General features: G+C 62.0%; 110 protein-coding genes and 2 tRNA genes (2 of these 112 running past the window's edge). 33 read left to right on the top strand and 79 right to left on the bottom strand.

Annotated elements, in window-relative coordinates:
* The 12 genes from P8H27_RS03355 to P8H27_RS03300 all read right to left on the bottom strand — a co-directional run.
* A protein-coding gene (locus P8H27_RS03355) for a U32 family peptidase (protein WP_289635194.1) crosses the window boundary here: on the bottom strand, positions 1-224 show its 5' end (the start). The gene continues 667 nt to the left of window position 1, outside the view; the window shows 224 of its 891 coding nt (coding positions 1-224); its start codon is at positions 222-224; the stop codon falls past the left edge of the window.
* A gap of 10 nt (positions 225-234) precedes the next feature.
* Positions 235-1230, bottom strand: coding sequence for a peptidase U32 family protein (locus P8H27_RS03350; RefSeq protein ID WP_289635193.1), 996 nt, complete (start codon positions 1228-1230; stop codon positions 235-237).
* 205 nt (positions 1231-1435) lie between these two features.
* Positions 1436-2008, bottom strand: coding sequence for a nitrous oxide reductase accessory protein NosL (locus tag P8H27_RS03345; protein ID WP_289635192.1), 573 nt, complete (start codon positions 2006-2008; stop codon positions 1436-1438).
* 28 nt (positions 2009-2036) lie between these two features.
* A complete protein-coding gene (locus tag P8H27_RS03340; RefSeq protein ID WP_289635191.1) occupies positions 2037-2864 on the bottom strand; it encodes an ABC transporter permease in 828 nt (275 codons plus the stop codon).
* Positions 2861-3787, bottom strand: coding sequence for an ABC transporter ATP-binding protein (locus P8H27_RS03335; RefSeq protein WP_289635190.1), 927 nt, complete (start codon positions 3785-3787; stop codon positions 2861-2863). The genes P8H27_RS03340 and P8H27_RS03335 overlap by 4 nt, the downstream gene beginning before the upstream one ends.
* The gene (locus tag P8H27_RS03330) at positions 3784-5106 is read right to left on the bottom strand and encodes a nitrous oxide reductase family maturation protein NosD (protein WP_289635189.1); all 1323 of its coding nucleotides are present in this window, start codon (positions 5104-5106) and stop codon (positions 3784-3786) included. Before P8H27_RS03330 ends, P8H27_RS03335 begins: the two co-directional genes overlap by 4 nt.
* A gap of 104 nt (positions 5107-5210) precedes the next feature.
* Positions 5211-7124 carry a TAT-dependent nitrous-oxide reductase gene (gene nosZ / locus P8H27_RS03325; protein ID WP_289635188.1) on the bottom strand — a complete coding sequence of 638 codons (1914 nt, stop codon included), beginning with the start codon at positions 7122-7124 and terminating at the stop codon, positions 5211-5213.
* 51 nt (positions 7125-7175) lie between these two features.
* Positions 7176-9299, bottom strand: a complete 2124-nt coding sequence (gene nosR, locus P8H27_RS03320) for a transcriptional regulator NosR (protein ID WP_374761325.1) — start codon at positions 9297-9299, stop codon at positions 7176-7178.
* 779 nt (positions 9300-10078) lie between these two features.
* On the bottom strand, positions 10079-10780 hold the full coding sequence (locus tag P8H27_RS03315) for an LrgB family protein (RefSeq protein WP_289635186.1): 702 nt from the start codon (positions 10778-10780) through the stop codon (positions 10079-10081).
* Positions 10777-11130: a CidA/LrgA family protein gene (locus P8H27_RS03310; RefSeq protein ID WP_289635185.1), complete on the bottom strand. Its 354-nt coding sequence runs from the start codon at positions 11128-11130 to the stop codon at positions 10777-10779. Before P8H27_RS03310 ends, P8H27_RS03315 begins: the two co-directional genes overlap by 4 nt.
* Positions 11127-11654 (bottom strand): DUF934 domain-containing protein, encoded by a 528-nt coding sequence (locus tag P8H27_RS03305; protein WP_289635184.1) that lies wholly within the window; start codon positions 11652-11654, stop codon positions 11127-11129. Before P8H27_RS03305 ends, P8H27_RS03310 begins: the two co-directional genes overlap by 4 nt.
* Positions 11651-13315: a nitrite/sulfite reductase gene (locus P8H27_RS03300; RefSeq protein WP_289635183.1), complete on the bottom strand. Its 1665-nt coding sequence runs from the start codon at positions 13313-13315 to the stop codon at positions 11651-11653. The genes P8H27_RS03305 and P8H27_RS03300 overlap by 4 nt, the downstream gene beginning before the upstream one ends.
* A 435-nt stretch (positions 13316-13750) precedes the next feature.
* On the opposite strand from P8H27_RS03300, the gene ccoG reads away from it, so the two are divergent.
* From ccoG to P8H27_RS03280, 4 genes are all read left to right on the top strand, one after another.
* Positions 13751-15163, top strand: a complete 1413-nt coding sequence (gene ccoG, locus P8H27_RS03295) for a cytochrome c oxidase accessory protein CcoG (protein WP_289635182.1) — start codon at positions 13751-13753, stop codon at positions 15161-15163.
* Between the two features lie 149 nt (positions 15164-15312).
* On the top strand, positions 15313-16725 hold the full coding sequence (gene mapR / locus P8H27_RS03290) for a GntR family transcriptional regulator MpaR (protein ID WP_289635218.1): 1413 nt from the start codon (positions 15313-15315) through the stop codon (positions 16723-16725).
* 261 nt (positions 16726-16986) lie between these two features.
* The gene (ccoN, locus tag P8H27_RS03285; RefSeq protein WP_289635181.1) at positions 16987-18420 is read left to right on the top strand and encodes a cytochrome-c oxidase, cbb3-type subunit I; all 1434 of its coding nucleotides are present in this window, start codon (positions 16987-16989) and stop codon (positions 18418-18420) included.
* A 25-nt stretch (positions 18421-18445) separates the two neighbouring features.
* Entirely contained in the window at positions 18446-18643 is a 198-nt protein-coding gene (locus P8H27_RS03280; protein WP_374761324.1) for a cbb3-type cytochrome c oxidase subunit 3, read from the top strand.
* A gap of 390 nt (positions 18644-19033) precedes the next feature.
* On the opposite strand, the gene P8H27_RS03270 is transcribed toward P8H27_RS03280, so the two are convergent.
* A tRNA-Gly gene (locus P8H27_RS03270) sits at positions 19034-19109 on the bottom strand.
* A gap of 26 nt (positions 19110-19135) precedes the next feature.
* Positions 19136-19211 (bottom strand) — tRNA-Glu (locus P8H27_RS03265).
* A gap of 222 nt (positions 19212-19433) precedes the next feature.
* Between P8H27_RS03265 and P8H27_RS03260 the strand changes: the two genes are divergently transcribed.
* A complete protein-coding gene (locus P8H27_RS03260) occupies positions 19434-20204 on the top strand; it encodes a hypothetical protein (RefSeq protein ID WP_289635179.1) in 771 nt (256 codons plus the stop codon).
* Positions 20205-20242: 38 nt separating this feature from the next.
* Positions 20243-20905 (top strand): glutathione S-transferase family protein, encoded by a 663-nt coding sequence (locus P8H27_RS03255; RefSeq protein ID WP_289635178.1) that lies wholly within the window; start codon positions 20243-20245, stop codon positions 20903-20905.
* A gap of 60 nt (positions 20906-20965) precedes the next feature.
* On the opposite strand, the gene P8H27_RS03250 is transcribed toward P8H27_RS03255, so the two are convergent.
* On the bottom strand, positions 20966-21298 hold the full coding sequence (locus P8H27_RS03250) for a GAF domain-containing protein (protein ID WP_289635177.1): 333 nt from the start codon (positions 21296-21298) through the stop codon (positions 20966-20968).
* 145 nt (positions 21299-21443) lie between these two features.
* Positions 21444-22334 (bottom strand): ATP-binding protein, encoded by an 891-nt coding sequence (locus P8H27_RS03245; RefSeq protein WP_289635176.1) that lies wholly within the window; start codon positions 22332-22334, stop codon positions 21444-21446.
* Between the two features lie 62 nt (positions 22335-22396).
* Here P8H27_RS03245 and P8H27_RS03240 point away from each other — a divergent pair, with 62 nt between their 5' ends.
* Positions 22397-24760, top strand: a complete 2364-nt coding sequence (locus tag P8H27_RS03240; RefSeq protein ID WP_289635175.1) for a response regulator — start codon at positions 22397-22399, stop codon at positions 24758-24760.
* Here the strand turns inward: P8H27_RS03240 and P8H27_RS03235 are convergent.
* The 3 genes from P8H27_RS03235 to msrB all read right to left on the bottom strand — a co-directional run bounded on the left by P8H27_RS03235 (position 24744) and on the right by msrB (position 26231).
* Positions 24744-25214, bottom strand: coding sequence for a MarR family winged helix-turn-helix transcriptional regulator (locus P8H27_RS03235; protein WP_289635174.1), 471 nt, complete (start codon positions 25212-25214; stop codon positions 24744-24746). The genes P8H27_RS03240 and P8H27_RS03235 overlap by 17 nt on opposite strands.
* Positions 25211-25696, bottom strand: a complete 486-nt coding sequence (locus P8H27_RS03230; protein ID WP_289635173.1) for a glutathione peroxidase — start codon at positions 25694-25696, stop codon at positions 25211-25213. Before P8H27_RS03230 ends, P8H27_RS03235 begins: the two co-directional genes overlap by 4 nt.
* A gap of 136 nt (positions 25697-25832) precedes the next feature.
* The gene (msrB, locus tag P8H27_RS03225; RefSeq protein ID WP_289635172.1) at positions 25833-26231 is read right to left on the bottom strand and encodes a peptide-methionine (R)-S-oxide reductase MsrB; all 399 of its coding nucleotides are present in this window, start codon (positions 26229-26231) and stop codon (positions 25833-25835) included.
* A 243-nt stretch (positions 26232-26474) separates the two neighbouring features.
* On the opposite strand from msrB, the gene P8H27_RS03220 reads away from it, so the two are divergent.
* The 3 genes from P8H27_RS03220 (at position 26475) to htpX (ending at position 29385) form a co-directional block, all read left to right on the top strand.
* Positions 26475-27686: a pyridoxal phosphate-dependent aminotransferase gene (locus P8H27_RS03220; RefSeq protein ID WP_289635171.1), complete on the top strand. Its 1212-nt coding sequence runs from the start codon at positions 26475-26477 to the stop codon at positions 27684-27686.
* Positions 27687-27805: 119 nt separating this feature from the next.
* A complete protein-coding gene (locus tag P8H27_RS03215) occupies positions 27806-28258 on the top strand; it encodes a hypothetical protein (protein WP_289635170.1) in 453 nt (150 codons plus the stop codon).
* Between the two features lie 254 nt (positions 28259-28512).
* Positions 28513-29385, top strand: coding sequence for a protease HtpX (htpX, locus tag P8H27_RS03210; protein ID WP_289635169.1), 873 nt, complete (start codon positions 28513-28515; stop codon positions 29383-29385).
* Between the two features lie 87 nt (positions 29386-29472).
* Here the strand turns inward: htpX and P8H27_RS03205 are convergent, their stop codons facing one another.
* Positions 29473-30129 carry a thiopurine S-methyltransferase gene (locus P8H27_RS03205; protein ID WP_289635168.1) on the bottom strand — a complete coding sequence of 219 codons (657 nt, stop codon included), beginning with the start codon at positions 30127-30129 and terminating at the stop codon, positions 29473-29475.
* Positions 30130-30230: 101 nt separating this feature from the next.
* Here P8H27_RS03205 and P8H27_RS03200 point away from each other — a divergent pair, with 101 nt between their 5' ends.
* Positions 30231-30998: a class III extradiol ring-cleavage dioxygenase gene (locus tag P8H27_RS03200; RefSeq protein ID WP_289635167.1), complete on the top strand. Its 768-nt coding sequence runs from the start codon at positions 30231-30233 to the stop codon at positions 30996-30998.
* A 77-nt stretch (positions 30999-31075) separates the two neighbouring features.
* On the opposite strand, the gene P8H27_RS03195 is transcribed toward P8H27_RS03200, so the two are convergent.
* Positions 31076-32779, bottom strand: a complete 1704-nt coding sequence (locus P8H27_RS03195; RefSeq protein ID WP_289635166.1) for a DEAD/DEAH box helicase — start codon at positions 32777-32779, stop codon at positions 31076-31078.
* Between the two features lie 497 nt (positions 32780-33276).
* Between P8H27_RS03195 and P8H27_RS03190 the strand changes: the two genes are divergently transcribed.
* Entirely contained in the window at positions 33277-34068 is a 792-nt protein-coding gene (locus P8H27_RS03190; protein WP_289635165.1) for a crotonase/enoyl-CoA hydratase family protein, read from the top strand.
* 5 nt (positions 34069-34073) lie between these two features.
* Here the strand turns inward: P8H27_RS03190 and P8H27_RS03185 are convergent, their stop codons facing one another.
* Positions 34074-34847: a spermidine synthase gene (locus P8H27_RS03185; protein WP_289635164.1), complete on the bottom strand. Its 774-nt coding sequence runs from the start codon at positions 34845-34847 to the stop codon at positions 34074-34076.
* A 255-nt stretch (positions 34848-35102) separates the two neighbouring features.
* Here P8H27_RS03185 and P8H27_RS03180 point away from each other — a divergent pair, with 255 nt between their 5' ends.
* The 3 genes from P8H27_RS03180 to P8H27_RS03170 all read left to right on the top strand — a co-directional run bounded on the left by P8H27_RS03180 (position 35103) and on the right by P8H27_RS03170 (position 38298).
* Positions 35103-36449 (top strand): class II 3-deoxy-7-phosphoheptulonate synthase, encoded by a 1347-nt coding sequence (locus tag P8H27_RS03180; protein ID WP_289635163.1) that lies wholly within the window; start codon positions 35103-35105, stop codon positions 36447-36449.
* 306 nt (positions 36450-36755) lie between these two features.
* Positions 36756-36932 carry a DUF2897 family protein gene (locus P8H27_RS03175; protein WP_289635162.1) on the top strand — a complete coding sequence of 59 codons (177 nt, stop codon included), beginning with the start codon at positions 36756-36758 and terminating at the stop codon, positions 36930-36932.
* Positions 36907-38298 (top strand): hypothetical protein, encoded by a 1392-nt coding sequence (locus tag P8H27_RS03170; protein WP_289635161.1) that lies wholly within the window; start codon positions 36907-36909, stop codon positions 38296-38298. Before P8H27_RS03175 ends, P8H27_RS03170 begins: the two co-directional genes overlap by 26 nt.
* A 57-nt stretch (positions 38299-38355) precedes the next feature.
* On the opposite strand, the gene P8H27_RS03165 is transcribed toward P8H27_RS03170, so the two are convergent.
* The 3 genes from P8H27_RS03165 to P8H27_RS03155 all read right to left on the bottom strand — a co-directional run bounded on the left by P8H27_RS03165 (position 38356) and on the right by P8H27_RS03155 (position 40910).
* Positions 38356-39168 carry an amino acid ABC transporter substrate-binding protein gene (locus tag P8H27_RS03165; RefSeq protein WP_374761317.1) on the bottom strand — a complete coding sequence of 271 codons (813 nt, stop codon included), beginning with the start codon at positions 39166-39168 and terminating at the stop codon, positions 38356-38358.
* Between the two features lie 220 nt (positions 39169-39388).
* Positions 39389-40168: an ABC transporter substrate-binding protein gene (locus P8H27_RS03160; RefSeq protein WP_289635217.1), complete on the bottom strand. Its 780-nt coding sequence runs from the start codon at positions 40166-40168 to the stop codon at positions 39389-39391.
* A gap of 118 nt (positions 40169-40286) precedes the next feature.
* On the bottom strand, positions 40287-40910 hold the full coding sequence (locus P8H27_RS03155; protein ID WP_289635159.1) for a TetR/AcrR family transcriptional regulator: 624 nt from the start codon (positions 40908-40910) through the stop codon (positions 40287-40289).
* Between the two features lie 241 nt (positions 40911-41151).
* Between P8H27_RS03155 and P8H27_RS03150 the strand changes: the two genes are divergently transcribed.
* From P8H27_RS03150 to P8H27_RS03120, 7 genes are all read left to right on the top strand, one after another.
* Complete coding sequence (locus P8H27_RS03150) at positions 41152-42939, top strand: acyclic terpene utilization AtuA family protein (RefSeq protein WP_289635158.1); 1788 nt, start codon at positions 41152-41154, stop codon at positions 42937-42939.
* 74 nt (positions 42940-43013) lie between these two features.
* On the top strand, positions 43014-43889 hold the full coding sequence (locus tag P8H27_RS03145; protein WP_289635157.1) for an SDR family oxidoreductase: 876 nt from the start codon (positions 43014-43016) through the stop codon (positions 43887-43889).
* A gap of 4 nt (positions 43890-43893) precedes the next feature.
* Complete coding sequence (gene atuC / locus P8H27_RS03140; RefSeq protein WP_289635156.1) at positions 43894-45510, top strand: geranyl-CoA carboxylase subunit beta; 1617 nt, start codon at positions 43894-43896, stop codon at positions 45508-45510.
* A 20-nt stretch (positions 45511-45530) separates the two neighbouring features.
* Complete coding sequence (atuD, locus tag P8H27_RS03135) at positions 45531-46688, top strand: citronellyl-CoA dehydrogenase (protein WP_289635155.1); 1158 nt, start codon at positions 45531-45533, stop codon at positions 46686-46688.
* A gap of 130 nt (positions 46689-46818) precedes the next feature.
* Positions 46819-47616 carry an enoyl-CoA hydratase/isomerase family protein gene (locus tag P8H27_RS03130; protein ID WP_289635154.1) on the top strand — a complete coding sequence of 266 codons (798 nt, stop codon included), beginning with the start codon at positions 46819-46821 and terminating at the stop codon, positions 47614-47616.
* An 84-nt stretch (positions 47617-47700) separates the two neighbouring features.
* Positions 47701-49689 carry an acetyl/propionyl/methylcrotonyl-CoA carboxylase subunit alpha gene (locus P8H27_RS03125; RefSeq protein WP_289635153.1) on the top strand — a complete coding sequence of 663 codons (1989 nt, stop codon included), beginning with the start codon at positions 47701-47703 and terminating at the stop codon, positions 49687-49689.
* Positions 49690-49745: 56 nt separating this feature from the next.
* On the top strand, positions 49746-50570 hold the full coding sequence (locus P8H27_RS03120; protein WP_289635152.1) for an NAD(P)-dependent oxidoreductase: 825 nt from the start codon (positions 49746-49748) through the stop codon (positions 50568-50570).
* Between the two features lie 100 nt (positions 50571-50670).
* On the opposite strand, the gene P8H27_RS03115 is transcribed toward P8H27_RS03120, so the two are convergent.
* The 8 genes from P8H27_RS03115 to P8H27_RS03080 all read right to left on the bottom strand — a co-directional run bounded on the left by P8H27_RS03115 (position 50671) and on the right by P8H27_RS03080 (position 58196).
* On the bottom strand, positions 50671-51195 hold the full coding sequence (locus tag P8H27_RS03115) for a hypothetical protein (RefSeq protein WP_289635151.1): 525 nt from the start codon (positions 51193-51195) through the stop codon (positions 50671-50673).
* Between the two features lie 97 nt (positions 51196-51292).
* Positions 51293-52000: a hypothetical protein gene (locus P8H27_RS03110; RefSeq protein WP_289635150.1), complete on the bottom strand. Its 708-nt coding sequence runs from the start codon at positions 51998-52000 to the stop codon at positions 51293-51295.
* Positions 51997-52590 carry an RNA polymerase sigma factor gene (locus P8H27_RS03105; protein WP_374761323.1) on the bottom strand — a complete coding sequence of 198 codons (594 nt, stop codon included), beginning with the start codon at positions 52588-52590 and terminating at the stop codon, positions 51997-51999. The genes P8H27_RS03110 and P8H27_RS03105 overlap by 4 nt, the downstream gene beginning before the upstream one ends.
* A gap of 5 nt (positions 52591-52595) precedes the next feature.
* Positions 52596-54320 carry a VWA domain-containing protein gene (locus tag P8H27_RS03100; RefSeq protein ID WP_289635148.1) on the bottom strand — a complete coding sequence of 575 codons (1725 nt, stop codon included), beginning with the start codon at positions 54318-54320 and terminating at the stop codon, positions 52596-52598.
* Between the two features lie 83 nt (positions 54321-54403).
* Positions 54404-55843 (bottom strand): PLP-dependent aminotransferase family protein, encoded by a 1440-nt coding sequence (locus tag P8H27_RS03095; RefSeq protein ID WP_289635147.1) that lies wholly within the window; start codon positions 55841-55843, stop codon positions 54404-54406.
* A 349-nt stretch (positions 55844-56192) separates the two neighbouring features.
* Positions 56193-57008: an OmpA family protein gene (locus tag P8H27_RS03090; RefSeq protein WP_289635146.1), complete on the bottom strand. Its 816-nt coding sequence runs from the start codon at positions 57006-57008 to the stop codon at positions 56193-56195.
* Entirely contained in the window at positions 57008-57331 is a 324-nt protein-coding gene (locus tag P8H27_RS03085; RefSeq protein ID WP_289635216.1) for a DUF4398 domain-containing protein, read from the bottom strand. The genes P8H27_RS03090 and P8H27_RS03085 overlap by 1 nt, the downstream gene beginning before the upstream one ends.
* A 37-nt stretch (positions 57332-57368) precedes the next feature.
* Positions 57369-58196 carry an ABC transporter substrate-binding protein gene (locus P8H27_RS03080; protein WP_289635145.1) on the bottom strand — a complete coding sequence of 276 codons (828 nt, stop codon included), beginning with the start codon at positions 58194-58196 and terminating at the stop codon, positions 57369-57371.
* A gap of 114 nt (positions 58197-58310) precedes the next feature.
* Between P8H27_RS03080 and P8H27_RS03075 the strand changes: the two genes are divergently transcribed.
* Complete coding sequence (locus tag P8H27_RS03075) at positions 58311-59249, top strand: alpha/beta fold hydrolase (protein WP_289635144.1); 939 nt, start codon at positions 58311-58313, stop codon at positions 59247-59249.
* A gap of 63 nt (positions 59250-59312) precedes the next feature.
* Here P8H27_RS03075 and P8H27_RS03070 read toward each other — a convergent pair whose 3' ends face one another.
* Together P8H27_RS03070 and P8H27_RS03065 are read right to left on the bottom strand one after the other, a co-directional pair.
* Positions 59313-60242 (bottom strand): electron transfer flavoprotein subunit alpha/FixB family protein, encoded by a 930-nt coding sequence (locus P8H27_RS03070; protein ID WP_289635143.1) that lies wholly within the window; start codon positions 60240-60242, stop codon positions 59313-59315.
* Positions 60243-60992, bottom strand: coding sequence for an electron transfer flavoprotein subunit beta/FixA family protein (locus P8H27_RS03065; RefSeq protein ID WP_289635142.1), 750 nt, complete (start codon positions 60990-60992; stop codon positions 60243-60245).
* 322 nt (positions 60993-61314) lie between these two features.
* Between P8H27_RS03065 and P8H27_RS03060 the strand changes: the two genes are divergently transcribed.
* Positions 61315-62979, top strand: coding sequence for an electron transfer flavoprotein-ubiquinone oxidoreductase (locus P8H27_RS03060; RefSeq protein WP_289635141.1), 1665 nt, complete (start codon positions 61315-61317; stop codon positions 62977-62979).
* Positions 62980-63062: 83 nt separating this feature from the next.
* On the opposite strand, the gene P8H27_RS03055 is transcribed toward P8H27_RS03060, so the two are convergent.
* From P8H27_RS03055 to P8H27_RS03035, 5 genes are all read right to left on the bottom strand, one after another.
* Positions 63063-63629 carry a DUF1285 domain-containing protein gene (locus tag P8H27_RS03055; protein WP_289635140.1) on the bottom strand — a complete coding sequence of 189 codons (567 nt, stop codon included), beginning with the start codon at positions 63627-63629 and terminating at the stop codon, positions 63063-63065.
* Positions 63630-63639: 10 nt separating this feature from the next.
* Positions 63640-64242 (bottom strand): DUF4823 domain-containing protein, encoded by a 603-nt coding sequence (locus tag P8H27_RS03050; RefSeq protein ID WP_289635139.1) that lies wholly within the window; start codon positions 64240-64242, stop codon positions 63640-63642.
* A 65-nt stretch (positions 64243-64307) separates the two neighbouring features.
* Complete coding sequence (locus tag P8H27_RS03045; RefSeq protein WP_289635138.1) at positions 64308-65198, bottom strand: radical SAM protein; 891 nt, start codon at positions 65196-65198, stop codon at positions 64308-64310.
* Between the two features lie 21 nt (positions 65199-65219).
* On the bottom strand, positions 65220-66188 hold the full coding sequence (locus P8H27_RS03040; protein WP_289635137.1) for a GTP 3',8-cyclase MoaA: 969 nt from the start codon (positions 66186-66188) through the stop codon (positions 65220-65222).
* An 89-nt stretch (positions 66189-66277) separates the two neighbouring features.
* Positions 66278-66916, bottom strand: coding sequence for a TetR/AcrR family transcriptional regulator (locus tag P8H27_RS03035; protein WP_289635136.1), 639 nt, complete (start codon positions 66914-66916; stop codon positions 66278-66280).
* A gap of 76 nt (positions 66917-66992) precedes the next feature.
* Here P8H27_RS03035 and P8H27_RS03030 point away from each other — a divergent pair, with 76 nt between their 5' ends.
* On the top strand, positions 66993-68126 hold the full coding sequence (locus tag P8H27_RS03030) for an aminotransferase class V-fold PLP-dependent enzyme (protein WP_289635135.1): 1134 nt from the start codon (positions 66993-66995) through the stop codon (positions 68124-68126).
* A 288-nt stretch (positions 68127-68414) separates the two neighbouring features.
* Here the strand turns inward: P8H27_RS03030 and P8H27_RS03025 are convergent, their stop codons facing one another.
* The 13 genes from P8H27_RS03025 to P8H27_RS02965 form a co-directional block, all read right to left on the bottom strand.
* The gene (locus P8H27_RS03025; protein WP_289635134.1) at positions 68415-69197 is read right to left on the bottom strand and encodes a TatD family hydrolase; all 783 of its coding nucleotides are present in this window, start codon (positions 69195-69197) and stop codon (positions 68415-68417) included.
* Positions 69198-69292: 95 nt separating this feature from the next.
* Positions 69293-69649, bottom strand: a complete 357-nt coding sequence (locus P8H27_RS03020) for a PilZ domain-containing protein (protein ID WP_289635133.1) — start codon at positions 69647-69649, stop codon at positions 69293-69295.
* Positions 69650-69685: 36 nt separating this feature from the next.
* Positions 69686-70672: a DNA polymerase III subunit delta' gene (locus P8H27_RS03015; protein WP_289635132.1), complete on the bottom strand. Its 987-nt coding sequence runs from the start codon at positions 70670-70672 to the stop codon at positions 69686-69688.
* A complete protein-coding gene (gene tmk / locus P8H27_RS03010; protein ID WP_289635131.1) occupies positions 70665-71297 on the bottom strand; it encodes a dTMP kinase in 633 nt (210 codons plus the stop codon). The genes P8H27_RS03015 and tmk overlap by 8 nt, the downstream gene beginning before the upstream one ends.
* Positions 71298-71307: 10 nt before the next feature.
* A complete protein-coding gene (mltG, locus tag P8H27_RS03005) occupies positions 71308-72360 on the bottom strand; it encodes an endolytic transglycosylase MltG (protein ID WP_289635130.1) in 1053 nt (350 codons plus the stop codon).
* 3 nt (positions 72361-72363) lie between these two features.
* Entirely contained in the window at positions 72364-73179 is an 816-nt protein-coding gene (pabC, locus tag P8H27_RS03000) for an aminodeoxychorismate lyase (RefSeq protein WP_289635129.1), read from the bottom strand.
* The gene (gene fabF / locus P8H27_RS02995) at positions 73179-74423 is read right to left on the bottom strand and encodes a beta-ketoacyl-ACP synthase II (protein WP_289635128.1); all 1245 of its coding nucleotides are present in this window, start codon (positions 74421-74423) and stop codon (positions 73179-73181) included. Before fabF ends, pabC begins: the two co-directional genes overlap by 1 nt.
* A gap of 291 nt (positions 74424-74714) precedes the next feature.
* Positions 74715-74951, bottom strand: a complete 237-nt coding sequence (gene acpP, locus P8H27_RS02990) for an acyl carrier protein (protein WP_090497298.1) — start codon at positions 74949-74951, stop codon at positions 74715-74717.
* Between the two features lie 195 nt (positions 74952-75146).
* Complete coding sequence (fabG, locus tag P8H27_RS02985; RefSeq protein WP_289635127.1) at positions 75147-75890, bottom strand: 3-oxoacyl-ACP reductase FabG; 744 nt, start codon at positions 75888-75890, stop codon at positions 75147-75149.
* Positions 75891-75906: 16 nt separating this feature from the next.
* Positions 75907-76842 (bottom strand): ACP S-malonyltransferase, encoded by a 936-nt coding sequence (gene fabD, locus P8H27_RS02980; RefSeq protein WP_289635126.1) that lies wholly within the window; start codon positions 76840-76842, stop codon positions 75907-75909.
* A 183-nt stretch (positions 76843-77025) separates the two neighbouring features.
* Positions 77026-78036: a phosphate acyltransferase PlsX gene (plsX, locus tag P8H27_RS02975; protein ID WP_289635125.1), complete on the bottom strand. Its 1011-nt coding sequence runs from the start codon at positions 78034-78036 to the stop codon at positions 77026-77028.
* A gap of 3 nt (positions 78037-78039) precedes the next feature.
* A complete protein-coding gene (gene rpmF, locus P8H27_RS02970; RefSeq protein WP_079201670.1) occupies positions 78040-78222 on the bottom strand; it encodes a 50S ribosomal protein L32 in 183 nt (60 codons plus the stop codon).
* Positions 78223-78235: 13 nt separating this feature from the next.
* Complete coding sequence (locus P8H27_RS02965) at positions 78236-78763, bottom strand: YceD family protein (RefSeq protein WP_289635124.1); 528 nt, start codon at positions 78761-78763, stop codon at positions 78236-78238.
* 112 nt (positions 78764-78875) lie between these two features.
* On the opposite strand from P8H27_RS02965, the gene P8H27_RS02960 reads away from it, so the two are divergent.
* On the top strand, positions 78876-79454 hold the full coding sequence (locus tag P8H27_RS02960) for a nucleoside triphosphate pyrophosphatase (RefSeq protein WP_289635123.1): 579 nt from the start codon (positions 78876-78878) through the stop codon (positions 79452-79454).
* Positions 79455-79646: 192 nt separating this feature from the next.
* On the opposite strand, the gene P8H27_RS02955 is transcribed toward P8H27_RS02960, so the two are convergent.
* Genes P8H27_RS02955 through rluC form a run of 3 tightly spaced genes read right to left on the bottom strand, consistent with a single transcriptional unit; the run spans position 79647 to position 82258 of the window.
* Positions 79647-80627 (bottom strand): S49 family peptidase, encoded by a 981-nt coding sequence (locus P8H27_RS02955; protein ID WP_289635122.1) that lies wholly within the window; start codon positions 80625-80627, stop codon positions 79647-79649.
* Positions 80617-81312, bottom strand: coding sequence for an HAD-IA family hydrolase (locus P8H27_RS02950; RefSeq protein WP_289635121.1), 696 nt, complete (start codon positions 81310-81312; stop codon positions 80617-80619). Before P8H27_RS02950 ends, P8H27_RS02955 begins: the two co-directional genes overlap by 11 nt.
* Entirely contained in the window at positions 81305-82258 is a 954-nt protein-coding gene (rluC, locus tag P8H27_RS02945; protein ID WP_289635120.1) for a 23S rRNA pseudouridine(955/2504/2580) synthase RluC, read from the bottom strand. Before rluC ends, P8H27_RS02950 begins: the two co-directional genes overlap by 8 nt.
* A 591-nt stretch (positions 82259-82849) precedes the next feature.
* Between rluC and rne the strand changes: the two genes are divergently transcribed.
* Entirely contained in the window at positions 82850-85909 is a 3060-nt protein-coding gene (gene rne / locus P8H27_RS02940) for a ribonuclease E (protein ID WP_289635119.1), read from the top strand.
* 93 nt (positions 85910-86002) lie between these two features.
* Here the strand turns inward: rne and murB are convergent, their stop codons facing one another.
* The 8 genes from murB to P8H27_RS02900 form a co-directional block, all read right to left on the bottom strand.
* A complete protein-coding gene (gene murB, locus P8H27_RS02935; RefSeq protein WP_289635118.1) occupies positions 86003-87022 on the bottom strand; it encodes a UDP-N-acetylmuramate dehydrogenase in 1020 nt (339 codons plus the stop codon).
* On the bottom strand, positions 87019-87483 hold the full coding sequence (locus tag P8H27_RS02930) for a low molecular weight protein-tyrosine-phosphatase (RefSeq protein ID WP_289635117.1): 465 nt from the start codon (positions 87481-87483) through the stop codon (positions 87019-87021). Before P8H27_RS02930 ends, murB begins: the two co-directional genes overlap by 4 nt.
* The gene (kdsB, locus tag P8H27_RS02925) at positions 87483-88247 is read right to left on the bottom strand and encodes a 3-deoxy-manno-octulosonate cytidylyltransferase (protein WP_289635116.1); all 765 of its coding nucleotides are present in this window, start codon (positions 88245-88247) and stop codon (positions 87483-87485) included. The genes P8H27_RS02930 and kdsB overlap by 1 nt, the downstream gene beginning before the upstream one ends.
* The gene (locus P8H27_RS02920) at positions 88248-88433 is read right to left on the bottom strand and encodes a Trm112 family protein (protein ID WP_289635115.1); all 186 of its coding nucleotides are present in this window, start codon (positions 88431-88433) and stop codon (positions 88248-88250) included. It abuts the gene before it with no gap.
* A gap of 62 nt (positions 88434-88495) precedes the next feature.
* The gene (lpxK, locus tag P8H27_RS02915) at positions 88496-89500 is read right to left on the bottom strand and encodes a tetraacyldisaccharide 4'-kinase (RefSeq protein ID WP_289635114.1); all 1005 of its coding nucleotides are present in this window, start codon (positions 89498-89500) and stop codon (positions 88496-88498) included.
* Between the two features lie 13 nt (positions 89501-89513).
* Complete coding sequence (locus tag P8H27_RS02910; protein WP_289635113.1) at positions 89514-89942, bottom strand: biopolymer transporter ExbD; 429 nt, start codon at positions 89940-89942, stop codon at positions 89514-89516.
* Entirely contained in the window at positions 89939-90571 is a 633-nt protein-coding gene (locus tag P8H27_RS02905) for a MotA/TolQ/ExbB proton channel family protein (protein ID WP_289635112.1), read from the bottom strand. Before P8H27_RS02905 ends, P8H27_RS02910 begins: the two co-directional genes overlap by 4 nt.
* A gap of 72 nt (positions 90572-90643) precedes the next feature.
* On the bottom strand, positions 90644-92869 hold the full coding sequence (locus P8H27_RS02900) for a DNA internalization-related competence protein ComEC/Rec2 (protein WP_289635111.1): 2226 nt from the start codon (positions 92867-92869) through the stop codon (positions 90644-90646).
* A 139-nt stretch (positions 92870-93008) separates the two neighbouring features.
* Between P8H27_RS02900 and P8H27_RS02895 the strand changes: the two genes are divergently transcribed.
* A complete protein-coding gene (locus P8H27_RS02895; RefSeq protein ID WP_289635110.1) occupies positions 93009-93548 on the top strand; it encodes a DUF2062 domain-containing protein in 540 nt (179 codons plus the stop codon).
* A gap of 57 nt (positions 93549-93605) precedes the next feature.
* On the opposite strand, the gene P8H27_RS02890 is transcribed toward P8H27_RS02895, so the two are convergent.
* From P8H27_RS02890 to P8H27_RS02880, 3 genes are read right to left on the bottom strand one after another with little or no spacing between them, the layout of a single operon-like run.
* Complete coding sequence (locus P8H27_RS02890) at positions 93606-94850, bottom strand: lipoprotein-releasing ABC transporter permease subunit (protein ID WP_289635109.1); 1245 nt, start codon at positions 94848-94850, stop codon at positions 93606-93608.
* Positions 94850-95533 carry a lipoprotein-releasing ABC transporter ATP-binding protein LolD gene (gene lolD / locus P8H27_RS02885; protein WP_289635215.1) on the bottom strand — a complete coding sequence of 228 codons (684 nt, stop codon included), beginning with the start codon at positions 95531-95533 and terminating at the stop codon, positions 94850-94852. The genes P8H27_RS02890 and lolD overlap by 1 nt, the downstream gene beginning before the upstream one ends.
* 7 nt (positions 95534-95540) lie before the next feature.
* Positions 95541-96791 (bottom strand): lipoprotein-releasing ABC transporter permease subunit, encoded by a 1251-nt coding sequence (locus P8H27_RS02880; RefSeq protein ID WP_289635108.1) that lies wholly within the window; start codon positions 96789-96791, stop codon positions 95541-95543.
* Between the two features lie 94 nt (positions 96792-96885).
* Here P8H27_RS02880 and P8H27_RS02875 point away from each other — a divergent pair, with 94 nt between their 5' ends.
* The 3 genes from P8H27_RS02875 to P8H27_RS02865 are packed head-to-tail and all read left to right on the top strand — an operon-like array spanning position 96886 to position 98502.
* Complete coding sequence (locus tag P8H27_RS02875) at positions 96886-97464, top strand: PilZ domain-containing protein (RefSeq protein ID WP_289635107.1); 579 nt, start codon at positions 96886-96888, stop codon at positions 97462-97464.
* Between the two features lie 13 nt (positions 97465-97477).
* Positions 97478-97780 (top strand): phosphodiesterase, encoded by a 303-nt coding sequence (locus P8H27_RS02870; RefSeq protein ID WP_289635106.1) that lies wholly within the window; start codon positions 97478-97480, stop codon positions 97778-97780.
* Positions 97777-98502: a glycerophosphodiester phosphodiesterase family protein gene (locus P8H27_RS02865; RefSeq protein WP_289635105.1), complete on the top strand. Its 726-nt coding sequence runs from the start codon at positions 97777-97779 to the stop codon at positions 98500-98502. The genes P8H27_RS02870 and P8H27_RS02865 overlap by 4 nt, the downstream gene beginning before the upstream one ends.
* A gap of 196 nt (positions 98503-98698) precedes the next feature.
* Here P8H27_RS02865 and sthA read toward each other — a convergent pair whose 3' ends face one another.
* From sthA to P8H27_RS02810, 11 genes are all read right to left on the bottom strand, one after another.
* The gene (gene sthA / locus P8H27_RS02860; protein ID WP_289635104.1) at positions 98699-100093 is read right to left on the bottom strand and encodes a Si-specific NAD(P)(+) transhydrogenase; all 1395 of its coding nucleotides are present in this window, start codon (positions 100091-100093) and stop codon (positions 98699-98701) included.
* A 123-nt stretch (positions 100094-100216) separates the two neighbouring features.
* A complete protein-coding gene (nqrM, locus tag P8H27_RS02855) occupies positions 100217-100447 on the bottom strand; it encodes a (Na+)-NQR maturation NqrM (protein WP_289635103.1) in 231 nt (76 codons plus the stop codon).
* On the bottom strand, positions 100444-101469 hold the full coding sequence (locus P8H27_RS02850) for an FAD:protein FMN transferase (protein WP_289635102.1): 1026 nt from the start codon (positions 101467-101469) through the stop codon (positions 100444-100446). Before P8H27_RS02850 ends, nqrM begins: the two co-directional genes overlap by 4 nt.
* Before the next feature lie 2 nt (positions 101470-101471).
* Positions 101472-102698, bottom strand: a complete 1227-nt coding sequence (gene nqrF / locus P8H27_RS02845) for an NADH:ubiquinone reductase (Na(+)-transporting) subunit F (protein ID WP_289635101.1) — start codon at positions 102696-102698, stop codon at positions 101472-101474.
* 15 nt (positions 102699-102713) lie between these two features.
* Positions 102714-103322, bottom strand: coding sequence for an NADH:ubiquinone reductase (Na(+)-transporting) subunit E (gene nqrE, locus P8H27_RS02840; RefSeq protein WP_289635100.1), 609 nt, complete (start codon positions 103320-103322; stop codon positions 102714-102716).
* A complete protein-coding gene (locus P8H27_RS02835) occupies positions 103322-103996 on the bottom strand; it encodes an NADH:ubiquinone reductase (Na(+)-transporting) subunit D (RefSeq protein WP_289635099.1) in 675 nt (224 codons plus the stop codon). The genes nqrE and P8H27_RS02835 overlap by 1 nt, the downstream gene beginning before the upstream one ends.
* Positions 103993-104781 carry a Na(+)-translocating NADH-quinone reductase subunit C gene (locus P8H27_RS02830; protein ID WP_289635098.1) on the bottom strand — a complete coding sequence of 263 codons (789 nt, stop codon included), beginning with the start codon at positions 104779-104781 and terminating at the stop codon, positions 103993-103995. The genes P8H27_RS02835 and P8H27_RS02830 overlap by 4 nt, the downstream gene beginning before the upstream one ends.
* Positions 104774-105985 (bottom strand): NADH:ubiquinone reductase (Na(+)-transporting) subunit B, encoded by a 1212-nt coding sequence (locus tag P8H27_RS02825; RefSeq protein ID WP_289635097.1) that lies wholly within the window; start codon positions 105983-105985, stop codon positions 104774-104776. The genes P8H27_RS02830 and P8H27_RS02825 overlap by 8 nt, the downstream gene beginning before the upstream one ends.
* Positions 105986-105987: 2 nt before the next feature.
* Positions 105988-107325, bottom strand: a complete 1338-nt coding sequence (locus P8H27_RS02820; RefSeq protein WP_289635096.1) for a Na(+)-translocating NADH-quinone reductase subunit A — start codon at positions 107323-107325, stop codon at positions 105988-105990.
* Complete coding sequence (locus P8H27_RS02815) at positions 107300-107491, bottom strand: hypothetical protein (RefSeq protein WP_289635095.1); 192 nt, start codon at positions 107489-107491, stop codon at positions 107300-107302. Before P8H27_RS02815 ends, P8H27_RS02820 begins: the two co-directional genes overlap by 26 nt.
* Positions 107492-107718: 227 nt before the next feature.
* The gene (locus tag P8H27_RS02810; protein WP_289635094.1) at positions 107719-109185 is read right to left on the bottom strand and encodes a glyceraldehyde-3-phosphate dehydrogenase; all 1467 of its coding nucleotides are present in this window, start codon (positions 109183-109185) and stop codon (positions 107719-107721) included.
* A 149-nt stretch (positions 109186-109334) separates the two neighbouring features.
* Here P8H27_RS02810 and mfd point away from each other — a divergent pair, with 149 nt between their 5' ends.
* Both mfd and P8H27_RS02800 read left to right on the top strand, forming a co-directional pair.
* Complete coding sequence (gene mfd, locus P8H27_RS02805) at positions 109335-112772, top strand: transcription-repair coupling factor (RefSeq protein ID WP_289635214.1); 3438 nt, start codon at positions 109335-109337, stop codon at positions 112770-112772.
* Positions 112773-112784: 12 nt separating this feature from the next.
* The gene (locus tag P8H27_RS02800; RefSeq protein WP_289635093.1) at positions 112785-113324 is read left to right on the top strand and encodes a CsiV family protein; all 540 of its coding nucleotides are present in this window, start codon (positions 112785-112787) and stop codon (positions 113322-113324) included.
* A gap of 79 nt (positions 113325-113403) precedes the next feature.
* On the opposite strand, the gene P8H27_RS02795 is transcribed toward P8H27_RS02800, so the two are convergent.
* Positions 113404-113623 carry the final stretch of an S-methyl-5'-thioinosine phosphorylase gene (locus P8H27_RS02795; RefSeq protein ID WP_289635092.1) on the bottom strand. 518 nt of this gene lie beyond the right edge of the window, so the window shows 220 of its 738 coding nt (coding positions 519-738); the start codon falls outside the window, past its right edge; it ends in the stop codon at positions 113404-113406.

Here is a 113623-nt window from a genome sequence, read left to right as displayed (position 1 = left end):
GCCTCGACCAGCGTCAGGCCGGAGATCACCAGTTCGGCCGTGCTGCCGCCGCGCAGGTCGCGGGCCAGCCCCAGCCACTCGCCGAGACCGAAGGCGCGACGCTTGGAGCACACGGTTTCGCCGAGGTAGATGACATCCAGCGGCTGCTCGAGCATCTCGGCGTAAAAGTTCAGCAGCTTTTCCCGTGTCCAGTAGAACAGTACCGGGCCTAAACTGAGTTTCATCGATGACTCCTCACTGCCAAGAACGGTGGTAGGCGCCCAGGGTGGTCTGGCTACCCTCGGACAACGTCGACAACGCGCTGCGCCACTGCGGCTGCACACTGAAGCTCTGCGGCGCACGCGCATAGGCATCCAGCGCGGCGCGCCAAACCCGGGTGACCTGCTCGGCGTAGGCCGGGCTGCGTTGGCGGCCTTCGATCTTCACCGCCTCGATGCCTATGGCGGCCAGTTGCGGAATCAGGTCGAGGGTATTGAGGCTAGTCGGCTCCTCCAGGGCATGGAAGCGCTGGCCATTGACCAGGAAGCGGCCCTTGCACAGGGTCGGGTAGCCGGCCGGCTCGTCCTTGGCATAGCGGTCGATCAGCACGCCATTGAGCCGCGAGCTGAGGCCTTCGGCATCTTCCTGCCAGCGCACCGCCTTGGCCGGCGAGCACACGCCGCACAGGTTGGGCGACTCGCCCGTCAGGTAGGACGACAGGTGGCAGCGTCCCTCGGCCATGATGCACAGGCTGCCGAAGGCAAAAACTTCCAGCGCCACCTTGCTCTTCTCCGCCACCTGGCGCACCTGGGCCAGCGACAGCACGCGGGGCAGCACGGCGCGGCGGATGTTGTAGCGCTGCTGGTAGAAGCTCAGGGCAGCGGCGTTGGTCGCCGAGCCCTGCACCGAGAGGTGCAGGTTGAGATCCGGATGGCGCTTGCTGGCATAGGCCAGCACGCCGGGGTCGGCTGCGAGCAGCGCATTCACGCCCAGCTCGGCGGCGTGATCCACCGCGCGCTGCCAGCGCTGCCAACCGCCCGGCTTGGCGTAAGTATTGACCGCCACAAAGAGTTGGCGGCCTTCCTTGCGGATCAGCTCCAGGCCGGTTTGCAGCTGCTTCTCATCCAGATTGAGGCCAGCGAAGTGGCGTGCGTTGGTGTCATCGCGAAAACCAACATAGATGGCATCGGCGCCTTGGCGGACGGCGGCCTTGAGGGCAGGCAGGCTGCCGGCTGGGCAAACAAGTTGCATGGGTTCCCCTCCGGGACGAAACACCCTTGGGGCAATGGAATCTGCCCCGAAGCTTAGTGAGGTTGTAAGAACACCCCAAAAACACCCGTTCCCTCAGCACCCGCTGCACTTTTTCGAAGTGGCCGGGCATCTGTTGAGGTGTGGTTATTTCGGGGGGTTAAAGTTGTGTTGGCCGCCCTATAGCGCATATAGGGCTGTGGAAGGCTCAGTGCCCTGCTTGTGCGCTCTGTGCATCGCCGGGCATCTGCCCGCGTATGCCGCCATGCTGCATGCTCGCCGCTTTCTGCAGCAACGCCTGATCGAGGTCGTCGAAACGCAGCACACGGCCGCCATGCTCCTCGGCAAAGCGCTGAGCCGTCTGCTCGTTGGCGAAGGGTGCCAGGGGGGCACCCATGGCAACCTTGAGTGACGTACCGACCACGTAGTAGGCGCTGGTTGCATCGATCAGGTGGCTGTCGTCCGGGTGCTCCCAGACGTTGCGGCCCATGTCGTGTACGTAGAGCTTGGCGTCGAGCAGGCGGTTCTCCGGCTGCAGCCACCAACCGAGCATTTCGGCGGTGGAGCAGAACTTCTTCACCCCACCCTTCTCCACCGCCTGCCCCTTGGGGCCGGGGAAGTCCGCGAGGATCATGCCGCAGACGTGACATTCGTCGCTGTCGTGGAAAGCCACCGGGTCGAGCGATTGTTTAACCTCCTCGCTTTCGCCACAGCCGGCCAGACCAAGAACCAGCAGCAGGGCGAAGACGCTGCTGGCACCAATGCGATACAAAGCGTTCATAGCGTGATTTCCTTATATTTCGTGAAAGTCAGGTCAGACGACGACGGAAGACGCCATAGGCCAGCAGCAGCGATACTCCGACCCAAGCCAGCAGGCACAGCCAGAGCACCGCGCCAGGCACCGGCAGCTCGCTGCCCAGCGACAGCACGCTCATGGCGCTGCCGCCCTCGAAGCCGGACAGATTGATCAGCCGGAAGATGTCGGTGGGGTTGAGCAGGAGCAGCCAGGGCAGCAGCTCGGGGCTGAACTTGCCCTCGCTAAGCACCAGCAGAGCCAGCAGCAGCAAATCGAACACCAGCACGAAGAAGAACCAGATGCCCAGCGCCAGGCCGGCGGCACTGGACTTCTCGTTGACCTTGCCGCTGAGCACGTAGGCAAACGCCAGGAACACCCAGCCCAGCAGCGTCGAGGAAATCATGAAGCGAGCGAAGGCCCAGAGCAGCAGACCCAGTTCGATGTCATCGACCAGCACGGCGATGGCCAGTGCGGCGCCGCCGAAACCGATCAGCACGGCGAGGGCGAGAATCAGCCCATGCCCGAGGAACTTGCCGAGCAGAATCTCGCCACGCCCCAGCGGGTAGGTCAGCAGCAACATCAGGGTGCCGCCCTCGTCCTCGCCGACGATGGCGTCATAGGCCAGCAGCAGCGCGATCAACGGCATCAGAAAGGTAGCCAGGCTCGCCAGGCTGGCAATGGTCGCCGGGGTCGAGGTAAACCCCACCTGCCCCGAAGCGGCCGCGCCGAGCCAGGCGATGCCCACCGCCAGCATCGCGAACAATAAGCTGATGGCCAGCAACCAACGGTTGCGCAGGCCGTCGCTGAGTTCCTTGCGGGCGATATTCCAAACCTGATTCATACTCGACCCTCCGCCGCCGGAACATCGCCGGCGCGTTCCATGTAGTAGCGATACAGGTCTTCCAGCGAAGGCTGGTGGATTTCCACGTCGTCCGGCTCGCTTTCCCCCAGCAGTTCACGCAACAGCGGCAGCTTGTGGCCGTTGATGGCGACCACCTCGACAGCATCCTCACCGTACCGCCTCGCCGAGTGACCCGCCGTGTTCCAGCGCTCCAGCCAGGATTCGCTCTGGCTGACGCCGTTGGCACGGATGCGCACCGGCAAACCGGCCTCACTGCGCAGCTGCTCGATGCTGCCGATGGCCTGCAGGCGGCCCTTGGCGAGAATCGCCGCGCGGTTGATGTGCGCCTCCACGCCGGGCAGCACGTGGGAGCAGAGAATGACGCTGGTGCCGCTCTGGCGCAGGCGATCGATCAGCAGGTACAGATCCTGGGTGGCGATGGGGTCGAGGCCGACCGTCGGCTCGTCGAGCAGCAACAGGCGCGGCTCGCCGAGCACCGCCTGGGCCAGGCCGAGGCGCTGACGCATGCCCTTGGAATAGGTTTTGACCCGGCGATCCACGGCGTGACCAAGACCGACCTGCTCGAGCAGGTCGTCGACCTGACTCGGCGGCGTGCTTTTCAGGCGAGCGAAGTGCCGCAACGTCTCGCGACCGCTGAGCTGCGAATAGAACGTCACATTCTCCGGCAGATAGCCCAACTGGCGGCGGACATCGCTGGCCCGTGGGTCGCGCCCGAGCACCTGAACCCGCCCCTCGCTGGCTTGCAGCAGGCCAAGGATCAGTTTCATGGTCGTGGTCTTGCCGGCGCCGTTGTGGCCGAACAGGCCCAGCACCTCCCCTTCGCCCAGGTTCAAGTTCAAATCATGCAACACGGTCATGTTGCCGTAACTATGGCTTACGCCCTGGATCGCTACGGCACTCATGAGCTGAGCTCCTGCGTTATGTTCACCCGCGGCCCTGCTTCCAGCACCTCGGTAGGCAGCTTCATCAACGGGTGGCTGTCCTGTACCCCCGGCGACTTGATCACCGGGAACGCACGCTGCACCCAACGCAGCACCTCGATGCTCGGGCTGTTCAGCAGCAGGCGCACCTGCGGGTACAGCCACAGGAGGCGGTCGATATTGTCGTTGGGCTCGTAGGCGATATCGCCCAAGCCGTCGTCGTCGCGATCCCAGCCCAGGTAGTCGCTCCAGTAGTTGCCGCGCCCATCGACCGACCACTCCTGCGTACGAGTGGCCACGTACTTGACCTGCTGCTGGTTGCCGACAAAGGCGTTACCCGAGATACGGTTGTCTTCCGAACCGGCGGTCAGATGGATACCCAAAGTGCTGTTCTGGAAATGATTGTTTTCAATCGCGTTGAATAGCGAGTTGTAGATAAATAATGCCTTGCCTTGGTTGCCCCTGATTTCCCCTCCGGCATCGGTAGTCGCCGCCCTGATATCGGTGACCAGGTTATTCTCCAGAGTCGAATAGGTGATGTTGTTCATCAGAATCCCGTAACCCTGATCCTCGCGGGATCGGTTGCCGACAACCGTCAGCATGCGGCTCTGCATGAGTGCATAGCCGGTGCGGGTGCGGTAGGTACGATTGTTTAACAACTGATTGTTTTGCGAGTACATGTAATGCACGCCATAACGCAGGTCGTGCAGGGTGTTATTTTCCAAAACATTGCGATTGGAGTTGTCTATGTAAATGCCATCCCGGGTATGACTGACTTCGTTCCCCGAGACGAGCGCGCCGGTGGCCTGGAACAAGTGAATCCCGTTACCACGATCCTGCGAGCGCACGCTGTCATCGCCTCGAATCCGGTTGTCCAGAATGCGCACATTACTGGCTGCATCGGAAAATATGCCGAACCCGGCACTGTCAATGCGGTTGCCTCGGACAAGCGTTCCGTCAGCATCGGGTCGGATGAAGATCCCGGCATCCATCTCGGTAAGGTTGCGACCTGTATTGCGGATCGAGCAGCCTTCCAGCGTGACGCCAGCCGCGGCGATTTCCAGCGCGTTGCCTTGGCCCTGCGCATCGAAAACGGCTCCGGCTGCGCAACGTAAATGCATCGGCCGGGCGATGATGAATTGACCGGAATACTCCCCGGCCGGAAGCAACCATTGGTTGTTGCTAGCGGGCTCCAAAGGCAATTCTGTAATGGCTTGCGGCTGCGCCGTGGCGCAACTGGAAAGAATGAGTAATAACCCGGTTGCCTGGTGACAATAGGGTCTGACTGTCGAAAGTTTCATTAACGCCTCATTATGGTCCAGACAATTTGTTTCACTGGAACATCTCCCCGGAAACGCCGGGGAGTGCAGGGTTGAAGCACATCGTCCATTGCAGTGCGGCGCGATTACGCCGGCTCGACAATCATCCGCCCGTTCATTTCCATGTGCAGCGCATGGCAGAAGAAGTTGCAGTAGTACCAGAACACACCTACCCCTTCCGGCTTGAAGGTGATGGAGGACGTCTGTTGCGGACCGATTGCCATGGTTACGCCTTGGTTGACGATGCAGAAGCCATGGGTCAGGTCTTCGATCTTGTCGATATTGGTGATGGTGATGGTGACTTCATCGCCCTGCTTGACGGTGAACTCGTTGATGCCGTAGCTGGGCGCCATCGACACCATGTAGACCCTGACCTTGTTGCCGACACGGATAATCTTGTTATCGGTCTCCAGGTTGATGCCGTCTTTCTCGGCCATCTTCACGGTTTCGGCGAAGTAGGGATCGTTTCGATCCCAGATCTTCTTGGGGTGAATCTGATCACGGCGAGCCATGGTGCAGTCGTGCGGCTCTGCGTAGGCTGGGCCGTCGTGCACAAGCTTCATTTCATCGCCGGAGATATCGATCAGCTGATCGTTCTCCGGATGCAGCGGGCCAACCGGCAGGAACCGGTCTTTGGAGAACTTGCTCAACACCACCAACCATTGACCATCCGCCTCGCTGGACTCGGTCAGCGTGGCATGGTTGTGCCCGGGCTGATAATGCACATCGAGCTTCTGCTTGATGTAGTTAACTTTCTCGCCGTTATAGGCGCGGATGGCTTCTTCTATGTTCCACTTGGCCACCTGGCTGTCGATGAACAGCGTGGTGTAGGCATTGCCACGGCCGTCGAAGGTGGTGTGCAGCGGGCCCAGGCCCAGTTCCGGCTCCCCAACCACTACATCACGCTCGTTTTTTAGTTTGCCGGCAAACAGCTCATCCAACAGCGCGGTCGAGATGATGGTGCAAGTTGGCGACAACTTGCCGGCGGCGATGAAATACTTGCCGTCCGGCGACATGTTGCAGCCGTGCGGGTTCTTCGGTACGGGGATATAACGGGTGGTGTTGGTGTCACCAATCTTCGCCTTGCGGCCTTCGACCACGGGCACCTTGCTGTCGCCCAAGGCTACGAACTTGCCATCGCTGATGGCTTTCTCAATCGCCGGGATATTGAATACCACGACCCAGTCGCGCTCGTTGCGCATGCTGCCGCCCAGATCCAACGCCTTCTCGGAGTTGTAGCAGGTAGAGGCGGCGTACTTGCCGGTGTAGTCGGCGTCGCAGTTGTCCAGGTTGCCGTCGACAATGACCTGGAAGGCCACTTCCATAGATTCGGCATCGATGGCGTTGAACACGGTAAAGCTGTCTTCAGAGTCCAGCGCGATATTCAGGCCGTCGTTTGGGTGCGGAATAATAAATTCGGCGTTGCAGAACACGTACTTGGTATACGGCACCTTCTGCAGACGCAGGCCGTGCACGGCCTGCGCATTGGGCACGGTGACGATCTTGTCGGTCATCATGACATCCAGACGGATACGTGCGACGCGGCTGCAGGCCTTGTCGTTGATGAACAGGTACTTGCCGTCATGCTTGCCGTCGGTCAATGACAGGTGTGGGTGGTGGCAGTCGCCAATCATCCATTTGCCACTGTCGCCCAGCACACGTTTACTTTCGTTGGTGAGGCCATAACCGGTGGCCGGGTCGAGGTTGAACACAGGAATCCGGATGATTTCGCGCATGGACGGCACACCCATTACGCGCACTTCGCCCTGGTGGCCGCCGCTCCAGAACCCGTAGTAGGTGTCCAGCTCGCCGGGGCCGACGTGGGTCTTGGACTGGGGGTTCTTCACTGCCGCCGCCCAGGTTTCGCGGCTCATCACCGCGCCACCCAATGCCGTGGCAGCAACCGCCGCACCGGTCGCCGCCGTCGCACCCAGAAAGCCGCGGCGACTCAGGCCGTTTTTTTCCAGTAATTCAGGGTTGCCTTTTGCCTTGTCGCTCATGCTCTGCTCCTTAGGGGGCGTGATTGGAAATAGTCAGATAAAGGGTGGTGCCTAGCGTTGCGGCTCCACCGCTTGCACGGGGATCAGCTGGGACCCGGCCGGCGCTTGCTTGCCGCGCTTGAGCCGCTTGTTTTTCGTGATCAGCGGTGGGCATTTGTCTTCGTTGTGGTAGGTCATCTGGCAATCCAGGCAGTAGTGGCATTCGTTGTGATTGATATGCCCGTCCGGATGAATTGCCTGTACTTCACATTCGTTTGCGCAGAGCTGGCAGGGGTTGCCGCACTCCTTGCGCCGCTTGAGCCAGTCGAACAGACGAAAGCGCCCCGTGATCGCCAGGCCTGCGCCCAACGGGCAGACGTAGCGGCAGTAGACTTTGCGGGTGAAGAGGTTGATCACCAGCAGGAGCACGGCGTAGGCGACGAACCACCACTGGCGGTCGAACCTGAGCGTGATCGCGGTCTTGAACGGCTCCACCTCGGCGACTTTTTCGGCCATCGTCATCGATTCCAGCGAGATGCCGAACAGCACCAGCAGCACGATGTACTTGATCGCCCAGAGCCGTTCGTGAACGCCGAAGGGCACGTCGTACTGGCGGATTTTCAGCTTGCGTGCCGCCTCGTTGATCAGCTCCTGCAGCGCGCCGAAGGGGCATAGCCAGCCGCAGAACACCCCACGGCCCCAGAGCAGAATGCTTGCGGCGGTGAATACCCAGAGGATGAATATCACCGGGTCGGTGAGGAACAGTTCCCAGCGGAAGTCCTGCACCAGCGCATGGACGAAGGTCAGCACGTTGACCACCGACAGCTGCCCCAGCGCGTACCAACCGATGAACACCACGGTGAAGACCAGGTAGCCGTGACGCAGGCGCTTCAGGAGCCTGGGGTGCTGGGTGAATTTATCCTGCAGGAAGAGAATGACGGTCAGCAGCGCCAGCGCCAGCAGGATCACGCCAATCTGGAAGCTTTTCGCGTACCAGATGTTGACCCACATCGGCCGATTGGCCTCCTCGATGGCGGCCAGTTCCTCGGCGCTCGGTTGCGGGCGTTCGATATAGTCCTCGGGAAGCTGGTAGGGCAACTCGAAACTGGTGAAGATGCCCTCCACCGGGCCGGTCTGGCGGCGCACCAGCAACTCCAGTGTCCACGGCGTGCCCGGGTCGAAACCGGCTTCTTCGCGGAGAATGAAGATCGCCATTTCCTTGAAGTCCGGCATGCCCTCGGCGTACACATCGTTGAGCCGCTGAAAGTCGGTATCGCGGAAGCTGTGGATATTGCCGAACTGGCGCACCTGCACCCGGTCGAAAATGCCGCCACGCACATACCCCGAGCCCTTGAACGAATACTCGCCGCTGCCCAGCACTGCGATGGCGTGCTCGCCCGGCTGGAGGTTTTCCATTACGAAGCGGTACTGGTTATCGCCCAGCAGGTTGCGGCCGATGGTCGGCGGGTTCAGGTGGGCGGCGTAGAGGTCGATGAAGGTCTCGGCGGCTTCTTCGGCTGGCGCCTCGTCGACGCCTTCGGCCGCCGTGCCATTGAAGGCCTCATTGATATCGCCATTGGTCAGGTGCAATCGGCGGATCGCGCCATTGCCGCTCAGTTCCGCCCAACTGGCGGAGCGGTAGACATCGTCGCGGACGATCGCCGGCTTCTGTCTGGCGTCGATGTTGTTCTTGACCAAGCCAAGGGACGCGGCCACTTCATGGGCCGAACGCATGATGATCTCGTTGGCCACCATCACGGTTACGGTGGCGCCTGTCACGGCATCGACGGTGACCGCCTTCTCGTCACTGGAGCGACCGACGACCACGCGCTGATCGGCCTTGACGCCCGCGTACTTCGCGGTGAAATCATGCAGTTTCTGCTCGGGAATGCCGATCAGCAGAATAGGTTCGTGATGCTCCAGCACATAGGCATCGACGATGGCGCCGTCACGGTCGAGCAGCACCTGAATATTCATCGGTTTGCCGGAGTACGCCGGCATGTCGACGACGTTAATGCTCTGATAGGCATAGCCGTAAACAGTGCCCGCACCATCGCTGAGCGTGCGTACCTGATGGTCGCCTTCGGGCTCGGAGGCTTGGGTAACGCTCGGGAAAAACAGCTCGATTCGCTGCTGCTCGGCCTCGTACTCCCTGGCCTGCAGCGACAAACTGCAAACCATGAAGAGCACCACCATGAGCAGGTGCTTCTCACAAATACTGGTAATAACGGACGTACTGCGTTGGCGTTTCATGGGCCATCCACTTCAAATCAGGAATCTACGGAGAAAAATTAATCACGCAGTCCGTACCGCTCCTCGACTGCGTTCGGCGTTGCCCGTCTGGGGATTGAAGACAGTGCGAACAGCAGATCTCCGACGCTGCGTACATGAATGAGCTCGCCAGCTTTTACCGGTGCCAGACACACCCGCTTGGGGGTGACGGCGGCCTCAATGACCGGAGTCGGAATTCGTTCTGTCATGACGGGCACTCATCAGTGCTGCTTCGGGCAGACGAGATCATCGGCTCTCGTCTGCGCCTAAAAAAGCGTCAGATGTGCGCAAAAAAAGCGAGTCAGGGGTCTTTTTTGCTGTGCCTACGGGAAGCCAATGGCCAACATTGATCGGGATCAATTGTGGCCAGACTGGGGCTCGGAACGGCGTCTCGATCTGCCAACCGCTCGCCGTCGATCGATACGCACAAGACCGGGAATGGAGAGCCTTACAACGCTGGCATTCTCACGAAGCAACAGTTACGCGAGCGGGGAAAGGCAATCCTGCGGACGGCCCTCAGCGCTGCGGGGGGACTATTGTTCGGGGTCGGCGGCCCAGCCGGGTTGCTGGCGTTGCGCCAGAGAGAGGAAACCCGCGCATTCGGCCGTACGCGTATATGGACTCAGGCTCCCCTGATCGCATATAGCAACCGGCAGTTACTCCCATCGATATCCAAGACAGGTGTCTCATCGCGACTCGGCAACTCATATAACCAACATTGCCGGCAGCACAAGTGCGGTGAGTATCCCTAAAAGGCTCATCGCAAGAGCCGCGAAGGCGCCGCACTCCTCGCCCTCCTGCAGGGCATGGGCCGTGCCGATGGCGTGGGCGTTCATGCCATAGCTCAGGCCGCGAGCAGCCGGGTGCTCGACTCTCGCCCAACCCAGCAGCAACGGCCCGAGTGCGGTGCCGATCACCCCGGTGAGCATCACCAGCACCGCCGCCAGCGAGGCAATACCGCCGATCTGCTCGGCCACCGGCATCGCGATGGGCATGGTCACCGATTTAGGTGCAAGACTCATCAGCACCACCCAATCGGCACCCAGCAGCCAGCCGATGGCCAGGGTCAGCGTCAGCGACAGCCCGCCGCCGGCCAGCAAGGTGATCATGATCGGCCAGAACAGTTGGCGAATGCGCTTGATGTTGTGTTGCAGTGGCACCGCCAGGGCTACGGTGGCCGGGCCGAGCAGCAGGGCAATGGGCTCGGCACCCGTGCGATAAGTGGCGTAGTCCAGCCCGCACAGCAGCAGGATGCCGACAACCAGCAGCATGGACACCAGTACCGGCTGCAGCACCAGCCAGCCACTGCGCCGGTACAGCCACATCGCCACCTGAAAGGCGGCCAGGGTCAACGCGATGGCAAACAGCGGATGGTTGATCAGATTGGGCCAAATGTTCCCGCTCATCGGCCACGCTCCTGACGCCGGGCCAGGGTCTGCAATAACCAGCCGCAGAACGGCACCGTGACCAGCAGCGACAACACCAACGCCGCGACAATCACCGGCAATTCGCCGAACAGCACGTCGCTGCTGGTCATGATTCCGGCGGCTGGCACCACCAGCAGCAACGGCAGATAGGGCAGCAGCCCGCTAGCCGCCTGCTGCAGCGGCTCGGGCACCGCGCCGCGCCATATCAGCCAGACGGCGAGCAACAGCAGGCCAATGATCGCACCCGGCAGCATGGGCAGTAGCCACTGGTTGAGGGCCACGCCGAGCAGTTGCAGCAGCACCAGCCAGAACAGACCACGCAACATCATGACGGTTGCTCTCCCTTGAGGCGCTCGCGGCGAAACAACGGTCGCGGCTCGATGGCCGAGCGGCCGTAGAGCACACTGAGCCCGGCCAGACCCTTGAGCGCATCCGCCAGCGACTTGTCGGCGCGCACGGCAAAGGCATCGAAACCGCACTGGCGCATATGCGCCAACTGATCGCGCAGTACGTCGCCGACCGCACGCAACTCTCCGCGCCAGCCCAGGCGCGTGCGCAGCAGGTAGGCCTGACTGTAGCCGCGGCCGTCGCGAAAGCTGGGAAAGTCGATGGCGATCAACGGCAGGCTGGCAAACCAGGGCTGGAGCACTTCTGGCTCGTCGCCCACCTGTAACAGCAAGGCGTCGCGGCTCATCGCCTCCCCGGCCAGTACTGCCGGCGTCTGCCGCTCGCGCCACTGCGCCAGCGACAGGATCAGCGGCGCGTCCGAGGTGCTGCCCGCCTCGAACAGTTGCCAGGGATCGTCTTCGATTATCCGGGCCTGGTTCTCGACCAAGCGGATCAGGTTATTCATACCGAAACCTCCGCGTAGACCCGCTCCTTGAACGGCTCCAGACCGATGCGCTGGTAGGTGTCGAGAAAGCCTTCGCCGCTTTCGCGATAATCGACGTAGGTGTGCACGATGCGCTCGATCACCGCCGGTACCTGTTCGGCGGCGAACGACGGGCCGATCACCTTGCCCAGCGCCGCGTGCTGCCCCTGGCTGCCGCCGAGGGTCAGCTGATACCACTCGCTGCCGTTCTTGTCGACACCGAGGATGCCGATGTTGCCAATGTGATGATGGCCGCACGCATTCATGCAACCGGAAATGTTCAGGCTGATGTCGCCCAGGTCGTGCAGGTAATCAAGGCTGTCGAAGCGCTGTTGGATGGCCTGGGCGATGGGGATCGACTTGGCGTTGGCCAACGAGCAGAAGTCGCCGCCCGGGCAGGCAATGATGTCGGTGAGCAGTCCGGCATTGGCGGTGCCCAAACCAGCAGCGCTGGCCTCGCGCCAAAGACTGTAGAGGTCGCTCTTGCGCACATCCGGCAGCACCAGGTTCTGCTCGTGGGCCACGCGAATCTCGCCGAAACCATAGCGCTCGCTCCAGTCGGCCAGTTGCTCCATCTGCTCGGCAGTAGCGTCGCCGGGCGCTGCACTGATACCCGGCTTGGTCGACAACAGCACGCTGGCGTAGCCCGGCATTTGGTGCGCCCTCACGTTGCGCTCGACCCAGCGAGCGAATGCCCCGTCGCGCGCCAGGCAAGTAGCAAAATCCAGATCGACGGCGGTCAGTTCGGCGTAGTCCGGCCGGCTAAAGGAGGCGGCGACACGCTGGTACTCCTCCTCGGTGAGTTGCGCCGGGCCGTCCTTGATTTGCTGCCACTCGCGCTCCACCTCTGCGGCGAAAGCCTCGATGCCCAGCGCCTTGACCAGGATTTTGATCCGCGCCTTATATTTGTTGTCACGCCGACCATGGCGGTTGTACACGCGCAGGATCGCCTCGACGTAGGACAGGCAATCCTGCCAAGGCAAGCCTTCGCGCAGCTGCTGGGCGATGATCGGCGTGCGTCCCAGGCCGCCGCCCACCAGCACGCGCAGCAGCAGTTCGTCCGCCTCGTCGCGGTACAGCTGCAGGCCGATGTCGTGCACCTGAATCGCCGCGCGATCCTCAGCAGCGGCGCACAGGGCGATCTTGAATTTACGCGGCAGGAAGAGAAATTCCGGGTTGATCGTCGACCACTGTCGCAGGATCTCGGCCAACGGGCGCGGATCCAGGTACTCGTCGGCGGCAACACCGGCAAAGGCTTCGGTGGTGATATTGCGCACGCAGTTGCCGGAGGTCTGGATGGCGTGCATGTCGTGTGCGGCCAGCCAGTCGAGGATATCCGCAACGCGCTCCAGTTCGATCCAGTTGAACTGGATGTTCTGCCGCGTAGTGAAGTGCCCGTAGCCACGGTCGTAGAGCCTGGCGATATGCGCCAGCGCGCGCATTTGATCCGCCGACAGGGTGCCGTAAGGAATCGCCACACGCAGCATGTAGGCGTGCTTCTGCAGGTACAGGCCGTTCTGCAGGCGCAGCGGCAGAAACTCCTCCTCGCTCAGCTCGCCGCCGATGCGCCGCTCCACCTGGTCGCGGAACTGGGCGACGCGCTCGCGCACCAGTGCGCGGTCATAGTCGTCGTAGTGATACATCGGTGGCGTCCTCATCGTCGTGGGGTGACGACTATGCCCGCCGGGCATGCACTGGAAACAGCGGCAGAAATGACTAAAAAAAGCGGATCAGACATCGGTGGGCGAATTCACGCGGCACTACGCGGGGCGGAAGGTCGGGCTGGCGGCGGACTGCTCGCTGCGCGTTCGAATTCACCCTGGCCTGCTGCGCCGCCTCCCGTTAGCCGCGGCGCGGTGATATGTCGCAGTCAATCCCTCATTGGCGGCCAACAAACAATCTCGCCGCGGCCACCGAGGCCCCGCTAGCCGCGGCCTTCACGATGAAACAGCGCAGCAAGAGAGCCATTTCCCGCACCATCTGATCCGCTTTTTTAATGAAAACCTGAGCCTGTTTTACAACCAGTCGTGCCCCGATCATGGCACCAGCCTGCTTAACGCCTGATGAGGGCAGAAACCATGACCGAGCGTATTCCCGTCCAGCACATCGAGAGCATCGATGCCGCCAAGCCCATCCGCCTGACTCCAGCTCAGGCCGGCGGGCCGATCCATACTCGCAGTTTTATCGGGCGCTACCGCAACCTGCGCCTACTTGGTGCCGGGTTGCTGTTTGCGCTGTTCTTCGGCACCGCCTGGCTAAACTGGGGCGGTCGCCAGGCCGTGCTCTGGGATCTAGGCGGACGTCAGTTCCACATCTTTAGCGCCACCTATTGGCCGCAGGATTTCATCCTGCTCTCGGCCATCCTGATCATCGCCGCCTTCGGCCTGTTTTTCATCACCGTACTGGCTGGCCGCGTCTGGTGCGGCTACGCCTGCCCACAGAGTGTTTGGACCTGGATCTTCATGCGCGTGGAGCAGATCACCGAGGGTGACCGCAGCCAGCGCATCAAGCTCGACGCCGCGCCCTGGTCGTTGCAGAAAGTGCTACGCCGTGGCGCCAAGCACGGTCTGTGGCTGGCGGTAAGCCTAATCACCGCACTGGCCTTCGTCGGCTACTTCACTCCGATCCGTCAACTGAGCAGTGACCTGCTAACCCTGGAAGTGGGTGCCGGCACGGCGTTCTGGCTGCTGTTCTTCACCACCGCCACCTACCTCAACGCCGGCTGGTTGCGCGAGAAAGTGTGCCGTGACATGTGCCCTTACTCGCGATTCCAGAGTGTGATGTTCGACAGCGATACCCTGATCATTTCCTACGACGCCGCCCGTGGCGAAAGCCGCGGCCCGCGCAAGAAAGACGCCGACCACAAGGCTGAAGGCCTGGGCGACTGCGTGGACTGCACCTTATGCGTGCAGGTCTGCCCCACCGGCATCGACATTCGCGATGGCCTGCAATTGGACTGCATCGGCTGCGGTGCCTGCATCGACGCCTGCGACAGCGTGATGGACAAACTCGGTTACGAGCGCGGCCTGGTACGCTACAGCTCCGAGCGTGAACTGGCCGGCGGCCGCACCCGTTGGCTACGGCCCAACCTGATCGGCTATGCGGCGATGCTGCTGGTGATGATCGGTGCTTTCGCCTGGGCGCTGGCGGAGCGGCCACTGCTGTCATTGGACGTGACCCGGGATCGCGGCCTGTTTCGCGAGAACGATGCCGGGCAGATCGAAAATATCTACAGCCTGAAAATCATCAACAAAACCCAGCAGGCACGCCGCTACAGCATCTCTCTGGCCGAGCCGGGCGACTTCGAACTGCACGGCCCGCAGTCGCTGCGGCTGGCCGCGGGCGAGATCCGCGACCTGCCTGTAAGCGTGGCGCTGACTTCCGAGCGCAAGACTTTGGGGGCGCAAACCCTACGTTTTGAGGTGGCGGATCAGAACGCCCCGGATAACCGCATCACGACCAAGAGTACCTTCCTTGCTCCGCCGCGCTAACCCCGCTGGCGAGGCCGGGTTGCGGGCGACCCTGCGTGGGGTCGCCCGCAAGCCCCCGTGATCACTCATCAACCGAGAACACTGCCATGTCCATGCCGATCCCCGTAAAGTGTCCGCGCACCCCCTTTGCGCCGGTGAACCAGGACAAGATGAAACGCTACGAGAAATTTGCCGACGAAATTGCTGAGTTGATCCGCAGCGGCGTGGTCGGCCCCGGAGAGAAGGTGCCTTCGGTACGCCACGCCAGCCGTACTTATGGCGTCAGCCCGTCCACGGTGTTTCAGGCTTACTACCTGCTGGAGGATCGCGGTCTGATTCAGGCCCGTGCACGCTCCGGTTACTTCGTCCGCGAACACGCTCAGCGTCCGCTGCACGAACCGGAACTCGCCGCCCGCGCTGCGCAGACCACGGATGTCGGCGTCAGCGAGTTGGTGTTCTCCGTGCTCACTTCGCTGAAGGATCCGCACACCGTACCCTTTGGCTCTGCCTTCCCCAGCCCCGACCTGTTCCCCCTGCCGCGCCTGGCCCGCTCCATGGCGCACGCCCTGCGCACGCTTTCGCCGCACGAGGTCATAGCTGACATGACCGCAGGCAACGCCAACCTGCGCCGGCAAATCGCCCTGCGTTACATGGTCAGCGGGGTGATGCTTCCGCTGGAGGAACTGGTTATCAGCAACGGTGCCATGGAGGCGCTCAACCTTGCCCTGCAGTGCGTGACCCAGCCGGGCGACCTGGTGGCCATCGAGTCGCCGGCGTTCTATGCCTGTTTGCAGGTGCTGGAGCGCCTCCAACTCAAGGCGGTGGAAATTCCCGTGCACCCACGCGAAGGCATCGACCTGGATGTCCTCGCGGACTGCCTGCAGCATCTCCCGATCAAGGCCTGCTGGTTTATGAGCAGCCTGCAGAACCCGCTCGGCGCCAGCATGAGCGAGTCGAGAAAACAGGCGCTCTATGAGTTGCTCAGCCAGCATCAGGTGCCGCTGATCGAGGACGACGTGTACGCCGAGCTGCACTTCGGTAGCCAGCCGCCCAAGCCGGTGAAGAGCTTCGATCGCGAGGGCCTGGTGATGCATTGTGGCTCCTTCTCCAAGAGTCTGGCGCCGGGCTACCGGGTCGGCTGGGTGGCCGGCGGACGCTATGCCGAGCAAATCAGCCGGCTCAAGCTGATGACCACTATCTCGCCCTCGGTGCCGGCCCAGGCGGCGCTGGCCGACTATCTGCAGCACGGCGGCTACGACCGCCATCTGCGCAAGCTGCGCCACGCCCTGGAGATGCAGCAAGGCGCCATGCTCGCCTCCGCCGCGCGGCATTTCCCCGCCAGCACTCGGGTCACCCGGCCTAGTGGCGGTTACTTCCTGTGGTTTGAATTTCCTGAGCGACTGGATTCGCTGCAGCTGCTGCGCCTGGCCCTGGCGCAGGGCATCAGCCTCGCGCCGGGGCCGATCTTCTCTGCCAGCCAGGGCTTCCGCCATTGCGCTCGCCTGAACTACGGGCACCCCTGGGACACGCGCAGCGAACAGGCCATGGAAGTGCTCGGGCGGCTGGTAGCGGGGCTGCTTTAATCCGCCACCGCGTTCCGGCAATGAGCGGCATGCAGCGGCATGCAGCGGCTTGGAGCCGGGTACCCGGATCGGATCCCCATACACCCGGCAAGCGGCCTGATCGCCCTTCTCGTGAGTTCTAGCGCCTGAAAATACCTGGAAATCCGCTAACTGATACGCATGTTGCAGCGCTTTCTGAGTCTGTTTTGTGCAAATGGCTCCTTCTACAGTGTCGGCACTTTCGCGGCTCCCGTCGCACCTCCTGTGTGGAAGGTTATTCCGATGCAAAGCGCTGCAACTCAACAGGCCTACAACTACCAGGTCGTCCGCCAGTTCATCCTGATGACCATCGTCTGGGGCGTGCTGGGCATGTGTACCGGCGTACTCATAGCCGCTCAGCTGGTGTGGCCGGAGCTTAACTTCGACACGCCCTGGCTCAGCTTCGGCCGTCTGCGCCCACTGCACACCAGCCTGGTGATCTTCGGCTTCGCCGGCAGCGCGCAATTCGCCGCCAGCTACTACGCGGTGCAGCGTACCTGCCAGACCCGGCTATTCTCCGACAGGCTCACCGCCTTCACCTTCTGGGGCTGGCAACTGACCATCCTGATCATGCTGGTAACCCTGCCCATGGGCTTGACCACGACCAAGGAGTACGCCGAAATCGAGTTCACCGGTGCGGTGTGGATGGCCATCGTCTGGGTCGCCTACGGCATCGTATTCTTCACCACCGTCACCCGACGCAGGACACGCCACATCTACGTCGGCAACTGGTTTTTCGGTGCCTTCATCCTGGTCATCGCCATGCTCCACGTGGTCAACCATCTGGCCATTCCGGTGAGCTGGTTCAAGTCCTATCCCATTTACTCCGGCACCACAGATGCCATGGTGCAGTGGTGGTACGGCCACAACGCCGTAGGCTTCTTCCTCACCACCGGCTTCCTCGGGATGATGTATTACTTCGTGCCCAAACAGGTGAATCGGCCGGTGTATTCCTACCGCCTTTCCATCGTGCATTTCTGGGCGCTAATCACCCTGTACATCTGGGCCGGCCCGCACCACCTGCACTACACCGCCCTGCCCGACTGGGCGCAGTCCCTCGGCATGGTGATGTCGATCATCCTCTTAGCACCATCCTGGGGCGGCATGGTCAACGGCATGATGACCCTCTCCGGTGCCTGGCACCTGCTGCGCACAGACCCGATTCTGCGCTTCCTGGTGGTATCCCTGGCCTTCTACGGCATGTCCACCTTCGAAGGCCCAATGATGGCGATCAAGACCGTCAACGCCCTGTCCCACTACACCGACTGGACTATCGGCCACGTGCACGCCGGCGCCCTGGGCTGGGTGGCAATGATCACCTTCGGCTCGCTCTACCACCTGATCCCCAGGGTGTTCGGCCGCGAGCGGATGTTCAGCATCGGACTGATCAATGCGCACTTCTGGTTGGCCACCATCGGCACCGTACTGTACATCGCCTCGATGTGGGTCAACGGTATCGCCCAGGGCCTGATGTGGCGCGCGGTTAACGAGGACGGCACCCTCACCTACTCCTTCGTCGAAGCCCTGGAGGCCAGCCATCCCGGTTATGTGGTGCGCCTGATTGGCGGCCTGTGCTTCCTTGCCGGCATGCTGCTGATGGCCCTCAACACTTGGCGGACCCTGCGCACTAGGCAAACGCTAGCTATCGAAGAAACGGAACCCGCTCATGCCGGCTGAGCTCTGGTGGATGATCGCGGTGACGATGTTTTATCTCGGCGTGCAAAGCTGCCTCACCCGCGGCAACCAACGCGACCTCGATCAGGCCAGCATGCTCCCCTTCGCCGACGACCCCGAGGTAGCGCGCCGTGTCGAGCGTGACACAGGGCGCAGCACCAGTGGCTGCGCCTGCCCAGGCAGTTGCGACGGCACCTGTCGACACCTCGGCCGGCATGAGTTCTAACTTGTTCTAGCAGGCCGTTGATGGCCAGTCATGCGCGATTTACTTGATAGCGACTAGGTCAGCTACGACTGGCAGCATTACACCCAGCTGTTCGAGAGCACGCCAGGTGCATCGCGCAATGAGGCGCCCGTTGCAGACTCACGCAGCTGCCGCGTCGGCTCAAACACGGCCTGACACCTCATGCCGACAGTGAGCGGACATAGCGCAAGTTCCAGCTGCCGCGCCGGTTCGCCGTTGAACTGGCGCTCGGAGCAGGCACGCTGAATGCAGAATGGACTAAAAAGCCCTGGGGGAGTGGTTTCCAGTCGATTTCGCTGGAACGAAAAAAGGGCCTTTCGGCCCTTTTTTCAATAACCTACAAATTTCAGTGAACATCTGTAGGCCATAATTTGGAGCGGGAAACGAGACTCGAACTCGCGACCCCGACCTTGGCAAGGTCGTGCTCTACCAACTGAGCTATTCCCGCAATGACAACTGCATCAACAACGAAATTGGCGTCCCCTAGGGGACTCGAACCCCTGTTACCGCCGTGAAAGGGCGGTGTCCTAGGCCACTAGACGAAGGGGACGCAACCCGGAACCTACAATGTACTGTCCGGCTCCCGACTCACTGCAACAAAGCATTGCGCTGGAAGTGGCGCGCATTCTATGGATCCTTTGCAGAGTCGTCAACCTCTCTGTAATTTTTTTTTAAAATCAACGACTTCAAGTCAGAATATCAGGCTGCTCTATCAGCCTCGGGGCGAAGGCACTACACTCCGACGAAAACCAGCACTCGAGAGGCGGTACCAATGTCCCCACTGGTAATTACCCTGCTGATTGTCGGTGGCATCGCCCTATTGATTGCCATTGCCTACGTCAATCACATGGTCGAGAACAACAAGCTGGAAAAGGCTCGCTTCAAAACCGAGCTCAACGATCGCATCCGTCGCTGCGCCACTGTATCCGAGTCCTTGCCCGGACAGCTGATGACGCCCCAGCTGAAACTCATGCTCAGCCACCTGCAAATGCACTTCACCCAGCGCCTGGTGCAATTGCAGCCAAGCGATGCCGACAGCAAAGCGCAACTCGAAACACTGCGCCAGTTGATTGCCCAGGGCGATGCGATCCCGGTACAGAACCCGCCACAACAAATCAGCAGCGAAGCCAAAGCCAAGGAAGTGCGCTTTCAACTGGAAAACCTGCACGGACAAATCACCCGCTGCACTCAAGATGGCATCCTGCCTGCCAAGGAGGCCAAGCACTGGGTCAATGAAGTTCGCCACATGCTGGTGCAGTTGCATATCGAACTGTTCGGCAACCTTGGCCAGCTAGCGCTGCAACAGAGCCAGCCAGGCCAGGCTCGCCTGGCGTTCGAGCGCGGCGTGCAGTACCTGCGCAAGCAAACCGACACCGCACGTTATCAAGCGTTGCTGCAGAGGTTCGAAGCTCAGCTCGCCCGCGCCAATGCCATGGTGGTGGACATGGGCAAGCCGACAGCCGAAGACGCCAGCGAGCTGACCGAGGGGCTGAAAAGCCTGGAAGGCGATGAAGACTGGAAGAAGAAGAATATTTACGACTGAGCCCGCTCCCCCTTACCTGCAGCAGACGAGGATACTCAATGAGCCTGACGGTTTATGGCGCCCCGCTTTCTCCCTTCGTGCGCAAGGTACGCTTGTGCCTCGCAGAGAAAGACCTCGAATACACACTGGAAATCATCCTGCCTTTCGGCCAGCCGGCCTGGTATCGCGAACTCAGCCCGCTGGGCCGTATTCCGGCCTTGCGAGATGGTGATTTCAGCCTGGCCGACTCGAGCGTGATCTGCCAGTACCTGGAGGACAACTATCCAGAACACAGCCCTCTGCTGGGCCAGAATGCCGAACAGCGAGCCCGCGTACGCTGGCTGGAAAAATACAGCGACTACGAACTGGCGCCACTTTGCACCTTCAGCGTATTCCGCAACCGCACCCTGAAGCCCTCCATGGGCCAGCCCTGCGATGAGGCGGCCGTACAGACCACGCTGACGGAGAAGCTGCCGGCACATTTCGACTACCTGGAACACACCCTGGGCAGCGCCGAGTACTTCGTCGGCGCCAGCCTGACCCTGGCCGACCTGGCGTTTGCCTGCCAGATCATCAACATGGAACACGCCGATGAGCGGCTGGATGCCCAACGCTGGCCGAACTTGAGCGCACTCTATCAGCGGGTGAAAGCGCGCCCCTCGGTGCAAGCCCTACTGCCCGGCGAGCAGAAGATGCTCGCCAAGATGGCCGGCAAGGCCTGATCCAGGGTAGTGCCGCCCCGCCGGGCTGAAGCGCAGCGCCGCCCAGCCCATGCAACCGCGTCAACAGTCGCTAAGGCGCAACAAGATAGCGACCAAACCCTCAATCCCGGCCTGATCCGCCGCACTAAAGCGGCTCAACTGCGGGCTATCCAGATCCAGCACGCCGATCAGCCGCTCTGCCTTTATCAGCGGAACCACCAGTTCGCTGCGCGAGGCGCTGTCGTAGGCGATATGCCCGGCAAAGGCGTGCACATCCTCCACCCGCTGGGTTTGCCAGGTAGCCGCGGCCACCCCGCACACCCCACGCCCAGCGGAATCCGCACGCAAGCTACCCGCCCCTGGAATGGCCCCAGCACCAGCTCGTCCCCCCGGGCCAGATAGAAACCAGCCCAATTGAGTTCGCCCAACTCCTGGAACAGCAAGGCGCAGAACTGCGCGGCATTGGCAATAAAATTCCGTTCATCGGCCAACAGCGCCTGCAGTTGCGCGGCCAGCAGCGAATAACCATCGGACTCAACGTCTGCTGGCGCAAGGTCGATCATGGCTGGCACTCCAGGAGTTGTAGCCCGACCCAGTGCCGAGCGAATTGATAGGCACAGCGACCATTGCGATTACCGCGGCCCAAGGCCCAGCGAATCGCCGCTTTTTCCAGCGCCTCGCTCCACTGCCAGCTCAACCCGGCCTGATGCGCCTGCACCTCGACCCAATGCCGTACCACATCGAGGAAGTGATCCTGGGTGAACGGGTAGAAGGACAACCACAGGCCGAAACGATCAGACAACGCGATCTTGTCCTCTATCGCCTCGCTGGGATGCAGTTCGCCGTCGACCATCTGCGCGGCCTCGTTGTCGCTGTGACGCTCCGGCAACAGATGGCGGCGATTGGAGGTGGCGTAGAGCAGCACATTGTCCGGCGAGCGCTCCAGCGAACCATCCAGCACGCTTTTCAGCACCCGGTAATCGCCCTCGCCGGCCTCGAAGGACAGATCGTCGCAAAACAGCACAAAGCGTTGCGGCAGCCGCATCAGTTGTTCGACCACGCGCGGCAGATCCGCCAGGTGGTCGCGTTCGATCTCGATCAGGCGCAGCCCGGCCATGGCATGTTCGGCCAACAACGCGCGAACCAACGATGACTTTCCCGTGCCACGCGCGCCCCAGAGCAAAGCATGGTTAGCCGGCAGACCCTGGATGAATTGTCGGGTGTTGCGCGCCAACTGCTCACGCTGAGTGTCCACACCGATCAGATCCGTCAAATTCAGGTCAAGGTCGATGCTCAACGGCTGCAAGTAGCCACTGCGCCCCTCTCGATGCCAGCGCGCAGCCAGACTGTGCTGCCAATCGATATCGCCACGCTGAGCCGGCAACAGCGGCTCGAGCCGCGCAAGCACGCTCTCGGCGCGCTGGAGAAAAGCATTTAAACGGGAATCCACGACCTGCTCCTTGAAGTTACGGCCTGCCAACTGCTGCTGCCGAAAGGAGCAACCAATGGGCTATGCTTGGCAGGCGAACGGACACGAGATTAGTGCCACCCATGGATATATCGCTCACCCAACGCCTGTCGTTCAAACAGGCCAGCTTGACCGTACTGGTGGCGTTTATCCTCGGTACTGCGCTCAGCTTGATTCAAGTGGGCATCGATTATGCCAGCGAAGATGCCTCCATCAACCGCGAGATTAGCGCACTGATGGAAATCAGCCACAATCCCGCTGCGCGTATCGCCTATAACATCGACGCCGAACTGGCCCAGGAACTGGTACTGGGTCTGCTGCGCTCACCGGCGGTGATACGTGCAGAGATCATAGACAACAGCAATATGACCCTGGCCAGCGTCACTCGCCCGCCCCGCACAAGCGGCTACCGACCGCTCAGCGATTTCCTCTTCGGCGAACGACGCCAGTTCGACACCCTGCTATTTGTCAGTCACTCGCCCCAGGAAGCCCTCGGCGTACTGCGCCTGGAGGTCGACACCTATGCGTTCGGCAGTCACTTTCTGCGGCGCGCCATGCTCACCTTGCTGACCGGCTTGGCCCGCAGCCTGTTGCTCTCGCTGATCCTGTTGGTGCTGTTCTATTTCATGTTGAGCAAACCGTTGATCGAGGTCATCCGCGCCCTCAGCGGCCGCGATCTGCACGCCCCCAACCGCAACCGGCTGCCCTGCCCGCGCGGCCATGAGCACGACGAAATCGGCATCCTGGTCGACGTCACCAACCAGCAACTGTCCAGCATAACCATGGAGATCGAACAGCGGCGCGAAGCCGAGAACCGCCTCACCCAATACCTGAACGAGCTGGAGAACATCGTCTCGGCGCGCACGACCGAATTGAAGGCCAGCAACGCGCGCCTGCTCGAGTCCAACCAGGAGCTGGAACAGGCAAAGCGCACCGCGCTGGACATGGCTCAGGCGCGCTCGGCGTTTCTCGCCAACATGAGCCATGAGATTCGCACCCCGCTCAACGGCCTGCTCGGCATGCTCGCCCTGTCCCTCGACGGCCCGCTGAACAACGAACAACGCCAGCAGCTGTCGATTGCCCACGACTCCGGCCAGGTATTGATCGAGCTGCTCAATGACATCCTCGACCTGTCGAAATTCGAGGCCGGCCAGCTTGAGCTGGAAAGTTTGCCCTTCGACCTCGGCGCCATGGCCGAAGACACTGCCAGCCTGCTTTCGCAAAATGCCTTAGCAAGCGTCGAACTAACCTGCCTGATCGACCCGCAACTACCTGCGCAAGTGCTCGGCGACCCGACACGCGTGCGCCAGGTCATCAGCAACCTGTTATCAAACGCCCTGAAATTCACCCGCATCGGCCGCGTCGATCTCCACGTCGACAGCAGCCCGACAGGCATACGGATCCTGGTGCGGGACACCGGCATCGGGATTGCCGAAGAGGCACGAGTACGCATCTATCAGCCCTTCGCCCAGGCGGAGGCTGGTATTACCCGTCAGTTCGGCGGCACCGGCCTGGGCCTGGCGCTTACCCGCCGCCTGTGCGAAGCCATGCAGGGCCGGCTCGAACTGGAATCCAGGGAAGGCTTCGGCAGCCGCTTCTGCGCGGAGTTGCCGCTGCCAAGTTACACCCCTGCAGCCGCCTTGCCAGCGCTGACAGGCCGGGTCGTCGCCCTCAGCCCCGCCAACTCGGGCCTCAGCGAACTGCTGGGCCAGCTTTTGCCGGCATGGGGATTGGACTACCAACGCCTGGACAGCGATACAAACCTGCTCGACGCCGCGGCAGACCTGCTGATCAGCGACTGCCCAGAGTGCCTGCCGGGCATACGCCAGAAGTGCAAGGCGCCCATCCTGCTGATCAGCGCCTATGGCAGCTTCCTACCCAGCGAACAGGTGCAAGCGCTGGCACCGCTCGAGCAGATCGCGCGGCCACTGTCGCGGCAAACCCTGATCCAGGCATTAGGCCGCAACCTCGGACAACAGCTGGAAAGCATGCCGTCGCCAAACCAGATTGAACAACTGACTGGGCGGCGAGCGCGGGTGCTGCTGGTGGAAGACAATCCGGTCAACCAACTGGTGGCAAAAGGCATGCTGGGCAAACTCAGCTGCGAGGTTGTGCTGGCTAACCACGGCGCCGAAGCGCTGAGCCAACTGGAACAACACCACATCGACCTGATACTGATGGACTGCAACATGCCGGTCATGGACGGTTATGAGGCCAGCCGCAGGATTCGTCAGGGCGGGCAGCATCCCGAGCTACCGATCATCGCCCTGACCGCCAACGCCCTGCCCGATGAACGCGAGCGTTGTCGCGCCGCCGGCATGAGCGATTACCTGGCCAAACCCTTCCGCCGCGAAGAACTGGCAGCCCTACTCGAGCGCTGGTTGCCGGCGCCTAGCGCAATGCCATGAAACGATCGAGCAGCTGGCTAACCTGAGCACGCAACGCTGCCAGTTCATCCACCTCGACACCCTGCGCGCACAGCAACTGGCTTCTCAACGGCAGCACCTGTTCACGCAAGGCACAGCCCGCCTCCGTCAATCCCAGGTGCAGCTCGCGCTCATCCAGCGCCGAGCGCTGGCGCAACAGCAAACCAAGCTGCTGCAAACGCTTGAGCAGTGGGGTCAAGGTGCCCGAATCAAGCAGCAAGCGCTCGCCCAGAGCCTTCACCGTGGGTTGTGCAGGCGGAACAACCTGCCACTCCCAGAGCACCAGCATCGCCAGGTACTGCGGGTAGGTCAGATTCAACTGATCGAGCATCGGCTTGTAGGCACGAATCACCGCCCGCGAAGCCGCGTACAGCTTGAAGCACAGCTGGTTGTCCAACTGCAGGGCGTCTTCCCGCTCGAATGGCAGCGGCTTCATTTGAGCAGGGCTTCGATCTCGGCAGTCAGATCTTCCGGCTTGGTGGTCGGCGCGAAACGCTGGATCTGCTTACCGTCGGCACTGATCAGAAACTTGGTGAAATTCCACTTCACTCCTTGGCTACCGAGCAGACCCGGCGCTTGCTTCTTCAGCTTGACGAACAAGGGATGGGCATCGGCGCCGTTGACATCGACCTTCTTGAACAAGGGAAAGCTGACGCCGAAGTTCAGCTCGCAAAACTCGGAAATGGCCCCCTCGTTGCCCGGTTCCTGCTGGCCGAACTGGTTGCAGGGAAAGCCCAACACCACCAGCCCCTTGTCCTTGTACTGCTGCCAGAGGCTTTCCAACCCCTTGTATTGCGGGGTAAAACCACACTTGCTCGCAGTATTGACCACCAGCACGGCCTTACCACCGAAGTCGCCCAGGGTTTTCTGCTCACCCTTGATAGTGGTCACCGGAATATCAAAAAGTTCGTTGCTCATGGGGCTGACTCTTGGTTGGCAGGGGAACGAAAACAAAATAACGGACAATTAAATTGTGCGCAATTTAATTGTCCGAATATAACCCTCGTTGATATGCGAACCGCGGGACGGCTTCGGCCCAACACCCTCACCCAGCCTACTGCGGACGCGGAACCAGCTGCAGCGATGCCGAGTTGATGCAATAACGCAAACCGGTCGGCGCCGGCCCGTCGGGAAAGACGTGGCCCAGGTGGGCAGCACATTTGCCACATTTCACTTCGATGCGGTGCATGCCGTGACTGAAGTCGTCCAGACTGGTAATCGCGTCCTTGCTGAGCGGTTGAAAGTAGCTGGGCCAGCCACTGCCGGAATCGAACTTGGCGTCCGAATCGAACAAGGCGGTAGCGCAGCAGGCGCAGTGATAAATGCCCGGCGTCTTGCTGTCATGGTATTGCCCGCTGAAGGCGCGCTCGGTGCCGCCCAGACGGCAGACCCGAAACTGCTCCTCGGAAAGTTCTTCGCGCCAGGCTTCCAGCGGTTTTTCGAGCTTGTCCATGGAAAAAGTCCTCAATAGAAAAAATCGCCGGGAGCGATTTTTAACGTCGCGCAGCGACGGCCCGCAGGATGGCGGCCATGGATGGCACGCCATAAAAAAGCCTGACTAGTACCTTTGCCGAGGTCAGGCTGCAACGTATCATTCGACCTCAGTCTGTCACCCGCGTTACAACCTGCCAAGGCTCGCCTGATCGAGTCTTTTGCACGGTAATTCAACGACGTTTCACCACTCGGGATCCCTTACATGCAGTTCAGCAAATCGAACAAGCTGGCCAATGTCTGCTACGACATTCGCGGCCCCGTGCTCAAGCACGCCAAACGCCTGGAAGAGGAAGGTCATCGCATCCTCAAGCTGAACATCGGCAACCCGGCGCCGTTCGGTTTCGAAGCCCCGGAAGAAATCCTCCAGGACGTGATCCGCAATTTGCCGACGGCCCAGGGTTACAGCGATTCCAAGGGTCTGTTCAGCGCGCGCAAGGCGGTGATGCAGTACTACCAGCAGAAGCAGGTGGAAGGCGTCGGCATCGAGGACATCTACCTGGGCAATGGCGTCTCCGAGCTGATCGTCATGGCCATGCAGGCGCTGCTCAACAACGGCGACGAGGTGCTGATCCCGGCGCCCGACTACCCGCTGTGGACCGCCGCCGTGGCCCTCTCCGGCGGTAAGCCGGTGCACTACCTGTGCGACGAGCAGGCCGGCTGGTTCCCCGACGTGGCCGACATGCGCGCCAAGATCACCCCGAACACCAAGGCCCTGGTGCTGATCAACCCGAACAACCCGACCGGCGCGGTCTACTCCAAGGAGGTGCTGGAGGACATCGTCGAGCTGGCGCGCCAGCACAACCTGGTGCTGTTCTCCGACGAGATCTACGACAAGATCCTCTACGACCAGGCCCAGCATATCGCCACCGCCTCGCTGGCGCCGGACGTGCTCTGCCTGACCTTCAACGGCCTGTCCAAGTCCTACCGGGTGGCGGGTTTCCGCTCCGGCTGGGTCGCCATCTCCGGCCCCAAGCACCGCGCGCAGAGCTACATCGAGGGCCTGGATATCCTCGCCAACATGCGCCTGTGCGCCAATGTGCCGAGTCAGCATGCGATCCAGACGGCGCTGGGCGGCTATCAGAGCATCAACGACCTGGTGCTGCCCAACGGCCGCCTGCTGGAGCAGCGCAACCGCACCTGGGAGCTGCTCAACGACATCCCCGGGGTCAGCTGCGTCAAGCCCATGGGCGCGCTCTACGCCTTCCCGAAGATCGACCCCAAGGTCTGCCCGATCCACAACGACGAGAAGTTCGTCCTCGACCTACTGCTCTCCGAGAAGCTGCTGGTCGTCCAGGGCACGGCCTTCAACTGGCCCTGGCCGGATCACTTCCGGGTGGTCACCCTGCCGCGGGTCGACGACCTGGAACAGGCCATCGCTCGCATCGGCAGTTTCCTCAAGGGCTACCGCCAGTAACCGGAGACCGCCATGACCCCGGGCAAACGCCAGCGCCACGCCTATATCCCGAGCCGACCCTGGGCGATTCTCGGTCGCCTGTTGCCGCCATTCCCCACCTCGATGATTGCCAACTTCTGATGGATCTACAAATCGACGATTTCTACAAGGATGCCGCAGCCGGCCTGCTGCACCTCTATCAGGTTTTCCCGCGCAAGATGGCGCTCTACGTCGAAGACCTGATCGGCCGCGAGGAACCGGACGAATTCGGCCTGCCGAGCAAACGCCATGAGAGCTGCCTGGGCGCACTGCTGTGGCTGGCCGAGGAAGGCTATATCCGCTTCGACTCGACCATCGCCTACGACGCACTGGATCAGGCCGTGCTCAGCGAAAAAGGCTTTCTGCGCCTGAGCCGTGGCGTGCCCCACGCCCTACGCGAAGGCGAAGCACTGCCGCCGAGCGTGCGCCGGGTACGCGCCACCCTGGCCTTTCAACTGCGCGAAGCGTTGAGCCAAAAGCATGGCGAACGCCTCGCCCGCCTCACCCGGTTGCTGTTCGAAAGCGCTCTGCTCGGAACAGGCGACACAGTTTGAAATAGTCCCCCGGTTGAAGAGCCGGGGGGCGCACCCTTATATAGCCGGCATATCTAGCAGCCTGTCGGACTTAACACTGTCCTACTGCGGAAAAGCCGGATTTGATCATTTTTTGCGCGCTTTCTCGTTAAATAGAGCGACTATTCGCCTCGAAAGCGCGCAAAAACTGCTTCAAACCGGACTTTCCCTCGCTACGGACGGTCAAGTCCGACAGGCTGCTAGCAAGTCTTTCCCGTGAGGAGTCGTTTCACACCATGATGCGCATTTTGCTGTTCCTGGCTACCAACTTGGCGGTGTTGATCATCGCCAGTATCACTCTCAAACTATTGGGGGTAGACCGCTATACCGGCCAGAACTACAGCAGCCTGCTGATTTTCTGCGCGGTATTCGGTTTTGCCGGCTCGCTGATTTCGCTGCTGCTGTCCAAGTGGATGGCGAAGATGAGCACCGGCACCGAGATCATCAGCCAACCGCGCACCCGCCACGAACAGTGGCTGCTGCAAACCGTCGAAGAACTGTCCCGCGCCGCCGGGATCAAGATGCCGGAAGTGGGGATCTTCCCCGCTTACGAATCCAACGCTTTCGCCACCGGCTGGAATAAGAACGACGCCTTGGTAGCGGTCAGCCAGGGCCTGCTGGAGCGCTTCTCGCCGGATGAGGTGAAAGCCGTGCTGGCCCACGAAATCGGCCACGTCGCCAACGGCGACATGGTCACCCTGGCGCTGATTCAGGGCGTGGTGAACACCTTTGTGATGTTCTTTGCGCGGATCTTCGGCAACTTCGTCGACAAGGCCATCCTGAAAAACGAAGGCAGCCACGGTATCGGTTACTTCGTCGCGACCATCTTCGCCGAGCTGGTACTGGGCATCCTGGCCAGCATCATCGTCATGTGGTTCTCGCGCAAACGCGAGTTCAAGGCCGACGAGGCCGGTGCCCGCCTGGCTGGCACCGGCGCCATGATCGCCGCCCTGCAGCGCCTGCGCGCCGAACAGGGGGTGCCGGTGAACATGCCCGACAGCCTGACCGCCTTCGGCATCAACGGCGGCCTCAAGCATGGCCTGGCCGGGCTGCTGATGACCCACCCGCCACTGGAAGATCGCATCGAAGCCCTGCGTCAGTTGCGCTAAACCACGCACAATGAATAAGGGCGACCCGAGGGTCGCCCTTATTCATTGCGGCCTTACGGCAGCGGCCACACTCAGCCCGCCCCTGCCTCAGCGCTTGACCAACCGGTACACCACCTCGTCCAGCGCCTGCAGGTTGTGCTTGATGAACTTCCAGTTACCTTGCAGCACATCCAAGCGCTCCAGCGTTTCGATCTGCCAGCCCGCGCCGAACAGCTCATGCACTTCGCCATCCGTCACCGCGAAGGGCGGGCCGTTCATTTGGCTCTGCTGGTAATCCAGGGTGATCAGCAAGCCCCGGCAGGCCGACGGCAAAATGGCCTGCAGGTGCGCCGCGTAACGCTTGCGCATCTCGACCGGCAAGGCGATCAATGCCGCACGATCATAGAGCGCCTGGCAATCGCCGAGCTGTTCTGCCGTCAGGGCGAAGAAATCGCCGCAGTACAGCTCCATCGTTCCGCCGCGATAAACCTTGAACGCCCCTTCCTGGCTGACCTCTGCGCTCAAGCCATGCTCGGCGAAGAAATCCTCGACCGCCTTCTGCGCCAACTCGACGCCCAGCACCCGATAGCCCTGCCCCGCCAGCCAGGCCAGATCCATACTCTTGCCGCACAGCGGCACCAGCACCCGCGCGCCCGGCTGCAGATCGAGCGCCGAGCAGTGGCGCTGCAGATAAGGATTGACCTGATCCAGATGGAAACCAATCTGATCGCGCGCCCAGCGCGTCTGCCAAAATGCCTCGTCCACTCTACCCCCTAAAAATTCGATCAAATAGCTCAAAAATTTATACTGGAATTCGATAATACCAGCCGCGAAGATAGCCCTATCCTACTGCAGGAACCTCCCTCATGCTGCCTTCGCTCTTTATCTCCCACGGCTCACCCATGCTCGCCCTGGAGCCTGGCGCCAGCGGCCCGGCCTTGACCCGTTTGGCCGCAGAGCTGCCCCGACCACGGGCCATCCTGGTGGTGTCCGCACACTGGGAAAGCACGGCGTTACGCGTCACCGGCGCCGCCCAACCGGAAACCTGGCATGACTTTGGCGGTTTTCCCGCCGCGCTGTATCAAGTGCAATACCCGGCGCCCGGCCATCCGCAACTCGCCGCACAAATCGTGCAAGTACTGGACGCTGCCGGCCTCCCCGCCCAGCTCGACCCCGAACGCCCATTCGATCACGGCGCCTGGGTGCCGTTGTCACTCATGTACCCGGCCGCCGACATCCCGCTCGTGCAGCTCTCGCTACCCAGCCGCCAGGGCGCCGAACTACAGACCCGCATCGGCCGTGCCCTGGCCGGCCTGCGCGGGCAAGGCGTGCTGCTGATCGGTTCCGGCAGCATTACCCACAACCTCGGCGAACTCGACTGGCACGCCGGCCCCGAGGTGATCGAGCCCTGGGCCCAGGGCTTCCGCGACTGGATGGTGGCCAGGCTCGCGGCCGACGATGAGACGGCACTGCACGACTATCGCCAGCGCGCCCCAGCGGCCGTACGCAATCACCCGAGTGACGAACACCTATTGCCCCTGTTCTTTGCCCGCGGTGCTGGCGGCCAGTTCAAGGTCGAACACAGCGGCTTCACTCACGGCGCTCTGGGCATGGATATCTACAGCTTCGCCTGAACCGCTTGCCAGACAAAACCAGCAGACAGAAAAAAACCCGCATCACGACAATGCGGGTTTTTTCATTCAGCGAAGAATCAATCTTCGCGATAACGACGCAGCTTCAGCGGCTTGCCACCGACGCGAGTGTCTTTCAGCTTGCTGAGCAAACGTTCCAGACCCTCTTCCGGCAGCTCGACCAGGCTGAAGCTCTCGCGCACCTGGATGCGGCCGATGGCTTCGCGAACCAGGCCGCCCTCATTGAGGATCGCGCCCAGCAGGTTTTTCGCGGCGATACCGTCACGCGCGCCCAGCGCCGTACGGCAACGGGCACGACCTTCGGCCAAAGGCACTGGCGCACGACGCTCACGGCTATCGCCACGATCCGAACGCTCACTGCGCTCGCTGCGTTCACGCGGCGCACTGGTTGGCACCAACGGTTGCTCGCGCTCGACTTCGGCCAGGGTCAGGGCCTGACCGTTGGTGGCTTTGCGCAGCAGCGCGGCGGCCAGGGCGCGCGGGCTGCAACCGATGTCGGCGGTCAGGCGGTCGAGCAGATCGCCATGGCTGGCCTCGGCATCGGCTACCAAAGGCGCCAGGCTGGTGGTGAGCTTCTTGATCCGCGCGTCCAGCACCTGCTGGGCATTGGGCAGCTTGACCTCGCCCACCTTCTGCCCGGTCACCCGCTCGATCACCTGCAGCATACGGCGCTCGCGCGGCGTGACCAGCAGCAGTGCGCGACCGGCACGACCGGCACGGCCGGTACGACCGATACGGTGCACGTAGGATTCCGGGTCATAGGGCATGTCGACGTTCATCACGTGGGTGATGCGCGGCACGTCGAGGCCGCGAGCGGCGACGTCGGTGGCGATGACGATGTCCAGACGACCGTCTTTCAGCGACTCGATCACCCGCTCGCGCTGGTTCTGGGCGATGTCGCCGTTCAAGGCGGCGGCCTTGTAGCCACGGGCTTCGAGCACGGCGGCCAGATCCAGAGTGGCTTGCTTGGTACGCACGAAACCGATCAGCGCATCGAATTCCTCGACTTCCAGCAGACGCAACACCGCGGCGTGCTTCTGGTCGGCGTGAACCAGCAAATGAGCCTGCTCGATGGCCGTCACGGTCTGGGTCTTGGAGGCGATCTTGATGTGCTGCGGATTGCGCAGGTGCTTTTCGGCAATGGCGCGGATCGAGTGCGGCAGGGTCGCGGAGAACAGCACGCTCTGACGGCTTTCCGGCATGGCTTCGAAGATCACTTCGAGGTCGTCCATAAAGCCCAGCTTGAGCATCTCGTCGGCTTCGTCGAGCACCAGGTACTGGATGGTCGACAGGACCTTCTCGTCGCGACGCAGGTGGTCGACCAGGCGACCCGGAGTCGCCACGATGACCTGGGCGCCCTGGCGGATAGCTTTGAGCTGCGGGCCCATGGGCGCGCCACCGTAGACGGCGACCACGTTGAGGCCGGGCATCTGCTTGGAATAGGTTTCGAACGCGGTGGCCACCTGCAGGGCCAGCTCGCGGGTCGGCGCCAGGATCAGCGCCTGCGGCTCGCGCTTGGCCGGGTCGATCTTCGACAGCAGCGGCAAGGCGAAGGCGGCGGTCTTACCGGTACCGGTCTGCGCCTGGCCGATCATGTCCTGGCCGGCGAGAATTACCGGAATGGCTTGCGCCTGAATGGGCGACGGCTCTTCGTAGCCGACTGCAGTTACTGCTGCGAGAACATTGGGGTGAAGTCCGAGCGCGGCGAAGCCGCCGATTTCCTGGGTCATGGGTCTGCCTCTAGTGCATCCGCAAAGACCCATGCTCCAAAGCTGCGCATGCCGTGTAAGACTCGAAAGTCACCCTGGCAGCCGTGTCGGCGGGGATTTGCGAAAACGTAGTGATAAATGAATCGTCAAGGATAGTCCGCTAGGCGGACTGACTGCCGAAGATAATCCCCGGGCGAGTTGTGTAACCTGAACGTGGCCATGAATTGACCGGCGCGCACTATACCGGAAAACCTGGCCGGGGTGATGGTTTTCCCACAATTAAAATACATGCCCCGCTAAACGGTCGCTCGACGCACGCCAAAGCCAGAGCATTCGCTGCTCGGGGCGCGCAACTAAATAGACATGTCGACCAAGAATATCCAGACGCCCTGCAACACCCATGCACCAGATGCCGGTGCGGTGTGCAGCGGCCCTGCCATCGTTCCCATGGCAGGCCATTTTCCACGTGAATGCCGGCGGTGCAGTGCGCTGGCCATTGGCTGTTCTGCTATACCCTGTTGCACGACATTATCTGCGCAAGGATTCCTGCCATGACTCAAAGCACCAGCGCTCGCGTCAGCCGCGAGAAACGCGGCCAGATCATGCTGATCGGCCTGGATCGAACGGCCAAGCGCAATGCCTTCGACCTGGATCTGCTCAATGACCTGAGCCTGGCTTATGGCGAGTTCGAGCGCGACGGCGAGGCGCGCGTAGCCCTGGTCTTCGCCCACGGCGAACATTTCACCGCCGGGCTGGATCTGGCCAATGTCGCCGCCAGTTTTGCGGCGGGCTGGCAGATTCCTGACGGCGGCTGCGACCCTTGGGGCGTATTCGGCGGGCCGCGCGTGAGCAAACCGGTGATAGTGGCGGCCCAGGGCTATTGCTACACCATCGGCATCGAATTGATGCTCGCCTCGGACATCAGCCTGTGCGCCAGCAATACCCGCTTCGCCCAGATGGAAGTACAGCGCGGTATTTTTCCGTTCGGTGGCGCCACCCTGCGCCTGCACCAGAGCGCCGGCTGGGGCAATGCGATGCGCTGGCTGCTCACTGGCGACGAGTTCGACGCCCACGAAGCCTACCGCCTGGGCCTGGTGCAGGAAGTGCTGGCCAACGAGGAACTGCTGCCGCAGGCGCTCAAGCTGGCCGAACGGATTGCCGCCCAGGCACCGCTCGGCGTGCAGGCCGCCCTGGCGTCCGCACGTCAGGCCGTGATTGAAGGCGAGGCGGCGGCAGCGGCCAATTTGCACCCGACATTGACCCGCCTGATGGCCAGCGAAGATGCCCAGGAAGGGGTGCGCGCCATGCTCGAACGCCGCCCCGGCGACTTCAAGGGGCGCTGAGCGGCTCAGCTGGCCGGACGCAGCGCCTCGATCAACGACTGCAAGGAATAGCCCAGTTGCGGCGCCAGGGCCGCGGCCTTGGCCTGCAGGCCCTCCAGATCGAGCTGCTGCTCCAGATCGGCCGGCACCAGCACAATGACATTGCCCTCCTTGACCGGACATTCCCAATAATGCCGATGGTAGAGCCCGCGCAGCAACGGCGCACCGAGCGGTTTGCCGTCGTTGCCGGCCCACTGATTGATGATCAGCCAGCCGCCCGGATTCAACTGCTTCTGGCAATTTTCCAGAAAGCGCCAGGCCAAATGCCCAGTGGCCGGGCCGTGATCGGTGTAGAGGTCGACAAACAGCAGGTCGGTTTTCTCGGCGCTTTCCAGCAATTCCAGGGCGTCGCCGATGCGAATGGTCAGGCGCGGGTCGTCGCTCAAGCCCATATGTTGCATGGCCAAACGCGGCACATCCGGGCGCAGCTCGATGACCTCGACATCGTCCAAGGGCAGAAACCGCAGGCAGGCCTGAGTCAGGTTGCCTGCACCCAGACCGAGAAATAGCGCGCTTTCCGGTGCGTCATGGCCCAGCGCACCAAGCAGCATGGCACGGGTGTAGTCGTACTCCAGCCAGCCGGGATCGGCCATAAACACACAGCTCTGCTCGATCGACTCGCCGAACTCGAGAAAGCGATAAGCACCCATCTCGATCACTTGAATCACGCCGAAGGCATCGCGCACTTCGGCAATCAACACCGACTCCGGCATTTGATCCACCGGGGGTAAACCTGGCATCCAACTCTCCACCGTGACAGTCCCGACCATTTCGGCCGGGGGAAAGGCGCCAATTGTCATTGAGACGGCCACCCCGGGTCACGCGATAATTCACCGTCGAAGGCTTAGCGCAGCTTGCGGCCGACACGGCCCAAGGCGCGCCAAGCCAACCCCGGCGGCACCATGCAGCGGCTCTATCGCGGCTATCGGCTTGAAGCGCTGGGCTGATCGGTTACCATGCCCATCTGCCTAAACTGCCTGAAGCCGAGAATCGTGATGTCGCAATCCTGGAGCCCTGAAAGCTGGAGAAGCAAGCCGATCCAGCAGCAACCGCACTACCCCGATGCCGCCCACCTGGGCAAAGTCGAACAAACCCTGGCCGGTTACCCGCCGCTGGTGTTCGCCGGCGAAGCCCGTGAGCTGCGCCGACAGTTCAGCGAGGTGACCCAGGGCCGCGCCTTTCTGCTGCAGGGTGGCGACTGCGCCGAGAGCTTCGCCGAGTTCAGCGCGGCGAAGATCCGCGACACCTTCAAGGTGTTGCTGCAGATGGCCATCGTCATGACCTTCGCCGCCGGCTGCCCGGTGGTCAAGGTCGGGCGCATGGCCGGCCAGTTCGCCAAGCCGCGCTCGGCCAATGACGAGACCATCGGCGACACCACCCTGCCGGCCTACCGCGGCGACATCGTCAACGCCATCGGTTTCGACGCCAAGAGCCGGGTACCGGATCCGGAGCGCCTGCTGCAGGCCTACCACCAGTCCACCGCCTCGCTCAACCTGCTGCGCGCCTTCGCCCAAGGCGGTTTCGCCGACCTGCACCAGGTGCATCAGTGGAACCTCGACTTCATCGCCAACTCGGCGCTGGCGGAAAAATACAGCCACCTGGCCGACCGCATCGACGAGACCCTGGCGTTTATGCGCGCCTGCGGCATGGACAGTTCGGCGCAGGTGCGCGAGACCAGCTTCTTCACCGCCCACGAGGCGCTGTTGCTCAACTACGAAGAGGCCTTCGTGCGCAAGGACAGCCTTACCGGCGGCTGGTACGACTGCTCGGCGCACATGCTCTGGATCGGCGACCGTACCCGTCAGCTGGATGGCGCCCACGTCGAGTTCCTGCGCGGGGTCGGCAACCCGATCGGGGTCAAGGTCGGCCCGAGCATGGGCAGCGAAGACCTGATCCGCCTGATCGACATCCTCAACCCGGACAACGATCCGGGGCGCCTCAACCTGATCGTGCGCATGGGCGCGGACAAGGTCGAGGCCGGCCTGCCGCGCCTGATCCAGACCGTGCAGCGCGAAGGCCGCCAGGTGCTGTGGAGCTGCGACCCGATGCACGGCAACACCATCAAGGCCTCCAGCGGCTACAAGACCCGCGACTTTGCGCAGATCCTCGCCGAAGTGAAGCAGTTCTTCGCCGTGCACCAGGCCGAGGGCAGTTATGCCGGCGGCATCCATATCGAGATGACCGGGCAGAACGTCACCGAATGCATCGGCGGCGCCCGGCCGATCACCGAGGATGGCTTGTCGGATCGCTACCACACCCACTGCGACCCGCGGATGAACGCCGACCAGTCGCTGGAGCTGGCCTTCCTGATCGCCGAGACGCTGAAGCAGGTGCGCCGGTGACAGCGTAGGTGAACAATCAGCGAGCAACGGCCAGAGTCGCTGCCAGAAGCGGGTCGCAGGGCGAACCTCTAGCGAATCAAAAGCGCAGTTCAAGTGTTCTAGGTAAACATTCGGGCGCTCAACGCTGCGCTTTTATGAACGCCATTTTTGACGCTGCCTCGGCAGCCCAAATAGCCTCTTGAACGGCGGTTCAAACCACCCGACTGATCGTCGCGCGACGCAGGCCTTCGCCACCATTAGCCGCCTGACAAGCCCGGCCAGGCGCGCTAAGGTGAGGGCTCCACTGCACCGCCCGAGGAGCCGTCCATGACCTGGCATATCTGGCTACTGATAATTCTCGTTCTAGGCTCTATCGTGGGCGGCCTGATGGTGCTGCTGCGTACCGCCAAACCCCTGCCGCTAACCGACGAGCAACTGCGGAAAATCCGTGAACGTGAAATCGAGTTGGAAGCCCAGGATGCCAAGGACGCTCGCCTGCGTTAGCCTGCTGGCCGGGCTATTGGCCGGGTGCGCGTATTGGCAAGCCGCACCGGCTGACCCGTGTGCGGCGCTATTCAAGCAATTGCCGGTGGCCACCCAGGCCTATCGGGATGCGCAGTACCATCGCCTGCCCGGCTTTAGCGGCCTGCGCAGCGATCGAGTGCTCGCCGCCCTTGGCGCAAGCGCAGACAGCCCGGAACAACGTCGCCAGTGGCTGCTGTACCTGGCCGAGCGCGACGCCGAAGCCAGCCGAATCGAAATCGCCCAATTGCCATCCACCGCGCGCCTCGCCTGGGCCGGTGCGCCGCGCCAGGCGGATCTGAGCGCGTGCCGCACCCGCCAGGTCGACCGCCTGAGCGCCGACCCCGAGGCTTTCGCCCGCGCCGTCGAGGCCGCGCAGGTGCCCGACGACTATCGTGACTGGGCGCGCACCCTGGGTCTCTATCCGCTGTTCAAGCCGATCTTGCGCCAAGGCATTGCCGCCTGGCAGCAGGCCGCCGCCCTGGCTGCTGCCCCCGAGGACGACGCGCACTGGTTGGGCTACCAGCCGATTCCGCTCGCAACACAGCCACCGCCGCTGATGCTGCATGAAGATAGCCTGGGCCTGCCGCAGGCGCAGCCCCAACAACTCGACGCGCTGTTCGCCCGCCACGCGCCCCGGCTGAAGATCGCCCAAGCCGGCCGCAGCGACCGCATCGGCAGCCCGTATTACCGCCCGGATGGCGGCCGGGATTTCAATCCGCTGCAGGCGCGGCTTTATCAGCACAGCAGCTGGAGCCAGTTGAATGGCCGCTGGCACCTGCAATTGATCTACCAGTTCTGGTTCAGCCAACGCCCCAAGCCCAACGTCCTCGATCTATACGGTGGCGAGCTGGACGGCTTGCTCTGGCGCGTCACCCTCGACCGGCAGGGCAAGGCCCTGCTCTACGACAGCATCCACCCCTGTGGCTGCTGGCACAGTTTTTACCTGCCGGCGGACTCGCCCCTGCACTTGCGCCAGAACGTCGGTGAAGAGGCACGCCTGAGCCAACGCCTGAGCGTCACTGGCGATAGCGCGCCGACCCTGTGGTTGAGCGCTGGCGAGCATCGCCTGCAGTGGGTCGATGCCCGCCGCTCGCGCTACCCGACCCTGCTCTACCAACGCGGCCCGCTCGATCAGTTGCGCCAATTGCCCCACTCGCACGGCCAGCGCAGCCTGTACGGCAAAGACGGCCTGGTGCCCGGCAGTGAGCGCCTGGAACGCTGGCTGCTGTGGCCTTCCGGCGTCGTTTCGCCGGGCGCCATGCGCCAGTGGGGGCGCCACGCCACGGCCTTTATCGGCCGCGCCCACTTCGACGACCCGCACTTGCTCGAGCGCTATTTCCAGTAACCTTGCGCGCTTCGGCGCTAAACGGCGGCCGGCGCAGTCTGGCCGTGCCGCTGGCGGTCAATCTGTTACACCTGCGGTTACTGAGCTATCCGCCATGCCTGGCCTGACCACGATCTGGTAAGGCGCGAAAATCGCGGATAACTGACCCTCGCGGCGTAACTGCTCGAATAGTCTGTCAAGCTGCGCCGGACTGATGGGGGCCGCGGGACGCAGTAGCACCTGATGGCGATAGTGCTGATCGACCCGCTGGGAAACCAGCAGCTGCCCGGCATATTGCCGATTCCGCCGGAGAAAATCGCCAATATAGGAACGCGTGGCCAGGGCGATGTCCGCTCGCCCACGCAGCACCATGAGCAGGTTGCTGTCGTGGGAATGGTTCAGGATCGCATTGAAGTTTTTGGCGAGAAATTGCGCCTCGGCATTGAAGCCGGCGAAACCATAGTGGTAGCCGTTGAGCAGCGCCAGACGCTTGCCCCTGAGCCGCTTGAAATAACCTTGCCCACGCCCCGGCTCGACCCGGGCGACGAACACTTCGGCGTCCTCCAGCCCCATGTCGACGACGTCGTGGGCAATGCCCTGCCAACCCCAGGCCGGATTTTCGAACATCGACAGGTCAATCCGCCCCTGCTCGAAATCCCGGAAACGCCGGGAAATCGAGGTAGGCCGCACGATGAAGTGGAAATCGCTCTGTGCCCGGTTAAGCGCATCGAGCAGTTGCGGCAGCAAACCGGCATGCTGCGACTCCTGCGCCTTAGCGACATAAGGCGGGAAAAACGCGCCGCCCACATGCACCACTTGCTGGGCGGCAAGCGGCCCCGCAGCCAGCAGCGCCACGAACAATGCACAACCCCTGAGCACTTTGCGCAACAACGCCATATCCCCCGCAAGCCATGTTTGCACTTGGAGAACAGCCTAGCAGGCCGTTGAAAAACTACCTGCGTTGCCGATGCGTCGTTAAAAACAGGCTCAAAATGCTCATTTACAACACGTAAACTGCGCTTTTTCGCCTGTTTTTGCCTAGCCTCGGCTGCCTCGCCTACATTTTTCAACGGCCTGCTAGTTCAGGAAAAGCCGAGCGAATAGCGCGATTTCAGTCTTGCATCAGATGTTCCGGCACCGCCAGGTGATAACGATGGAGCAAGGCGTCCAACTGGCCATGACGGTTCAGCGCCTGCAGCAACGCGGCGAAGGCCTCTGGCGTCAGCAAGGACTGCTCACGGAACAGCGCATGGTGCCGGTAAAACTGATCGACCCGCTGCGATACCAGCAAGGCCGCACTCCGCTCGGGGTAACGGCGCTGGTAGTCCTGCAGATAAGAGCGGGTAATCACGGCAATGTCCGCCCGACGACGTATGAGCATCAGCAGGTTGCTGTCATGCGAGTAGGTCAGCACGGCGGAAAAGTTCTCGCGGAGGAACTGCTGGTTCGCATTGAAACCGGCAAAGCCGTAGTGATAGCCGTTATACAGCGCCAGGCGCTTGCCCTTGAGCCGATCGAAATAGCCCTGGTCGCGCCCCGGCTCGGCAAGCGCGACATAGACTTCCGCATCGGAGATATGCAGATCCAGAGCACTGTGTGGCGTGTCCTGCCAACCCCACTCCGGCGATTCGAACAGGATCAGATCGAAACGACCGCTCTCGAGGTCGCGGTAACGGCGAGTCACCGAGGTCGGCACCAGACTGAACTGGTAGTCGCTCTGCAAATTATTCAAGGCCGCCAGCAACTCCGGCAGCACGCCCGCGGGCGCGGCGCTTTCCGGTTTAGTCACGTAAGGTGGGAAATGGTAGGCCCCGACCCGCACCGGCTCGGCTGCCATCGCCGACAGAGCGATCGACAGAGCCCACGCAAGCAGCAACCCCCTGAACACCATGCGCAAACCGCACACCTCGTAGACGACACCAGACCGCGAGCGGCTCCTTGTGTGAGTTGGGCGGATAATCCATCACCGCGACATTAGTACCAAAAGGCCATCAGTGGGTATTGAACGCTCAAACGTCTTTGAGTACCAGCGAAAGTGCCTCTTCGGCCAGCTGATCCAGGCTCATCGGCCCTTCTGGGCGAAACCAGGTATTGGTCCAACTCAAGGCTCCCGTGAGGAAGCGCCGCAGGATGAATGGATCGGCCTTGAAGTATCCCGCCGCCCTGGCCTCAGCCAAGACGTCCAGCCAGAGCTGCTCATAAGTATCGCGTAGCACCAGGATAAATTGCTGGCTGGGCTCCGACAGCGAGCGCCACTCGTACACCAGAACCGCCATGGCCTCTCCCGTGCCACCCATGATCGATTGCAACTCGCAACGGATCAGCGCCAGCACGCGCTCACGCAAGGTGCTCGCTTCGGCCAGCGAAGCCTGCATCAAGGCGGTGTTATAGCGGATGGTTTCCTCCATCACCGAACGCAGGATCTCATCCTTGCTCTTGAAGTGGTGAAAGATGCTGCCCGATTGAATGCCCACCGCACTGGCCAGGTCGCGCACGGTGGTGCGCTCGTAGCCTTTACTGCGAAACAGGTGTGCCGCCGTTTGCAGCAGCTTGCCGCGCGCGCTTTCCGGGTCGGTGATCTGACCGCTGGCCACCAGTTCGCACATTACCGCCTGGGCTTGTTGATCATCCACGCTACCTGCTCTCCAAATTTCTCATCGCTTGCACAGCCCTAGAAAACCGCACACTTGCTCGCGCAAGCGCACAGGCCTGCCCAAGTGCTTGTCGTTATTGGTGAAATTTATGCTGCACAAGCCACCCAAGCAAGCGCTTGGCTGCACTTTGCCATAGAAAGATCATTCAAGGGGCTTTTCAACCAAGCGCTTGCTTGGTAGCCTTTGAACCACTCTATTCCTGTGTGGCGGATCCACTCCAATGACTAAAACCGTACGCATCGGCTGCGCCTCGGCCTTCTGGGGCGATACCAGCACCGCCGCCGCCCAACTGGTGCACGACAGCGAACTGGATTACCTGGTGTTCGACTACCTGGCCGAAGTGACCATGTCGATCATGGCCGGCGCGCGCATGAAGCAGCCGGACGCCGGCTACGCCACCGACTTCGTCGAAACCCTGGCGCCGCTGCTGCAGGACATCGCCGCGAAGAACATCCGCGTGATCAGCAACGCCGGCGGGGTCAACCCCAGCGCCTGCGCCGCGGCCCTGAGTGCTGCCTGCGCACAGGCCGGCGTGAACCTGAAGATTGCCGTGCTGCACGGCGACAACCTGCAGCCCAAACTCGCTGAGCTGGCCAAGGCGGGCACCCTGGAAATGTTCAGCGGCGCAGCCCTGCCGCCCTTCTGCGTTTCGGTCAACGCCTACCTGGGCGCGCCGGGCATAGTCGAAGCCCTGAAATTGGGTGCCGATATCGTCATCACCGGCCGCGTGGTCGACAGCGCCGTGGTCAGCGCCGCCCTGGTGCATGAGTTCGGCTGGGCTTGGTGCGACTACGACAAGCTAGCGCAAGCCGCTTTGGCCGGGCATATCATCGAATGCGGTGCGCAGTGCAGCGGCGGTAATTTCACCGACTGGCAGAGCGTGCCGGATTACGAACATATCGGCTTTCCGCTGGTGGAAGTCGTCGCCGATGGCAGCTTCGTGGTCACCAAGCCGGAGGGTTCCGGCGGCCTGGTCACACCCTTTACCGTGGGCGAGCAGTTGCTCTACGAGATCGGCGACCCGCGCGCCTATTACCTGCCCGATGTGGTCTGCGATTTCACCCAGGTGCAACTGGCCCAGGTCGGCGCTAACCGCGTCGAACTCAAAGGCGCCCACGGCCTGCCGCCGACCACCCAATACAAGGTCAGCGCCACCCACCCGGACGGCTTCCGCTGCACCGCCAGTTGCCTGATGGCCGGCATCGATGCGGTGAAAAAGGCCGAGCGGGTCAGCCAGGCGATCATCAACAAGACCGCAGAGCTGTTCGCCGAACGCGGCTGGGAGCCCTACCAGGAAGTCAGCATCGAGCTGCTGGGTGCCGAGGCCACCTACGGTGCCCACGGCCGGCGCCAAGACACCCGCGAAATCGTGATCAAGATCGCCGTGCGGCATGCCAAGAAGGAAGCCCTGGTGCTGTTCTCCCGCGAGATCGCCCAGGCCGCCACCGGCATGGCGCCAGGCCTGACCGGCATCGTCGGCGGTCGCCCGACGGTGTACCCGGTGATCCGCCTGTTCTCCTTCCTGGCCGACAAGGATAACTGCCAGCTGGAAGTGGAGCTGGACGGCGAACGCACGCCGGTGGCGCTGCCGCAGATCGCTGCACTGGATGGTGCGCAGATCGCCGCGGATACCGCCGCTCCGCTGCCAACCGGCCAGGCCGACGCCAGCGTGGCTCTGATCAAGCTGGCGGTGGCGCGCTCCGGCGACAAGGGCAACCACAGCAATATCGGCGTGATGGCCAGAAAGCCCGAGTACTTGGCCTGGATCGCCGCGGCGCTGAGCGAGGGCGCCGTGGCCGAATGGCTGCAGCACCTGCTCGACCCGCAGAACGGCAAGGTCAGCCGCTGGTATTTGCCGGGCAGCCACAGCCTGAATTTCTTGCTGGAAAACGCCCTGGGCGGCGGCGGCGTCGCCAGCCTGCGCATCGACCCGCAAGGCAAGGCCTTCGCCCAGCAGTTGCTGGAATTCCCGGTGCCGGTGCCCAAGGCGCTGGCCGATTCACTCTAATTCGAAACACCGATGACACAGAACAAGAGCGGTTCCCGCGCAGAGCATGGGAACCATCGGCAAGAGGATGAGCAATGACCTACAACTCCGTGTACAAACCCGACCTGTTCAGCGGCCAGACCATCCTGATCACCGGCGGCGGCAGTGGCATCGGTCGTTGCACCGCCCATGAGTTGGCGGCCCTGGGCGCTCATGTGGTGCTGGTCGGGCGCAAGCTGGAAAAGCTGGAGAAGACCTGCAGCGAGATTCTCGAGGATGGCGGCCAAGCCAGTTTCCAGGTCTGCGACATTCGCGACGAAGAGGCCGTCAAGGCCATGGTCGCGCAGGTTGTCGCCGAACACGGGCCGATCCAGCACCTGGTCAATAACGCCGGCGGCCAGTACCCCGCCCCGCTCGCCTCGATCAACCAGAAAGGCTTCGAGACCGTGGTGCGCACCAACCTGGTCGGCGGTTTCCTGGTCGCCCGCGAAGTGTTCAACCAGAGCATGAGCCAGACCGGCGGCAGCATCGTCAATATGCTCGCCGACATGTGGGGCGGCATGCCCGGCATGGGCCATTCCGGCGCGGCGCGCGCGGGCATGGAGAACTTCAGCAAGACCGCCGCCGTCGAGTGGGGCCACGCCGGGGTGCGGGTCAATGCCGTGGCACCGGGTTGGATCGCCTCCAGCGGCATGGACACCTACGAAGGCGCATTCAAGGCGGTGATTCCGACCCTGCGCGAGCATGTGCCATTGAAACGCATCGGCAGCGAATCGGAAGTCTCGGCCGCCATCGTCTTCCTGCTGTCGCCGGGTGCGGCCTTTATCAGCGGCAACACGGTGCGCATCGACGGTGGCGCCAGCCAGGGCAGCCGCGCCTTTCCGCTGCTCAAGGCCAAGCCTGGGCAGAGCCAGGCGTACAACGGCTTCCACCGGGCCTATCTGCCCGATGTGCTTAAGGATCAGGAATAACCCCATGCCGGTCATTCAGTCGGATATCGATGTGCACGGCGAAGACTTCGCCAACAACCGCGAAGCCATGCTCGCCGCCGTGGCCAGTTTTCGCCAGATCGAACAGAACTGCCTGAACAAGGCGGCCGAGGCCAAAGCCAAGTTCGACAAGCGCGGCCAACTGTTGCCGCGTGAGCGTCTCAACCTGCTGCTCGACCCCGGCGCGCCCTTCCTCGAACTCTGCTCGCTGGCCGGCCACAAGCTGCACGACGACAAGGACGGCAGCCAAGCCGGCGGCGGCATCATCGCCGGTATCGGCTATATCGCCGGGGTGCGCTGCCTGGTCAGCGCCAGCAACAGTGCGATCAAGGGCGGCACCATCTCCCCCACCGGGCTGAAGAAGACCCTGCGTCTGCAGCAGATCGCCGTGGAGAACAAACTGCCGCTGGTGGCCCTGACCGAAAGCGGCGGCGCCAACCTCAATTACGCCGCCGACATCTTCGTCGAAGGTGCGCGCGGCTTTGCCAACCAGGCGCGCATGTCGGCCATGGGCCTGCCGCAGATCACCGTGGTGCACGGCTCCAGCACCGCCGGCGGGGCTTACCAGCCGGGCCTGTCGGATTACGTGGTGGTGGTGCGCGGCAAGGCCAAGCTGTTCCTCGCCGGCCCGCCGCTACTCAAGGCCGCCACCGGCGAGATCGCCAGCGACGAACAGCTGGGCGGCGCCGAGATGCACGCCCAGGTCGCCGGCACCGCCGAATACCTGGCCGAGAACGACGCCGACGGCGTACGCATCGCCCGCGAGATCCTCGCCCTGCTGCCGTGGAACGCGCAGTTGCCGACGCGGCCGCAGAAGAGCTGGCGCGAGCCGCTGTACCCGGTCGAGGAACTGCTCGGTCTGGTGCCGGCCGACGCCAAGAAGCCCTACGACGTGCGCGAGATCATCGCCCGCATCGCCGACGGCTCGGCGTTTCTCGACTTCAAGCACGAGTTCGACAACCAGACGGTCTGCGGCCACTTGCAGATCGAAGGCCAGCCCTGCGGTTTTATCGGCAACAACGGCCCGATCACCCCGCAGGGCGCGGCCAAGGCCGCGCAATTTATCCAGCTGTGCGAGCAGAGCAACACGCCGCTCCTGTTCTTCCACAACACCACCGGCTTCATGGTCGGCACCGAAGCGGAGCAGCAGGGGGTGATCAAGCACGGTTCGAAGATGATCCAGGCGGTGGCCAACGCCACGGTGCCCAAGCTGACCGTCGTCGTCGGCGGCTCCTACGGCGCCGGCAACTACGCCATGTGCGGCCGCGGCCTCGACCCGCGCTTCATCTTCGCCTGGCCCAACAGCAAAACCGCGGTCATGGGCGGCGCCCAGGCCGGCAAGGTGCTGCGCATCGTCACCGAAGACAAGCACGCCAAGCAAGGCAAGCAGGCCGACCCGCAGATGCTCGACATGCTGGAGCTGGCCACCGCGCAGAAGCTCGACAGCCAGTCCAACGCGCTCTACGGCACCGCCAGCCTGTGGGACGACGGCCTGATCGACCCGCGCGATACGCGCAAGCTGCTCGGCTACCTGCTGGACATTTGCGCCGAGGCCGCCGTGCGGCCTCTGAAACCCAACACCTTTGGCGTTGCCCGCCTGTAACCCTTCGGAGAATAAAAAACATGATCTTTACCCAGGAACACGAAGAGCTGCGTCGCACGGTGCGTCATTTCGTCGACAAGGAAATCAACCCGCATGTCGAGCAGTGGGAGAAGGACGGCCGCTTCCCGATCCATGACATTTTCAAGAAAGCCGGCTACCTGGGTCTGCTGGGCATCTCCAAGCCGGAGCAGTTCGGCGGCATGGGCCTCGACTACAGCTACTCGATAGTCGCCGCCGAAGAGTTCGGCAGCATCCGCTGCGGCGGCATCCCGATGTCCATCGGCGTGCAAACCGACATGTGCACCCCGGCCCTGGCGCGCTTCGGCTCCGATGAGCTGCGCGAGGAATTCCTCCGGCCGGCGATCACTGGCGAGATGGTCGGCTGCATCGGCGTCTCCGAAGTCGGCGCCGGTTCGGACGTGGCCGGGCTGAAAACCAGCGCCAAGAAAGACGGCAGCGACTATGTGATCAATGGCAGCAAGATGTGGATCACCAACTCGCCCTCCGCCGACTTTATCTGCCTGCTGGCCAATACCTCGGACGACAAGCCGCACGTCAACAAGTCGCTGATCATGGTGCCGATGAACACCCCGGGCATCAGCGTCAGCCCGCACCTGGACAAGCTCGGCATGCGCAGCTCGGAGACCGCCCAGGTGTTCTTCGACGATGTGCGCGTGCCGCAGCGCTACCGCATCGGCCACGAAGGCGCGGGCTTTATGATGCAGATGCTGCAGTTCCAGGAAGAGCGCCTGTTCGGCGCGGCCAACATGATCAAGGGCCTGGAGCACTGCATCGACGCCACCATCGACTACTGCAAGGAGCGCAAGACCTTCGGCAACGCGCTGATCGACAACCAGGTCATCCACTTCCGCATGGCCGAGTTGCAGACCGAGGTCGAGTGCCTGCGCGCGCTGGTCTACCAGGCCACCGAACAGTACATCCGCGGCAAGGACGCCACCAACCTGGCCTCGATGGCCAAGCTCAAGGCCGGCCGCCTCGGCCGCGAAGTCACCGACAGCTGCCTGCAGTACTGGGGCGGCATGGGTTACATGTGGGACAACCCGGTGGCCCGCGCCTACCGCGACGTGCGCCTGGTGTCGATTGGCGGCGGCGCCGACGAAATCATGCTGGGCATCATCTGCAAGCTGATGGGCATCCTGCCGGGCAAGAAAAAATAGCCAGGAGCCATTCGATGGTTGCCACGCTCGACGTGGCAACCCATAACGGGGCGCTCCGCGTCCCAGCGACGCCGAGCGCCGCCAAACACATTCCCACGCAGAGCGTGGGAACGATCTCGAGGAGCCGGTGATGGCTGAACTACCAAACACGCAAACCCTGTTGCTGGAACGGGCCGAGGGCGTGCTGCACGTCACCCTCAACCGCCCGGACAGCCGCAACGCCATGAGCCTGGCCATGGTCGGCGAGTTGCGCGCGCTGCTGGCCGCCGTGCGCGATGACCCGAGCGTGCGCGCCATCGTCCTGCGCGGCGCCGGCGGGCACTTCTGCGCCGGCGGCGACATCAAGGACATGGCCGCGGCCCGCGCCGCCGCCGGTGACGCCTACCGCACCCTCAATCGCGCCTTCGGCAGCCTGCTGGAAGAAGCGCAGCACACCCCGCAGGTGCTGGTCGCCGTGCTGCAAGGCGCGGTACTGGGCGGCGGCTTCGGCCTGGCCTGCGTCTCCGACATCGCCATCTGCCAGCAGGACGCCAAATTCGGCCTGCCGGAAACCAGCCTGGGAGTCATCCCGGCGCAGATCGCGCCATTCGTGGTGGGCCGCATCGGCCTGACCCAAACCCGCCGCCTGGCCCTGACCGCGGCGCGCTTCGACGGCGCGGAAGCCGCGCGCCTGGGCCTGGTGCATTTCAGCGAAGCCGACGAGGAAGCCCTGCACGCTCGCCTGCAACAGGTGCTCGAACAGGTGCGCAACTGCGCGCCGCAGGCCAACGCACAGACCAAGGCGCTGCTGCTGGCGGCGCAAAGCGAAGCCCTTGGCCCGTTGCTCGATCGCGCCGCCGAACAGTTCGCCGCGGCGGTAAGCGGCGCCGAAGGCGGCGAAGGCACCCTGGCCTTTATGCAGAAACGCACGCCCAACTGGGCGCAATAAAGAACCGTAGCCCGATGCAATCCGGGGCTGCTCTCAAAGACGATTCCCGGATTGCATCCGGGCTACGCAAAGCAGGAGCAGAAAATGCCCGCCTTCAACAAGATTCTGATCGCCAACCGCGGGGAAATCGCCTGCCGGGTGATGCGCACCGCCCAGGATCTGGGCTACCGCACCGTCACCGTCTACTCCGAGGCCGATGCCGCTGCGCGCCATGTGCAGGAGGCCGATGAGGCGGTGTGCATCGGCCCGGCCCAGGTCAACCAGTCCTACCTGCTGATCGACGCCATCATCGCCGCCGCGCAGAAGACCGGCGCCGACGCGATCCATCCCGGCTATGGCTTTCTCTCGGAAAACGCCGACTTCGCCCGCGCCTGCGAGGCCGCCGGCATCGTGTTTATCGGCCCGAGCGTCGAGGCCATTCAACTGATGGGCAGCAAGCGCCTGTCGAAAATCGCCATGGGTGACGCTGGCGTACCCTGCATCCCCGGCTATCAAGGTGCGGCCCAGGACGATGAGACCCTGGCCAGCGAGGCCAAGCGCATCGGCTACCCGCTGATGATCAAGGCCAGCGCCGGCGGCGGCGGTCGTGGCATGCGTTTGGTGCATGAGTCATCCGAACTGCTGGCACAGATCCGCACCGCCCGTTCCGAGGCGCAAAACGCCTTCGGCTCTGGCGAGCTGATCCTGGAGCGCGCGGTGATCCAGCCGCGGCATGTGGAAATCCAGGTGTTCGGCGACAGCCAAGGCCATATCGTCTACCTCGGCGAGCGCGATTGCTCGGTGCAACGCCGCCACCAGAAGGTGGTCGAGGAAGCGCCCTGCCCAGTGATGACACCCGAACTGCGCCAGGCCATGGGCGCGGCGGCGGTCAAGGCGGCCGCCTCGGTCAACTATGTCGGTGCCGGCACCGTGGAGTTTTTGCTGGATGCCAGCGGCGAATTCTTCTTCCTGGAAATGAACACCCGCCTGCAGGTCGAACACCCGGTCACCGAACTGATTACCGGCCAGGATCTGGTGGCCTGGCAGATTCGCATCGCCGAAGGTCGGCCATTACCGCTCAAGCAGGACGAAATCCACCTCACTGGCCACGCCATGGAAGTGCGCCTGTATGCCGAAGACTCGACGCAGAACTTCCTGCCGCAGACCGGCCGCGTGCTGCGCTGGGAGCCGGCGCTACGCGAGGGCATCCGCATCGACCACGGCCTGCTCGAAGGCCAGGCCGTCAGTCCTTTTTACGACCCCATGCTGGCCAAGGTCATCGCCTATGGCGCCACCCGCGAGGAGGCCCGGCGCAAACTGCTGCGCGCGATTGAGGACTGTGTGCTGCTGGGCGTCAATGGCAACCAGCGCTTTCTCGCCAACCTGCTGAAGCATCCGCAGTTCGCCGCGGGTCACGCCACCACGGCCTTTATCGCCGAGCACTTCACCGCGGATCCGAGCCTGAGCCCGCACCCACCGGCCGCTGGCGAGCTGGCCGCCGCCGCCGCCCTGTTCTATCAGCAGTCGGCCAACGCCCGCGCTCACCAGGGCGGCCTGGCCGGCTGGCGTAACGCCGGCAGCGCGCCCTGGCGCTTCGTACTCAAGCAGGGCGAGCAGTCGTTCCGCATCGAACTGGAGGTGCTGGCCGACGGCGCACAACCCAGCCTGCTGGCCAGGATCGACGAACAGCAGATCCGTCTCAGGCTGCTGGCCAGCGACGACCGCTGGGCCACCCTGGAACTGGACGGCATTCGCCAGCGCCTGGCCTATCACTTGGCCGATGACAGCATCTGGTTGTACGGCCACAACGGCAATCTGCAACTGACCGACATCACCCATTTACCCGTCGGCGCAAGCAGCGGGGCCGGCTCCGGCAGCGTCAAGGCACCGATGGACGGGGCGATTGTCGAGGTGCTGGTCGAGGAAGGCAGCCAGGTCAGCAAGGGCCAACTATTGTTGGTGCTGGAAGCGATGAAGATGGAGCACCCACTGAAAGCCAGCATCGACGGCACCGTCCGGCGGATTGGGGTGAGCCGTGGCGATCAGGTGAAAAATCGCCAGTTGCTGCTCGAGATCGAAACCGCCGAAGCCTGATGGCATCACCCTATACACGCGACTCAGCCACATAACAAAAAAGACGGAGCACGCCCATGTCACTGCAAGGAAAAACCCTGTTCATCACCGGCGCCAGTCGCGGCATCGGCCGCGAGATCGCCCTGCGTGCGGCCCGCGACGGCGCCAATATCGTCATCGCGGCGAAAAGCGCCGAAGCCCACGCCAAGCTGCCGGGCACCATCCATTCGGTGGCGGCCGAGGTCGAACAGGCCGGCGGCAAGGCTCTGGCCCTGCAACTGGACGTGCGCGACGAGAACGCGGTAAAAGCCGCCATGGCCCAGGCCGCCGCACATTTCGGCGGCATCGATGCGCTGGTCAACAACGCCGGGGCGATCAAGCTGGTCGGCGTCGAACACCTGGAGCCCAAGCGCTTCGACCTGATGTTCCAGATCAACACCCGCGCGGTGATGGTCTGCAGCCAGGCGGCCCTGCCCTATCTGAAGCAGAGCGCCGGCGGGCATATCCTCAACCTGTCGCCGCCGCTGAACATGGACAGCAAGTGGTTCGCCCAGCACGGCCCCTACACCGTGACCAAGTACGGCATGAGCATGCTCACCCTGGGCATGAACGAGGAATTCAAGAAGTACGGCATCAGCGTCAACGCCCTGTGGCCCAAGACCATGATCGCCACCGCCGCCATCGAGTTCGAGCTGGGCAGCCGTGACGCCTTCAAACGCGCACGCAACCCGGCAATCATGGCCGATGCCGCCCACGCCATCCTCGCCAGCACGGGTCGCAGCATCAGCGGGCGACTGCTGATCGATGAAGAGATTCTCCGTGAACAGGGTCAAAGCGAGTTCGAGCAGTACCGTTTCGATCCGGCTGGCGGCACGCTGATCCCTGATCTGTTTGTCGACTGAGACAAAAGCCGATCGGTAACCGGCGGCGCCCGTTTGAAGCGATATCAGGCGAGCGAGAATGGCGAGCAACATCGGCCAGCTCGCCGCAACCCGCGACGGGCTATTGCTTGAACTCGAATTGCAGTTCAGCGCCTTCTAGCGTGTCCCAGTAGTCATCCCCCCGCTCATTGGTGATCAGCTTGCCATTGAGCTGAAAGGGACTTTCTGCCGCCTGCTCTCCCCCGAACAGCGGGGGCAGCAAGGCCGGCGACGGCGGTTCAGCAGGGGCGACGCGCGACTGCAGCTCTTCAAACAAATCTGGCGGCAGGCTCAAGTCCAGGTCTGCCCTGAGCGGAGGGGCAATCACACTGTCTTGGGCCGCTGGTTCGCTGGCCACGGCGGGCTTCGGGCTCGGCCGCGCAGGCTCGCTTAGCGCCTTGGTTTCAGGCTTGGTTTCAGGCTTGGGCTTGGGCTTGGGCTTGGGCTTGGGCGCGGGTGCGGGTGCCACCTCTACAGCAGGCACAGGCAGTACCGATTCCGCAGGCTTGGCAGGCTCGCGCGGCACAGCGGCAGTTGATTTTTCGTTGTCACAGGCGCTCAGCGACAGCAGAGCCAGAAGAAAAAGCCAAAACCGGAAGCTGATCATCAACAAGCACAATCGCAGTGTGGGGGAAGCACCATGCTCGCCTCTCCCCCGGCATCTAGCAAGCCTGCCGTGTCGTGTTTACACAGGTTTTACCAGCCTAGCGGCTTCTTTCTAATCGTTCGAGCTGCGCCTCGATATCCATCTGCGGGAAATCCAGCTGCAGGCGCTGTTGCAACTGCTGCGCCTCCTGCGCCTTGCCGGCGCGACGCAGGGCGAGCAGCCGGATGAGCGCTGTTTCCGCGTCCTGCTTCGCCGCCACGCTGGGCTGCGCTGCAGAGCCCACCGCGGTCGACAGCTCTGCACTCGGCGCCAGGGTATCAGCCACGACTGCAGCCGCGTCAGGCGCTTGCTCGCCTGGGGCTTCTGCCAGAACCGGCATTGACTGCTTCTTCTCGGCCTGTTGCCGCGCCGCGGAATAATGCGGCAGCGCAGGCGCCGCCGTCTGTTCGCGCAGCAGAGCTGGCGGCGCGGCGCTATCGGCCATGGACGCGGCCGGGGCCATCACGGCTCGTGGCATTGGCGCCGCAAAGTCATCGGGCGTTTGCTCCAGCGTGCGCCAGGTCAGACTCACGCCGATGCCGACGCAGGCCAAACCGGCCAGCGCCAGCGACCAGCGCTGCCGCCCAGCGCGACCGAACAACCAGCCATGCAGGCGCTGGCTCCAGCCCGACGATCCTGCGGGCTGCGCGGCGCGGGCCGCGGCGAGGATGCGCGCATCCAGCTCGGCGGATGGCTCGGCTGGGCTATGGATACGAAAGTGTTCGAGCAAGGCCCGCTCATGCGGCTCGTGTTGATCGCGGTTCATGCGGATAACTCCTCGGCGGCCGGGTCAGCCAGCAGCCGACGTAATTTCTGCAACGCATAGCGCAAGCGGCTTTTCACCGTTTCCGCCGGCGTGTGGGTCAGCTCGGCGATCTCATGCAGCGGCAGATCGCCATGGGCGCGCAACAGGAACACTTCCCGCTGTTCGGCCGGCAGATCGTCCAACGCCGCCTGCAGGCGTTCTTGGTCGCGGCTCAGGCTGAGCTGCCGCTCGGGGTCGGTCGCGCTGCACGGCTGGTCATGCCGCTGTTCATCGAACGTCTCGTGCCTGCCCTGCTGGCGCCCCGCTTTGCGCCAGTGATCGATCAGCCGATTGCGTGCGATCTGGTACAGCCAGGTCTTGAACAGCACCGCCTCAAGCTGCAGCGACTGGCTGCGGATCAGGCTCATCCAGGTGTCCTGGAACACCTCCTCGGCCAGTGTCGGGTCGCCGCACAGACCGCAGAGAAAACGGAACAGGCCGAGGCGATGGCGCTGATACAACAGCGCAAACGCCTCGGCATCGCCCTGCCGATAACGCCGCAGCAAGGCGGCGTCCTCTTCGGCAGACAGTGGCGCTACAGGATGGGCAATCACGCTCAATCGACCTTGGCTGTGTTGGGTGCGGGCGGTGAAGACGAAGTTTGCAGGCTTTGCGCCAGTTCGACCAGTTGCACGAACTCGCCGCGCAGGCCGTAGCGATCCTCGCCTTTGCCGCTGCGCGCCAGCTCGGCCGTTGCCGGCAGGTCGAAGTCGCCGGTGTAGCGAGCGCCTTTCAGCTGCTGGGCAAAGGCGGCCACCGCCGTGGCGAAGCGCAAGTCCTCACTGGCTTGGGCTATCGCCGGGACATTGCGCTGCGCCTCGATGGGAATCTCCAGCAACCGGCTGCTGCTCTGCTGCGGCGCCTTGTAGCGGATGCGCAGCAAGGCCAGCTCGCCCTGGTTGCCGATGGCTTTTTCCGCCTGCCGATAGCGCAGCGGCTGCAGCCAGCCCTGGTTGCCGACCGGGACTATTTCATAGAGCGCGGTCACGCTATGGCCGGCGCCGATCTCGCCGGCATCGACCTTGTCGTTGCTGAAATCTTCACGCTTCAGCGCGCGGTTTTCATAGCCGAGCAGGCGGTATTCGCTGACCTGGGCCGGGTTGAATTCGACCTGGATCTTCACGTCCTTGGCCACCGTCGCCAGGGTCGAGCCGAGCTGGTCGACCAGCACCTTGCGCGCCTCGCGCAGGTTGTCGATATAGGCGTAATTGCCATCGCCGGCATCGGCCAACTGCTCCAGCAACTGCTCGTTGTAGTTGTCCGTGCCGAAACCCAAGGTGGTCAGGGAAATCCCGCTCTTGCGCTTGTCGGCCGCCAGTTGCTTGAGCGTGTCGAAATCGCTGATGCCGACATTGAAGTCGCCATCGGTGGCCAGCAGGATGCGGTTGATGCCGTGTTTGATAAAGCCCTGCTGCGCCTGCCGATAGGCCAGCTGAATGCCCGACTCGCCGGCCGTCGAGCCGCCGGCGCGGAGCCGATCGATGGCCGCGCGAATCTTGGCTTTCTCGCTGCCCGCGGTCGGCTCCAGCACCACGCTGGATGAACCGGCATACACCACCAGGGAGACTTTGTCCTCGGCGCGCAATTGCTCGGCCAACAATTTCAGGGTGCTCTGCACCAGCGGCAGCCCTTCACGCCTGTCCATCGAGCCCGAGACATCCACCAGAAACACCAGATTGGCTGGCGGCAATGCGCCAACCGACAGATCCGCCGCCTTGATCGCGATGCGCAGCAGCCGGCTCTGTGGGTTCCACGGCGTCACCGCCAACTCGGTAGCGACGCCAAAGGGCGTATCGCCGCTCGGTAGCGGATAGGCATAGGGGAAATAATTGACCAACTCCTCCAGCCGCACCGCCTCGGCCGGCGGCAACTGGCCCTGGTTGAGGAAACGCCGGACGTTGGCATAGCTGCCGCTATCGACATCGATGCTGAAGGTCGACACCGGCGCCTCGGCCACGGCCTGCACCGGGTTGTCGGCGAGCGTCTGGTACTGCTCGCGGTATTGCTCGCGGTACGCTGGCGGCAGATGATCCGCCATGGGTACGCCCGGTTGTAGTGCGGCCGGCCGCGAAGCGATTGCGGCATGGCGCTGCAACTCGGTTTTTTTCGTCCGTGCCGGCTCCTGGTAATGCTCAACGGCCGCGGCTGGCACTGGCGCATCAGCGACATGCCCCTGCGCCGACTCGGGTTGAGGGGCATTGCACGCGGCCAGGGTCAGCAGCAGGCTACCGGCAAAGCCCTGCAGCAACGGTTGTGGGTGTAACGCACGAATCCTCGACATGACGCATCTCCTTGGGGCGAAAAACTCTTCGCCCCAGTAGACGCAATGCCTGAGCTATTCGGGTTAACCGAGCGAAGGCATGTTCACCCAGCGCTTGTCGCCTCCTGACACAACTGCCCGGCCAACATGCCCAGGGTCATCAAGGCCCGCTCGGCCTCGCGGTTCCACGGGATGCCGCAGTTCAGCCGCACGCAGTGGTTGAACTGTTCGGTGTTGCTGAAGATCAGCCCCGGCGCGATGCTGATGCCCTGCTGCAACGCGCGCACGTGCAAGTCCTTGGTGTTGACCCGCACCGGCAGGCTGATCCAGAGGATGAAGCCGCCATTGGGCCGAGTCATCTGCGTGCCTTCGGGGAAATACTGCTGGATCGCCAACTGGAAGGCACTGAGGTTCTTGCGATATTCCTGGCGGATGTAGCGCAGATGCCGGTCGTAACCGCCGTTCTCCAGGTAGGCGGCCACCGCCATCTGGGTGACGCTGCAGGCCGAGTGGGTGCTGAAGGTCTGCAGACGCTGGATCTCGTCCTGGTATTTGCCGGCGATGATCCAGCCGATGCGCACGCCGGGCGACAGGGTCTTGGAAAAGCTCGAGCAATACACCACCCGCCCTTCCCGGTCATGCGACTTGAGCGCCTTGATCGGCCCTTGCTCGAACATCAGCTCGCCATAAATATCGTCCTCGACGATCTGGATGTCGAAATCTCCGGCCAGACGCAGCAACTGCTTCTGCCGCGCCTCGGGAATGCTGCCGCCAAGCGGATTGCTCAAGCGCGCAGTCAGCACCAGCGCCTTGATCGGCCACTGACTGGCCGCCAGTTGCAACGCCTCCAGACTGATGCCCGTGGTTGGATCGCTGGGAATCTCGATGACTTTCAGGCCCAGCAGATCGGCCAACTGCAGCAGGCCGTAATAGGTCGGCGACTCGGTGGCGATCAAGTCCCCCGGCTTGGTCAGCACCCGCAGCGACATCTGCAGCGCATCGACGCAGCCATGGGTAATCACCACCTCGGAGGGGTCAACCACCACCCCGGCATCGCGCATGCGAATCGCCACCTGGCGCCGCAGCGGTTCGAAACCCGGGCTGAACATATAGCTGAAGGCGCGCGGACTCTGAAAGCGGGTGACCTTGGCCAACTGCTGGTGCAAGGCACGTACCGGCAGGTACTCCACGTGCGGCACCGCCGCGCCGAGGGGAAAGACCCCTTCACGACGCGACTCGGTGAGGATCTGATTGATGATGCTGCTGCGCGTCACCAGGCTGGGACGCTCGACCCGAGCGATATCCGGGGTAGGCGCGGTCAGGGCCGGGGTCTGGTGCACATAGAAGCCGGATTGCGGGCGCGCGCGGATCAGCCCCAGGTCTTCCAGGTTGGCATAGGCCTGCAACACCGTGGCATGGCTGACGTTGAGCTGCGAGCTCATCTTGCGCACCGACGGCACCCGCTCTCCCGGCTGATAGACGCCACGGCGGATGTCTTCCGCCAATTGCTGGGCGATACGCTGATAGAGCAACAGATTGGTCATGGCCGCCTTCCCGCTTTATTGAACCCAAACAGTAACCCGGCCATTTGCACGTGCACCGGTACAGTTCTAGCCATTGTGGACGACACAGTAGCGATCCGCCAGCGACTGTATTGGATCAATTCAGCAACACGCCAACTGTTCTTGCACTTGTTCGCCCCCTGTAAGCCGCCGCAACCGGGCCATGGGCTGCGATAAATCGCGCTCAGCGGTTGTGAAAATATCGAGCGCCGTCGCGAGGCTGTCTCCAGGCGTTCGCGGCAAGGCGGGCTTGGAGGTGGCCGCGGCAGGCGAGAGCTTTTCGCCGCCGCTCAGCCAAGCCCCGGGGCCAGGGCTTTGGCTGACGCCTGGGTCAGCGGCTGGCGCCCAGGCGCCCCTGCTCGTCGGAGAACACAATCTCGACCCGGCGATTCTGCGCCCGGCCACTGGCCGAAGCATTCTCGGCCACCGGGAAACTTTCGCCATGCCCCTGCACATCGATGCGCGTGCTAGCGATACCCAGATCGATCAGTACGTCGGCGACGGTCTGCGCTCGCGCACGGGACAGCTCGAGGTTCTCCTGCTTGTCGCCACGGCTGTCGGTGTAGCCTTCGATGCGCACTACCCGGCGCGGATTCAGCTGCAGGAACTGCACCAGCTTCAGCACTGTGCGATTGGCCGAGGCTTTCAGGTTGGCCTGTCCTGCATCGAACAACACATCGCCCAGGGTCATTACCAAACCGCGTTCGCTCTCGCTGGTTGCCAGGCTGACCATCTGCTCTTCAAGCCAGTTGCTCTGCTCTTGCACACTGAGCAGTTTGGCCTCACGCAGGGCCAGTTGCAGGCGTTGACGCTCCAACTCAAGCTTGGCTGCCTGATCCCGATTCAGGCTCAAGGCACTGTTTTGCCCGGCGATTTCACTGTAACGCCGACTCAGGTAGGCGTAATGGCTAACGTCATCCGCACTGCCCCAATAGCTCGACAAACGGTCTGCACGGGCCAGGGATTCGCCAGCACGAATCACATCTTTCGGTGCGCTGCGCAGCACATTGGCGTTTTCCTTTACCGCCTGAAAACTGCCGCGGGCCGCCTCAAGCGCCTCGCTGCTGCTCTGCTGCTGCGGACTCGCGCAAGCACTCAGCAGCACCGTCAGCAGAGCGCCGCCCAACAGCTGGATACGAGCATTCATCACAGCTCTCCCAACTGCTTGCGCAGACGATTGATCCGGTTATTCAGTTCATTCAGCTGATCCTGGCTTTTCTGCGTCAACACCCGGGCCTCCGCCAGACGGGCATCCAGCTCGGCCTGTTCGGCAAGCACCCGCGCCTCCTTGAAGGCCTCTCGCCGCATGGCGGATTGAGCCTGCAGCAACTTGTCTTCGGCCATCCCCAGTTCAGCTACTTGCTCGTCGGCACCAACAGCTTTGGCTTGGGCCAAGGCCTGCTCGGTCAGCCGCAATTGCTCGGTTGGCGCGGGATCGCTGGCGCAACCAGACAAACTCAACAACAACATTGCGGCGCATGAAAAACGATTGATCACAAAAAACTTCCTACGGATTCGGGACGCTTGCGGGTTGCAACTGCTGCTCTTTCCAGCGCAATAGATTGTGCTGCAGCAAGGTTTCCGGCAGGCCGGCAGCGACCGATTCTGTCATCTTTCTCGCCAGTTGTCCGCGCAGCCAGGGATCGTTGCATGCCGAGTTGTGCGACAGCGTCAGGTACAAGCCCTCGCTGGAAATAGGCGGATCCAGCACCAGCAGCTCATCCTCGATGCCCAGCGTTTCGGCCAGAGCCAAACCCGGGAAACGTTCGTAGAGCACATAATCGGTACGACCCAGCAGCAACTTCTGCAATGCCTGAGTCAAACTGGACACGCCCTCCAGGGTCAAATTGGCCTTGGCATAAGCGTCGAACTGCTGGCCGAAGCTGTTATTCACCAAGGTGTCGCCGGTGCGGCCGTGCAGATCCGCCCAACTGGCATAGGGGAACTCCGCGCCTTTACGCACCCAGATCACACTAGGCGTGAAAGAAAACGCCGGGTGCACATAATCCATCACATCCAGGCGCGGCAAAGTCAGAAAAGCACCGGCGAGCAAATCGACCCGCCCCGTGCGCACCTCTTCTTGGGCGCGCGACCAAGGCCCGGTGTAGATCACATCGATCACCAGACCCAACTCTTTGCCCAGATGCTGGAGCAAATCGGCATTGGCACCGATCAGCTGCTGCGGATTCTGCGGATCACGCCACAAATAGGGCGGATACTCGGGATTGCCAGTGGCCACCAGGCGCTCACACTTGCCCGCGGCGGCACTCAGCCCCGGCAGCAGAGCCGCGCCGAGCAACAGCAACAAAGACTTCAACAAACCACGTTCGAGCATGACGATTTCTCGACTGAACTTTTGATGGACTTTCAGGGCATGCGAACTCTGTTGGATACCGGCTGCATGTTAGCTTACAACCGACTCAATAATAATTCGCGATAAGGACGCGCCATGAAAAAACTGATTCTCGGCTTGATACTGTTACTTGGCGGTTCCGCCACCACTCTCTACCTCTGCCCCGCCGCGCTACTGGCCACTGTGCAATGGGTCGAACAACAGCGTGCAAATCTCGGCGCCAAACGCTTGACTGTCAGCGATCTTAGCATTCATTACTACCAAGGCGGCCCGATCGACGGCGAAACCATTCTGATGATTCACGGTTTCGCTGCCAGCAAGGACAACTGGCTACGCTTTGCCCGCTACTTCACCGATGACTACCAAGTGATCGCCCTGGACTTGCCGGGCTTTGGCGACAGCAGCAAGCCCTACGCCAGCTACGATATTGGCACTCAGGTCGAGCGCCTTGCCGCTTTCACTCAAGCTTTGAAGATTAAAAAACTGCACCTGATAGGCAATTCGATGGGCGGTCATATCGGCGCCCTGTATGCCGCACGCTATCCCGAGCAAGTCCTGTCGGTGGCGCTGCTCGGTAATGCCGGAATCAACTCGCCAGAGAAAAGCGAGCTGATCAAGCGCCTCGAACGTGGCGAAGCCAATCCGCTGATCGTGAAAACAGCAGAGGAGTTCGATCAGTTGTTGGCGTTCGTCTTCGTCGAAGCGCCGGCCATACCCGAGAGGCTGAAGCACTATCTGGCAGACAGAAGCATAGCTAACCGCGGACATAACGAACGCATCTTCGCCCAACTGGTCAGTCGTTATATTCCGCTCGAACCGGTACTACCGAAAATCCAGGCGCCAACCCTACTGCTCTGGGGGGCGCAGGATAGGGTTTTGCATGTGTCCAGTATCGAGGTCATGCAGCCATTGCTACGACGACCCAGCGTGGCGATCATGCAAGATTGCGGTCACGCGCCCATGCTCGAACGCCCCCAGGAAACCGCCGAGCATTATCAGGCGTTTCTGCACGGCGTCGTGGCGGGGCGTGAATAAAGACAAATCACGCACAAGAAAAACCCGCTCAAGGCGGGTTTTTCTTGTGCAGGAGAAACCGGTTTACACCAGTTTTTCGAACTCCGGGATGGCTTCGAACAGATCCGCCACCAGGCCGTAATCGGCCACTTGGAAGATCGGCGCCTCTTCATCCTTGTTGATCGCGACTATCACTTTGGAGTCTTTCATGCCGGCCAGGTGCTGGATCGCGCCGGAGATACCGACGGCGATGTACAGCTCTGGGGCGACGATTTTACCGGTCTGACCGACCTGCATATCGTTCGGCACGAAACCGGCGTCGACCGCGGCGCGCGATGCACCCACCGCCGCACCGAGCTTGTCGGCCAGGGCGTAGAGGTGCTTGAAGTTGTCGCCGTTCTGCATGCCACGACCGCCGGATACGACGATCTTGGCAGCGGTCAATTCCGGACGATCGGACTTGGCCAGCTCTTCGCCGACGAAGGCCGACTTGCCGGCATCAGCGCCAGCGGCAACGGCTTCAACGGCAGCGGAACCGCCCTCGGCAGCAACCGGGTCGAAACCGGTCGCACGCACGGTGATCACTTTCACGGCAGCCGAAGACTGCACGGTAGCGATGGCGTTACCGGCATAGATCGGACGCTTGAAGGTGTCCGCGCTTTCGACGGCGATGATCTCGGAGATCTGATCCACATCCAGCTGAGCGGCAACGCGCGGCAGGATATTCTTGCCGTTGCTGGTGGCGGCCGCCAGGATGTGGCTGTAGCCAGCACCCAATTCGGCTACCAGCGGCGCGACGTTTTCCGGCAGCTGATGGGCGAACGCAGCGTTGTCGGCAACCAAAACTTTGGCCACGCCAGCGATTTTCGCGGCGGCCTCGGCAGCAGCACCGCAACCGGCACCGGCCACCAGCACATGTACGTCGCCGCCAATTTTCTGGGCTGCGCCAACGGTGTTCAGAGTGGCCGCAGCCAGAGCGGCATTGGTGTGTTCTGCAACAACTAAGATAGCCATTTAGATTACCTTCGCTTCGTTCTTCAGTTTCTCGACCAGCTCGGCCACCGACTTGACCTTGATACCGGCGCTGCGGGTAGCAGGCGCTTCGACTTTCAGGGTCTTGACGCTGGAAGTGGTGGCAACGCCCAGGGCTTCAGGGGTGACCACTTCCAGCGGCTTCTTCTTGGCCTTCATGATGTTCGGCAGCGATGCATAGCGCGGCTCGTTCAAACGCAGGTCGGTGGTCACGATAGCCGGCAGGTTCAGCGCCACGGTCTGCAGGCCGCCATCGATTTCGCGAGTCACGTTGACCTTGTCGCCGGCCACTTCCACCTTGGAGGCGAAGGTGCCTTGGGCGTAACCGCTCAGTGCCGCCAACATCTGGCCGGTCTGGTTGTTGTCGCTATCGATCGCTTGTTTACCGAGGATCACCAGCTGCGGCTGCTCCTTGTCGACTACGGCCTTAAGCAACTTGGCGACGGCCAGGGAGTTCAGCTCATCGCTGGATTCAACCAGGATGGCACGGTCGGCGCCCAAGGCCAGCGCGGTACGCAGCTGCTCTTGAGCAGTTGCCGGACCGATCGACACCACGACGATTTCACTCGCCACGCCTTTCTCTTTCAGGCGAACCGCTTCTTCCACGGCTATTTCGCAGAAGGGATTCATCGACATCTTGACGTTGGCAAGATCAACGCCGCTGTTGTCCGCCTTGACGCGAACCTTGACGTTGTAGTCGACCACTCGTTTGACAGCTACAAGAACCTTCATGGATTCCTCGTTACTCTCCGGTGAATAGAAATGTCGCCAGAAGCGAACATGGCGGGTGATGCCAATCGGCCGGAACCGACGGTCAGCCTATAGCGGCGGACACAAAACCGTCCGTATCTTGACCGCACGACCCAGTCCGGTCAATACAGCGAAGCGACCAATCGGCCGCGATGATGTAGTACGATTCTAACAGCCCTACAGAAATTCAAACAAACGTTTGTATTGGATCATTTGGGGGGCGCAGATATAATGCGCGCGCATCGCCCTGGGAACGAGCCTGATCGTCAAATATAACTAGAGAGCCTTGAGTAGGAGATAGCCTGTGGAACGCGAATTTATGGAATTCGACGTCGTCATCGTCGGCGCCGGCCCTGCTGGTTTGTCCGCCGCCTGCCGACTGAAGCAGAAAGCCGCCGAAGCCGGCAAAGAAATCAGCGTCTGCGTGGTCGAAAAAGGCTCTGAAGTGGGTGCACACATTTTGTCCGGTGCGGTGTTTGAACCGCGCGCGCTCAATGAGCTGTTTCCCGACTGGAAGGAGCTTGGAGCACCGCTGCATACCCCGGTAATGCGCGATGACATCTACCTGCTCAAGAGCGCCGAAAAAGCCAGCAAGATTCCCGACCTGTTCGTGCCCAAGACCATGCACAACCAGGGCAACTACATCATCTCCCTGGGCAATCTGTGTCGCTGGCTGGCCCAACAGGCCGAGAACCTGGGCGTGGAAATCTACCCGGGCTTCGCCGCCCAGGAAGCACTGATCGACGAAAAGGGTTCGGTTTATGGCATCCTCACCGGCGATCTGGGCGTCGACCGCGAAGGCCATCCGAAAGAGGGTTATTACACCCCCGGCATGGAACTGCGCGCCAAGTACACCCTGTTTGCCGAAGGCTGCCGCGGCCATATCGGCAAGCAACTGATCAAACAATTCAACCTCGACTCCGAAGCGGATGCCCAGCACTACGGCATCGGCATCAAGGAAATCTGGGATATCGACCCAAGCAAGCATCAACAAGGCCTGGTGGTGCACACCGCCGGCTGGCCGCTGGATGTAGTGGGTAACCAGAACACCGGCGGCTCCTTCCTTTACCACCTGGAAAACAACCAGGTGGTGGTCGGCCTGATCGTCGACCTGTCCTACAGCAACCCGCACCTGTCGCCGTTCGACGAATTCCAGCGCTACAAGCACCACCCGGTGATCAAGCAGTACCTGGAAGGCGGCAAACGCGTGGCCTATGGTGCCCGCGCCATCAGCAAAGGCGGCCTCAACTCGCTGCCGAAGATGGTGTTCAACGGTGGCGCACTGATCGGCTGCGACCTTGGCACCCTGAACTTCGCCAAGATCAAGGGCAGCCACACCGCGATGAAGTCCGGCATGCTCGCCGCCGATGCCGTGGCCGACGCGCTGTTCGCCGGTCGCGAGGGCGGCGATCAGCTGAGCGGTTACGTCGACGCGTTCAAGGCCAGCTGGCTATACGACGAGCTGTTCCGCAGCCGCAACTTCGGCCCGGCACTGCACAAGTTCGGCGTGCTGGGCGGCGGTGCCTTCAACTACCTCGACCAGAACCTGTTCGGCGGCAAGATCCCCTTCACCCTGCACGACACCAAGCCGGATTACGCCTGCTTGAAGCCGGCGGCCGAGGCGGAGAAGATCAGCTACCCGAAACCGGATGGCAAGCTCAGTTTCGACAAACTCAGCTCGGTCTTCCTCTCCAACACCAACCATGAAGAAGAGCAACCCTGCCACCTGAAGCTCGCCGACCCGAACATTCCGCTGACTAAGAACCTGCCGCTGTACGACGAACCGGCGCAGCGCTACTGCCCGGCGGGCGTGTACGAAATCGTCACCCAGGAAGACGGCGAGAAGAAGTTCCAGATCAACGCGCAGAACTGCGTACACTGCAAGACCTGCGATATCAAGGATCCAGCCCAGAACATCACCTGGGTGGCACCGGAAGGTGCCGGCGGGCCGAACTACCCCAATATGTAAGACGCAAAAAGGCTCCCTCGGGAGCCTTTTTTGCATTTGGCGGCAAGCCGCGCGCTCGTTCTTGTGCCGCTTGCAGCTAAACCCTATGGCTGCGGCCCAATCGGGAAGAACTCCCCGCTGCTCCACACCCCCAGCCAGGCTTGACCGTCGATCTCACGCGGTACCGCCAGCTCGACCAACTGATAGAACACATTGCGGTGAATCAAGGCCTCCAGGTTGCTGCGCACATGCACATAAGGCGCAGGTTCCTGGGTCAGCTCATTGAGCTCCACGCGCAGCGGATGCTCGGCACCGGCAGCGACCTCCTCCTCGACGTTGGTGGTGAAACGCAGCACCTGCGCCTCACCCTCGCCGTCCACCTGCAGGCTGACCGCGACGAAGGGCGCAGCATCGACCCTGATACCGACCTTCTCCACCGGGGTGACCAGGAAGTAGTCATCGCCATCGCGGCGGATGATGGTGGAGAACAACTTGACCATCGGTTTGCGGCCAATCGGGGTGCCCATGTAGAACCAACTGCCGTCACGGGCGATGCGCATGTCGATGTCGCCGCAAAAGTCAGGGTTCCACAAGTGCACGGGCGGCAAGCCCTTCTGCTCGCTCTTGGGGATCTGTGCCAGCAGGTCGCCGGCTTTGCCTGGGTCAGTCATGAGCGTTTCCTTAGCGGCCCAGTCCAATCAGGCTACGGGCATAATCGCGCAGCGGTGGACCGAGCAAATCTTCTGGCTGGGCATCATAGAACGTCAGGAAGCCGCCGCGGCTACGAATCCGCGCGGTATCGACCAGATAACGGGTATTGGTCTCGATCAGCATCAACTGAATGACGCTGCGGTCGGTACCGAGCCGATCCAGCACCTGCTGATCCACCCACTCATCCGCCGTGCCGATGCGATCATCGGCATAGGCGAAGCGACTGTAGAGCAAATAATGCGCACCGCGCGCGCGCGCCTGCTCCAGGGCCTCCTCCAGCCCGGCCGGACTGCGCGCCCGGCGCACCAGCGGGAAATACTCGACGAAGCCCTTGAACGCTTCTTCCGCCACCACATTAGGCCGCGGGTAGGCCGCTCCGGGCGGAACGAAATGTCCCTGGGCGATATAGATGAAAGAGTCGTGCTGCAGACGTCGCGAGGCCATGCGCTCGGTACGCCCGTGGTCGAGAATACCGGCATCGCGTAATTGATAGGCCGCGCCATCGGCCAGGTCGCTGACCTGCATGCAGCCACCCAGGATCAACAGCGCTAGGATTGACATCAGACTACGCATCACTCTCCTCCCGTTGCCGGTGACGGAATACCGGCGGACGGGACACCAATGCAGGTTCCACGCCATCACAGGCCGCGCTGCCACTCCTGGCGTAACCCGGCATCTTGCGGCTGTTCGATGGCGGCACGCACCTGCGCCAGCAGACGCCTCTTGTCCGCCCCCAGGGTACCTTTGAGTACCAGGTAGTTGGAGGCATGGTCGCTGCGAAACACCGCGTCGCGCAGCTCAAGCCCCTGCAGCAGGCGCTCGACCTCGATGAATAGTTGCTGCTGTCCTAGGGGCTGATAATCGGCGAACGCCCGGCGAAAACGCGCCTCGCCCTGGGGAAAGCTGACCACCAGGGTCGAGAGGAACTCCGGTTGCGCGGCATTCATCAGGCGCGCCGAGTTGTCGGCATGCTGCCCACTCAAGCTGCGGCCACCGAGGCCGTTGAGGATCATCACCGAACGAGCAATCCCCGCCTGACCAAGCTTGTCCAGGGCACTCAGGCTGGACTCGAACGTCTCGCCCTTGTTGACCCGCGCCAACACCTCATCGTCGCCCGACTCGCAGCCCACATAGGCCATGCGCAGCCCGGCGTCGGCCAGCTCCTTTAGCTCACCAACGGTTTTCTTGCGCAGATTGCGCGGCAGGCAATAGCTCGACACCCGCTCGACATCCGGCATGTACTCACCAATGGCCGAGAGGATGGCCAGCAAGCGCCGCGTCGGCAGCACCAGGGCATCGCCATCGGCGAGAAACACCCGCTGTACGATCAGCTGTTCGCCCGCGCGGCGAATGTCCTCCAGCACGTCGCGCTCATCGCGGGCGCGGAATTTCTTCTGCTCCTGGGTGTACATCTCGCAAAAGCTGCAGTTGTTCCAGGAGCAGCCGTTGGTCACCGGCAGAATCAGCGAATGGGCCTCGCTGGGCGGGCGAAACACCGGTTCGATATAGGCAATCGGGAAATCAGTCATGGGTTTCAGGCCGGGCAGCCGTCAGCCTCCAATAATCTTCATGACGGTCACGCCCCCGGAGAAGGCAACCTCCTGCTTGTCGCCGAGCGCCTTGACCAGCAGCCCTTGGAGCGCCGGCAAAGCCTGGTGGCGCGGCTTGTCGAGCAGGTCGCCGACATAGTGGCGATTGCTCGACGACAGACAGCCATGCAGCCAGCCGGTCGAGGACAGGCGCAAACGCGAACACGTACGGCAGAACGGCACACTTTCGTTGGCGATCACCCCGAAAAAGCCCTGGCCTGGAATCTCGTAACGCAACGCCGTGGCATCCACCGGCGCATCGGCCTGAGCGAAGCGGTAGCGCTCACCAATCATCGCCAACAGCTCGGGCATGGCCACGAACTGGCGCAGGAAGCTATTGCCGTCGCGCGCCAGATGGCCCATGCGCATCAACTCGATAAAGCGCAACTCGAAACCGCGCGCCAGACAATACTCCAGCAACGGCAGAACCTGATCGAGGTTCTGCCCACGCAGCGGCACCATATTCAGTTTGACCCGCATACCCGCGGCATGCGCTTCGTCCAAACCAGCCAGGACAGTGGGCAGATCACCGCCGCGAGCAATAGCTCGGAAGGCAACAGGATCGAGGGTATCCAGGGAGACGTTGAGGCGGCGAATGCCGCTTGCCAGCAGCAACGGCAGCTTGCGCGAGAGCAATTGGCCGTTGCTGGTCAGACTGATGTCGGCCAACCCCAGCGTACTGACGCCGCGCAAAACTGCCTCCAACTTCGGACTGACCAGAGGTTCGCCGCCGGTAATGCGCAAACACTCGATACCTGCGGCTTCGACCAGGTAGCCGACCCCACGCACCATGGCCTCAGCGGACAGTTCGTCCTGTGCCGCGACCAGACGTTTGCCGTCGGGCACGCAATAGGTACAGGCGTAATTGCAGGCAGCGGTCAGACTTACCCGCAGGTTGCGAAAGCGTCTACCTTGGCGGTCAACAATCATGGACGACTCCGATTAGCATTGCTCGAAGTATATCGCCGCAATCGGCCACGACACATGCACTGCATGCGCTATCAACCAGCCGAATAACGTCAATCGGCAGGAGCCTCGGTGTCACGCTTGCGCTTGTTGCCCATGCGTACACCGATGTCCATGAGGAACTGGAAGAACCCTTCCTGGTCTTCCAGCACGTTGCTCCAGAACGGCGAGTGATAGAGCGCCACGGCGCCATGCACCAGCGCCCAGGCCGCGCAATAATGGAAGTACGGCGGCACGTCTTCCAGCTTGCCCTCGGCAATGCGGCCCTTGATCAGTTGAGTCAGACGCTCGAAGTTGGAGGCGCGGATCTTGTGCAACTGCTCGACCATTTCCGGCACCTGATTGCCCTTGACCACCTTCTCTTCCAGGCGGTCGAACAAACGGTAGCGTTGCGGGTCGCGCATGCGGAACTCGAAGTAGGCGCGCGACAGCGCTTCCTTGTCGCGATCGACGTCGGCCGAATGGAGCAACTCGTTCAGGTCGCGCTCATAGTCGAGCATCAAACGCAGGTAGATCTCTGCCTTGGACTTGAAATGCTTGTAGATGGTGCCTTTGCCGATACCAACGGCGTCAGCGATCATCTCGACAGTAACGCTGTCCTCACCCTGTTCAAGGAACAGTTTCAGCGCAATGTCGAGAATCTCCTGTTCGCGGCGGCGAAACTCACGGATCTTACGGGGTTCAATCTGCATAAGAAGGACTAAACGGTCGAAAATCGAAGGCGAGTATTATGCCTAATTAGCGCAAAATTGCACGGATCATCCGACCATGTACGGCATTCATGACGAGTTCCCGCAACTTCCCGGCCTCCGTTACCTGAACCACGCCGCGGTCGCGCCCTGGCCACGGCGCGCAGTGCTGGCGGTCAAGCGTTTTGCCGAACAGAACGCCCAGGTTGGCGCCCGCGACTACGCGGATTGGCTGCTGGTCGAACGCAGCCTGCGCGAACGCCTGACCCGCCTGCTCAATGCACCATCCAGTGACGATATTGCCCTGGTCAAAAGCACCTCGCAGGCGCTGTCCTTCGTGGCATTCGGCCTGGATTGGCACGCCGGCGATCAGGTGGTGATCGGCGATGAAGAATTCCCCTCCAATCGCGTGGTCTGGGAGGCGCTCAAGCCGCAAGGGGTCGAAGTGATCAAGGTCGGCCTGCATAGCGGCGACCCGGAAACCCGCCTGCTCAACGCCTGCGGCCCGCGCACCCGACTGCTGTCGATCAGCGCCGTACAATACGCCAGTGGCCTGCGCCTGGATCTGCCGCGGCTCGGCCACGGCTGTCAACAACGCGGCGTATTGTTCTGCGTCGATGCGATTCAACAGCTTGGCGCCCTGCCCTTCGACGTCCAGGCCTGCCAATGTGCCTTCGCCATGGCCGACGGTCATAAATGGTTGCTCGGCCCGGAAGGTCTTGGTGCGTTCTATTGCCGCAGCGACCTGCGCCCGCAACTTGAACTGCATGAGTACGGCTGGCATATGCTCGAACACTGCGGCGACTTTCTGCGCCAGGACTGGCAACCCGCGCCCTCGGCCAGACGCTTCGAGTGCGGCAGCCCGAACATGCTCGGCACCATGGCACTGGAAGCCAGCCTGTCGCTTCTCGAGGAAGTCGGCATGGTCGAGGTCGGCAAGGCCGTGCAGGAACGCGTGCAATGGCTGCTCGACGGCCTGGCCACTCGCCCTGGCGTAACGCTGCACAGCCCGATTGATCCGGCTCGTCGCGCCGGCATCGTCACCTTCAGCCTGGCGGGCTGGGATAATCAGTCGCTGTTCCAACGCCTCAGGTCTGAGCAGGTGATTTGTGCGCAACGCGGCAACGGCATCCGCCTGTCCCCACATTTTTACAGCAGCGCGCGGGTACTAGAGGAAACCTTGGATCTGTTGCACCAGTTGGCAACAGGGTGAGGACTCAACAACCGGCCAGGTATTCCAAATCTGTTTAAAAAACGAGCAAACCAGCCTGGACGTTCAGCAAACTTCGCCAATACTCAGGAGTACTGGTGTGCGGCATCTCCCCCCAAGTGCCCCACCAGGCAAGGTACCTTGGATCGCGTACCTTGATTTACTCCTAATGGTCTTAACCCGGATTCATCCCCCAGAACCCGGGTTTTTTTTACATGGCGTTTAGGGTCGACGGCATCCCATGCCGCCGCGTCGACTCACTCGCCACCCGCGCACGCACGCACGCAGACATTAAGCGACTCGCGCCAATGGGAACAGGCGCTTGAAGTTAGCCGTGGTCTGATCCGCCAGTTGCTCGAAACTGACGCCACGCAACAACGCCAGATACTCAGCCACATCGCGTACGTATTCCGGCAGATTCGGCTTGCCGCGGTGTGGCACCGGCGCCAGATAGGGCGAGTCGGTTTCCACCAGCAAGCGATCGTCCGGCACCTGGCGGGCGACTTCACGCAGTGCCTCGGCATTGCGGAAGGTGACGATGCCGGACAGGGAAATATAGAAACCGATATCCAGCGCCGCCTTGGCCATTTCCCAGTCTTCGGTAAAGCAGTGCAACACCCCGGCTTGAGGCAAGGCGGCCTCACGCAGCAAGGCCAGGGTATCGGCACGCGCTTCGCGGGTATGCACGATCACCGGCTTGCCGGTGACCTTGGCGGCCTGCAGGTGCAGGCGGAAGGCCTGCTGCTGCAACTGCGCCGCTTGCGGCTCGTAGTGGTAATCCAGTCCGGTTTCACCGATGGCCACCACTCTGGGGTGGTTCAGCTCAGCCAGCAACCAGTCCAGAGCCGGCGCGGCCTCCGGCTCGAGATCCAGCGGATGAACCCCAACCGAGCAATCGACGTCGACATAGCGCTCGGCCAGACTCTTGACCGCCGCAGCATTGTCGGCACTGACCCCAATGCAGAGAAAATGACCAACGCCACGCGCTCGCGCAGCGTCCAGCGCGGCATCGAGGGAGCCGCCATGCGCAGCCAGATCGAGGCGGTCGAGATGACAGTGGGAATCGATAAGCATGATGTGAAGCCTCAAGTAGCAAGCTTCAAGCCACAAGCAAAAGCGAGAACGCCAACGCTTTCTTGTCACTTGCAGCTTGCGGCTTGTCGCGACAGTTACATGGTATGGGTCGGGCGATCCGACTTCAGCGCACCCGCCAGGTAGGTCTCGATCTTGTTCCGCGCGGTGTTGTCACCGTCATTGAACTGCACACCGACCCCCGCCGCACGGTTGCCTTGCGCACCCTTGGGCGTGATCCACGCCACCTTGCCGGCGACCGGGATCTTTTCCGGCTCGTCCATCAGATTGAGCAACATGAACACTTCATCGCCAAGCTTGTAGCTCTTGTTGGTCGGGATAAACAGCCCGCCATTCTTGATAAACGGCATGTAAGCGGCATAGAGCACGGATTTGTCTTTGATGGTCAGCGACAGGATTCCGTTACGCGGGCCCAAATTAGGTGGCAAGCTCATGCGGCGTTCCTGGTTTTCATTACTTGATGGCCGATTCTAGCTCGGTCTGAGTAAGCTTGCCCACTGCACCAGCAAGGCTTCGAGAAGCATGACACGGTTGAGGTTGGCTTTACCTATGACTTTCTGCCGCTGTGCCAGCAACCAATCCTGCATGCTCAACACTTTTGCCTGAGCGGTTTTCTCTGCCAGGTATTGTATGACCTTGCGCATATCGGCCTGCCCCAACCCCGCCTCGTCACGCGTCAGCTGATAACGCAGGATCAACTGCGCCCAGTCGCAGAACCAGTCGAACAACAACTGCAAGGACACGGCGTTCCAGCTTTCTGCCAATTGGCTCGGCGCGATCTGCTGCTTGAGTAGCTTCTTGATCCCGTCGACCACCAGGGCACGCTGCTGGCGCACGCCCTGGGCGTGCATGCGCACGGCGACCAAGGGCGAACCTGCCGCCAGACAGAGCAACTCGGCGCGTTCCTCATCGGCACACTCCGGCAGCGCCTGCGCCAGCCAGGCCTGGCTCGTCGCCTGGCTCGGCAAGGGACAGGCCTGCTGCACGCAGCGACTCCTTACCGTCGGCAGCAAGCGACTGGGTTGGTGACTGATCAACAGCAAAACCGTATTGCCGGAAGGCTCTTCCAGACTTTTCAGCAAGGCGTTGGCCGCATTCAGATTCATCGCCTCGGCCGGCTCGACCAGTACCACCTTGCGCCCGGCGAGTTGGGCGGTCTGCACCACGAAATTGACCAAGTCACGCACCTGGTCGACCTTGATCGCCTTGTCGACCTCTTCCGGCTGCAGAATGTAGTTATCCGGATGGCTGCCGGCAGCCAGCAGATGGCAGGACTTGCACTGACCGCAGGCATCCAGGCCCGCTGGCCGCTGGCAGAGCAAACGGGCCATCAGGCGCTCGGCGAGGGCGCGTTTGCCGATACCGGCCGGCCCATGCAGCAGGTAGGCATGGGCATGCTGCGTGCGCCCGGCCAATTGCTGCCAGAGCGTGGCTTGCCAGGGGTAGGCATCAGCCACGGCACAGCTCCACGATATGTCCCAACATGGCGTCTAGATCCTGCTGCACCTGGCTCAGCGGCTGCGCGGCATTCAAAATCCGATAACGCCGAGGCTGTTCACCGGCACGGCGCAGATAGGTCTGGCGCACCGCCTCGAAAAATGCCCGCCCCTCCTGCTCGAACCGATCCAGCCGACCACGCGCCGCCGCACGGGCCAGACCTATCTCTACCGGCAAATCGAATACCAGGGTCAAATCCGGACGCAGATTGCCTTGCACGAAGCTTTCCAGCACAGCAATACGCGCCTGCGACAAACCGCGGCCGCCACCCTGGTAGGCATAGGTGGCATCGGTAAAGCGATCGCAGAGCACCACGCAACCACGGGCCAGTGCCGGCCGAATCACCTGGGCCAGGTGCTGGGCACGGGCCGCGAACACCAGCAGCAACTCGGTGTCGGCCGCCATCGGCTCATCGCTCGGCGTCAATAACAGCTCGCGGATGCGCTCGGCCAGCGGCGTACCGCCCGGCTCGCGAGTCAACAACACCTCGATACCTTGCGCGCGCAGGCGCTCGGCCAAGAACTCGCGGTTAGTGCTTTTACCGGCGCCTTCGGGGCCTTCCAGAGTGATAAACAAACCGCTCACGGGCTGTCCTTTATTGATGGTTCGACTGCACGGGGGCAGGACTCGAACGGTAATCCTCGCGCCGCGTGAGCTGGTACTCGCGTACCGCGCGGTTATGGGCCTCGAGGGTATTGGAGAATACATGGCTGCCGTCGCCGCGAGCGACGAAATACAGGCTCTTGCCTGCCACCGGGTGCAGCGCGGCATTGATCGCCTCGCGCCCCACCATGGCGATCGGGGTCGGCGGCATGCCATCGATCACATAAGTGTTATGGGCCGTCGGCTCACGCAGGTGAGCACGGGTCAACTTGCCGTTGTAGCGCTCACCCAGGCCATAAATTACCGTAGGGTCGGTCTGCAGGCGCATGCCGATGCGCAGACGCCGGACGAATACGCCGGCAATCTCGCCGCGTTCCTCGGGCACTCCGGTTTCCTTTTCGATGATCGAGGCCATGATCAAGGCGTCATAAGGCTCCTTATAAGGCAGCCCATCGGCGCGACCTTGCCACTCCTCGGCCAAGACCTGTTCCAGGCGGACATAGGCTTGCTTGAGCAGATCGAGGTCGCTCATGCCGCGCACGAACCGGTAGGTGTCGGGGAAGAAGCGCCCTTCCGGATTAACCCCCGGGTAGCCCAGGCGCACCATCAACTGGGCGTCGCTCAGTTCGCTCAAGGTCAGATCGAGCTTGCTTTCGCGCGCCAAGGCCGCGCGCATCTGGCGAAAACTCCAACCTTCGACCAGAGTCAGGCTGTACTGCACCACCTCGCCACGCCGCCACAGCCCGAGCATATCGCTCACGCTGAGCCCCGGAGTGAGGCGATACTCGCCGCTGTGCAGAGGCTGCCCTCTAAGGTTGAAGCGCCAGTAGAGTCGCAACCAGAACGCATCATGCAAAACGCCGTCAGCCTGCAGGCGATTGAGTACACCGCCAGGAGTAGCGCCCGCCGGCACCTCAAGCATCAGCTCCTCGGTCAGATTCAACGGTTGCTCGAGCGCCGAGTGCTGCTGCCAGGCGACCAAGGCCACCAGCAAACCGGCAACTAACACGCCGCCCTCAAGCAGCAACAACAATTTACGTATCACAAATCAGCTGTCCAGTAGGTCGCAGGCGATGATCTGCAGTTTACGGGTCAGCGGGCCAACCGGCCACTCATGCCGTTGCAGCGCACGGACAGGCCAGACGCCGTAGAGACTGTTGCAAAGAAAGATCTCGTCGGCCCCCAGCAACGTATCAAGACCGATGTCGCACACATGGCAGGGCAAACCCTGATCCGCGGCCTGCGCCAGCAGCTCGGCCCGCATCACCCCGGCCACTCCGCAGCGGGAAAGATCGGGCGTGAGCAAGACGCCATCTTTCAACATAAACAGATTGCTGTAGACGCCTTCGATCACCCGCCCGGAGGTATCCAGCAGCAAGCCTTCGGCATGTTCGGCGTCCTGCCACTCGGCGCGCGCAAGCACCTGCTCGAGCCGATTCAAATGCTTCATCCCGGCCAGCAGCGGTTGCTCGGCGAGTCGCGTCACGCAGGGGAACAAACGCACACCCAGTTCGGCATTGCAGGCCGGATAAGAGGGCTTTGCGCTACCCTGCAGAATCCGTCGCGGCAACCCTGGTTGCGGCGGCGCGTAACCGCGCAAACCGTCACCGCGGGTCACGATCAACTTGGCCACGCCATCGCCCAACTCACGACTGAACGCCAGCAGCTCCGCACGCACCAGCGCCAGATCGAGATCGATCTGCAAGCGTGCGCAACCTTCGCCAAGCCGCGCCAGGTGTCGAGCCAGCAAGGTGGGACTGCCACGATTGACGGCGATGGTCTCGAACAGCCCATCGCCGTACGCCAAACCACGATCCCTGACGGAGAGCCGTTCCAACGGCTGACCGTCGACCCAGCTCGGCATCAACCCGCGTACCGGCGAAATACCAGTGAACCGTTGGTGCCGCCAAACCCAAAGGAATTGGACAGCACCACATCGATCGGCATGGCTTTGGCCTGGTGCGCAACGAAGTCGAGGTCGCAGCCCTCGCCAGGCTCGTCCAGATTGATGGTTGGCGGGGCCACCTGCTCACGAATGGCCAAGATGCTGAAGATTGCCTCGACCGCACCAGCCGCGCCCAGCAGGTGGCCGGTCATCGACTTGGTCGAGCTGACGGCAAGCTGATAAGCATGTTCGCCAAACACCGACTTGATCGCCGCGACCTCAGCCTTGTCTCCCGCCGAAGTCGAAGTGCCGTGGGCGTTGATGTACTGCACCTGGTCGGTATTCAACCCGGCGTCGCGCATCGCATTGGCAATGCAGCGGGCGGCACCGGCACCGTCTTCCGGTGGCGAAGTCATGTGGTACGCATCGCCACTCATGCCGAAACCGATCAACTCGGCATAGATAGTCGCGCCGCGCGCCTTGGCGTGCTCCAGCTCTTCCAGAACCAGCGCACCGGCACCATCGGACAGCACGAAGCCATCGCGATCCTTATCCCATGGACGACTGGCGCTGGCCGGATCATCGTTGCGCGTGGACAGTGCCCGCGCCGCAGCAAAGCCACCGATTCCCAAACCGCACGCGGCCATCTCGGCACCACCGGCGACCATCACGTCGGCTTCGCCATAGGCAATATTACGCGCGGCCATGCCGATGCAATGGGTACCGGTGGTACAGGCGGTGGCAATCGCATAGTTCGGCCCCTGCAACCCCAGATGGATCGACAGGAAGCCAGAAATCATGTTGATGATTGAGCCCGGCACGAAAAACGGCGAAATGCGCCGCGGGCCCAACTCATGCAACAACTTGCAGTTGTTCTCGATATTGGTCAGACCGCCAATGCCCGAGCCGAGGGCCACACCAATACGCGCACGGTTGGCATCGGTCACTTCCAGCCCGGAATCGCGCACAGCCTGGAAGCTCGCGGCCAGCCCATACTGAATAAACAGATCGAGCTTGCGCGCTTCTTTGGCGGACAAATACTCCTCGACATTGAACCCCTTGACCGAACCGCCAAAACGGGTGGTGTAGGCGGAAAGATCCATATGTTCGAGCGGGGCGATGCCACTGCGTCCGGCCAAAATACCCTGCCAGCTGCTCGGCACATCGTTACCCAGTGGCGACAGCATGCCCATACCGGTAACCACGACGCGTCTACGCGACACAGCAATCTCCTCATATTCGGTTATTCAACGCCTATCCATTCCCTTACCCCGATAGCGGATAACGAACGCAGATCAGGCAAGGCAAGACAGCGCACCAGGTGGCGCAGCAATGGCCAAAAGCTGGCCCGCAGGGCAGGCACAGTCAGTGAGTCCGCTTAACGGATCGCGAGCCTTCCCGCACTGCGAAGCTGGACGCCCACCCCTTTGACCACTTCCAGCACCCCGTCAAAGAAAAACCGCACGCCCGATAAGGGCTGTGCGGCTTTTCCAAGTCGGAAGTCGACGATCAGCTTATTGCGCGTGCGCAGTCACGTAATCGATAGCTTCCTGAACAGTGGTGATCTTCTCGGCTTGCTCATCCGGAATCTCAGTCTCGAATTCTTCTTCGAGAGCCATCACCAGCTCAACAGTGTCAAGGGAGTCGGCACCCAAGTCTTCAACGAAGGAAGCGCTGTTGGTTACTTCGTCTTCTTTGACGCCAAGTTGTTCGGCAACGATTTTCTTGACGCGTTCTTCGATGGTGCTCATACCGTATTTTCACTCCTAATTGGACAAATCCAGGCAGCTGGTCTGCGGCCAAGTGTATATAAAGGGTTTTTAGCATTTCAAGCAGAATGCAAGACTGCCCCAGAACACCCCAATGATCCAGCTATAACCCTGCTGCAGCTTTATACCGGATTTTAGACAGCATCTATGACAGTTTTCTGAAGGCTGCAGTCACATTCAGCTCATGTACATTCCGCCGTTCACAGGGATAGTAGCTCCAGTGACGTAGGCGGCGCCATCGGAAGCGAGGAAAGCGACCACTTTTGCGATCTCTTCGGCCTGCCCCAAACGACCCAGCGGAATCTGTGTCAGCAACGCATCGCGCTGTGCTTCCGGCAGTTCGCGGGTCATATCCGTATCGATAAAACCAGGTGCCACCGCGTTCACGGTGATCGACCGCGAACCCACTTCACGCGCCAGTGCACGACCGAAACCTTCCAGCCCGGCCTTGGACGCAGCATAGTTCACTTGCCCGGCATTGCCCATGGCGCCGACCACCGAACCGATATTGATGATGCGCCCGAAGCGCGCCTTGGTCATACCGCGCAACACTGCCTTGGACAACCGATAGAGGCTGTTCAGGTTGGTATTGATGACATCGAACCACTCGTCATCTTTCATCCGCAGCATCAGGTTATCGCGCGTGATACCTGCGTTGTTGACCAGGATCAACGGCTGGCCAAGGTGTTGCTGAATGTGCTGCAGAGTCGTGGCGACCGATTCGTCGCTGCCGACATCCAGCACCAGGCCAGCCCCTTCGATGCCCTGTTCTTTCAGGTATTCGGCGATACGCTCGGCACCAGACGGCGACGTCGCCGTGCCGATCACCACGGCGCCCTGCCGCCCCAACTCCAGAGCAATGGCTTGGCCGATGCCGCGACTCGCGCCAGTGACCAATGCAACCTTACCTTGCAGGCTCATAACAACCTCTCTTAATTCAGGCCAAGGCCGCACGGGCGGCGGCGAAGGCGTCTGGGGTGTCCAGATTATACGTATTGATTCCTTTGACGCAGCGCTTGTTCAGCCCCGACAGCACCTTGCCCGGACCGCACTCGACCAAATCGGTCACGCCTTGCTCAGCCATGCAGACTATCGACTCGACCCAACGAACCGGGCTGTACAACTGCGCCAGCAGATCGGCCTTGAGCGTGGCAAGGTCGACGACCACACTCGCGCTGACGTTCTGCACCAGCGGAACCTGCGGCGCCTGCCAGGCCACAGCCGCAACCGCCTCAGCGAAGCGCTCGGCAGCCGGGCGCATCAGCGCGCAATGCGACGGCACGCTGACCGGCAGCGGCATGGCACGCTTGGCGCCACGCGCCTTGCACGCCTCGGCGGCGCGCGTCACAGCAGCAGCCGAACCCGCGATCACCACCTGCCCAGGCGCATTGAAATTCACCGCGCTCACCACCTCGCCTTGCGCCGCCTCGGCGCAGGCCGCCAGCACATCGGCATCGTCCAGCCCGAGGATGGCCGCCATGCCACCCTGCCCGGCCGGCACCGCCTGCTGCATCAACCGACCGCGCAGCTCCACCAGCTTGACCGCCTCAGCGAACGCCAGGCTGCCTGCCGCAACCAGCGCCGAGTATTCGCCCAGGCTATGGCCGGCGACGAACGCCGGCTGCAAACCGCCCTCAGCGCACCACAGACGCCACAAGGCAATGGATGCAGCAAGGATCGCCGGCTGGGTTTTATCGGTTTGATTGAGTTGCTCTTCCGGCCCCTGCTGGGTCAAGTCCCAGAGGTCGTAGCCAAGCACTTCGGAGGCTTCGGCAAATGTATCGATAACGACTTGCTGTGAGCCATGCCCAGCCAACATCGCCAGCGACTGCGAGCCTTGGCCAGGGAAGACGAATGCGAGGGATGCAGACATGTAAACGAGCCTCTATGGTCTTATCGTCGAATAAATTCACGCCTGGCAAAGTCAAGCGCAACCAAAGTCAAGCGCAACAAACTGACAGTTGGATGGCAAGCCACCCATCGCGGTCACATTAACCGGCCACCGAAGCAACAGCGCACAGCCCCTGGAAGCCTGCAGGAATCATCAACAAGCGATTCAGAGCAACATATCCTCGAGACGCCCATGCAGGCGCTGCGGCAAATTGTCCTCAATTTCCATCAACGCACGACGAATGGCACTCTTGAAACCTTCTACGCCTGCCGAGCCATGGCTCTTCACCACAATACCCTGCAGACCAAGCAAGCTCGCACCGTTGTGCTGCGCGGGCGCCAGCTCGGCACGCAAGCGGCGCAACACCGGTAGCGCCAGCAGACCCACCAGCCGCGAAACCAGGTTGCGCCTGAACAACGAGTCGATACGCGCCGCAATCATCGCGGCCAAACCTTCGCTGGACTTGAGCAGAATATTGCCCACAAAGCCGTCGCATACCACCACATCGGCGTCGCCACGATAAAGCCCGTCGCCTTCGATAAAACCGACGTAATTCAAACCGCGGGCTTGCTGCAAAAGACTCGCAGCCAGCTTGACCTGCTGATTACCCTTAATTTCCTCGGTGCCAACATTGAGCAACGCCACACGCGGCCGCACCACCCCCAATGCCTCGGCAGCCACCGCGCCCATCACGGCGAACTGGTAGAGCTGCTCGGCACTGCAGTCGACATTAGCCCCCAGATCGAGCAAGTGACAGCAGCCCGCCCGCGTCGGGACAGCCGCCACCATGGCTGGGCGGTCTATACCTGGCAGGGTTTTCAGCACATAACGCGACAAGGCCATCAAGGCACCGGTATTGCCGGCGCTGACACATGCCTGAACCCGCCCATCACGCAGCAAACCCAGAGCCACCCGCATTGACGAATCCGCCTTGCCGCGCAGCGCTTGCGCTGGGCGCTCGTCCATGGCGACCACCTCGCCAGCATGCTCGACCTGCAGGCGTGCGCGATCGACGCCAGGGCTACGGGCAATCAAATCTTCAATAAGGGGGGCTTGGCCGACTAGGACCAGGTGCAACGAAGGGTACTCGGCCAAACAGGCAATGCTGGCCTGAACAATGCAGTGGGAACCGAAGTCCCCACCCATTGCATCAATCGCGATGATCGGAGCGGACAAGATTTACTCGTCAGCGCCCTTATCGATCACTTTGCGACCACGGTAAACACCTTCCGGCGATACGTGGTGGCGCAGATGGATTTCGCCGGTGCTTTTCTCGACGGACAGCGTGCTGGCATCGAGAGCATCGTGCGAACGACGCATGTCACGGGCGGAACGGGATTTTTTGTTCTGCTGAACAGCCATAACTGATTAACTCCTAAACGTTTGGGTCACGCTTTAACTGCGCCAATACACTGAACGGGTTGGACCGCGTTACCTCGTCCTCGCTCGACTCGGGCTCTTCGAGGCCGACCGGCTGCTGGCAATCTTTAGGGTCATGAACCGGGACAATGGGCAAAGCGAGCAACAGCTCCTCCTCAACCAGCGCCAGCAGATCCAATGGATCTTCACCCAACTCCAGCACGTCATAGCCCTTCGGCACGGACTGGGTATTCGCACCTTCCTTCACCACAGCGTAATCACACGCACTACGGATCGGCAGGGCAACCAGTTCCAGACAACGCTGGCAAACCATCTTGACCTCAACCTCGAGCTCACTATGGAAAACCACAGCATTACGCTCATCACGCTCGAAGAAAAACTTCGCACGCACCATGCCTTGATTATCGGCAAGCGGGTCGCAGAGTCGCGGCAAATCGACTAGCGGAACCGCGCCTTCAAGCGTGGCACCACGATCAGCCAACTTGCGCGGATCAACATGAGGTGGAATCGGTGCATTTAACATAGGCGCCGCATTCTAGGGATGCACCCTGCCCCTGTCAAAGGATATTCGGCCTGTCCAGCACGAAGAGCGCCGACTAGAATTGCCCGCCTATATAAAAGGAGAGACACATACCATGCCACCCCTGGTGCTCGCATCCAGCTCACCCTACCGCCGAGAACTATTGGCCCGCCTGCGCCTGCCCTTTAGCTGGAGTGCGCCAGCCATCAATGAAGCCCCCCTGGCCGATGAAGACGCCAACGCACTGGTGCGCCGTCTGGCAGAAACCAAAGCCCGCGCCCTCAGCGCCAAGCACCCGCAACATTTAATCATTGGCTCCGACCAGGTCGCCATTCTCGGCAAACAGATTCTCGGCAAACCCAAGACCCTTGAACGCGCCCACGCACAACTGCTCGCCGCAAGCGGCAACAGCGTCACCTTCCTGACCGGGCTGGCCCTGCTCGACAGCCAAAGCGGCCACTGCCAGATCGACTGCATACCCTTCACCGTGCACTTTCGCCAGCTGAGCGATGCACAAATCAGCCGCTACCTGGAGGCCGAACAACCCTTCGACTGCGCCGGCAGCTTCAAGGCCGAGGGACTGGGCGTCAGCCTGTTTCGCAGCACCGAAGGCACCGACGCCACCAGCCTGATCGGCCTCCCCCTGATCCGCCTGGTGGACATGCTCCATGCGGCCGGTATCGATGTCCCATAAAGCAACAAGCCCGATCACTGACCGGGCTTGCGCTCAACACGAGATCGACTAGCAGGCCGTTGAAAAATGTAGCGAGCGAAGGCTAGGCAAGGCGAAATCAGCCGAAAAAGCGCAGTGTACGAGCTGTACATGAGCATTTTGAGGCTGATTTCAACGCCGCATAGCCGAGCGCAGTAGTTTTTCAACGGCCTGCTAGCGCAGACTCGGCCCCTGAAAGCCCATCCACATGGCCAGATCCTCGGCAACGCTGGCACCAAGGCGCTTGGCGAAGCGGTCAAACGGCGACTCCTTGACCGTGAAATCGACCAACTCTTTTTCGCCGATCACTTCACGCGCGACATAGCTGGCATTGCCCAGCGCATCGATCAAACCGAGCTGCAGCGCCTGCTCACCCGACCACACCAGCCCCGAGAACAGCTCGGGATGCTCCGCCGATTTCAGCCGATCGCCACGCCCCTGCTTGACGCTATCGATGAACTGTTGATGCGTGGTCTCCAGCACCCCCTGCCAAAACTGCGCCTCCTCTTCCTTAGGCGGCTGAAACGGATCGAGAAACGCCTTGTGCTCGCCGGCGGTATACACCCGACGATCGACGCCCAGTTTCTCCATGACCCCGACAAAGCCGAAACCGGCCGCCGTCACCCCAATCGACCCGACCAGGCTGGCCTTGTCGGCGTAGATCCGATCGGCGGCACTGGCGATGTAATAGGCCCCAGAAGCACCCAGATCGGTGATCACCGCATACAGCTTGATCGCCGGATACTCGGCGCGCAGGCGACGAATCTCATCATAGATATAACCCGACTGCACCGGACTGCCGCCCGGGCTGTTGATCCGCAGGATCACCCCCTTGGTGTTGCCGTCCTCGAATGCGGCGCGCAGGCTGCCCACTATATTGTCGGCACTGGCCAACTCCTTATCGGCAATCATCCCGCGCACCTCGATCAGCGCGGTATGGCTGGCGCCACTCTTGACGCCCTCTTTCAGGTCGAGCAGCGGGGCAAATAGCGCCAGCGCAGCAAACAGATAGATAAATGTCAGCGACTTGAAAAAAATCCCCCAGCGGCGCGCCCGACGCTGCTCCTGAACGCCAGCCAACAAGGTTTTTTCCAGTAACTTCCAGCTTTTTTCATCACCGTCACTGGCCGCCGATGCTTTCCATTCATCCGACATGATCACCTACCTCAACTGATTGTCCACCTGCACGCCGATCAAGCCAGGCATGCAACTCCATGAAATTTTCTATCGCCAGCACCGGCCCATACTCACGTAACGCAGCCAAGGGCTGAGCACCATAACCGACCGCCACGGAATCCACCCCCGCACATCGAGCCATCTGCAAATCGAACGATGAATCGCCCACCATCAACGCCCGCCCGGCAGGAACGCCGCAATGCTCGAGAATGTCCGCCAACATCAGCGGATTCGGCTTGCTCGCCGTTTCATCGGCGCAGCGGGTGGTATCGAAATAATCCAACCAACCACGTCCCTCCAGCACACGCTGCAAGCCATGACGGCTCTTGCCGGTGGCCACGGCCAAACGATAGCCCTGCGCACGAAAGAGCCCCAACGCCTCGGCCACGCCCGGAAACAACGCCGAAGGCTCAGCCTCCAGCGCCAGGTAACGCTCGCTGTAACAGCGACGGAAACGCTCGACCAGCATCGGCTCGAGCAGATCCGGATACAAGCTGCTGATCGCCTCTGGCAACCCAAGCCCGATAATGCCCTTAACCCGCACGTCAGCACAGCGCGCCAGACCACAAGCATCCGCCGCCCAGTGCATCGACTCGACGATACGACCAATGGAGTCGACTAGCGTGCCGTCCCAATCGAAAATCAACAATTCATAGTCAGACACTCAGGCGCTCCAGCGTATGCGCCCAGGCAGCGTCGACCGGCGCTTCCAGCTTGAGCTCGCCACCATCCGGCAGCGGCACGACCAACGCATAGGCATGCAGGAACAGACGCTTGCCACCCAATTCACGGATCTCGCGGCTGAATTCGTCATCGCCATACTTGCTGTCACCGGCGATGCAATGCCCCGCATACTGGCTGTGCACGCGGATCTGATGGGTGCGCCCGGTCACCGGCTTGGCCTCGACCAAGGTGGCGAACTCACCGAAACGGCGCAGCACACGAAACAGCGTCAGCGCCTCCTTGCCTTCATCGCTAACCTCGACCATGCGCTCCCCCGAACGCAGATTGCTCTTCTGCAGGGGTGCGCTGACCCGCTTCTTGGCGGTCGCCCAATGACCCCGAACCAGCGCCATATAACGCTTATCAACGCCGTCACCGCGCAACGCCTCATGCAGGTGCCGTAGCATGCTACGTTTCTTGGCGATCATCAAAAGCCCGGAAGTGTCGCGATCGAGACGATGAACCAGCTCCAGCTCCTTGGCGTCCGGCCGCAGTTGACGGAAAGCCTCGATCACCCCGTAGTTGAGGCCGCTACCACCATGCACGGCGATGCCGGCTGGCTTGTTCAGCACAATCAAGGCTTTGTCTTCATACACGATGGCCGCCTCCAGGCGCTCGAGCAAGCCCTGCGCCAAGGGGGCTGGCTCATCGCGCTCAGCCAGACGCAGCGGCGGAACGCGAATGATGTCGCCCGCCTGCAGCTTGTACTCCGGCTTGATGCGGCCCTTGTTCACCCGCACCTCGCCTTTACGCAAAATGCGGTAAATCAATGTCTTGGGCACACCCTTTAACTGGGTGCGGAGGAAGTTATCGATGCGCTGGCCGGCGAGCTCCGGCGCAACCTCGAGCAGCTGAACGCCGGAGGTTGTAGAAGTAGGAGTTGTCATCGCGCAATCATAACAATTTTTATGGACATATTTTATAAAATTGAAGCACTTAATCATTACTGCTATAGTCGCGAACGCCGCCAAAAGCGGTCCGGTTTGCGGATGATCGCCAAAACTGCCATCCCCAACCGACGCAATCCATTTGGGACGTAAGGCCGTCCGACGGGTTATTCAGAGATAGACAGCCGCAAAGGCCGCGGATAACTCGGAAATAAAGCCTTAAGCCATGATGCGCAGCCGCCCCCTTTGGGCGTTTGCGGTAAATGCCAACCCGCTGCGGATTTTATGCGCGCGGCACTCGATTTTCAGTGATACGTGTAGGGTGGAGACGTACAACCGTCGGTCTGCGTAGCAAGTAGCTTTATCGAAGACGCTTCACCTCGTCCGCTACCGACAGTTGATTCCTCCTCCTGACCAGCGCTTTCTGTCACAACAGCGAGCAGGAGATGTCCGTCGCGACCCAGCCCAACTGGCTGACTGTCGCTTGACAATGAAGCGATTTACGACCGTTTCTGACGCGCCTAACACCGACCCTGAGAGTCGTGTGTGCCGAACGCCGCTTCCGCCAGCACCGGAAACCGACGGTACAACATGAAAAGAATGCTGATTAACGCAACTCAACCCGAAGAGTTGCGTGTCGCCCTGGTAGATGGGCAAAAACTCTACGACCTGGACATAGAATCGGGCGCCCGCGAGCAGAAGAAGGCCAACATCTATAAAGGCCGCATCACTCGCGTCGAACCCAGCCTCGAGGCGGCGTTTGTCGACTTCGGTTCAGAGCGCCACGGCTTTCTCCCGCTCAAAGAAATCTCCCGCGAGTACTTCAGCAAGGCCACCGAGGGTCGCGTCAACATCAAAGACGTGCTCAAGGAAGGCCAGGAAGTCATCGTTCAGGTCGAAAAAGAGGAGCGCGGCAACAAGGGCGCAGCCCTCACCACCTTTATCAGCCTGGCCGGTCGTTACCTGGTGCTGATGCCGAACAACCCGCGCGCCGGCGGTATCTCGCGGCGCATCGAAGGCGAAGAACGCAACGAGCTGCGCGAAGCCCTCAATGGCCTGGTCGCCCCTAGCGACATGGGCCTGATCGTGCGCACTGCCGGCCTCGGCCGTTCCAGCGAAGAAATGCAGTGGGATCTCGACTACCTGCTGCAACTGTGGACCGCGATCAAAGAAGCTTCGCTGGATCGCGCGGCCCCCTTCCTGATCTACCAGGAAAGCAACGTCATCATCCGCGCCATCCGCGACTACCTGCGCCAGGACATCGGCGAAGTACTGGTCGACAGCATCGAAGCGCAGCAGGAAGCCCTGAGTTTCATCAACCAGGTGATGCCGCAGTACGCCAGCAAGATCAAGCTGTATGAAGACAGCGTGCCGCTGTTCAACCGCTTCCAGATCGAAAGCCAGATCGAAACCGCCTTCCAGCGCGAAGTGAAGCTACCGTCCGGCGGCTCCATCGTGATCGACCCGACCGAAGCCCTGGTGTCCATCGACATCAACTCGGCGCGGGCGACCAAAGGCAGCGACATCGAAGAAACCGCGTTGCAGACCAACCTGGAAGCGGCCGAAGAAATCGCCCGCCAACTGCGTCTGCGCGACATCGGCGGCCTGATCGTGATCGACTTCATCGACATGACCCCGGCGAAGAACCAGCGCGCCGTGGAAGAGAAAGTCCGCGAAAGCCTGGAAGCCGACCGCGCCCGCGTCCAAGTCGGGCGCATCTCGCGCTTCGGCCTGCTGGAAATGTCCCGCCAGCGTCTGCGTCCATCCCTTGGCGAAAGCAGCGGCATCGTCTGCCCGCGCTGCAACGGCCAAGGCATCATCCGCGACGTCGAATCGCTGTCGCTGGCGATTTTGCGCCTGATCGAAGAAGAAGCCCTGAAGGATCGCACCGCCGAGGTTCGCGCCCAGGTGCCGATCCCGGTTGCCGCCTTCCTGCTCAACGAGAAACGCAACTCGATCACCAAGATCGAACTGCGCAGCCGTGCACGCATTGTCATCCTGCCGAACGATCACCTGGAAACACCGCACTTCGAAGTGCAGCGCATCCGTGACGACAGCCCGGAAGCACAATCCACCCAGTCCAGCTATGAAATGGCTGCCACCGAAGTGGAAGAAGTGCAACCGGCTGCCGCCACCCGCACCCTGGTTCGCCAGGAAGCGGCGATCAAGGCCGCGCCGCAGCGTACCGCGCCGACGCCAGCGCCGGCACCGACACCCGTGGCCGAAGTCAGCCCGCCGGTTGCCAGCCAGCCAGGCCTGTTCAAAGGGCTGGTGAAATCGCTGGTCAGTCTGTTCGCCGGCAAGGAAGAAGAAGTTAAACCTGCGGTAGTCGAAAAGAAAACCAGCGAACGCCCCCAGCGTAGCGACGAACGGCGCAGCGGTCGCCAACAGAACCGCAGCCGCGGCGGCCGCCGCGACGAAGAACGCAAGCCACGTGAAGAGCGTGCCCCGCGCGAAGAACGAGCCCCTCGCGAAGAGCGCCAGCCGCGCGTAGCACGCGAAGAGGCGCAACCGCGTGAAGAACGCCCAGCACGTGAAGCGGTTGAAGTTCGCGAGCCGCAGGAAGTCCGCCAGTCGCGCCCACCACGCGAAGGCCAGGAGAATCGCCGCGAGCGCAAGCCACGCGAAGAGCGCCAAACACGCGAACTGCGCGAGCCGCTCGATGCACCGCCAAGCGCTGACAGCGGCAGCAGCGAAGAAGTGCGTGCCGAGCGCCCTGCGCGCCAACCGCGAGCACCACGAGAAGAGCGCCAACCACGCCCCGAAACCGCGGCCATCATCGACGCGGAAGTACTCAGCAACGAAGAACCGCAGCAAGACGATGAGGCAGAAGGCGTAGAAGGCGAGCGTCCACGTCGCCGTTCGCGCGGCCAGCGTCGTCGCAGCAATCGCCGCGAGCGCCAAAGCGACGGCAGCGGTACCCTGAGCGAAGGCACCGAGGAAGCCGGCGAAAACAAGGCTGGCAGCACTCCCCCTCTGGCCGTTGCCGCAACCGTTGCCGCCGAAGTGAACGCAGAGCAGGTCAACCCAGAGCCCGCCGCGATCGAGCAAGCGGCTCAGGAAACTCCAGTTAAGCCTGCTGCAGAGCCAAAGCCGCCAGTGGTCGAACAATTGGCCGAAGCTAGCACCGAGCCGGCTGATACGGCTGAGGTCGCGCCTGCCGAAGTCAGCGCGCCGCAGGTCATCGAAACCGCCCCCGAGGCCACCGAAGCAGCAGTCACTCCTGCGCCAGAAGAGCAGAGCAAGGTGGCCGCCGACAGCGCTGCCAGCGAGCCGGCTGCACCAACAGCCACAGCGGCCGAAACAGTGGGCGAAGAGACCACTGAAACCGCAAGCATCGTACCGAGCACCAGCGGTCGCGCGCCGAACGATCCGCGCGAAGTGCGTCGCCGTCAACGCGAGGCCGAGCGTCTGGCTCGCGAAGCTGCCGAAGCTGCCGCCGTCCAAACCGAAGCGCTAGCAGAAGCCAGCCCAGCGGCAACCGAACCAACGGTTGCAGCGCCGGCCAGCGAAACCACTGAAGCAACCAACCAAGCACCAGTGGCTGAGAGCAGCGAAGCGGAGCGCACGCCGGCAACCGATGCAGATGCAGATGCAGAAAGCGAAACCGAACAGAAGCAGGACGAGCACGCGGACAAGCCGCACGCCTGAGACTATTCAGCGCAATAAAAAAGGGGATGCTTCGGCATCCCCTTTTTCTTGCTTCTGGCCACGCTAACCGTGCAACTCGCCTCTGTCCGCGGTTTACAGCACGTTAGGCTCGATTTCCAGGGCAACCGCAAAACGCTGGAAAATATCCGCCTGGATGCGCTGCGCCAGCGCCAACAACTGCGGCCCGGTGGCCTGGCCATAATTGACCAACACCAAAGCCTGCAGCCGATGCACCCCGGCATCGCCCTCACGAAAGCCCTTCCAACCGGCGCGTTCGATCAGCCAGCCAGCGGCCAACTTGACCCGACCATCGGCCTGCGGGTAAGCCACCAGGTCGGCATGCTCGGCGCTTAGGCGTTGCGCCAGCTCAACCGAAACCAAAGGGTTCTTGAAAAAGCTGCCGGCATTGCCCAGCAGCGCCGGATCGGGCAATTTCTCGCGGCGAATCGCACAGATGGAGCGACCGACATCGACCGCCGTCGGCGCCGCTATGCCCCGCTCCGCCAGGTGCTGGCGGAGCGGGCCATAGTCCAGATGCAGCGCTGCCGTTCGGCTCAGGGCAAAGCGCACGCGCAAGATCACCCAACGCCCCGCCTCACGCTTGAACAGGCTGTCGCGATAGGCGAAAGCACAATCATCCAGAGAAAATTCGCGTAATTCGCCGCTGCGACGATCCAGGGCGGTCAAGCCGGCGAACCGGTCTTGCAACTCAACACCATAGGCGCCGATATTCTGCATCGGCGCGGCACCGACCGTGCCGGGAATCAGACTGAGGTTTTCCAGACCCACCAGACCCTGCTGCAGAGTCCACTGCACAAAGGGGTGCCAGGGTTCGCCGGCCTCGGCCTCGATCAGCGCCCGCTCGCCGTCGTCCTGCAACACACGAACCCCGCGACTGGCCATGCGCAGCACCAGCGCCTCGACATCGGCGGTCAGCAGCATATTGCTGCCGCCACCGAGCAGCAGCAGGGGCAACTGCCGCTGCTCGGCATAAACCAACGCCTCACGCACCTGATCGTCGTCATGTGCCTCGGCAAACCAGCGCGCCGTAACATTTATGGCGAAGCTGTTATAGGCCTTGAGCGAAACCTGCGGTTGAACGCAAAGGCTCATAGCCGCCCTCGCAGTTCGCGAAGCAAGGCAGCGCAGCCCTGCTCGAGCAGATCCAGCACCTGTTCGAAACCTTCTTCGCCACCGTAATAGGGATCGGGCACCTCATCTCGCGCCAGCTCATAGCGGCGCAGGAACAGATCCAGTTCGGCCGTAGCCTTGCCTGGCCGCAAGCGCCGCAGGTGCTCGAGGTTGCTGTTATCCATGGCCAGAATCAGGTCGAAACGACTGAAATCGCTGGCGCAGACCTGACGCCCGCGCAGGGCGGACAGATCATAGCCGCGCCGCTGCGCCGCCTGCCGGGTGCGGCTGTCCGGCGACTTGCCGACGTGCCAGTCGCCGGTACCGGCGGAATCGACTTCGATGCACCCCTCCAGCCCCAACTCACGCAGCTTGTGCCGCAGCACCGCTTCGGCAGTCGGCGAGCGGCAGATATTGCCCAGGCAGACAAACAAGACGCGCATCAGGCCTCCAGCAGTCGGCGCACGCGCGCTAGATCTTCCGCCGTATCGACCCCGGCCGGCGGCGCCTGCAGGGCATCGGCGACATGGATGCGCACGCCATGCCAGAGCGCGCGCAGCTGCTCCAGGCACTCGGCGTCCTCCAACCAGCAAGGGCCCCAGGCGACGAAATCGTGGAGAAACTGCACGCGGTAAGCATAGATGCCGATATGCCGACGGTAGGGCACATTCGCCGGTAACTGCTCGCGGCTGACGGCAAAAGCGTCACGTGCCCAGGGCAAAGGTGCGCGACTGAAGGTCAGCGCCAGACCATTGCGGTCGCTCGCCACCTTGACCACGTTGGGATTGAACAGCGCAGCCACATCGTCGATCGGCTCGGCCAGGGTGGCGATAGCCGCCTGCGGATTGGCAGCCAGGTTGGCCGCCACTTGATCGATGATCGCCGGCGGAATCAGCGGCTCGTCACCCTGCACATTGACCACCATGGCGTCGGGTGCCAGCCCCAGCGCAGCAGCCACTTCGGCCAGGCGATCGGTGCCGGAGTTGTGCTCGACGCGGGTCAACAGCACTTCGGCACCAAAGCGGCGGCAGGCCTCGACGATGCGCGCATCGTCGGTCGCCACCACCACCTGGCGGGCGCTGCTTTTACACGCCTGCTCCCAGACATGCTGGATCATCGGTTTGCCGGCAATATCCTGCAGCGGTTTGCCGGGCAGACGGCTGGAGGCGTAACGCGCCGGAATCACAACGGTAAAGGCGCTGTTCATTTACTTGTCCAGACGCTCGTCGACATTGAGGCTACGGGCTTCGCTTTCCAGCATCACCGGGATGCCGTCGCGCACCGGAAAAGCCAGGCCATCGGCCTTGCAGATCAATTCAGACTTATTAGCGGCAAGTTTCAGCGGGCCCTTGCACAGCGGGCAAGCCAAGATATCGAGTAATTTCGGGTCCATGGGAGATCCTTGCTATAGAGCGGCGGCAATAAATGAGACGACGCTCGCGATACCCTGCGGGTTTAGCGAGCGGGAGGCAGCAAAGCGGTCAACTGTCCATCGAACCAAGCAATGAAGGCCGCCGAAGGCTCGGCATCCACGACCAGGTACCACCAGTCATCGGCGGCAAAAGCCCGACATTTGACTGCATCCTTTTCCGTCATGACCACAGGCAACGCCGGGCTGAAATTCAGCAGTTCGACGCTGTACTGCGCATGGTCGACAAAAGCATGCGCAATTGGCCGCCAGTGTAGCGTTTCGAGCGTATTGAAGAAACGCCGCGGGTTACCGATACCGGCGACAGCATGCAGCTGCTGTTGGGGCGAGAAATGCGTCAGCGGGTGCTGCTCGCCACTGCGCAGGTTGACCAGCGCGCGAGGACGCAAGCCGAAGGCGTAACCCTCCGGCGAATCGTTATCGGCTCCGTTGTAGAGCAGCGCATCGACGCTCAGCAGACGCTCGGCCGGTTCGCGCAACGGCCCGGCGGGCAGGCAACGCCCGTTACCCAAGCCGCGCGCCGCATCGATCAGCACCAGCTCCAGGTCACGGGCCAGGCGGTAATGCTGCAAGCCATCGTCACTCAGAATCAGATCCAGCGGCTCGGCGGCCAGCAAGGCAGCCACCGCGCGCCCCCGATCGGGGTCGATCATCAAGGGCACACCACTGCGCTGAACGATCAGCAGCGGCTCATCGCCAGCAATCCCGGGGCTTTGCTCGGCCTGCACACGCCAGGGCAAATGCGTTGGTTTGGCGCCGTAGCCACGGCTGACCACGCCGACCCTGAGGCCACGCTGGCGGCAATGTTCGATCAGCCAGAGAATCAGCGGGGTCTTACCGGTGCCGCCGACGGTGATATTGCCCACCACCACGACCGGTACCGGAGCGCGGTAGATTTCGCCCGCACCGGCGAGAAAACGCGCGCGTCTGCGCTGCACCACCGCCCGGTAGAGGCACTCGAACGGACGCAACAGGGTCAGCGCCGGATGCCCCGTGTACCAGGCAGCCAGCAGGCGTTCGGACAGGCTCATGGAAAAACGACCCTCAAGGCGCGGCCTGTACCTCGACCGTGGTGATGCGCAGATGGGCGAAGCCCAACTTGCCTGCCGCATCCATGGCCGTGATCACTGCCTGATGGGGGGTCTTGCCATCGGCACTGATGGTCAACGGCAGGCTGTTGTCACCCTCCGATTCCTTTTGCAGCGCCGCGATCAAGCTATTCAGGTCACTTTTCAGCAGTTGCTTGCCATTCAGCGAATAACTGCCGTCGACCGCGATCAGCACCTCCAACTGCTTCAGTTCGGTCTGCTCCGGCGGCGTGCCACTGGCCGCCTCGGGCAGATCGACCTTGAGCTGAGTCTCACGGGTGAAGGTGGTGGTGACCACAAAAAACAAGAGCAGGATGAACACCACGTCGATCAGCGAAGCCAGGTTGATCTCGACGTTCTCCCGCGGTTTGCGCCGGAATTTCACGCCTTGCCCTCACCCAAATCGACGTCGCGATCGCCCTGCACCACTTCCACCAGTTTGATCGCTTCCTGCTCCATACCGACCACCAGCTCATCGACCCGGCGCTGCAGGTAACGGTGAAAGAACAGCGCCGGAATCGCCACCATCAAACCGGCCGCCGTGGTGATCAATGCCTTGGAAATGCCCGCTGCAAGCATCGGCGCATTGGCCATGCCCGCCCCCATGAAGGAGCTGAAGATTTCGATCATGCCCAGCACGGTACCGAGCAAACCGAGCAGTGGTGCGATACCGGCAATGGTACCCAGGGCATTGAGGTAGCGCTCCAGATCGTGGATAACCCGCGCGGCCGCCTCTTCGATGCACTCTTTCATGATCTCGCGACCATGCTTGGAGTTGGCCAGACCGGCCGCCAGAATCTGCCCCAAAGGCGAGCCGACACGCAGCTCCTTGAGCTTCTGGTTATTCAGCTTTTTGTCTTTGATCCAACGCCAAACCTGACCGAGCAAGTGCGGCGGTGTGATGCGGCTGGGCCGCAGCGTCCACAGACGCTCGGCAATAATGCCGGCCGCAGCGATAGAGCACAGCATGATCGGCAGCATCATCCAGCCGCCAGCTTTGACCAGTTCCCACACGGTGGCACATCCCCTTTGGAAAAGTGGCGCCACTCTAGCATAGGGGTGGCATGGCGCCGACCGCCGCGGTTCTCATTTTTCTCGCCAAAAGCGTGCGTGCGCCCGCAACCCTTGTGCTGGCGCGAAGGTGCCTAGGCGAATACGCAAAGCACCCTGTTCGACCGTGTCATAGAGCCGCGCGGGCAACGCCTCGTAGCGCGCCAGCACACTGGCATGCGGGTGGCCGAAAGCATTGTGCTGGCCGCGGGAAATCAGTGCCGCGCGCGGCGCCACGGCATCCAGCAAGGGCTGCGACGACGAGCCGCGACTGCCATGGTGTGGCGCCAGCAGCCAGTCGGCGCGGACATCCAGGCCACTGTCGAGCAGGGCGCGCTCGGCGCGGCTGTCGATATCGCCAGTCAATAACAGACGTTCGCCAGCGGCCTCGATCAGCAACACGCAGGAAGCCTGGTTGCCATCCGTTGCCTGCGCCCAGCGCCAGGTAGTGAAACGCACCCCATCCCATTGCCAGCTGCGCCCCGCCTCACAGACCTCGGCCTGGAGCACCGCCGGCAGCACTGCAGCCTCGCCGCTCACCACCCGATTGAGCGCCATACCGCGCTGAATCGCCAGTGCGCCGCCGGCGTGATCATTGTCGGCATGACTGATCAGCAACATATCCAGTTGCGCCACCCCCAGCGCGCGCAGTGACGGCAGCACCACCCGCTCGCCCATATCGAAGTCGCCGAAGCGCGGGCCGGCGTCGTACAACAGGGCATGTTCGCGGGTGCGCAGCAAGACCGCCAGGCCTTGACCGACGTCCAGCACCCACACCTCGGCCTGACCATGGATCGGTCGCTCTGTCTCGGTGTAGAACAGCGGCAGCAGCAAAACCCAGCCCAGGCTGCGCAATGGCACACCGGCCGGCAGCAGCAACAACAAAGCGCCCAGCGTCACCAGCAACCAGGCCCAGAGCGGTAAGGTGTCGGGCAACCAGGCCGGTAGCCAGACGGCAATCTGCGCCAGCACTATAAACAGCAGCTTGAGCAAACCACCCGCGAGCCATAACAGTGCCTGCCCCAGCCAAGGCAGCGGCAAGAGCAAGGTGCCCAGCAGCGCCAACGGCACCACCGCCAAACCGACCCAGGGCACGGCGATCAGATTGGCCAGCGGCCCACTGGCACTGACCGGCAAACCCAATGCCAGCAACAGTGGCAGCAAACCGACGGCCATCGCCCACTGCGCTCGCCCCAGCGTCCGCCACCACGACCAGGCGCCCAGACGGCCACTGAAAATCAGGATCAGCAACAACACCGCAGCGAATGACAACCAGAAGCCTGGCTGCAAGCTGGCCAAAGGCTCCAGCAACAAGACCACGGCCAATGCGATCAGCAGCGGCAAGAAAACCCCAAGATGACGAAAACGCCAACGCCACAGCAGCACCAGGCCGACCATCACACAGGCGCGTCGCACCGGCACCTCGAAGCCGGCCAGCAGGCCGTAACCGAGCGCACCGGCGAAGGCCAGGCCGCAGGCCAAGGGCAACCACGGCCATTGCCGCGGCCACCAGCCCAAACGAGCCAACCCGGCAATCAAGCCATACAACAGCCCGGCCAACAGGCCGATATGCTGGCCGGAAATCACCAGCAAGTGCACCGTGCCGGTGTCTTGCAGCACGCGCCAATCGGCCACCGACAAACCGGAGCCATCCCCCAGCACCAGGGCCGCCAGTGCCCCCGCGCGGCCATGGGCTTCGACTGCGAGCAAGCGCTGGCGCAGGCCATCGCGCCAGCCAGCAGGCCCGCTGGCGGCGCCCACCCGCTGGCCACTCTTGACCGTACCGCTAGCACCAATGCGTTGCGCCAGCAGCCAGGCCTCGTAATCGAAAGACTGCGGATTGACCAGACCATGCGCGCGCTTGAGGCGTACCGCCAAACGCCAGGTCTCGCCGGCACGCAGCTCTGGCGCGCCATGCCAGGCCAAACGCAGTCGCTGCGGCAACTTGGCACGCCGCGACTCGGCCTGCTCAAATTGAAAGCGCACGATGCCATCGCGCGTGTCGGGCAGGCCGACGACCCGTCCCTGCAGCCACAGGGTACGGCCATCCAGCTCAGGTGCCAGCCTATCGTCCAGCGCCGACTGCGCCGAGATACCGGCCCAGCTGAGGCCAAACAGGAAAAAAGCCACTGGATAGCTGCGAAATGGCAGCAACATCAGCCCCAGTATCGGCAGCAGCCATAACAGCCAGACCGGCGGTAAAGCCGGCAAGAATCGCAGCAGGAGCAAACCCGCTACCAGCGCTGACATCCCTATGCGCATAACCGCTCACTCCATGAAATCCGCTTCCGTGGATCTAACCCAACACCCGTTTTGACTTATTTGCTGTGACAAAGTGGGAAAGCGGGCCACTGCGAATCCGTGCATAATATCGGCGCTTTTAGCCTGCCAGAGAGCTCAGATGCCGCGTCGTTTCTTCAAGCGCTACATGCCTCACCCAGACCGCATCAAGGCCAACAAATCTCTGCGCTTTCTCGGCTCACTGATTCACGACCCCAATCTCTGGCATCTCAACCGCCACTCGGTGGCGCGTGCCGTGGCCATCGGCCTGTTCTGGGCGATGATCCCCATGCCGATGCAAATGGTCGCCGCCGCACTGGTCGCCATCCCTGCGCGTGCCAATTTGCCGATCTCCGTTGGACTGGTCTGGCTGACCAATCCGATCACCATGCCTCCGGTGTTCTATTGCAGCTACAAGTTCGGCGCCTGGATGACCAACACCCCCACCCTGCGCATGCCCGATGAGATCACCCTGAGCTGGGTCGGCCACATGCTGCAAACCCACTGGCAGCCTCTGCTGCTCGGCTCCTTCGTGCTCGGTTTGCTGTTTGCCGTGCTGGGTTACCTGGCCACCAACACTTACTGGCACTGGTGGGTACGGCACAACTGGCGCAAGCGCCAGGAAAAACGCCGCGAGCGCAAGCGCGACCAGCAGGGCTGAAACGACAAAGCCGTTACTGCTGAAAGTAACGGCTTTGTCGTTTCCAATCAGACTAGCTCATTCGTAACGCAAAGCTTCCGCCGGCTGGATACCGGCAGCCCGCCAGGACGGATAGAGGGTCGCGAGAAAGCTCAGGGCAAGGGCCGCACCACAGATCAGCAGCACATCGCTGAGCAGCAGCTCAGACGGCAGGTTACTGATGAAGTAGACATCCGAGCTGAGCACCTGCTGGCCACTCAGGCGCTCGATCCAGCCGACCAACTGGCTGACATTCAGCGCCGCCACTATGCCCAGCACGGCACCAAGCAGCGTGCCGACCAGCCCAATCACCATACCCTGCACCATGAAGATGCCCATGATCTGCCCGGGGGTCGCCCCCAGAGTGCGCAATATGGCGATATCCGCGCCTTTGTCGGCGACCACCATGATCAGGGTGGCAATGATATTGAAAGCGGCCACCGCCACGATCAGCAGCAACAGCAAGCCGATCATGGTCTTCTCCATCTTCATCGCACTGAACAGGCTGCCCTGGGTGCGCGTCCAGTCGCTGGCCAGGTAGCCCTCGCCCAACTCCGCGACAAGCGCGGCCGATACCTGCGGCGCCTGGTAGAGATCGTGCAACTTCAAGCGCACGCTGGGCACCTGGCCCGGCGGTAAACGCTGGATCTGCGCGGCATCGGCGACATGCAGCAGGGCCAGCGAGCCGTCCAGCTCGGCGCCGACCTTGAACACCCCGACCACATTGATCGCCTGCATGCGCGGCGTGATGCCACCGGGCACCGCACTGGCCTCGGGCACGATCAGCGCCAAGCGGTCGCCGATCTTCAGCTGGAAGCGCCGGGCGGTAATTTCACCGATCACCACGCCGAACTCGCCGGCCCGCAGATCGCTCAGCCGCCCCTGGGTCATGTGCTCGGCAATGATCGACACCTGCGCTTCCAACGCGGGATCGACGCCCTGCAACTGAATCGGCTGCATCGCCCCGCGGTGGGACAACATGCCTTCCAGTTCGGCAAAGGGTACGGCGGCCACCACCTGCGGATTGCGCCGGGCAGCCGCAGCCAGCACCTGCCAATCGTCCAGCGGCTGAACCCCGGAGAGAGTCGCATGGGGCACCATGCCGAGGATCCGCGAACTCATTTCCTTCTGAAAACCATTCATGACCGACAACACCACGATCATCGCCAGCACGCCCAGGGCGAGGCCGATCATCGAGGTCAATGAAATAAAGGAAATGAAATGGTTGCGCCGCTTGGCCCGGGTATAGCGGGTGCCTATGTAGAGACTCAGGGGACGAAACATCAGGCGGCCACCAACTTGCCGTCTTCCAGGCGCAGAATGCGATCCATCTGCTGCGCCAGCTCCAGGTCGTGGGTCACCACCAGAAAGGCAGTGCGCGACGCGCTGCTCAACTCCCGCATCAGATCCTGAATGCCCTGCGCGGTGTGGTGGTCGAGGTTGCCGGTCGGCTCATCGAGCAGCACCAGCTCCGGCCGATTGACCAAGGCGCGGGCAATGGCCACACGCTGGCGCTCGCCACCGGACAGCTCCGCCGGCTTGTGCGCCAGGCGGTGGCCGAGTCCGACCCGCTCGAGCAGGGCGGTCGCCCGCTGGCGCGCCTCACTGATCGGCGTGCGCCCGATCAGCAAGGGCATGCAGACGTTCTCCAGGGCCGTGAACTCCGGCAACAGGTGGTGGAACTGATAGACGAAGCCCAGCGAGCGGTTGCGCAGCAGGCCACGCTCCTTTTCACTCAACGCCGACAGCTCCTCGCCCGCCAGCCAGACGCTGCCGCTGCTGGGCGTATCCAAACCGCCGAGCATATTCAGCAAGGTGCTCTTGCCCGAACCCGAGCTGCCGACAATCGCCACCCGCTCGCCAGGCTGCAACTCCAGCTGCAAGCCCTCCAGCACCACCACCGCCTGCGGACCTTCCTCATAACTTTTGCCGAGGTTACGGCAACTCAACACGGCACGATCTTGCATAACCTGATCACTCATAACGCAGAGCCTCCGCGGGCTGGGTACGCGCCGCGCGCCAGGCCGGATAAAGGGTGGCGAGAAAACTCAGAACCAGCGCAGCGGCGCAGACCAGCAGTACGTCCGCGAGCATCAGTTGCGCTGGCAGGTAGTCGATGAAATAGACGTCGGCATTGAGAAAGCGCATACCCAGCGCCCGCTCCAGTGCGGCAATAGCGGCGCTGACATTGAGTGCGGCGAAGATCCCCAGCAGCGCCCCGATCAGGGTGCCGACCACGCCGATCACCGTGCCCTGAACCATGAAAATGGCCATGATTTGCCCGGGCGTGGCACCGAGGGTACGCAGAATGGCGATATCGCCCTTCTTGTCCGTCACCACCATGACCAGCGTCGAGATGATGTTGAATGCGGCAACCGCGACTATCAGCAGCAGCAGCAGGCCGATCATGGCCTTCTCCATGCGGATCGCCTGATACAGATTACCGTGGGTGCGGGTCCAATCGCGGGCGTAATAGTCACGTTCGCCCAGGGTTTGCGCCAACGCCCAGGCCGTGCGCGGCGCCTGAAACAGGTCGGCGAATTTCAGGCGGATGCCCTGCACCTGATTCGTTTGGCGGCGCTGCAGGCGCGCCAGATCCTGCACATGGGTCATCGCCACGTAACCATCGATCTCCCCGGCGCCGACATGAAAGATGCCCACCACGGTGAAGCGCTTGAGCCGCGGGAACATGCCCGCCGGGGTTACCGTGACCTCGGGCGCGACGAAGGTGATCTTGTCGCCCAGGCCGACGCCCAGCTTGGCGGCAGCCTTGTCGCCGATGACGATGCCAAAAGCGCCGGGCTCGAGGTCTTGCAAACGGCCCTGCTGAAAGAAATCGCCGATGATCGAAACCTTCGCTTCCTCGAGCGGATCGACGGCATTGATCAACACCTTCTGCACCTTGCCCTCATGGGTGAGCAAGCCTTGCATCTGGCTGAATGGCGCCACGGCCAACACCTGCGGATTCGCCAGCGCCTTGGCCGCGAGGCTGCGCCAATCATCGATGGCGGTCGCCGACTCGACAGTGGCGTGCGGCACCATGCCGAGCACACGGGTGCGCATCTCATGGTCGAAGCCGTTCATCACCGACAGCACCACAATCATCACCAGCACACCGAGTGCCAGCCCGATCATCGAGGTCAGGGAAATAAAGGACACGAAATGATTGCGGCGTTTGGCGCGTGTGTAACGCGCACCTATATATACGAACAGAGGTCTGAACATGTCGGGGCTGATTCGCGGGAAAGAGGGACGTCCTTGTGGCGGGGCCTGGCCAGCGGCCTTACACTCAGACCACTACTGCTGCCATGGGTTCGCCATGTCGATTCAAGATGAAGATGACCGCCGCGAATACTATCGTATCGACGATACGATCGCACTGGAATTCACCCCGCTGTCCGGTGCCGAGGCGCTGGCCAGTGACGAGCTTCACGACAGCTCGCCGCTGTTCAATCTACTCAGTGAATTGCACCTGCTGGATTTCGAATCACAGCACCTGTTACGCCATATCAGTGAACGCGACCGCCCCCTGGCCAACTACCTCAAGGTGATCAACAAACGCATCGACCTGCTCGGCCAGGCCGTCGCGCAGAGCCTGTTGCGCGACATCGGCACACCGCGACGGGTCTGCCTGTCCGAGGGCGGGGTAAGCTTCAACAGCGCTCAAAACCTCGCCATCGGCAGCCACCTGGCGATCAAGATAGTGCTGATGCCGCAAGCCCTTGGCCTGCTGTTGCGGGCCAAGGTGATTCACTGCCAGGCGCTCGCCGAGCAACAATTCGAGATCGGCACCGCGTTCGAAGCCTTGACCGACGCCCAGCGCCAGTTACTGGCCCGGCATATCCTCCAGCGCCAAGCCCGGGAGCGCCGCCAGGCCCGTGAACAGCCCCAGCCTTAGTGACGAGAAGCCTATGCCACGCCTTTTGCTAGCACTGATCCTGTGCCTGCCGCTCGGCGCCAACGCCGAAACCCGGCAGATCCCCCTTGGCCAGCAAGGCACCGGCAGCGCGCAACTGCCCCAGCGCGGCGCATCGCAGCGTTCGGTGCTGGAGCGCTTCGGCCTGGCCGACGAAGAACACCGCGCGGTCGGCAGCCCGCCGATCAGCCGCTGGGATTACCGCGAGTTCAGCGTGTACTTCGAGTACGACCACGTGATCAACAGCGTGCGCCACCATCGGCCGCGCACCAGCGACCCTGCGAAGGAGCAACCGTGACCCTGATCTACGGCCACCGCGGCGCCAAAGGCGAAGCACCGGAAAACACCCTGATCGGCTTCCAGCAGTGCCTGCAACAGGGTGTACGCCACTGCGAACTGGATTTGCACCTGTCGCGCGACGGCGAGTTGATGGTCATTCACGACCCGACCCTGAAGCGCACCACCGGCCATCGTGGCAAGGTGATCGAACACGACGCCGTCGACCTGGTGCGCTATGACGCGCGCAAAGGTGGGCCAGGCTGGAAAACCCCCTGCCCGATTCCCCGCCTGGCCGAGCTGTTCGAGCAATGCGCCTTCGAGCACTGGCAGCTGGAAGTCAAAAGCGCCTCGAAAGTCCGCGCCGCGCAGATGGTCGTGGCGATTGCCGATCTGGCCGCCCGTTATGGCCTGACCGACAAGGTCACGGTCACCTCGAGTTCACGGGAAGTACTCGGTGCGCTCAAACGCCTGACCCCGCAGCTGGCCCGCGGCCTGGTGGCGGAATACGCCTGGCTCGACCCACTGAAAGTAGCCCAGCATTATGGCTGCAACCTGCTGGCGCTGAACTGGATCCTGTGCACCCCGGAACGCCTGCTGAAAGCGCAGAAAGCCGGCTTGCATGTCTCGGTCTGGACGGTCAACGAACCGGCGCTGATGCGCCGTCTGGCAGATTTTGGCGTGGACAGCCTGATTACCGACTTTCCGGGATTGGCGGTGCAGACGCTGGACAGATCGGGCTGAGCAACCTCCAACCTACGCCTACCACGCAGTGCAGTGCAGGCTGCATCCCCGACAAGGCACAGCATAAAAAACCGGCCACAGGAGGCCGGTTTTTTATACTTACCTGATCAGAAGCTTTCCCGATTTGGCCAGCGCCATGTTTGGGAAGCACTGAACGGATCCTCCCCGACCGGCTCAGGCCACCGGTCGGAGCCGTTCAAAAAAGCCGGTTGAGGCCGTCGAACGCCGCCACCCGATAGGCTTCGGCCATGGTCGGGTAGTTGAAGGTGGTGTTGACGAAATATTTGATGCTATTGGCCTCACCCTTCTGGTTCATGATCGCCTGGCCGATGTGCACAATCTCCGAGGCCTGATAGCCGAAGCAGTGCACCCCCAGCACTTCGAGCGTCTCGCGATGGAACAGAATCTTCAGCATGCCCACCGGCTCATTGGAGATCTGTGCCCGCGCCATGCTCTTGAAGAACGCCTTACCCACTTCATAGGGAATCTTGGCCTGGGTCAGCTCGCGCTCGTTCTTGCCGATCGAGCTGATCTCCGGAATGGTGTAGATCCCGGTCGGGACATCGTCGACGAAACGCCAGCTGTCGTTCTCGACGATATTGCCGGCCGCCGAACGGCCCTGGTCATAAGCAGCACTGGCCAGGCTCGGCCAGCCGATCACATCGCCGGCAGCGAAGATGTTCGAGACTTCGGTGCGGTAGTGCTGGTCGACCTCGACCTGACCGCGGCTGTTGACCCGAATGCCGATGTTTTCCAGACCCAGCTTGTCGGTGTTGCCGGTACGGCCGTTACACCAGAGCAGGGCATCGGCCTTGATCTTCTTGCCCGACTTCAGGTGCAGGATCACGCCGTTGTCGACACCTTCGATGCTTTCGTACTCTTCGTTATGGCGAATCAGCACGTTGGTATTGCGCAGGTGGTAACTCAGCGCATCGGAGATTTCCGCATCGAGAAAGCTGAGCAATTGGTCGCGGTTGTCGATCAGGTCGACCAGTACCCCAAGACCGCTGAAGATCGACGCATATTCGCAACCGATGACCCCGGCGCCATAGATGATCAGCCGCCGCGGGGTGTGGCTGAGGGTGAGAATGGTATCGCTGTCGTACACCCGCGGATGATGGAAGTCGATATCCGCTGGACGATAGGGGCGCGAACCGGTGGCGATGACGACCTGCTTGGCCACCAACTTTTCCACCACGCCATTGGGGCAGACGACCTCGATGGTCTGCTCGTCGGCGAAACTGCCGGTGCCGTAGAACAGATCGATGCGGTTGCGTGCGTAATAACCGGTGCGTGAAGCCACCTGCTTGTTTATCACCCGCTCGGCGCTCTTCAGCACATCGGGAAAGGAAAACCAGCGCGGCTCGCCGATCTGACGAAACATCGGATTGGTGTTGAATTGCATGATCTGGCGCACCGAATGGCGCAAAGCCTTGGACGGGATAGTACCCAGGTGGGTGCAGTTGCCACCGACCTCGCGCCGGCTATCGACCACCGCCACCTTGCGCCCCGCCTTGGCGGCGTTCATTGCCGCGCCCTCACCCGCCGGGCCCGAGCCCAGCACCACCACGTCGTAGTTGTAGACCGCCATGTTTACTCCTTCAGATCACACCGGAGCGCTTGTGCCGCACTCTCGGCAGGGCCAGCACTGCATCAGCAGCCTGACAATCGATACGTGATTCGACAGCCTGACATGCAGGTCGGCGAATGGCGATTAGCGCTTGGTCGCGTCGTAGGCCAGAGGCTTGGAGCCGGCCTCCGCTGGCGCGCTGTTGACCTCCTCGCACTTCTCGCGACTACCGCCGCAAATCGAACACTCTTTCTCGATGCCCAGATTGGCGATACCGCCACAGGAACCGGCAATCGGTTTACGCCCCATGATCACGCCCACTGCCATCAACGACACCACCAACAGCATGGTAAAAAATACGGTCAACCAAATCATTGCTCTTCTCCTGCAGCGAACAGCTGCTCGAAAGCCGTGGTACCCCGTGTGACGAAGCCCTCGCCCTCACGGGTCACGAAAAACGCCGCGATGCGAGCCTGCTCAGCGTAAGCCAAACCTCGCTCGGGCCCTAGCACCATCAATAATGTAGACAAGCCATCGGCGCGTAAGGTCGATGGATCGGCGACCGTCACCGCTGCCAGCTTGTGAGTGATGGGCGCCCCGGTTTGCGGATCGAGCGTATGCGAGTAGCGCACACCGTTTTCCTCGAAATAATTACGGTAATCGCCCGAAGTGGAAATACCGTAACCATCCAGCTGCAGAATCCGCTGCGCCACCCGCTGATCATCGCGTGGCGCCTCGATGGCGATGCGCCAGGATTGGCCATCCGGCTTCTTGCCGGCGGCCTTGAGCTCCCCGGTGACGTCCACCAGGTAACTGCCGACACCCAACTCGACCAGGCGCCTGACGATTTTGTCGACCGTATAACCGGCGGCGATACTGTTGAGATCCAGCTGCAGATCGACGTCCTTGCACAGCTGCTGGCCGTCGATGCGCAGGTGTCGATAACCGCTGCGTTGACGCGCCTCAGCCAATTGTTCGACGCTCGGCACCCGCTCGACCCGCGCCTGCGGGCCGAAGCCCCACAGGTTGAGCAACGGTTCGAGGGTCGGATCGTAAGCGCCGGCGCTGTCCTGCGCCAACTCCAGGGCGGCACGCACAACCTCGAGCATGCCGGCGGGAACCGCCATACAGCTGCCCGCTGGCGCCCGATTGAACAGCGAGATCAGCGAGTCGTCACGATAGGTGGACATCTGCCGATCGACTTCGGCCAGAATCGCCTCGGTCTCGGCCTTGAGGGTCGGCGTATCGGCGACACCCTCGCCGGTGACATATTTGACCGAATAGGTGCTGCCCATGGTCGGGCCAGCAAACTCTTCGACCTGCTCGGAAGGCAAACAGCCCGCTAGGGCTGTCGCCAAGGCGACAGCGATAACGGGCTGGAGTACCGCTGATTTCATGCTTAGCCGCCGAAGTCGTCGAGCAGGATATTCTCCTCCTCCACACCCAGGTCGATGAGCATTTTGATCACGGCGGAGTTCATCATCGGCGGGCCGCACATGTAGAACTCGCAATCTTCCGGAGCCGGATGCTCCTTCAGGTAGTTCTCGTACAGCACGTTGTGGATGAAGCCCTTCATGCCGCTCCAGTTGTCTTCCGGCAGCGGATCGGACAAGGCCAGGTGCCACTTGAAGTTCGGATTTTCCGCCTGCAGTTGGTCGTACTCCTCCACGTAGAAGGCTTCGCGCATGGAGCGGGCGCCATACCAGAAGCTGATCTTGCGCGTCGACTTGAGGCGCTTGAGCTGGTCGAAGATGTGCGAACGCATCGGTGCCATGCCGGCACCGCCACCGATAAACACCATCTCGGCATCGGTGTCCTTGGCGAAGAACTCGCCGAACGGGCCGTACACGGTAATCTTGTCGCCCGGCTTGAGGCTGAACACATAGGAAGACATCTTGCCCGCCGGCAGATCGTCCTTACCCGGTGGCGGCGAGGCGATGCGGATGTTGAACTTCACCAGACCCCGTTCTTCCGGGTAGTTGGCCATGGAATAGGCACGAATCGTGGTCTCTTCGACCTTGGACACGTACTTCCACTGGTTGAACTTGTCCCAGTCGCCGCGGTATTCCTCCTGGATATCGAAGTCCTTGTAGCGCACTTCGTGCGGCGGACATTCCAGCTGCACATAACCGCCGGCGCGGAAGTCGACGCTCTCGCCGTCCGGCAGTTGCAGGGTCAGTTCCTTGATGAAGGTGGCCACGTTCGGATTGGACAACACCGTACATTCCCACTTCTTCACGCCGAAGACTTCTTCCGGCACCTCAATCTTCATGTCCTGCTTGACCGGAGTCTGGCAGGACAGACGCCAGCCAGCCTTGGCTTCGCGGCGCGTGAAGGCGGCTTCTTCGGTCGGCAGCATTTCGCCACCGCCGCTTTCTACCACGCACTTGCACTGAGCGCAGGTACCACCGCCACCACAGGCGGACGACAGGAAGATATTGTTCGATGCAAGGGTCTGCAGCAGCTTGCCGCCGGCCGGTACCACAATGGTTCTTTCGCCATTGATCTCGATGCTCACGTCACCGCTGGAAACCAGCTTGGCGCGTGCAGCCAAGATGATCAGCACCAGTCCGAGGACAATGGCGGTAAACATCCCGATCGCGATAAAAATCTCTGAATTGATCATCTATTCATCCCTTCCTTACAACTGCACGCCGGAAAAGGACATGAAGCCCAAGGACATCAGACCGATGGTGATAAAGGTAATGCCCAGCCCCTGCAGACCGACCGGCACGTCGCTGTACTTGAGCTTCTCGCGAATGCCCGCCAAAGCGGCAATCGCCAAGGCCCAGGACAGACCGGAACCGAAGCCGTACACGGTACTTTCCGCCAGGTTGTAGTCGCGCTCCACCATGAACAGGGTGCCGCCCATGATGGCGCAGTTCACGGTGATCAGTGGCAGGAACACGCCGAGGGCGTTGTACAGCGAGGGCACGTACTTATCCAGGAGCATCTCGAGGATCTGCACGATCGCCGCGATCACCCCGATATAGCTGAGCAGACCGAGAAAGCTCAGATCGAGCTCCGGTAAGCCGGCCCAGGCCAACGCGCCGTCTTTCAACAAGTAGGTGTAGATCAGGTTGTTCGCCGGCACAGTGATGACCTGCACCACGACGACAGCGATCCCCAGACCGATAGCGGTCTCGACCTTCTTGGAAATGGCGATGAAGGTGCACATGCCGAGAAAGAAGGCCAGCGCCATGTTCTCAACGAACACCGCCTTGGCCAGCAAGCTGATGTAATGCTCCATTAGTAGGCCTCCTTATTCGAGACTTGCGGGGCCATCTTGAAGCTCGGCTTCTCGACCTGTTCTTTTTTCCAGCTGCGCAGAGCCCAGATGAACAGACCGATCAGGAAGAATGCCGAAGGCGGCAGCAGCAGCATGCCGTTAGGCTGGTACCAGCCACCGTCGTTGATCACCGGAATGATCTCGTAGCCCATCAGCTTACCGGCACCGAACAGCTCGCGAATGATGCCCAGGGCAATCAACATGGCGCTGTAACCGAGACCGTTACCGATGCCGTCGAAGAACGACAGCACCGGCGGGTTCTGCATGGCAAAGGCTTCCGCGCGGCCCATCACGATGCAGTTGGTGATGATCAGGCCGACGAACACCGACAGCTGCTTGGACAGACTGAAGGCATAGGCCTTGAGCACCTGATCGACCACGATAACCAGCGAGGCGATGATCACCATCTGCACGATCATGCGGATCGAGCCAGGGATCTGGCTGCGAATCATCGAGATGAACAGGTTGGAGAACGCGGTCACCAGGGTCAGGGCGATCGACATCACCAGGGCGGTCTTCAGGTTAGAGGTCACCGCCAGGGCGGAACAAATACCCAGTATCTGCAAACCGATGGGGTTGTTGTTGAAGATCGGATTGAGCAGGACTTCTTTAATAGTCGGTTGCGACATGATCAAGCCTCCCCTGCGCGCAGGTTAGCGATAAACGGACCGAAGCCATTCTGGCCAAGCCAGAATTTCAGCAGATTGTCCACTCCCTTACTGGTCAGGGTCGCGCCAGCAAGGGCATCGACCTGATGCACCGCCTTCGGGCTTTGTGGATCGACACCGCCTTTGACGACCGCCACGGCCAACTCGCCGTCCTGGTCAAACAGGGTCTTGCCCGGCCACTGACCTTTCCACTTCGGGTTATCCACTTCGCCACCCAGGCCCGGGGTCTCGGCATGCTGGTAGAAACCCATACCAGCCACGGTATTCAGATCGCCCTTGAGCGCAATAAAACCGTACAGCGTTGACCACAGACCGTAACCGCGTACTGGCAAAATCACGGTTTCGACCTGGCCGTCCTTTTCCACGATATACACCGTGGTGTAGCGCTCCAGACGCTTGATCGAGGCGATATCCTGCTCACCCGACAGAACGCTGGAGAGCTTGGGATCCTTCGAGGCCTTCAAAGGATCGAAGGTCACGGGATCCTTGGCATCGGAGAAAGTGCCGCTCTGCAAATCGACCAGCTTGGCGCTGACGGTGCTTTTGAACAGTTCCTTGACCGCGCGCGCCGACATGTTCGCCTCGCCCAAACCGGCGATCGCCAGAATGCTGCGCTGCTTATCCAGCAGACGATTGTCCAACTGGGTGGGTTTGAGCGCCACCGCGGCACCCGCAACAAACACCGAGCACACCAGGCAAACCAGCAGGGCTACCGTCAGGGTGCGAGCGGTGGATTCTTTTTGACTAGACATTACGCGCCAGCCTCCGCTTGATATTGGCTTGAACGACGAAGTGGTCGATCAGCGGTGCGAACAGGTTGGCGAACAGAATCGCCAGCATCATACCTTCCGGGAACGCCGGGTTGACCACACGGATCAACACCACCATCACCCCGATCAAGGCACCGAAAACCCACTTGCCGGTATTGGTCATGGACGCCGACACCGGGTCGGTGGCCATGAACAACATACCGAAGGCAAAACCGCCAACCACCAGATGCCAGTACCAGGGCATGGCGAACATCGGGTTGGTCGCCGAACCCAGGGTATTGAACAGCAGGCTCAGGCCGATCATGCCCAGCATCACACCGGCGACGATGCGCCAGGAAGCGATCTTGGAGATCAACAGCACACCGCCGCCGAGCATGATCGCCAGGGTACTGGTCTCGCCGAGGGAGCCCTGAATGGTGCCGACGAAGGCATCCATCCAGGTGATGCCCTGGCCGATCACGTTCTCGATACCGCCAGCAGCGGCCAGGCTCAACGCAGTGGCGCCGGCGAAGCCGTCGACCGTCGTCCAGACCGCATCGCCGGACATCTGCGCCGGATAAGCGAAGAACAGGAAGGCGCGGCCGGTCAGAGCCGGGTTGAGGAAGTTCTTGCCGGTACCGCCAAACACTTCCTTGCCGATCACCACGCCGAAGCTGATGCCCAGCGCCACCTGCCACAGCGGGATGCTGGGCGGCAGGATCAGGGCGAACAACACCGAAGTGACGAAGAAGCCTTCGTTGACTTCATGCTTGCGGATCGAAGCGAACAACACTTCCCAGAAGCCGCCAACGATGAAGGTCACCGCATAGACCGGCACGAACCAGGCAGCGCCCTGGATGAAATTATCCCAGAGGCTGTTCGGATCGAATCCGCCCAGCGCACCGATCAACGCGAAGCGCCAGCCTTCCTGGGCCGCCAGCAACTCGGGGGTCTGGGCGAAAATCAGGTTAGCCTGATAGCCGGTGTTCCACATGCCGAAAAACATCACCGGGAAGGTACACAACCAGACGGCGATCATCATGCGTTTGAGGTCGATGCCGTCACGCACATGGGCGGTGGTCTTGGTCACACTGGCCGGGCGGTAGAAAAAGGTGTCGAAGGCCTCGTACAAGGCATACCACTTCTCGTACCTGCCACCCTTCTCGAAGTTGTGCTCGATTTTATCGAGGAATGCGCGCATACCCATGATCAACCCTCCTTCTCGATGCGGGCGAGGTTATCGCGCAAGATCGGGCCATATTCGTATTTGCCGGCACAGACATAGCTGCACAGCGCCAGGTCTTCTTCGTCGAGCTCCAGGCAGCCCAGTTTCTGGGCCATCTCGGTATCGCCGACGATCAAGTAGCGCAGCAGTTGCGTCGGCAGCATGTCCAGCGGCATTACTTCTTCATAATTGCCGACCGGTACCATGGCGCGCGGACTGCCGTTGGTGGTGGTGGAGAAGGCGAATTTCTTCGCCGCCGCCAGTTTGGAGGCGAAGACATTGAGCACCGAATGCTTGTTAAACCCGGCGCGCAGGTAATGCAGCATCTCGCGGTCATTGCCTTCTGCCAGGCAAGACACCTGCAGGTGATAACGGCCCAAATAGGCAAAAGCGCCGTGGGCAGTACGCCCGCCGAGCACCGAACCGGAAACCACGCGGTTATAGCCGGACTGCAATTGACCCACCGTCAACTCGTCCAGATTGGCACCCAGACGGGTACGCAGCAGACGCGGCTGCTCCACCACGGGGCCGCCCAGGGCGACCACACGCTCGACCCACAACTGCCCGGTAGCGAACAACTTGCCGACGGCAATCACGTCCTGATAGTTGATCGACCAGACACTCTTGCTCGCATTGACCGGATCGAGGAAGTGGATATGGGTACCGGCTAGACCCGCCGGGTGCGGGCCGGCAAAGGTCTCGGCCTGCACCTTGTTCAGCTGTTCGCCGGGCAGATTGCTGCCCTCGGCCTTGCACAGGAAGACTTTCGCCAGACAGCCGAGCACCTTCAGACCGTTTTCGAAGTCGGTAGCGTATTCGCCGATGACCACAGCCGGATCGGCTGCCAGCGGCTGGGTGTCCATGGCCGTGACGAAAATAGAACTGGGCACCGCATCTACGGCCGGCACCTTGCTGAACGGGCGAGTGCGCAGCGCGGTCCAGAGACCGGACTGCTGCAGGTTTTCGCGAACCTGCGCATCACTCAAACCGCCCAACTTTGCCAACGGATAGCTGGCGAAGGTCACCTGCTCATCGCCGTCCAGGTCGATCACCAGCGACTGCAACACGCGCTTCTCGCCGCGGTGAATCGCACTGACCACCCCGGCGCCCGGCGCAGTGTAATCAACCCCTGGCGACCTCTTATCGGAAAACAGCACTTGACCGAGCTTGACCCGATCGCCGACCTGCACCTGCATCGTTGGCTTCATATCGTGATAATCGAAGCCGACGATGGCGACACTGCGTACCGGCCTTGCAGCCTCGATCCGCTGCGCCGGCGCGCCTGTTATGGGCAAATCAAGCCCATGTTTCAATTTGATCATAGGTTTGCCTAACCACTGATTTATAAGCTTTTTTTAGAATACGGGCGGCATCTGGATGCTTAATAGCCATACCCACACCAATAAAAATGCCATTAGTGCGGATAATGATGCCGAGCGCGGGTAAAAAATCCGCTTGATTATAAAGAGCTGCTCCCCAACTAACCACCCGAGCACTTGCTTTTTTTAGGCCTCTCGGACTAGTACGCAACCGCTCAAACTTGACTCAAATCATTGCGCAAACGGAATGACGGCTAGCTCGCCGCCCGGAGCCAGCGCGCGCACAAACCACGGGTGCCCACCAGCGCCAACCCTTGGCCATCGGCGCAGCACCTGGCCAGCCAACCCAAACAAAAAACGGGAGCCTAGGCTCCCGTTTTCAATGACCGCTCGCGCTTAGCGCGGAAAAGCCGGCGGGTTGACCCCGACCATGTCTTCCATCACGCGCACCACCTGACAGCTGTAGCCAAACTCGTTGTCGTACCAGACATAGAGCACGACCCGATTGTCGTTGGCGATGGTTGCCTCGGCATCCACCACCCCGGCGTGACGCGAACCGACGAAGTCGGTGGAGACCACCTCCTGGGAGTTGACGAAGTCGATCTGCTTGTGCAGATCCGAGTGCAACGCCATGTAGCGCAGGTACTCGTTCATCTCTTCGCGGGTCGCGGCCTTTTCCAGATTCAGATTGAGGATGGCCATGGACACGTTCGGCGTCGGCACGCGAATGGCGTTGCCGGTCAACTTGCCCTTGAGCACCGGCAGCGCCTTGGCAGCGGCGGTGGCGGCACCGGTCTCGGTGATCACCATGTTCAGCGCGGCACTACGGCCACGACGGCTGCCCTTGTGAAAGTTGTCGATCAGGTTCTGGTCGTTGGTGTACGAGTGCACGGTTTCGACGTGACCATTGATGATGCCGTACTTGTCATTCACCGCCTTGAGCACCGGCACGATGGCATTGGTGGTGCAGGAGGCGGCGGAAACGATCTTGTCGTCGGCGCTGATGTCGCCATGGTTGATGCCATGCACGATATTCTTCAGCGCACCCTTGCCTGGCGCGGTCAGCACCACGCGGTCGATGCCCGGGCAGGCCAGGTGCTGACCCAAACCTTCGGCGTCTCGCCACACGCCGGTGTTGTCCACCAGCAGCGCATTGTCGATACCGTACTGGGTGTAGTCCACTTCGCTGGGCGACTTGGCATAAATCACCTGGATCAGGTTGCCATTGGCGGTGATGGTGTTGTTTTCCTCGTCGACGACGATGGTGCCGTCGAACGGGCCGTGCACCGAGTCGCGCCGCAGCAGGCTGGCGCGCTTGTCCAAGTCGTTCTCGGCGCCCTTGCGCACGACAATCGCGCGCAAACGCAGGCCGTCACCGCCACCGGTTTTCTCGATCAGGATGCGCGCCAGCAGACGGCCGATGCGGCCGAAACCATAGAGCACCACATCGGTACCCTTGCGCGCCACGACATTCTGCTGCCCAGCCACCGCCCCCAGTTCGTCACGCACGAACTGCTCGATGCTGCGACCGTTGGCCTCCTCCAGGTACTTGGCCATCATGCGGCCCAAATCCACCGAAGCGGCGCCCAACTTGAGTTCGCTCATGGTCTTGAGCATGGGGAAAGTATCATGCACCGACAGCTCGGCATCGCCATCCAGACGGTGGCGCGCATAACGATGGGCTTTGAGAATCTGAATGACCGAACGGTTGATCAGGCTACGACCGTAGATCGAGGTGACTACGTTGTTGTTGCGGTAGAGCTGGCCAATTAAGGGAATCATCGCTTCTGCGAGGGCTTCTCGATCGATCCACTCACCGAGACACTGGTCGGGCTTCTGATTCACGGGCAGTACCTTCCACATGTAGGGGCTGAAAAAAGGGGCTACATTATGCCGGCGGACACAATCGCAGGCAATCTGCAACGGACGAAACACTGACAGCCGCCCGCCTGGATAGTTACAATCGCGGGCCATGTCGTCATGCCCGTGAGCCGCCCGTGCCTGTACCGCCCGTGTCCGTACTGCGTCTGCCGTCCCTGCCCGCCACTGCCGGCAAACAACATTGGGGCAACCTGCCCGGCGCCGCCTTGAGCCTGGCGATTGCCGAAGCCGCCAGCGCTGCCAAGCGCTTCACCCTGCTGCTGACCGCCGACAGCCAGAACGCCGAGCGCCTGGAGCAGGAGCTGAGCTTCTTCGCCCCGGAGTTGCCCGTTCTGCACTTTCCCGATTGGGAAACCCTGCCCTACGACCTGTTTTCGCCGCATCAGGACATCATCTCCCAGCGCATTGCCGCACTCTATCGCCTGCCGGAGCTGAACCATGGCGTCCTGGTAGTACCGATCACCACCGCCCTACACCGCCTGGCCCCCAAGCATTTCCTGCTCGGCAGCAGCCTGGTGCTGAACGTCGGCCAGAAACTCGCCGTCAACGACATGCGCACCCGCCTGGAGGCGGCAGGTTACCGCTGCGTCGACACGGTCTACGAACACGGCGAGTTTGCCGTGCGCGGCGCCCTGATCGACCTGTTCCCGATGGGCAGCGACCAGCCGTTTCGTATCGACCTGTTCGACGATGAGATCGAAACCCTGCGCACCTTCGACCCGGAAACCCAGCGCTCGATCGACAAGGTCGATTCGATCAAGCTGCTGCCGGCCCGCGAGTTCCCCCTGGAGAAGAAGGCCGTCACTGATTTTCGCGGACGCTTTCGCGAGCGTTTCGACGTCGACTTCCGCCGCTGCCCGATCTACCAGGATCTCAGCACCGGCATCACCCCGGCCGGCATCGAGTACTACCTGCCGCTGTTTTTCGAAGCCACCGCGAGCCTGTTCGACTACCTGCCGCAAGACACCCAGGTATTTTCCCTGCCCGGCGTGGAGAAAGCCGCCGAGCAGTTCTGGAACGACGCGCGCAATCGCTACGAAGAGCGCCGGGTCGATCCCGAACGCCCGCTGCTGCCGCCGGCCGCTATCTTCCTGCCGGTGGAAGACTGCTTCGCCCGCCTGAAAGACTGGCCACGGGTTGTCATCAGTCAGGCAGACCTCGAGCCAGGCATCGGCCGCCAGCGCTTCAACGCGCAGCCCTTGCCCGAGCTGGCGATCCAGGCCAAAGCCAGCGAACCGCTGGCCGCCCTGCGCCGTTTTATCGAAGACTATCCCGGCCGCGTGTTGTTCTGCGCCGAGTCCGCCGGACGGCGCGAGGTGCTGCTGGAATTGCTCGCCCGCCTCAAGCTCAAGCCCAGGGAAGTGGCCGACTGGCCGGCGTTCATCGCCAGCCAGGAGCGCCTGGGCATCTGCATCGCCCCGCTCGATGAAGGCCTGTTGCTCGACGACTTGGCCCTGATCGCCGAGAGCCCGCTGTTCGGCCAGCGCGTGATGCAGCGCCGGCGCCGCGAGAAGGCGCGCGACGGCGGCGACAACGTGATCAAGAACCTCGCCGAACTGCGCGAAGGGGCGCCGGTGGTGCACATCGATCACGGCGTCGGCCGCTACCTGGGCCTGGTCACCCTGGAAATCGACGGCCAGGCCGCCGAATTCCTCGCCCTGATGTACGCCGAGGAAGCCAAGCTGTATGTGCCGGTCGCCAGCCTGCACCTGATCGCCCGCTACACCGGCAGCGACGACGCCCTGGCCCCGCTGCACCGGCTCGGCGCGGAAATCTGGCAGAAAGCCAAGCGCAAGGCCGCCGAACAAGTGCGCGACGTGGCGGCCGAACTGCTCGACATCTATGCCCGCCGCGCGGCCCGCGAAGGCTATGCGTTCGCCGACCCGCAGCTCGATTACGCGACCTTCAGCGCCGGCTTCCCCTTCGAGGAAACCCCCGATCAGCAAACCGCCATCGAGGCGGTGCGCGATGACATGCTGGCGCCCAAGCCGATGGATCGCCTGATCTGCGGCGACGTTGGCTTCGGCAAGACCGAAGTGGCCATGCGCGCCGCCTTTATCGCCGTGCACAGCGGCCGTCAGGTCGCCGTGCTGGTGCCGACCACCCTGCTCGCCCAACAGCACTACAACAGCTTCCGCGACCGCTTCGCCGACTGGCCGGTGAATGTCGAGGTCATGAGCCGCTTCAAGAGCAGCAAAGAAGTCGCCTCGGCCATGCAGCAACTGACCGAGGGCAAGGTCGACATCGTCATCGGCACCCACAAGCTGCTGCAGGGCGACGTCAAATTCAACAACCTGGGCCTGGTGATCATCGACGAGGAGCACCGCTTCGGCGTGCGCCAGAAGGAACAGCTCAAGGCTTTGCGCAGCGAGGTGGACATCCTCACCCTGACCGCCACGCCGATCCCGCGCACCCTGAACATGGCCGTGGCGGGCATGCGCGACCTGTCGATCATCGCCACCCCGCCGGCACGCCGCCTGTCGGTGCGCACCTTCGTCATGGAGCAGAACAACCCGACCATCAAAGAAGCGCTGCTGCGCGAATTGCTGCGCGGCGGCCAGGTCTATTACCTGCACAACGACGTGAAAACCATCGAGAAATGCGCCGCCGACCTCGCCGAACTGGTGCCCGAGGCGCGCATCGGCATCGGCCACGGCCAGATGCGCGAACGCGAACTGGAACAGGTGATGGGCGATTTCTACCACAAGCGCTTCAACGTGCTGATCGCCTCGACCATCATCGAAACCGGCATCGACGTACCCAGCGCCAACACCATCATCATCGAACGCGCCGACAAATTCGGCCTGGCCCAGCTGCATCAATTGCGCGGCCGGGTCGGCCGCAGCCACCACCAGGCCTACGCCTACCTGCTGACGCCGCCGCGCAAGCAAATGACCGACGACGCGCAGAAGCGCCTGGAGGCCATCTCCGCCGCCCAGGATCTCGGCGCCGGCTTCCTCCTGGCCACCCACGACCTGGAAATCCGCGGCGCCGGCGAACTGCTCGGCGATGGCCAGAGCGGGCAGATTCAGGCGGTCGGCTTCACCCTCTATATGGAAATGCTCGAGCGCGCGGTGAAGGCCATCCGCAAGGGCGAACAACCCAATCTCGAACAACCGCTGGGCGGCGGCCCGGAAATCAATTTGCGGGTGCCGGCGCTGATCCCGGAGGACTATCTGCCAGACGTGCACGCCCGACTGATCCTCTACAAGCGCATCGCTTCGGCTGCCGACGAAGACGGCTTGAAAGAGTTGCAGGTGGAGATGATCGACCGCTTCGGCCTGCTGCCGGAGCCGAGCAAGAACCTGGTGCGCCTGACCCTGCTGAAGTTGCAGGCGGAAAAACTCGGCATCAAGAAAGTCGATGCCGGCCCACAGGGCGGCCGTATCGAATTCGCCGCGGACACCTGCGTCGACCCGCTGACCCTGATCAAATTGATCCAGGCCCAACCGAACCGCTACAAGTTCGAAGGTGCCACGCTGTTCAGATTCCAGGTTCCGATGGAACGTGCGGAACATCGATTCGATACCCTGGAAGCGCTGTTCGAGCGCCTGACCCCCTCTATTTAAAGGACTGACCCCATGCGCGCCCTCCACCCCCTGACCCTGCTCTCGCTTATTCTGCTGCCGCTACTGAACGCTGGCGCCGCCTTTGCCGAGGCCATGTACCAGGTCGAAGTGATCGTCTTCCGGCAAACCACGCAAGCGCTTGCCGCCGCCCGTCCCGCCCCCGACGACTGGGCGCAAGGCGCATTGCCGATTGACTCCAGCCAGGAACGCGCCACCACGCTGAACAGCGAAGCGAGCAAACTCACCCCGGCAAACGGCTATCGCGTACTGCTGCACAAAGCCTGGGCGCAGAGCATCGGCGCCAACCCCAGCAGCGTGGCCCTGAGCAGCGGCGCCGAACACTTCGGGCATTTCCCAGCTGAAGGCACCCTAAGCCTCAAGCAGGATCGTCTCATCGACCTCAACGCCAATCTTTGGGTCAATCAGTTCGACGACAGCGGCGCGCTCAGCAGCAGCGAACTGATCAAGCACGGCGTGCGCCTGCAAAGCGGCGAACTGACCTACCTCGATCACGGCAGCCTCGGCCTGCTGGTGCGCATCAGCCCGCTTTAAGCGGTACACATAACGCCCTGCCTGCACGAAAAAGGGGGACGCGATAGCGCCCCCCCTTTTTTATTCGCAGCCAATATGCTCAGCCGGCCAGCACATGGGCCAAGACGGCCTTAACCCGGCCCATGCCCTCGTCCAGGGCACGCTCGATGGCGGCCATGGTAATCAACACATTGGACTTGCCCGCTGCCGGGTTCACCACCAACGCCAGACAGGCATAAGGCAAGGCCAGCTCCCGCGCCAGCACCGCCTCGGGCATGCCGGTCATACCGACGATATCGCACCCGTCACGCTCCATCCGG

It is taken from the genome of Pseudomonas sp. sp1636, assembly GCF_030376615.1.
Taxonomy (GTDB): domain Bacteria; phylum Pseudomonadota; class Gammaproteobacteria; order Pseudomonadales; family Pseudomonadaceae; genus Aquipseudomonas.
The sequence above is the reverse complement of the archived record's forward strand: the minus strand, read 5'-3'. Positions and strand labels throughout refer to the sequence as shown.

Coding starts and splice junctions, on each gene's coding strand:
- P8H27_RS03350 (WP_289635193.1), bottom strand. CDS start 1,230: ATGCAACTTGTTTGCCCAGCCGGCAGCCTGCCTGCCCTCAAGGCCGCC.
- P8H27_RS03345 (WP_289635192.1), bottom strand. CDS start 2,008: ATGAACGCTTTGTATCGCATTGGTGCCAGCAGCGTCTTCGCCCTGCTG.
- P8H27_RS03340 (WP_289635191.1), bottom strand. CDS start 2,864: ATGAATCAGGTTTGGAATATCGCCCGCAAGGAACTCAGCGACGGCCTG.
- P8H27_RS03335 (WP_289635190.1), bottom strand. CDS start 3,787: ATGAGTGCCGTAGCGATCCAGGGCGTAAGCCATAGTTACGGCAACATG.
- P8H27_RS03330 (WP_289635189.1), bottom strand. CDS start 5,106: ATGAAACTTTCGACAGTCAGACCCTATTGTCACCAGGCAACCGGGTTA.
- nosZ (WP_289635188.1), bottom strand. CDS start 7,124: ATGAGCGACAAGGCAAAAGGCAACCCTGAATTACTGGAAAAAAACGGC.
- nosR (WP_374761325.1), bottom strand. CDS start 9,299: ATGGTGGTGCTCTTCATGGTTTGCAGTTTGTCGCTGCAGGCCAGGGAG.
- P8H27_RS03315 (WP_289635186.1), bottom strand. CDS start 10,780: ATGAGCGGGAACATTTGGCCCAATCTGATCAACCATCCGCTGTTTGCC.
- P8H27_RS03310 (WP_289635185.1), bottom strand. CDS start 11,130: ATGATGTTGCGTGGTCTGTTCTGGCTGGTGCTGCTGCAACTGCTCGGC.
- P8H27_RS03305 (WP_289635184.1), bottom strand. CDS start 11,654: ATGAATAACCTGATCCGCTTGGTCGAGAACCAGGCCCGGATAATCGAA.
- P8H27_RS03300 (WP_289635183.1), bottom strand. CDS start 13,315: ATGTATCACTACGACGACTATGACCGCGCACTGGTGCGCGAGCGCGTC.
- ccoG (WP_289635182.1), top strand. CDS start 13,751: ATGACCGAGCGTATTCCCGTCCAGCACATCGAGAGCATCGATGCCGCC.
- mapR (WP_289635218.1), top strand. CDS start 15,313: ATGAAACGCTACGAGAAATTTGCCGACGAAATTGCTGAGTTGATCCGC.
- ccoN (WP_289635181.1), top strand. CDS start 16,987: ATGCAAAGCGCTGCAACTCAACAGGCCTACAACTACCAGGTCGTCCGC.
- P8H27_RS03280 (WP_374761324.1), top strand. CDS start 18,446: ATGTTTTATCTCGGCGTGCAAAGCTGCCTCACCCGCGGCAACCAACGC.
- P8H27_RS03260 (WP_289635179.1), top strand. CDS start 19,434: ATGTCCCCACTGGTAATTACCCTGCTGATTGTCGGTGGCATCGCCCTA.
- P8H27_RS03255 (WP_289635178.1), top strand. CDS start 20,243: ATGAGCCTGACGGTTTATGGCGCCCCGCTTTCTCCCTTCGTGCGCAAG.
- P8H27_RS03240 (WP_289635175.1), top strand. CDS start 22,397: ATGCTTGGCAGGCGAACGGACACGAGATTAGTGCCACCCATGGATATA.
- P8H27_RS03235 (WP_289635174.1), bottom strand. CDS start 25,214: ATGAAGCCGCTGCCATTCGAGCGGGAAGACGCCCTGCAGTTGGACAAC.
- P8H27_RS03230 (WP_289635173.1), bottom strand. CDS start 25,696: ATGAGCAACGAACTTTTTGATATTCCGGTGACCACTATCAAGGGTGAG.
- msrB (WP_289635172.1), bottom strand. CDS start 26,231: ATGGACAAGCTCGAAAAACCGCTGGAAGCCTGGCGCGAAGAACTTTCC.
- P8H27_RS03220 (WP_289635171.1), top strand. CDS start 26,475: ATGCAGTTCAGCAAATCGAACAAGCTGGCCAATGTCTGCTACGACATT.
- P8H27_RS03215 (WP_289635170.1), top strand. CDS start 27,806: ATGGATCTACAAATCGACGATTTCTACAAGGATGCCGCAGCCGGCCTG.
- htpX (WP_289635169.1), top strand. CDS start 28,513: ATGATGCGCATTTTGCTGTTCCTGGCTACCAACTTGGCGGTGTTGATC.
- P8H27_RS03200 (WP_289635167.1), top strand. CDS start 30,231: ATGCTGCCTTCGCTCTTTATCTCCCACGGCTCACCCATGCTCGCCCTG.
- P8H27_RS03195 (WP_289635166.1), bottom strand. CDS start 32,779: ATGGGTCTTTGCGGATGCACTAGAGGCAGACCCATGACCCAGGAAATC.
- P8H27_RS03190 (WP_289635165.1), top strand. CDS start 33,277: ATGACTCAAAGCACCAGCGCTCGCGTCAGCCGCGAGAAACGCGGCCAG.
- P8H27_RS03185 (WP_289635164.1), bottom strand. CDS start 34,847: ATGCCAGGTTTACCCCCGGTGGATCAAATGCCGGAGTCGGTGTTGATT.
- P8H27_RS03180 (WP_289635163.1), top strand. CDS start 35,103: ATGTCGCAATCCTGGAGCCCTGAAAGCTGGAGAAGCAAGCCGATCCAG.
- P8H27_RS03175 (WP_289635162.1), top strand. CDS start 36,756: ATGACCTGGCATATCTGGCTACTGATAATTCTCGTTCTAGGCTCTATC.
- P8H27_RS03170 (WP_289635161.1), top strand. CDS start 36,907: ATGCCAAGGACGCTCGCCTGCGTTAGCCTGCTGGCCGGGCTATTGGCC.
- P8H27_RS03160 (WP_289635217.1), bottom strand. CDS start 40,168: ATGGTGTTCAGGGGGTTGCTGCTTGCGTGGGCTCTGTCGATCGCTCTG.
- P8H27_RS03150 (WP_289635158.1), top strand. CDS start 41,152: ATGACTAAAACCGTACGCATCGGCTGCGCCTCGGCCTTCTGGGGCGAT.
- P8H27_RS03145 (WP_289635157.1), top strand. CDS start 43,014: ATGACCTACAACTCCGTGTACAAACCCGACCTGTTCAGCGGCCAGACC.
- atuC (WP_289635156.1), top strand. CDS start 43,894: ATGCCGGTCATTCAGTCGGATATCGATGTGCACGGCGAAGACTTCGCC.
- atuD (WP_289635155.1), top strand. CDS start 45,531: ATGATCTTTACCCAGGAACACGAAGAGCTGCGTCGCACGGTGCGTCAT.
- P8H27_RS03130 (WP_289635154.1), top strand. CDS start 46,819: ATGGCTGAACTACCAAACACGCAAACCCTGTTGCTGGAACGGGCCGAG.
- P8H27_RS03125 (WP_289635153.1), top strand. CDS start 47,701: ATGCCCGCCTTCAACAAGATTCTGATCGCCAACCGCGGGGAAATCGCC.
- P8H27_RS03120 (WP_289635152.1), top strand. CDS start 49,746: ATGTCACTGCAAGGAAAAACCCTGTTCATCACCGGCGCCAGTCGCGGC.
- P8H27_RS03115 (WP_289635151.1), bottom strand. CDS start 51,195: ATGATCAGCTTCCGGTTTTGGCTTTTTCTTCTGGCTCTGCTGTCGCTG.
- P8H27_RS03110 (WP_289635150.1), bottom strand. CDS start 52,000: ATGAACCGCGATCAACACGAGCCGCATGAGCGGGCCTTGCTCGAACAC.
- P8H27_RS03100 (WP_289635148.1), bottom strand. CDS start 54,320: ATGTCGAGGATTCGTGCGTTACACCCACAACCGTTGCTGCAGGGCTTT.
- P8H27_RS03095 (WP_289635147.1), bottom strand. CDS start 55,843: ATGACCAATCTGTTGCTCTATCAGCGTATCGCCCAGCAATTGGCGGAA.
- P8H27_RS03090 (WP_289635146.1), bottom strand. CDS start 57,008: ATGAATGCTCGTATCCAGCTGTTGGGCGGCGCTCTGCTGACGGTGCTG.
- P8H27_RS03085 (WP_289635216.1), bottom strand. CDS start 57,331: ATGTTGTTGTTGAGTTTGTCTGGTTGCGCCAGCGATCCCGCGCCAACC.
- P8H27_RS03080 (WP_289635145.1), bottom strand. CDS start 58,196: ATGCTCGAACGTGGTTTGTTGAAGTCTTTGTTGCTGTTGCTCGGCGCG.
- P8H27_RS03075 (WP_289635144.1), top strand. CDS start 58,311: ATGAAAAAACTGATTCTCGGCTTGATACTGTTACTTGGCGGTTCCGCC.
- P8H27_RS03070 (WP_289635143.1), bottom strand. CDS start 60,242: ATGGCTATCTTAGTTGTTGCAGAACACACCAATGCCGCTCTGGCTGCG.
- P8H27_RS03065 (WP_289635142.1), bottom strand. CDS start 60,992: ATGAAGGTTCTTGTAGCTGTCAAACGAGTGGTCGACTACAACGTCAAG.
- P8H27_RS03055 (WP_289635140.1), bottom strand. CDS start 63,629: ATGACTGACCCAGGCAAAGCCGGCGACCTGCTGGCACAGATCCCCAAG.
- P8H27_RS03050 (WP_289635139.1), bottom strand. CDS start 64,242: ATGCGTAGTCTGATGTCAATCCTAGCGCTGTTGATCCTGGGTGGCTGC.
- P8H27_RS03045 (WP_289635138.1), bottom strand. CDS start 65,198: ATGACTGATTTCCCGATTGCCTATATCGAACCGGTGTTTCGCCCGCCC.
- P8H27_RS03040 (WP_289635137.1), bottom strand. CDS start 66,188: ATGATTGTTGACCGCCAAGGTAGACGCTTTCGCAACCTGCGGGTAAGT.
- P8H27_RS03035 (WP_289635136.1), bottom strand. CDS start 66,916: ATGCAGATTGAACCCCGTAAGATCCGTGAGTTTCGCCGCCGCGAACAG.
- P8H27_RS03030 (WP_289635135.1), top strand. CDS start 66,993: ATGTACGGCATTCATGACGAGTTCCCGCAACTTCCCGGCCTCCGTTAC.
- P8H27_RS03025 (WP_289635134.1), bottom strand. CDS start 69,197: ATGCTTATCGATTCCCACTGTCATCTCGACCGCCTCGATCTGGCTGCG.
- P8H27_RS03020 (WP_289635133.1), bottom strand. CDS start 69,649: ATGAGCTTGCCACCTAATTTGGGCCCGCGTAACGGAATCCTGTCGCTG.
- pabC (WP_289635129.1), bottom strand. CDS start 73,179: ATGCCGAGCTGGGTCGACGGTCAGCCGTTGGAACGGCTCTCCGTCAGG.
- acpP (WP_090497298.1), bottom strand. CDS start 74,951: ATGAGCACCATCGAAGAACGCGTCAAGAAAATCGTTGCCGAACAACTT.
- fabG (WP_289635127.1), bottom strand. CDS start 75,890: ATGAGCCTGCAAGGTAAGGTTGCATTGGTCACTGGCGCGAGTCGCGGC.
- fabD (WP_289635126.1), bottom strand. CDS start 76,842: ATGTCTGCATCCCTCGCATTCGTCTTCCCTGGCCAAGGCTCGCAGTCG.
- rpmF (WP_079201670.1), bottom strand. CDS start 78,222: ATGGCTGTTCAGCAGAACAAAAAATCCCGTTCCGCCCGTGACATGCGT.
- P8H27_RS02965 (WP_289635124.1), bottom strand. CDS start 78,763: ATGTTAAATGCACCGATTCCACCTCATGTTGATCCGCGCAAGTTGGCT.
- P8H27_RS02960 (WP_289635123.1), top strand. CDS start 78,876: ATGCCACCCCTGGTGCTCGCATCCAGCTCACCCTACCGCCGAGAACTA.
- P8H27_RS02955 (WP_289635122.1), bottom strand. CDS start 80,627: ATGTCGGATGAATGGAAAGCATCGGCGGCCAGTGACGGTGATGAAAAA.
- rluC (WP_289635120.1), bottom strand. CDS start 82,258: ATGACAACTCCTACTTCTACAACCTCCGGCGTTCAGCTGCTCGAGGTT.
- rne (WP_289635119.1), top strand. CDS start 82,850: ATGAAAAGAATGCTGATTAACGCAACTCAACCCGAAGAGTTGCGTGTC.
- murB (WP_289635118.1), bottom strand. CDS start 87,022: ATGAGCCTTTGCGTTCAACCGCAGGTTTCGCTCAAGGCCTATAACAGC.
- P8H27_RS02930 (WP_289635117.1), bottom strand. CDS start 87,483: ATGCGCGTCTTGTTTGTCTGCCTGGGCAATATCTGCCGCTCGCCGACT.
- kdsB (WP_289635116.1), bottom strand. CDS start 88,247: ATGAACAGCGCCTTTACCGTTGTGATTCCGGCGCGTTACGCCTCCAGC.
- P8H27_RS02920 (WP_289635115.1), bottom strand. CDS start 88,433: ATGGACCCGAAATTACTCGATATCTTGGCTTGCCCGCTGTGCAAGGGC.
- lpxK (WP_289635114.1), bottom strand. CDS start 89,500: ATGAGCCTGTCCGAACGCCTGCTGGCTGCCTGGTACACGGGGCATCCG.
- P8H27_RS02900 (WP_289635111.1), bottom strand. CDS start 92,869: ATGCGCATAGGGATGTCAGCGCTGGTAGCGGGTTTGCTCCTGCTGCGA.
- P8H27_RS02895 (WP_289635110.1), top strand. CDS start 93,009: ATGCCGCGTCGTTTCTTCAAGCGCTACATGCCTCACCCAGACCGCATC.
- P8H27_RS02890 (WP_289635109.1), bottom strand. CDS start 94,850: ATGTTTCGTCCCCTGAGTCTCTACATAGGCACCCGCTATACCCGGGCC.
- lolD (WP_289635215.1), bottom strand. CDS start 95,533: ATGCAAGATCGTGCCGTGTTGAGTTGCCGTAACCTCGGCAAAAGTTAT.
- P8H27_RS02880 (WP_289635108.1), bottom strand. CDS start 96,791: ATGTTCAGACCTCTGTTCGTATATATAGGTGCGCGTTACACACGCGCC.
- P8H27_RS02875 (WP_289635107.1), top strand. CDS start 96,886: ATGTCGATTCAAGATGAAGATGACCGCCGCGAATACTATCGTATCGAC.
- P8H27_RS02870 (WP_289635106.1), top strand. CDS start 97,478: ATGCCACGCCTTTTGCTAGCACTGATCCTGTGCCTGCCGCTCGGCGCC.
- sthA (WP_289635104.1), bottom strand. CDS start 100,093: ATGGCGGTCTACAACTACGACGTGGTGGTGCTGGGCTCGGGCCCGGCG.
- nqrM (WP_289635103.1), bottom strand. CDS start 100,447: ATGATTTGGTTGACCGTATTTTTTACCATGCTGTTGGTGGTGTCGTTG.
- P8H27_RS02850 (WP_289635102.1), bottom strand. CDS start 101,469: ATGAAATCAGCGGTACTCCAGCCCGTTATCGCTGTCGCCTTGGCGACA.
- nqrF (WP_289635101.1), bottom strand. CDS start 102,698: ATGATCAATTCAGAGATTTTTATCGCGATCGGGATGTTTACCGCCATT.
- nqrE (WP_289635100.1), bottom strand. CDS start 103,322: ATGGAGCATTACATCAGCTTGCTGGCCAAGGCGGTGTTCGTTGAGAAC.
- P8H27_RS02830 (WP_289635098.1), bottom strand. CDS start 104,781: ATGTCTAGTCAAAAAGAATCCACCGCTCGCACCCTGACGGTAGCCCTG.
- P8H27_RS02825 (WP_289635097.1), bottom strand. CDS start 105,985: ATGGGTATGCGCGCATTCCTCGATAAAATCGAGCACAACTTCGAGAAG.
- P8H27_RS02820 (WP_289635096.1), bottom strand. CDS start 107,325: ATGATCAAATTGAAACATGGGCTTGATTTGCCCATAACAGGCGCGCCG.
- P8H27_RS02810 (WP_289635094.1), bottom strand. CDS start 109,185: ATGTGGAAGGTACTGCCCGTGAATCAGAAGCCCGACCAGTGTCTCGGT.
- P8H27_RS02800 (WP_289635093.1), top strand. CDS start 112,785: ATGCGCGCCCTCCACCCCCTGACCCTGCTCTCGCTTATTCTGCTGCCG.